We start from the raw sequence: 110,346 nt of genomic DNA on the forward strand, positions 1-110,346 counted from the left end.
TATCTACAATAATATGAGACCGCATCTGAGTTTGGGTATGCAAACGCCAAATGAAGTGCATGAAAAAGGCCAGCAGCTAGCGCTACTGGCCGATCAATAAACCGTCAACGTATTTTAGGACGTGACAGATTCGTTATTGGAATAAAAGCGAATAAAAAAACATTAAAGATGTTACATCGATTTTTTTATCACTTTTGTTCTTGAGGCTAATTTTGTAGATTTGTTATTTTTAATCTGAAACTCAATCTTTCACATTCCTCAGATTGTAGAACACGCCGCATTAAAACACTGTTCATTTTTCATTGAAGTGTTGTAAACTCTGCATTTTGAGAAACTATAGCGATACACCTGTGTATATAATTAACTCCAAGAGTACTAATAGTGTGATTTAGCGCAAACATTATATATCTTATTGTATTTCTTGGTTTTACTTTTCTTGTTATTGAAGCTTATGTCCTGTTCTTACCTATACTGAGGTGATATGTGTCAAATGAGTCAAATTTACCCATGACAGAACACAAAGCTCCTGAATTGATGGTTGCGTGTGAAGAGTGCGGGTTAGTTGTTGATATGCCAAGGCTCGAAGAAGGGCAAAAGGCGGGATGTCCACGTTGCCATCATACGTTAACAAAACAAATTATCATGCCATTTCAACGTCCGTTAGCTTACGGTATAGCTTGTATGATCATGCTGGTCTTGAGTGTTAGCTTTCCATTCATGTCTTTTAGTGTGCAAGGGATCTCTCAAGAAATAACCTTGTTACATGCCGCTGAAATGCTGCAGCATTTTGAAAATAGCTTGTTGGCGTTATTGCTGCTGATGACCGTTATTGTGCTGCCTGCTGGCTATATTTGTGTTGTGATGTATTTGTACTACAAAGCCTCGCAGATAAAGCTGGCGGGGCGTGAAAATGTAAACCTGCGTGTGATTAAGCGTTTATGCCGTGGTCTTTTTCGTGTTGAAGCTTGGTTGATGGTAGATGTTTTTTTTATTGGGGTACTCGTTAGTTTAATTAAAATTGCATCATTAGCTGATGTTGGGCTAGGTATCTCTTTTGGTGCTTTCTGTGTTTACACGGTGCTGGTTGTTAAGTGCGTCTCGATGGTTGATAGAACATGGCTATGGGATCAGTTTATTCCGATGGTACCGCTTAGTGACGTGAAACCTGGCGACACACATATGTCGAATAATCATGTTAACTGTCATATGTGTTCTCAATTAAACTCAATGCCAGAAAAGGCACACACCAAGTGCTTACGCTGTGATAGCCATTTGCATCATTACGCCCCTAACTTAAGCCTTCAAAAGTCGTGGGCATTACTATTAGCGTCATTTATTTTCTATATTCCAGCAAACCTCTACCCAATGATGTATACCGTAAGTTTGGGGAAGGTTGATGGCTCTACAATTATTGGGGGCGTTGTTTTACTGTGGAATATGGGCTCATATCCCATCGCGATGGTGATTTTTTTAGCGAGTGTAGTCATTCCATTGGCTAAAATGTTTTCATTGGTCTGGTTGTTTATCAGCGCGCGTAAAACGGCGGATTCATCAACCAAACGTGCTATTCAACATTTAGGTTTGTATCGAATGACTGAGCTTATCGGGCGTTGGTCAATGATTGATATTTTTGTTGTCGCCATTTTAGTTGCGTTGGTGCAGTTACAGAACTTAATGGCAATTTTCCCTGGTCCTGCTGCTTTGTCTTTCGCGATTGTGGTTATTTGCACAATGCTGTCAGCCATGCAGTTTGACCCTCGTGTATTTTGGTCGCAATCAAGTGGTAGTGATGAACCAAGCCCGCATTTAGATGAAATAAAAGAATTCGATACCGCTGACCATTCAGTTCAATCGACAGCCATTTCTAACTTTAATAAGAAGCCTGATTATGAATGATAACAAGCCAGCTAAGGCTGACGTTCAAGATTTAAAACAGATATCAACGATATGGTTAGTGCCTATTGTTGCATTGGTAATTGGTATCTGGATGTTGGTGCAATTTGTTGGAAGTAAAGGCCCAGAGATAACGCTGACGTTAAAAACGGCAGAAGGTATTGAAGTGGGGAAAACCGAAATTAAATCCCTAAATGTAAAAGTAGGCGTCGTGACTGAAGTTAAACTGAGCGATGATTACACGTATATCACCGCAAAAGTGCAGATGGATAAAGACGCCGAAAGAATGCTGAAAGAAGATACACGATTTTGGGTAGTAAAACCCCGAATTGGTAAAGAAGGTATTTCGGGTTTAGATACCTTGCTGTCAGGATCGTATATTGAGTTACAACCGGGTATTAAAAAAACCGAAAAACGTGAGTTTACAGTACTAGATGTACCGCCTGTTGCACCCGCAGATGCTAAAGGTTTACGACTGATATTAACGCACCGTGAAGCGGGTAAACTAAGTGTTGGCGACCCAGTATTATATGAAGGATTTACAGTAGGGCGAGTTGAAAAGGTGAGTTTTGATACTGACACTAAAAAAGCCAACTACCAGCTATTTATTTTTCAGCCATATGACAGCTTGATCCGTAGCCGTACTAAATTTTGGTTAACATCGGGTGTTGATTTACAGATGTCGGCGCAGGGCTTCAACTTGAAAATAGGCTCAATGGAATCATTAATTACAGGAGGAGTCAGTTTTAGAGTGCCTAATGGCTCTGAAGAAGGAAATCCTATCACCAAACAGATGAGCCTGTTTAAGCTATATAACAACTTTAATACGGTACGTGAGCGAATTTTCGATGAGTATATTGAATATGTCATGCTATTTGATGAATCGGTTCGTGGCTTAAATGAAGGTGCTCCTATTGAATATCGTGGTATTCGTATTGGTACGGTGAAGAAAGTCCCCCTACGTTTACCAACAGGCGAAGAAGGTTTTTCTAGTAAGCAGATTCCTGTTCTTATTCGGATAGAGCTTGGTCGAGTTTATGGTAAGAATGGCTTTGATTCTCTTGACGGTTTGAAACGCAACTTAGAACGTGAATTTAAAGGTGGGCTTCGCGGTAGCCTTAAAACCGGTAATTTATTAACCGGTGCATTATTTGTCGATACAGAAGTATATAAAGATGAAAAATTGCCACCAATCAACAGTTATGATGACTATCCGTTGTTTCCCACTAAAGCGGGTGGTTTTGCTGAAATTCAGAAGCAGATCAGCGGTGTACTGAAGAAGTTTAATGACTTACCTGTCGAAGATACGTTAACGTCGTTAACTAATACATTAAACACATCACGGAAAACCTTGCTAGCCTCAGAGAAAGTGGCGAAAAGCTTAGACAAATTGCTAGCACAAAAAGATACCCAAGCATTACCCAGTGATATGCGTAAAAGTTTACAAGAAATTCAGACAACCTTGAATGGCTTTGGACCAGATGCTGCACCTTATAGAAACCTTGAGGGAGCATTAGCGCGTTTTGAGCAAGTAATGAAAGAGCTACAACCCGTTTTACGACAATTAAATGAAAAACCTAATTCATTGGTTTTCGGTGACGATAAAGTACAAGATCCTATTCCGGCTGGAGGCCGCCAATAATGAAAAAATACCTATTATTTATGGTAGCCGCCACTGCATTCTTAGCTGGCTGCAGCAGTCAACCCGGTGCAGTGAATAGTTATTTATTACCTACTGGTGCACAAAGTACCGTTTCTCAAATTGGGTCGAACCAACCCTTGCTGGTTATTCGCCCGGTTGAGATGGCTGAACATCTAGCAGGTACAGGCCTTGTGTATCAAGTAAGTGATACCGAAGTTGTACAAGCTCAACAAAACCTATGGGCTGAAAGCATTGGTAAGCAGCTGACACGGCGTATTAATCAAGATTTACGCAGTAAGCAAAGCCAGTTCTGGACAACTGAACTGACGCCAGCCTTAAGTACGTATAATTCACCGCGGTTACAGGTGAAAATTGATGAGTTCAATGGACACTATTCCGGCATGGCTAAAATTAGTGGCGAGTGGATGCTAGTAAAAAGTGATGGCGATTTGAATGGCGTATATCCATTTCAGTTCCAAGTGCCTTTACAAGAAGAGGGGTATGACGCGCAGGTTAAAGCCTTATCTGAAGGTATAAATCGTTTAACGACTCAAATTGCACAACGATTGAAAGTGGCACCCGCTTCTTTAGTAATGAAAGATCGATAGACAAAGTTTATATACACCGTCGACAAAAAAGGAGCCTTCAGGCTCCTTTTTTATTATGCGTCAAGTTAATTGCGATATATCAGGCTTACAGTTTAACGAGCATTTTTCCTTTATTCTTACCTTCAAACAGTCCGATAAATGCATTAGGCGCTTCAGCTAAGCCTTCGTACACAGTTTCTTCCCATTTGATTTTACCTTCAGCGATCCATTGACCCATTTGCTGTGCGAATTCACCATAGTGCGCCCAGTGGTCGAATACAATGAAGCCTTCAACTTTTAATTTCTTGATAATAAGCATGGCAAGGTTAGTAGGACCAGGCTGAGGTTCGGTCGCATTGTATTGAGAAATCATGCCACATACCGCTATACGGCCGTAATCGCTCATGTTTGCCAATGCAGCTTCAAGGTGCTCACCACCTACATTCTCAAAGTATACATCAATACCTTGCGGTGCCGCTTTTGCTAATGCTTCTGTTAGGTTTGATTCTTTTTTATAGTTAATAACAACATCGACACCTAGGCTTTTAAGCAGTGCTACTTTATCGTCAGAACCTGTTGAACCGACAACAGTACAGCCGTGCATTTTTGCAATCTGACAAGCAACGCTACCCACTGCGCCAGAAGCTGCAGAAATGAAAACAGTATCTGTTGGTTTTAAGTTTGCGATACGGAACAGACCTGTCCATGCTGTCATACCGGGCATACCCATAATGCCTAAGAAACTTTGATCGGGTAGTGGTGTAAAAGGAAGTGCGGTTAAACCGTTTCCGTTACTGATGTAATGGCTGCGCCAACCCTGCATGCTGTTTACTTTGGTGCCAACAGGGAACTCACTGTTTTTCGATTCAATGACTTCACCAATTGCACCACCTTCTAAGGCTTCACCTATTTGGAAAGGGGCAATGTAGCTTGCACGATCCATCATGCGACCACGCATGTAAGGGTCAACAGACATCCAAAGGTTCTTTACTAATACTTCACCATCTTGTATTTCAGGGAGTGTATTTTGAGCCAATGCAAAGTTTTCAGCTGACGGAATGCCTGTAGGGCGAGAAGCTAATTGAATTTCTTGAATGTTCATTATGTCTTCCTTTGAAAGATTTTAAGTAACAGTAGCAGCTTCTTTTCATTTTGTTCAAAAGCTTACTGCTTGTTTAATAGTTATGGTTTGTTGAAAAAGTAAGATCTAATTACTTTTCCTGCAAATATTTTGCGCGCTAACTAAATCTGTTTTTTAAGTTACACCCAGCTTTACTTTTGCGCAATAGTTTTGTGTGAATATATTTTGCGCGCTAAGTAATTTTAGACTAACTATATTACTGTGATGCAATACGCGTTATTATGCGGAATATAAGAAGCAGAGTAGATACAACCAGTATCGCAGAGATGAAAATGATCACTTATAAAGTGATTGTATGCCGGAGAGGGAAAGAATGTCTCAACAGTTATCAGATAATGTGTGCTTTGCACTCTATACGGCGACCAATGCATTAGTTCGCGCATACCGCCCGTTGTTAGATGAGTTTGATCTCACTTACCCACAGTACATCGTTATGCAATCATTGTGGTACAACAATGATGTAAGCCTAACAGAGTTATCTCATGATACTCATCTTGACCCAGGAACATTAACACCGATTGTGAAGCGTTTAGAAGGCAAGCAGATGCTGACCCGTCAAGTTTCACCCGTTGATGAGCGTAAAAAAGTGATCTCATTAACCTTGACTGGACGCGAGCTACAAGAAAAGGCGAAAGATTTGAAACAACAGCTTCGCCAGAAGTCGAGTATGGATGCAACTCGAGTAGAAGAACTTCGATTACATTGTTTAGAGTTAGCTAAAAACCTTCAAAAGTAATACCGCATAGATTCCAATAAAACTCGCCCTTCGGGAGTTACTCTGAATCCTGCATCTTGAGGTAGCTTGGGTATTATAGTCACTCGCCATCGGTTATAACCAGTATTAAGTAGTTATGAGATGGCGAGTGAAATAGTCGATTCATTATTACGTTTTATCTAACCCATTATCCTTGTTTAAAACGGTAGTAGCCGTTTATCCAGCATTCTGGTAATTGCTCGCCAGATGGAAAAGCCAAATTCTGTTTGTCTATCGTAACAGGATCGGCTAAATCCTCCCCTGATTGGTATTGAACATCCACCTGTCGAGTAAAAGGGTTTATTAAAGACCCCATATCAATTACATCTACTAGATCACCAGTACGAGTCTCTTTAAGAAACATGGTGTGATTCTCCTTGACGACATTTGCCTAAAATTCGATAAGCCAAAGTCATGACCATTGTTAAGTAATTATGGCTGATTTTAATGATTAGGCGATCTTGTCGTTAAAATTGATTGTGTGATTGCTCTGGCGTTTGGGGCAAAAATTATCTATCTAAACAAAAGCGATATCACGAATTGGCACTTTTTTCGTTAGCTTTGTTGTACGTGTTGCTCTTATCCCTTAATTATTCAGTATATTATATCTAAGTTACCTTACGGTGCTGAATTATCGCTTAAGCGACCATCATGAGGTAACTATGGTATATAACAATAAAATGTCTGGAGTAGCAATGAGTCAGTATTATTGGGGTGTTGATCTAGGTGGCACGAAGATTGAGTGTGCAGTGATGTCACGAACAGATGATCAGTGTGTGTTGCGTAAGCGAGTAGCCACTGAAGGAAGTAAAGGTTATGCCCATATTCTACAACGAATTAAATCTCTTATTGATATGTGTGCTGAATCTATAGGTGAATACCCCGAGGCGATTGGCTTTGGTACACCTGGCGCGTTAGATCCTCAAACAGGTGTAATGAAAAACTGCAATTCAACAGCATTGAATGGTCAGCCTTTTGATAAAGATCTCTCAGAAATGCTGGGCACTAAAGTTGTACTTGCAAATGATGCAAATTGTTTTGCGTTAGCGGAAGCCCGCTTAGGTGTTGTGAAACGCTTAAAGCCTGATGCTGAAGTCGTATTCGGTATCATTATGGGTACAGGTGTTGGTTCTGGTGTTGTTGTTAATGGCAAGCTGATAAACGGACGACATGGCATTGCAGGCGAGTGGGGGCATAATGTATTAGAACCTAATGGTGCGTTATGTTATTGCGGTAAAGAAGGCTGTTTAGAAACAGTGATTTCAGGGAAAGGCTTAGAAGCGCATTATAAAAGTATTGCTAAGCAAGAACACTCTTTGCCTGAAATCGTAAAATTGGCAGAATCCGGAGATAGTTTTGCTCAGCATACATTAACGCGATTAATCGATAAATTTGGTTTGGCTGTTGCACAAATTATTAACGTTATTGACCCCGATGTGATTGTCGTGGGCGGTGGTGTGGGCAATATCGACGCACTTTATGAACACGCCCCACAAGCGATTAAGCGCCACTTGTTTAACCCAATTTTAGATACACTTATCGTTAAACCAGATTTAGGTGATAGTGCCGGTGTGTTTGGTGCTGCAATGTTAGTGAAATAAGCGGTTTAACGTGTTTGTAATCTTAATATATAAAAGGGAGTAATTATTGCTGATCATCAGCATGTCATTACTCCCTTACATTTAGGTTTCAGTTTAGAATACGAAATTCAGCATAACAGTGTACAACTGGGCATCTTTGTCTTCACCGTAAGCGATTGGTGGTGCAACAAATTGTCCTGAATTTCCGACGTTGTAATCTTCACTATCCATAAAGATGTTTTGCCATTCAGCATTAACAGAGATTGAGTGCGTGATATCGTATCTTACGCCTGTCGTAATACTATTGCTTTTCCGGCGTTGGTGGCTCTCTCCATACACTACATAAGGGGTAAACTTATCGATATTATAAGAAGCGCTTGTATACCAATTCGTTTGAATCTCGTCTGTTTCTACTTCTGCCATAAAATGCCACTGATCAAGTGAATATTCAGCCCCGAACGTATAGATGTTTAATGTTTCATAGGTTGGTGATGGAACGATTCGATATTTTGCATTCATATAATTCATATGAATACGATAATTAAAGCCACTCATATCGAATGAAATACCTGCCACTCGCTCTGTATCAAATTCTAGCGTTACACCATCGTAATCCGTTTTATTGGTATTCGAAAAACCATAATATGGCATTGCAGTTAGCACTATTTCATCGGAGAGTTCATATTCCCAACTCACCGAAAGGCCATCAAAATAATTGAACCCTAAAATACTATCGTAGACCTCTTGAGGCGGTCGTGCCCATGTGTAAGCTTGCCCGACATAATAATATTCAGACGCAAGAAAGAGAGGCAGTCGTAGACGCCCGGCTTTAAATGATAAACTATTATAATGGTAAGCGAGGTAAGCCCATTCTACTTCTGGTTCAGACCAATTATCTTGAGGGCGTTTAACGACTTGAACTGAGGCGCTTAATTCATCCCATATTGCCCAGTCAGCTTGCAAACCGAATGTTGTATCACAATCGTAGCAAGTGTCATCAGTAATTTCTCGGTTTACAAATAGTGGTGTTTTGTTATCTGACTGAGTAATAGATGTTGAGCCAAAACCACTGATTGAAAAGTTATCAGTTACATCGATTGCTGCTTGTGAGCAGAATGGAAGGGCTGCGATAATAATGATTGATAAAAGTGTTTTATTCATTGTCTTACTCTCCCTGTAAGATAGTGATTAAAATATTGGCATTTTCCGGAACAGATTCAATGGGAGCATACGCAATACCATTTGGATTATTATTCAACCATTCAATAATGCTTTTTATATCATCACTATTAAGTTCTTCTGGTGCTTTACCTTTGCCTGAAAATGATAAACTTGCCCAATACCCATTCATCTGAGATATGGATTTGCCCAGTAACATAGAATAAAACTCTTCTCTATGAATAGAGTTCACAGGCAAATCAACTAATATGATTTTTAAACTACCATTTATTTTTTTTGTTTTTCCTTTATAGAGCATTCTCGCTTTGCTTTTACTTAAAGCGGGAATATCACTATTCATAGAAAATACGGCAAACTCTACTTCCTTATTATCAGAGCGACTTTCAGCATTAACATAGGATGAAAATAATGTGATGAACATTCCAAATAAGAATGTCATAACAACTTGTTTATCAAGAAAATCCTTATTCATTGATTTTTTCCATATCAGTGACTACTAAACCTACTATACATAATAGTAGACATTATTGTGACTACAAACAGACATTGGTCTGAGTTCACATTCAAGGAGAGAATATGGGCTTTGTGAACAAAATATCCATTAAATCAAGACTATTTCTGTTAGTTGGGTTGCCACTACTGTTTATGAGTGTATTTGCTGGGTTAGAAATAAAGAAGCTATACGGTGAAGTGCAATCATTGAATTTGTTGAATACAAGAATTGAACTCTTGAAAGAGCAATATGTGATTTCATCGCAAGTTCACACACTCAAAACAGAAAGATTAGTGGGCGATATTGAATCGAATGAATTCAATGCTCTATCTGAAGCGATTAATCGTGCTTTTTTGTTACTGCCCAGCGCGTTCTCTCAAAGTGAAAAAGAGGGTGCAGAGAATATCTTAAAAGAGATGGATGAAGCGAAAGTTGAGCTTCTTTCCACGAATAAAGAAGATTTGAATGATTGGTCAGTATGGTTTGACGATCTTGTTAGTCAGTTTTTAATCACTTTTGAAAAAAACAGAGTGAGTACTGGAAATATAGATATAGAGAAAAATACTGAAGTGCTTTATCAATTGCAGTGGCTGTTTTTTTGGGCACAAGAAGAAAATTGGTTTATTCATCAATATCAAGAAACGAACAATAATGAGTTTAAACAGTCATTATCGACGGTGATTGAGCGTCAGCAGCTTTTTATTGACCGATTTATCGCAATTAGTGCCAGCCCGAAACAAATTGATCTTTTGCTTAAAACGTTTGCAAACCCTGCTTTTGCTGACAGTTATAAATTACGAGAGGGTATTTTAACGGAGATAATGGAAGAGAGTGAGATAGCGACAGGCTTGCAAGCTTTTAATGACAGGTTCACCTTAATACAGCAAGTTGTACAAGAGGTGAGTATCTCGTTAGTTGATGATATTCAAACAACAACGACAGATATCAAAACTCTAATGAATGTATATCTTGCTGCAATATTATTATCAATGATAATTATGTGCTATCTCGGAACCAATTTATCACGACGTATTCTTTTTTACTTGAGCCGTGTTATTAAAACGATGTCAAAAATTGAAGAAGACCATAATTCAGCATTGAAAGTGAAGTCTGATGGTAATGATGAATTCACTGTATTCACGTCTAAGTTAAATCAATTACTTGAAGATCGTCATTTCAGCCAAGCGAATATTATAAAGGCGAAAGAAGAAGCTGAGAAGGCTAACGTTGCTAAAAGCTCCTTCTTAGCAAACATGTCTCATGAAATACGTACGCCATTGAATGGCATTATAGGGATGTCAGGTATTTTGTCCGATACAGAACTGAACCCTTCTCAAGTCGAATATTTGCAAACCATCGAAACGTCTTCACAAACATTACTATTGTTGATTAATGACATTCTTGATTTATCTAAAATAGAATCAGGGAATCTGGTGCTTGTGCCTCATGAATCAAATTTAGCAGAAGTTGTTTACGACACGATTACTATCGTTCAAGCAAAAGCATCAGAACAAGAGCTTAACCTTCAAATTCAATTAGATCCTGAACTACCTACGTCTGTTATGTTGGATGAGCACAGATTACGACAAGTACTGATGAACTTGATGTCTAATGCAGTGAAGTTCACCCTACAAGGCTCTGTAACGTTATCGATAACTTATACTGATATTGGTGATAACAAAGCGTCGTTGCTCTTTTCTATAAAAGACACGGGAATCGGCATCGAAAAAGATAAACAACAGCAAGTCTTTGCACCGTTTACGCAAGAAGATGGTTCGATCACTCGCCAGTTTGGAGGCACGGGCTTAGGGCTGGCAATTTGTCGTCAGCTAGTTGAGCTTCTAGGTGGTTCAATTGAACTGAAATCAGAAAAGGGGTTTGGTAGTGATTTTTACTTTAGCCTAGACGTTGATGTTGTTAAGTATCAGCCTAAAATTATTTCTAATTTTGAGAATAAAAAGTGTCTGCTTTTATCAAATCAAACCTCAAATGCCGAGCTAATTGAGATTGAATGTAAAAAATGGGGACTAAATGTCACTATCTCTGATATAGAAACGGCAGCCGTATCTGGCATATCGCAACAGTATGATTTGATTTTATATTGCCAAAAAACCTTAAATCGTACGATTAAAGATATTGAATTATTTAATCGTATTCAAGAAAGACCAGCCCTCGTTATTTGTTCTCAACTTCAAGATGAGCAATTTGATTTTGGTCATACGATTGATGGATTAACCATTTTACCGTTGCTTGGTCAGCGATTTGTAAAAGCGATTAACAGTGCATTTACCAACGTATTGAAGAATAGAGAAATACAAGCTAAGTCTGCTTTGAATCCTGATAGTCGCTTGATTGATATAAAGCCTGTGAGCATAAATACAACTCCTGCCATCACAGAGAGTCAAATGTCAGAGCAAGCAGATGTTATTTTGATCGTTGAAGATAACATTGTTAACCAGAAGGTAGCTTCACTCTTGCTTAAAAAAGCGGGCTACCAAATTGTTGTGGCTAATAATGGACAAGAAGCCGTTGATCTTATTACCCAGAAAGAACCTACTTTGTTTAAAGCCATTTTAATGGATTGCATGATGCCAATCATGGATGGCTTTGCGGCAACTGAAGCGATTAGATTATGGGAAAAAGAGCAACATACTGATCGATTACCGATTATTGCATTAACAGCAAGTGTTCTAGATGAAGACATCAGTAAATGTTATGAAGCAGGAATGGATGATTATGTTGCTAAACCATTTCGTAAAGAACATTTATTAGACAAATTAGAGAGTTTAAATGAAGTTGCATAATAAATTCATCGGATAAAATACGTTTCTCGAGTGAAAAAAGAGACTGGATTGTCTCTTTTTTTGTTCAGTCATTATTATCTTGTGCGAGATCTCTTACAAAACTGTAATAAATAAAGCTTATTTTATAAATAAAATATTTCAAATTAAAAGTAAAATCGCTAATATTCAAATGCTTATGTGTATTGGTCGTTTTTGAACTTACATTTGATGGTAAATGTGATCTCTGTTCGTTGCTTAGATTTATAAAACCCGTATTCTTTAATGCGTCGGAAGGAACTGACGGAACGGAACAGGAAATTAGCCAAGGAGTTTGGCAGCCTCAGGACGAGGGCGGTGGATCAGGATGGTTTATCGAACATGGACTGTGAAGGGATAATCAAACGGAAGTGATGCAGTAGGTAGGATGCTTACTTGTTAGGAAGACGAAAATGGACCGCTTCAGGATGAAGTAAAGGACACCTCCAGGACGGAGAGAGAGTCGGAACCGGATGATTCGGCGGATCAAGGTAAGATCAAAGGATATCTCTAGGATAGAGAATAAAGGACTAAGCTGAAGGAATCAGCAAAATCATGGAATGATGCAGGGAGCACCATAGTAGCCGGATTGCTGCAAGTAAGACCTAAGGGCGCGACGAATGTCGCGCCCGCTCTTTTTTAGCTCGCCAATACTTGAGGCTTTTTCTTCAAGCTCGCAAATAACATATAAATCGCCGTGCTTAATAATACGATGAAGAAAAAATCCATTAATCCATTCGCTTTAACCAAAAATTTATTAGCTAACAACGGTCCAGTTGCCGATCCCACGCTATAGCTAAACAACATGATTTGTGTGGCCGCTACAATAAAGTTAGAACCTAGTTCATCACAGGCCAAAGTAATGGCTATCGGATACAAAGCAAATGCAGACATACCTAACAGCGCCAATGCGAATACTGTTGTTAGGTAATCACTCGTGAAGTACGTAACCCCCATAGCAAACACGCCGAGTAACGACATCATTGCTAAAAGTAACGTTTTGCTCATTTTTAATGATAGTGCGCTTACAATAGGTTGAATCATCATACCACCTAAAATAATCGCAGCCATTAGTACGCCAATTTTTTCATTGCTCATATCGGCCTTACGTAGCGCTAAGGGCATTAACCCATAAATCGTGCCCATAACAACGCCAGAAACCAAGCAACCAATAATTGCTGGTTTGCTTAAACGTGAGATTTGCTTAAACCCCATAGTACGGTGTTCTTCACAATTTGGTTGCCCTTGCTTAATAAACAGAGGTGGCAAAATCGCAAGTAAAATCAAAGCAATAATTGCAATAAATGGTTCAAACCCATTAATACCGAATATGTTTATGCCAAATTGCCCTATAGTCGTACCACCATATAACGATGTCATATAAATGCCGAGTCGCTTCGCACGCTCTTTCTTATCGTCACCAATTAATAGCCATGATTCAATTACGACAAAAATGCCAGCTACAGCCATACCGGCAAGTAAACGGGCAAATAGCCATACTTCTTTATTTGGAAATAAAGGCATAATAGCAACAGTTATCGCTAGGATCGCAAGGAACATGATAAAAGCGATTCGGTGACCAATTTTGGCAATAATTGGCTCAATCATCATAGAGCCGATTAATAAGCAAAAAAAAAAAATACTGGCTAACCAACTAGCAAAACCTGAGTCTATCTTAAATGATCCCATTGATAGTGGGATTAAACTCATTAAATAGCCTGAAGCTATTGCGAAAACAGTTAGTCCGGCAACAGGCACAAAAATACCTCCGCCTTTGCGACAAGTAGTGTTCTGAATCACTACCGTGTACTCCAATATTAAATATGTAAATGGGATGTCTGTCTAAGAAAAGACAGTGTCTGATGTTATTTCGAGAGGAATATGAACCCAAAGATGGCTTTCGTAAAGTGAGAAAAACTAATGCGAACTGCGGTTAGTATTTATGTTATCTCATATGTTTTTAGTTCGTTTAGAGCTAATTACAATGAATGTGAAGGTAATTACATTCAAGTGATAATAAATCTTTGTTTTTAAATGTTTTGTGCTTTTAATTTAATACGTATTTAGTCTGACTTTTACTCATAATGTTTAGTGTTATAAATGATTTTTAGTGTATATATTTTTCTATTTATAAAAAAATATTTTTTATTGAGGGCTACTTTTTAGATAAGTCATTGCTGGACTGTAGGTGCGTTTTATTGTTGAGAGAACAGGTGATTTTAACAACGCAATATGATCCTAATTATTATATGTCATGTTTTGTAAGCACTATTTTGGTGCTCTATACACTTATATTAGTGCAATATTTTTAGCTGATATATTTAACTTGTTGATTTTTCTTTACTTAAATAGTGGCATGAGGCTTGCCTTGATATCAGTGTGTTTAAGTATTAAGCACATCAGAATACACCTTCTGCTTGTCATTTTTGACACAGGCACTGTTCTTTTGTAGCGGGAGAACAGTGCCTTTTCTTTTTAATTAGCGTTTGTTTTTAAGGTAACGCTTACGACGTTCTTCTTTCTTTTTAATTTGTTGTTCTTTCTTTAGTTCTGTTTGAATAGCGACATTGATCAGCTCTTCAGTGATCATTTCTGGGCGTTCCATTGTGATCTTGCCCAATGTGCCGTTACGAAGTTCATTGATTAGTATTTCTGACGCTTTATGGATATCAATACGACCACCAGGGCGAAGGCAACCACGTTTACGTCCAATTTCTTCCATTAACTCGATATCTGTTTCTGGTAATTCATCATCAAGATCGTAGCGTGCTTTGATTAAATCAGGATAAGCAGCTGCTAAATACTCAATAGTGAAGAAAGCGACATCGGTATAATCCATTGCAGTATCTTTAACCGCACCAGTTGCCGCTAAACGAAAACCACTGTGCGGGTTCTCTACTTTTGGCCACAAAATTCCAGGGGTGTCAGATAACACAATGCCGTTTTGTAGGTTAATGCGCTGCTGTTGACGAGTAACGGCTGGCTGGTTACCTGTAATAGCAATAGTACGACCTGCAATTACGTTAATGATTGTAGATTTACCTACGTTAGGTATACCCATAATCATAGTACGAATATTTTTACCCATTGCTTCGCGACCAGGTGCTAGCTTGCGACATAGCTCCATGATTTGATTTACTTCAGCAATGTTCTCTGTCGTGATTGCGATAGCTTTAACACCTTGTTCTTTTTCAAGGTGTGCAATCCACATTTCAGTCATTTCAGGATCGGCTAAGTCACGTTTGTTCAAAACCTTAACAACAGGCTTTTCACCACGAAGTGAAGAAATCATTGGGTTTTCACTACTGAATGGAATACGCGCATCTAGCACTTCAATAATGACATCAACTTTCGGAATTGCTTCTTCAATTTCTTTACGTGCTTTGTGCATGTGGCCTGGGAACCACTGAATCATTTGACTACTCATTTGAAAATTTGAACCTTTTTTAAAATCATGCTGTGCATTTTGGTACATGCTGGGCTACAAAAGTGAAGCGTCAAAATCTGAAAAACCAAAACAGAAGTCGATTTGAGTAATAGAATGTTGTCGGTAACTCATCTGACTTTTCTTTAAAGCATGTATGAATGCATAGATTCTAGCATCTTCGCTAAAAGATCGGAAAATAAGTCAGCATCAAACACTATACATGGCTTTGATTTGTACAATGTAAGAGCTCAATGTTAAAAAACCTAATTTCATCTTTATCAAATGCAGACCTATTGCTTAACTAGCAACCTGCTTTATACGGTAGTATGTTGTGGTCAAGTAAAACTGTACACCTCGATGGGCGTTTAAATTAAGCCGCAGCTTCCATCATCACGGGCGATAAAGTACATGCATCAGGCGAAACAATTCGTATGCACCATAATTGTACTTTGCCAAACATCTCAAGCTTCGATGTTCGCATTGCTGCAATTTCAACAATCAATTTGTGTCTAAATGGTTCGACTGAAATATTTCTTGCTCTGATATCAATAAGTCCAAAGTAACCGTGAATATTATGGTTAACTATATTATTCAGTGCATAAACGTCGCGTTTGGATATATTCATGTAGGGTACTGCCTCGACGATCACAACGTTGCCATTAACATTAACATTAACTTTTATTGGTGATAACATAATTCCCACCCATGCTGTGAAGTTGCGCTTTTCTATTCGAGTATTAAGACAAAAAAATTGAAGTGCTAGTTGTTCGATTTAGCTGCTTAAGAGGGCGATTAAACGTGGGCCGATTCAGGTAAGCTATTTTTTATCTTCTTCATTTTAACTCCTTTGGAAAGGAAGTTTACGAAAGATGAGTCTTAAAAAAAAATTATTACTTCTACTTACACTACTGTTCCTCTTATTTTTCGCGAACGTTGCCTTTGTTCATATCCTGGAATCAAAAAGCGAAGATAAATTGCTCTGGGTTAACCACACGCATCAGGTATTGTCCACCTCTGATAAATTACTGATTTCACTGGCTGATGCCGAGACAGGGCAGCGCGGTTATCTGTTGACCAATGATAGACATTATCTGGAGCCTTACCTCAGAGCTATAAAAGTCACCGAGGATTTGCTTTTTGAGCTTAAGCGTCTAACAGCTGATAACCCTAAGCAGCAAACGTTGTTGAAAGCACTAGAAATAGACATTGATAAAAAGTGTGCTGAACTGAAGCAATCTATTGATTTGTTTGAGACTGATAGCACTGCGGCACTGCAGCTCGTTAGTAGTGATGTGGGGAAACAGTATATGGATAATATACGCTGGTATCTGTTGTCCTTTAGTAGTGAGGAAAACCGCTTGCTCGAAAAGCGTAAAGGAGATTATCGAGAGGTCAGGGCTTATATCAGCACTATTATCATCATCGAAGTATTGGCAATGCTGTTTCTGGCAGTTTTCACTTTTACTATGATCAATAAAAATCTCTTTGAACCGCTGTTGAAATTGATAATGGCTACCAAGAAAATGGAGAAGGGAGAAAGGCAAAGTGTTACTGACTATCTGCCTAAAGACGAGATAGGTTACCTGATGGCGAGCTTCTATAAGATGAGTGAAGTGGTGTTTGACAAACATCAGCAACTCCAAGACAAAGCTCATACCGATGAACTAACAGGTGTAAAGAATCGGTTGGGACTGCATCAGGAAATTGACAACGCCATAGATAACGCCAAAAGAGAGGGGACTAACCTAGCTCTTTGTTTTTTAGATTTGGATGGATTTAAGCAGATCAACGATGAGATGGGTCACGACTGTGGAGATGAGCTGTTAAAAACGGTTGCCACAAGATTGAGGCATACCTTAAGAAGTAGCGATGTTATATACCGCTATGGGGGAGATGAATTCATTGTTCTACTAAAAGGTGTTAGAACCATTGGAAATGTACATAGGGTGGTAGAGAGCATTCTAAGTAATGTCGCTAATCCGTTTGTTTATAAGGGCAGAGAGTTGCCCGTTAAATTCAGCCTAGGTGTTGCGGTGGCTCCAGATGATGCGGCTGAGAGTGATCAGCTGATCGAATATGCCGATATTGCGATGTACGAATCCAAACGAGAGATGAAGCAACAAGCTAAATTTTTCTGCATCGATATGCTTAAGAAAGTTGGTGATAAGTGCTAGATCTTACTTATGTTATTGTATGTTGTGGTCAAGTAACGGCAGTTTCTGAGGAATAATTAAATTTAGGTGAAATATTAAAATGTTAGACGATAAGGCCAATGCAAGTTCGTGACCTTCGTTGCTTAAACGAAGATGTGAATTGGTGTAATCATATCCATGTCTAGAATATGAGATTCAAACTTGGTTCAAGCCAAGTGAAATTTTCCACATCAAGTTGTATGACCCGAAGCAGAATATTTATGGTTTACCTGACTACTTGTCGGGTATTCAGTCTGCTTTGTTATCGCAAGATGCGACCCAGTTCCGCCGTCGTTATTACAAGAACGGTATGCACATGGGGTTTATTCTTTATGCGACGGATCTGAACCTGTCGGCCACGTCTGAAGATGCCTTGAAGAGTGCGTTAAAAAACTTTCGTGGTGTCGGTAACTTCAGTTTTATGCTGATTAACATCCTGAACGTTCAAGAGAAAGGGGCGCAGCTTATTCCCGTAGAGAGTATCGGCTCAAAAGATGAATTTGAAGGCATCAAGAAAATCTCATCTCAAGAGACAATCGTTGTACATCATTTACTTGCAGGGATGTCATTAAGCCACAACACATCTGTGACACCAGGGAATATACCAAAACAAGTAATGGTACTAGAAGAGATCGCGGAACAGTTTGTTTTACCTGCGAGAAGGGAACGAAGTTACCCTAGAGTATTGAAGTGCTCAAAAAATCGATATCCTGTTAGAAAAAACAATGCCGCTCACGTTAAGTGAATGGCATTAGCCAATTGGCGGTCTTTTTTGCATTTGGACGTTACATGATCACGCACGTTCTGAACTGATTTAACGTAAATTGCATATACCGCCCCTTGAAACTATAGTTACTTGCCCAAATATACATATGTACTATATTTCATATTGGGTAATTCAATGTCGAAAGAAATTGTAAGCTTCCAAGAAATTTTAATGGTTAAAGGCGTCGCTGAATTTTCTAAAGCAAGTGATACGCTAAAACGTCAACGAGCCGTTGTTTCAGCCTTAGAGCTAATTAAAACTGATGTGAGTTCATCTTATTCTCATAATGGAACTGGATGTCAGAGCTCACATGCACTTGAACAACATATGAATAATTTATCGGAATATACAGAATGCATTTTAAATGCAATGAATTGTTCTGGTAAGAATTCAAGATAACATCCGTAAACTGAATCGTAGAAAGGTCGCATCTTCATGAAAAAGGCTGCCAACTGGCGGTCTTTAACTGCTTCCATTGGCAAAAAATACAGCTTTATTGTTGAATAAGAAGCGTGCTTTGTAGCCTGAATCTTCTAACACGGAGACCCGTATCGCTATGTCTATATCGCTCTTAACCAAATTGATGTGCCGATCATTTACCGAGACGTTAACTATAAGCTCTGAGTGAATAGACATAAATTCACTAATTGGTTTGCCAGTAACTTTGTCGTCATGGCACTGGGAACAGAGAGCTTAAGTTTACCTTTTACTGTGGTTAATTCCCCCTTTAAACGAGATTCGGTATAGGTCATTACATCAATTAATCTTTCGCTGTACCGCAGTATATAATGCTGATGGAAATGTATTGAAAACATCAAAATGATGCGTTTAAATCAATAGTATGCACTTGCTAAATGGGCTTAACGCCAATTAAAATACTCTTCTTATTTGATGATAGGTGTCACGATGAAAGGGTTAATGTATTCAAAGTTTGCTCATGACTATGATACTGCAATACAGCATAATATTTATAATGCGCATTTAGAGAGACCGTCATTGCAAGCCATGCTGCCGAACTTAACAAATAAGCATGTTTTAGATTTAGGTTGTGGTTCTGGTGTTTACGCAAAATACTTATTAGAAAATAGTGCCAAAGTTACAGCAATTGATGCTTCACCTGAAATGATTGATATAGTGAATGCGAAGTTTGGGCATAAACTAACAGCGTATACTCAAGACTTATCGTTAGGTTTACCTAATGAGACAAGCGATACCTATGATGTTGTTATTTGTCCTCTTACTATTCATTATATTGCAGATCTTTCTTTATTATTTAATGATATAAAGCGAGTGCTAAAAGCGGGTGGTTGCTTTGTATTTTCAACACACCATCCGCTTGTTGATATTGAGGCATCTCAGTCTGGTGATTATTTTGAGCGAGAGCTGGTAACGGAAGTTTGGGATACGATAGGTAAACCAGTAGAAGTTAAATTCTATCGTCGCTCTTTGACTGAGCTTTTCAACTTTATATCACAAGCTAACTTATGTGTGGTTGAACTTTCAGAAGGGAAGCCATCTGAGGCTATGAAAGATATCTCACCTGAAAGTTATAATCACCTAAGTAAAAATCCTAATTTCATCTTTATTAAATGCAGACCTATTGCTTAACTAGCAACCTGCTTTATACGGTAGTTCGAGTAAACGAGAACATTATGATTGTCGAAAATGTTTTTCCTGAACATTACGCAGAAATGCTGGTGGTTTGGGAAAATTCAGTCCGACAAGTAGTCTGACACAGGGGGCCCATGACTTCATCACAGATGAGGATATTGCGTTTTTTAAACCTATGATTATCGAGCATGCTTTTCCCGCGGTATATCTACACTGTGTTAAGGATAAGTTAGGTGCAATTGTCGGTTTTCTTGGTGTAAATGACAAAAAAATTGAAATGCTGTTCATTCTGAATGAAGCAAGAGGTCAAGGTGTCGGTAAGGTACTTTTGACTTATGCCTTAAATGAATATTCAGTAAATAGTGTTGATGTAAATGAACAAAACCCACAAGCCGTTGGTTTTTACCAACACATGGGTTTTAACGTTGTATCACGCTCACCTTTAGATGATATGGGAAATCCATTTCCTTTTTTACATATGAAGTTATAAAACTCGGTTTGTTGTAATCGCGTTTGGCAGAAGAAGCACTTAAGGCTAATAATCTTAGGTGCTTTCGTATATCTAGTGTAGCAATTGTCGCAACAGAACCACAGCTCGGGCAAAGTACTCGCATCGCAACCTTCAAATTGCTTTAACTTGTTGATTTACGCTGTAATGCTGTTTTTGAATAGTATTTTATTGCGAGTTAGTTAACCAGCAGTAGTGCTTTTTTTCGACTAAGCTTATGACGCTGTTCGGTACTTGAAGTGGATGGCTGTATAGGCATGGTCAACCTTGTAAGGTTACCTTGCTTGAACGGTCCAAACAGCAATCGTACCGGAAACCAACCTAGCTAGGAGAATGCCAATGAAATACGTGATCAGCTGGTTCGAACGCCCACAGGGTTCGCCCATGGAGTACGAGAATGCCCAGAAGCGAATCCTTGAGGTATTCGAACAATGGAAGGCGCCCGCTAATTTCAAGATCGAATTCTTCGTGATACGAGTCGGCGAGTGGGGTGGGCATATGCTGGTAGAGTGCGACGATCCGGTGACTGTTCACAAGCATTGTTCGATGTTTCCTGTTTTCGAATTCGAGGCGCGACCCGTCATTGAGGTCGAGGAAGCCGTCCGCGGCGAACTCGAGGTAATTGCTTGGCGAGATGGACTGAGCATCAAGTGATGGCAGCTATCACCTTCGGCTCTGGCTAGACCGCGAGCTAATAACGGCATACAGCGCCGAGTGCTGCCGCGCAGCGGCTTCGTTCAACTCATTTCTGTTCATCAATGGCTTAGAGTGATCGTTCTAAGCCGAATCTGCCCCATTTTGTATAGTGAAAATATTCATAACATTTATAGATGCCGCTATTTGCTTAAATAATTTTAATTATTATGGTGAAAAGAGGATTGCCGTAGGTTCAAATTATAAATATGGATTCGATTGTTCAGTTTCTCGATTTTATTGCTTGATGCTTCGCTCTATATCCTCGTTGAATGCATCAAGGTAACTATTAAACTCTCCAATCAGTTCATTTATAGTCATATCACTCAAGTTCTTCACCCAAAGAGATATGCTTGAAGTGGTCTAATCGACGAACAAACGGCTTAATCAAAACCTGACTTGATGATGATTTTCAGTTGCTTAATCCTGCATGAGTATATACTGAGTGCATAACATGTTAATGATTATAAAGAATTAATATTTAGAGGAATTCGATGAATAATCCAATCAGCAACATAATGGCGCGCGGCTGGAAATGGTTTGTAATTGTGGGGGCAATTATTGCACTTGTCGGCCTTGGTGCTATCAGTCTACCCGTAGCGGTTGGTGTTACTATCACCTCGATCATTGGGATCACTTTTCTGATGAGCGGACTCGTACAGGCATATCACACCTTCACTATTCCTGAATGGCGTATTAAACTATGGTACGTACTCAGTGCTGTGCTGTATATTGTTGGCGGGTTATTTATCTTGTTTAAGCCATTAGCGGGATTGGTGACAATTACCATGTTGATGGTGATTACCATGATTTTTAATGGTGTCACACGTATTATCTTCGGTATGAGTAATAAAAACCTTGGGGGCTGGACGTGGATTGTACTCAGTGGCGTAATTTCAACAGCGATTGGTTTGTACTTCTTTTCGATGCTGGATGACCCAACGTTCTCGATGTCATTATTGGGTATCTTTGTTGGTATCTCTCTGCTTTTTGAAGGTATAAGCTTTGTATTTTTAGGGCTACAAATGAAAAAAGTAGCCCAACAAGTTCAATAAAAGAATACATATATCCCAAGCCACCTCAAGATGCAGGATTCATCTTGAGGTAACTTGGGTATAAGGGAAGACGATTGTTAGGTCTCTTCCTACTCATTTTTATATTAAAGAGTATCGTACGTGTTAAAGGAAATTGATAAGTTAGCTTGGTTGTATGTAAAAGATAAACAAGTATTAATGGCTCGCTCTAAGGGTAATAATATTTATTATCTTCCTGGTGGAAAGAGAGAGGTTGGTGAAAGTGATAAAGAAGCTCTGGTAAGAGAAATACACGAGGAGCTTTCAGTCGAACTTACTCCGGACAGTATCGAGTACTTTAATACATTCAAAGCCCAAGCGGATGGAAAAGCGGAAGGTGTTATTGTAAAAATGACATGCTATCAAGCTGAATACAAAGGTAAGATTGTGGCGGCATCTGAAATAGAAGAGGTGAGTTGGGTTAATTATAAAGATAAGCATAAAGGATCTGCAGCAACGAAACTTATTCTTGAACATTTAAAGGAAAATGATTGGATTGATTAATCAGATGGATATTGATTACAAGGTATTGAAACCACAAGACAGTTAAGCTTACCGAGACATTCGGTTTATGAGTTTAAAGCAGTATCCTGCTATGCGGGCCAAGAAGATTGGTGGGGTTATCCAGAATGTTAGAGGTTAACAGTGTAAATGGCAGTTAAAAGAATGTATTTGTGAACTGTTTTGTTATTAGCATGGCGCTTTAATGGATGATGAATTTGCATTAGTCCATTAGTTAGTTCGACACATCCATTCATCGCGACAGGTAGCGTGTTTGACGTCTCTAATAATTTAATGCCATCGTGATAATAATCTTCAATATTTTCTGGTAGTTGACCTAGCCACCAAGACGGTATTTCTTTACTTGCTTTACTGCGATCAAACCAATGATCAGCAACAAGTAGAAGGTAGTTCTTAGTATTAGCATCAAAGTGTTCGGAAACACTCTTTATTGTGTGTACTAACGCGTCACGCCGAGCGATATTTGCACTTAATAAGTGGTGGGCGATAACCCAAACCGTAAATTCATTGTTTTTTATATTATATATTGGTTGAGGCAGTGCATTTTCATCATCTATTTGAGTGAATAGTGCCGTTATATCTGCTTGCTGAAAAGTTGACATCATTCTTCGGCATAGTGCTTTTCCTAAGTGATTCTCACGCATGCCACGATTGTGAACTGTCGGGTAATGCTGTTCACATAGTTGCAAGCAATCCTCTTGGAATTGTTGAATGCTGACAGTAATAAGATCACTAACCAAGAAATGCTCGCCTTAAAAAATAGTGAAGTGCAACAAGTAATCAAATCATCGAGTACGAGTGTAATCTTGATTTTTCATCTATAAAACATACAGAGATAATATGTCATCCTACCAAAAAGTACAGAGTTGATCGAAGTTCAACCCTATAAATTACATGTATTTGAAGGTGTAGAATAGACAAAGAAAGAAGTAAGCGGAAACTCGACTATTTTATAATCGAGTTTTGTATGTATAGAGGCTTTGGTGCTAGTACTATGCTTGTTGGTTTTTGTTACCAGATTGCAGTCGTCTAGATGAAGAAGGTAACCATTTTTTAAACGTTTTCCATCGAAAGCTAAGCAGTGTTATGGCCATTAGAATATAAAGACCTGGCTCAACAATGCCTGATTTTACTGACCAATAATAATGAATAGGCGCTAATAGCAATGCGAGGTATACCCAGTTATGCAGCTTCTGCCAGCGTCGACCTAACCGACGTTGCATACCTTGGGTGGAAGTGATGGCAAGGGATGCCAAAATGCTCCAGCTAATTGCACCAAGTGAGAGATAAGGACGAGAAATAATTTCACTGGCTAACAATTGCCAATCTAAACCAAGATCTAAAATTAGGTAGCCACTTAAATGCAGTGCCGCCCAAAAGAAACTATACATCCCGACTAAACGACGTACTCTGACTAATGCACCTTGCTTGAAATAACGCGCAAGCGGTGAAAGTAGTAGTGTTATCATTAACGTGTTCAAGGCTGCTTTACCTGTAAAGTGACTGATACCTTGAATAGGATCTGCACCTAAATTACCCGTTAGCGTTTGACCAACAAGTAGAAGCAAAAAACCAAGTGATACGCTATGAATAACGACTTTTAGCCAAAAGATGTGGCGTGGGGATAGTTTCATTAATATTGTTTCCTTAAGTCCATGCCTTTGTATAAATGCCCGACTTCTTTTTCATAACCATTAAACATTAATGTTGGCTGTCGACGGCTACTAAATAGGTTTCCTTCACCAATGAATCGTTCACTAGCTTGACTCCAGCGAGGGTGGTCAACTTGTGGATTCACATTGGCATAGAAGCCATACTCACTCGCAGCTAAACGGTTCCACGTTGTTGGTGGCTCTTTGTCGGTTAATGTAATTCGTACAATTGATTTAATACTTTTAAAACCGTACTTCCACGGCACTACTAAGCGAAGTGGTGCGCCATTCTGTGGTGCCAATGTTTTACCGTACAAACCAACTGAAATCAGCGCTAATGGGTTCATCGCTTCATCTAAACGTAACCCTTCAACATATGGGTAGTCAATGCCACCACCAATACGACGAGAGGCTTGCCCTGGCATTTGCTCTGGGTCAAACAAGGTTTCGAAGGCGACATATTTAGCACTGCTTTTAGGATCGGCCATCTTGATTAAATCAGCGAGTGAAAAACCAATCCAAGGCACATTCATTGACCACGCTTCCACACAGCGTAAACGGTAGATACGTTCTTCCAGTGTGAATTTTTTTAAAATATCGTCGTAGCCTAACGTAATATTTTTGTTAACGAGTCCATCAATTTTTACTGTCCATGGGTCTGTTTTGAAGTTAGCCGCTAAACGAGCAGGGTCAGACTTCTCGGTACCAAATTCGTAAAAGTTGTTGTATTGCAATATCTTATCTTCGGGTGTTAATGATAAATCAGGATGATATTTTGCCGACGGTGTCGCGGTTAATGATTGACGTAAATCAACCGAAGGTTCTGATTTATCACCGGAAAACAAATCAAAAATACCGGCTTGTGCATTAGAGGCCAGCGGCATACCGACAACAGCTATCCCAAGCTTCTTTAAGATATCGCGACGCTGCTTATAGATTGATTCAGGCGTCGCTTCGTTTTCATTTAGTGTCCAGCGATTCGTTTTTTTGATTAGCATACCCATCCTTAATATGTCGTCGTCATGCTTTTAAACATAGTTTTATGTTTTTAAACATAGTTGTTTGTGCAATTGAAAGTATATGAGCTGTTGTATAAGACCTGAGGCGTAGCTTATAAATTTCAATTTTTTTGATTTTTTTCTATGAATTCAAAAATAAAGTAGGTATTTTGCTTCTCGCACAGGCAGTGCTTTACATTAAAAATATAGATAAGCACTTATTGTTCAAACCGATGTCATGAATTTTAAAGGATTGAAATGGCGATAATGGTACGAATAAAAACAGTGTAAGGATCAGGAATGATTAAAAAAGTAGTATTGGTGTCTTCGTTGTTGTTTACGACATTTCATGTATCAGCAACTGCGCCATTGAGTGCCGGAATTTTTCTAGGTAGTCCAACATCAGGCATTACAGCAAAATACCAAGACGATTATAAATTTGCTGTCGGCTTAGATACTTTTAGCGTTTCGGCAGACGCTATGTGGAATTTAGGCGAGATTACAGCGCGAACACAGTATTCACCTTTGTATACGTTTGTAGGGTTACAATGGGTAGATGATAGTGAGAAGAAATGGGGCCCAAGAGCGGGACTTGGGTTGGAAGTACCTTTCCTTTATTTCCATCTTTACGCTGAAGCGGGTACAACGTGGTATGTAGATGATTCGAGTATGGAGCTTGAAGGTGCTGCTGGCGTTCGTTTTAACCTGTAGGTTTAGTAGTAAATCGCGACCATTAGCTTGGTCGCGTATTTTTAGAACAATAATAAGTTAGCGATGATTAATCAGTACCATATCAATTTAGAGCTTCAGCATATCTACTTAGAGGTGTATGCAGAGCGCTTTCATTATTTGCGCCGCTTTTTAGAGTCCTATTATTGCTACCAACATAACCTTGTTACTAAGCAAGGAAAAATGGATTGGGAAGGTATTTTTCGACACGCACAGCGATCGAAAGCGGCGAGTCACATTTCCAATAGAAAACTACTTGTTCGCGAAATGACGTTACCTTTACCTGTTTTAATCGGAATGCTGAAAGTGTTAGTGAGGGATGATGAAGCGTCAATTGAAAATATTCAGCAATTACTTGATGCGTATTTAAGCTACGTGGTTATCACCCGAGAAGAGCATCAAGCACTTAAAAACGCGGGTTTACTTGAACGTATGCCATCCACGTATTATCAAGAAAGCAGTACTGACTTTCATTTAGCGGCAACGCGTTTTTCTGCTGTCGATATTACCTTTTAAATTAGCGACTCCTTTCATGTAGTAACTTCCTCTCGCTTATAAACCTCATTATGTTATAGCAAGTTAGCTATACTTTTAGACAACAGTCAAAGGTTTTGGCATCTACATTGCTTACTTTATATGGTGAGCTACATCGCATAATTAATTATTATGAGCGACTTTTGCTCTGTCTGTTTACATCTATTAACAAAACGGCAATTTATTGATTGACCTAATTAACCGGACTTACTATTCTAGCGCACACATGTACGCTCAATTAAAAAGGCTAAAAGGATGTCGACCACTAAACCACCACTACTTTGGCTGAATGTCTTTATTTTCTCATTCTCACTGGCTGTAGCTGCCATCGGTACGCCACTTTACGCATATTTTATCGGCTTCGATTGGACGCAAGTTGCAATGCTTGCTGTAGCATTTAGCTATTGTGGTTTGTCAATCACTGCGGGCTACCATCGTTTATGGTCGCATAAAGCGTATGAAGCAAATGCTGTAATGCGTTTTATCTTTGCAATTGGTGGTGCCTTTGCGCTGCAAAATAGCATCTTGCATTGGTCGTCTGATCACCGGGTTCATCACCGCCACGTTGATAATAATGATAAAGATCCGTATTCAGCGAAAATGGGCTTTTTCTATAGCCACATTGGTTGGATGTTACGTGAGTATCAAGCTAGTCGTTATACTGATTATTCAAACTGCCGTGACTTACAAAAAGATAAAATTGTAATGTGGCAAGATAAGTATTACGGCATATTAGCTATCGTGACGAATTTCGGTTTCCCATTAATTTTTGGTGTTGTGCATGGCGATATATGGGGGGCATTATTGCTCGTCGGCGTCGTTCGTTTAGTTCTGAGTCATCATACAACGTTCTTTATTAACTCACTGGCTCATGTATGGGGCTCTCAGCCGTATACTGATAAGAACACAGCACGTGATAACGGTATTCTAGCGTTTCTAACATTTGGTGAGGGTTACCATAATTACCATCACATATTTGAAAATGATTATCGTAACGGTATTCGCTGGTGGCAGTTTGATCCGACTAAGTGGTTGATTAAGTCGTGCTCTTATTTTGGTTTCACTCGCAAGTTACGTGTTTCTCCTGAAGATCGTATAGAGAAAGCACGAGCGAAAATGCAACTTGTTCGTTTACAGGCTAAGTTAACAGCGACGTCTAATGCCAATAATTGTGATGTTCAAGCCCGTATTCGATTACTGGAAGAAGAATACGAATTGTTGATGAGCAAAATTTCAGATTACTATGCAGCTAAAAAACGTATGGTTGAATTAAAGAAGAAGCATTTAACCAAGCATTATGAAAATTTTGAATTTATGCAGCAATACAACGATATGAAACTACATTTACAAGAGCAACGAAAATCTTGGAAAATGTTAACAGCACAATATGCATAACTAAATTGTTTTAGTATTGTTAAACGAGTAAGGCGGAGCTGTGATGCTCCGCTTTTTTGATCGCCATACGGGGGCATTTAACTCGTATGTTGAATAGATTGTGTTTTACAGCCGATTCGTTATTTTTTCTCATAGAGGTTTAACGCCATCTTGACCATCTTGTTAACTCGATAGAATATGATCGGTATTAAATGTAGGAATTGTTTCGGTATAACGGCAGATAAAACAAAAATTTGCCATAATTATGACTAGTTTACGAAAGGAGGTATGCTGTGTTTCGTTCAATACTTTTAGTTCTTACGTGTTTAGCTTCAACAGCTGCGAATGCAATTGAATATCAGCTTCCTAATGATGATAGCAACATTGTCGGCACAGCAGAGTATTACGAAGTCGCTAAGGGTGATAGCCTTGCTGATATAGCGAATAAATATAATGTAGGTTTTTTAGCATTATTGGCGGCAAATAAAGGCGTAGACCCTTTTTTACCTACACCTGGTCAATTACTGACTGTACCGACAAAGGTGATTCTACCTAATGTAAAACGCAAAGGGATTATTATTAATCTCGCTGAGCTTAGGTTGTATTATTTCCCTGAAGATGACAAATCGATTGTGTATATCTTCCCGATTGGCATTGGTCGTGTGGGACGCGCAACCCCGAACATGATAACGAAGGTTAGTCAGAAGATAGAAAACCCTACATGGACGCCAACAGCAAACATTCGTAAAGAATACCGTGAAAAAAAAGACATTGAATTGCCAGCGGTTGTACCTGCAGGCCCTGAAAACCCGCTAGGTGAATATGCAATGCGTCTTGCTTATAGCCGAGGTGAGTATTTAATTCACGGTACTAATAAGGATTTTGGTATTGGGATGCGAGTAAGTTCTGGCTGTATACGGATGAACCCATGGGATATTGAGTGGTTATTCCCACAAGTACCAAGAGGTACATCGGTGCAAGTTATTAATCAGCCATTAAAGCAATCAGTTGAACCTGATGGAGCGTTGTATGTTGAAGTACATCAGCCGTTATCTAAATCTGATGAGCAAGTAGGTCAATCAAAACCCGTTAAAGCGAATAAATCACTGAAAGAAAAAGTAGAAGGTAATGATATTGCTATATCACGTTTAAATGCAGCTCTTAATCTTCAACAGGGTCTACCTGTCGAAGTACAGTAGTCGCCTCTAATTATTGTTACTATCTCATAAGTTATTACCTAGACTACCAACAGCCAGCTTAGAATACTTTTTAAGCTGGTTTTATTTTCTTGTATCAAACCTTAACTTCAAACCTCTGCCTTGTTATTTTCAATTCTTCCTGTGTAAGCTCTTACCATTTACTTATCTACGGTATTAGCTATAAATAAGCTTTAATCGCTGCTCAGGAGGCTTTATACCGTGGTGTCAGGGTATATGCTAATAGGATAAGTGAAAAGAAGCAGGTGGGGGATTCGGTGACCGTTGGTTTTTTTATAAATAAAAAGAAGAAGTGATGATATAAGATCATCACTTCGACTTATTTTAATAAAGCATGTTACTTAGTGTACGAACCAGCGATATTATCAATACGTTGGTTTGCACGCATAGCTTCTTGGTAAGCTGCATCTGACGCTGCTCGAGAGTCATTTACTGCGCCTGCCATTTGATCTTGTTGACTCTGAAGAGCACTAACTTGATCAGAAAGCATATCTACTTTGTTAGTCAGTTGTTGCATTTGGTCTACTTCATCTGAACTTGAACAACCCATAAGAGCTGCACTCAGAATTACACCAGATAGGATAGTTAGTGAACGATTCATTTTTATTCCTTCTACATTCTACATAAGTTTGCCACTACAAACCGAGTATTGAAAAAGTTTTAGTCGGCAAGATCATTATGGCATAACATCTTAAAATTGCTCATTAAAAGCACGTTATTAATAAAAAAAACTCTATCAAACGTGAGAATACCTTACAGAATGATAGTGATATCAACTTTTTATTTACATCGATAAACGGCTGAATCGCTTGTCGCTTCTGGGCTTCAAGCAAATTGAGCTTGTTATAATTCTGTATGTTTTTGTTTTTTTATGGACAATCTATCTTAAAGAAAAATGATTATTCCACTCGATTGTTAGAAAACTGTCAGACAAATTTGATTTATGCGCATTATTTTTAATTATATTAATGACATGAAAGCAAAATGACATTTTAAGGACCTATATTGGCGTTATGCTTGTTTCGATTCACCCGCTAAACGGTTAATTGCTTCGGCTAAGATATCAGGATTAAGTGTATGCGGTATTTTTTCAAGCAAAGTGCCATCGGGCTTCAAAAAGTAAAAATACGAGCTGTGATCGACAGCGTATTCTAATGCTGAATCTTTTAATTCTGTCCGCATATATAAAACACCGTACTTTTCAGCAAGTGCTTTTGTTTGAGTATCTGTGCCAGTCATCCCAATAATGTTTTTATGGAAGTATTGTGCGTACTCTGCACTTTTTACGGGTGTATCACGCTCTGGGTCTAGCGTAATAAAAATTGGCCACAGGTTAGATAGATGTTGCGGAGAGACCTTTTGTAAGGCTGCAGACAGCACCGCAAGCGAGGTGGGACACACATCAGGGCAATGTGTGTAGCCAAAATAGACAACGCGTATACGGCTATCTTCTGTATCGTATAAATCAATGGCTTTATCGCCACTTTCTAAAATATTAATTGGAGATGTTTGCTCGGCAGTGATAGTTGGATCATTGCTATCTGTTACGTAACGCGTAATAAGCCCTGCACCCAGTGCTAACGCTAAAATTATCCATTGATATTTCATTGTGTCATCCTTAAAGAAATATTGAGAGGCTGAATACTGTCATTTGAGTTAGTAGAGGGAAGGGCTTTAATGCTTCCTTGCCATGTCATTGCGTTTGTCGTGCAGAAAGGTAGCATGAGCTCGCCACTGTATTGCCCCGATGCTTGTTTAGTTAAGAGTAATTTATATACCCCCATCATCATTTCATTACCTTCTAGCGATACGATTAATTGTGTTGTGTCTTGAGGTAGAGCTGGCCAGTCGACGGTCATTGTTGTTGCTTCTAAAGGGTGAACAATATCGGTACTTAGTTGGATTATGGCAGCTTGTTGTTCACATGCTTGTTGGCTGAGTTGGCATGTTTCTTCTAAAGGAATACGTGAAGGCAACACTGACTGAATACTGGTTGCCTTATATGCATCGAGTAATTGTAAAGAACCAAACCCAATGCCAAAGGCGACAAGTGTTTTTAGCGTTAACGATAATATTGCTTTGGACTGAGGTTGTAACATGTTCTGACTGTTAATTGTAATGTGTTTGTGAATAGTATCACTTACATTGTGTAATCAAAGTGTTGTTGGAAGAAAATGTGGTAGTTATCGAGAAATGGCAATAGAGGAATCTAGCCCTACAAAGAATAAGCAGGGCTAGATAGAGCCGATATTTAGATGGTTGGTGCCAGTTTATTGCAGATTACTCAGCTTTATCTGCAAACTTTTCTAATCCCCATACAACGCCAAAACCGACTATCGTGGCAATAATTGCATACCCGATTAAAGAGGGGTGGCCTGTCACTTGTTCAAAATTGAATGGTGATAAGTTTTGCTCTAGTAATGGAACTTGTTCACCACTAGAGTTTGTACGCCATGTTAGTACTTCTTTCCATGGCCAAATTTTACTGAGTGTACCAATCATTAACCCCGTTAAGAACGTTAATGCGATATCTCGGTAATGGCGTAATACCCATGATAAAAGGTGCGAGAATGTAAGTAGGCCGATTAAACAACCTAGCGCGAATAATGCCAGCGTAACAATATCGAATGATTTTGCTGCGGCTAATACAGGGCCATACATTCCTAATAACAGCAAAATAAAGCTGCCAGAAATACCCGGTAAAATCATGGCGCAGATTGCAATAGCACCAGCAATAACAACATTAAGTAACGTAGGTTCCATTGCTAAGGGGTGAAGTACAGTAATACCGTAAGCAAAGAAAGCGCCAGCCGCCACGGCAATAAAGCGGGTTATTTCCCATTGTTTGACTTGTTTGAACATATGGATGACAGACACAATGATCAAACCAAAGAAAAATGACCAAAGCGGAATAGGGTGCGTATGAAGCATCCAAGTGATCAGACGTGCAAAAGTGAAAATACTGGTCAAAATGCCAGAGAATAACAAGACTAAAAAAGTGCCATTGATATGCTCGAATGCGCCCTTAATGCCTTGTTGTTTAATAACACGAATTAGGCTGGGGTTGATACGTCGAATACTTTCTAGCAATGTATCGTAAATGCCTGTGATAAAGGCAATTGTACCACCCGATACACCAGGTACTACATCGGCGGCACCCATCGCCATGCCTTTTAAAAAGGTGAAAATTTTACTCATTGTAATCCGTACTAAAGTGAATGAATTTATGAAATTGCAGGCATTATACAATGCTAGGGTGAAAAAAAAGTGTTTTTTAATTATTAGGACTATTTATCTTAGAGCCACTCGTTATTGGACTATTCTCTGATGCTGTTTTTGCTAAATATTTTCCTGATTGTACAGCCATTCTTATTCCTCGCTATTCACCTTTTTTTTACTGCGGACCAGGTAGCCTTTACCATTCATCATGTTATTCAGATGATGATTAGATAACAGGTGATAAGATCCTAATGATAATGAAGGGCTGTAGTAAAATGAAAATACTTCGATTTGCAGGTGTGGGTAGTATTGGTTTTGTTGTTGATGCCGCAACGTTGTTTCTTCTGTCTTTTTATATTGCCTTTATTCCTGCTCGTGCCATTGCGTTTTGGGTAGCAGCAACGTCTAACTGGTGGCTAAATCGGCATATTACCTTTGATGCGAGCAATACCCCAAACCCTATGCAGCAGTGGGGGCGTTTTATAGCTGTTTCTTGTATTGGTTTTATTCCAAACTGGGGCTGTTATTGGTTATTAATGCAATCGGTAGATATTAATCAATTATTAATTGAATCTTTAATTAAATACCCTGATCTGAAAAGCCTATTGGTAAACCACCTCGATGTTGAGGTGGTTTGGTCGGTTGTAGCAATGGTGCCAGGGGTGTTACTAGGGTTGATAACTAACTATCTATTGGCTGACCGTTGGGTGTTTCGTTCGGCTGTAGCGTGATAGTTGCTGTACATCCCCCTGTTGCGTTATTAGCCAAATCTAGTTGCCAACCATATTTACGACAGATATCGTTGGCAATAACTAGCCCTAAGCCATACCCCTCAATGCCTCGTGGCTTAGTATCAAGCCCTATGCCTGTGTCTACAACTTCAATGGTATCAGGAGAAACCGTGATCGTTACCGTGCCTTCTTCGGTACACGCAAACGCATTTTTTACTAAATTACCTATCAATATTTTTATTGTAGTTTCAGGCACCTTGATCTTGGTTTCTTCTTTTAGTATCACCTCACAATTGATTGTTTTGTGATTGATCAAATGTGAATGAGACTGAATGATATTTTCAACTTCCTCTTTGTCTAGTGAGCGCAGCACTAAGTTAGAGAGATCTTCATCACGGGTAAGCGACAATAATGTTGTCACAAAATCGTTCATTTCATTACTGGCAGACAGCAGGCGTTGGCGTTGTTTTTCAATAAAGACAGGTTCATTAGATTGACCCAGTAAAGATATCGTTCCCTTAATAACCATTAATGGTGTACGTAATTCATGGCTGGCGTAGCGATTGAATGAACGTTCCCGCTCGATAGAAGTATGAAGCCGTGCTTGATATTGATTAAAGCTATTAACTAACTGCAAAAGCTCTTTTGTTTCGACACCTTTAGGCACAGGAATCGGGGTCAAATCATGGGGCGAACGCGCTTCTAGTTCTTTGGCGAGTGTTGATAATGGGCTAGTAAGGCGTTGTGATATGCGTAGTACAACAGCAAAGCTAACCAGTAGCAGAGAAATAGAAATAATAAGCTGTTTTGCTTGGCTCCAAAATATTTGCTCTTCACTGAATTCATAGATTTCATCGAAGTATAAAATATAGACCGTCTGCACTTGGTCGCGAATGATTAGCTGCGACTTCATGATAAAGTATTCAGTGTCTTGTGTTTCTTCCTGTTTCAGCTCTACAGCGGTATTGAATTGAAAATTGTCAGGAATTGTTATATTGGCAGGCAATGCTTCTTTACCAACATACGCAAAGCTAAAAGGGGGAATTGCAACACTGGTGTTATGGCTATCGCTTAAAAGCTCTTGAGCAACTTCTTTTGAGTAATTGAGTCGGTTCTGGGCATTTAAATACTCAAGGTCTTCAAGTGTTGATTCCATCAGAGAAAAATGGGTCGCGATAATGGCAAATGCCACAATCGCAAAATAGGTGAAAGTGATCTGTTTTGCGGATTTAACTTTAGACACGTTGCTTACCCTTTATCAATGAGTTGATAGCCAACCTTTGGCACCGTATTGATATAAGCGTGTTTGAATGGTTTATCTATTTGACTGCGTAATTGGTAGATATGGCTTCTTAACACGTTCCCTTCGGGTTCATCATCTCCCCAAAGTGCAGAGATGAGCTCATCTTTTGCTACTACGTTCGGCGCTCTGACCATCATCAGTTTCAATATAGTAAATAAGGTGGGATTTAAAGAAAACTGGCAGTCATTACGAGAGACAATATGCGTATTTAAATCTAATGTTAGCTCGCCAAAATTTAATGTTTTGGTTGCTGTATTGCCAATACGTCGACGGGTTAATGATTTAATTCTCGCTTCCAATATTTCTAAATCAAACGGCTTCACAAGGTAATCATCAGCACCTTGTGCGAAACCTTCTAAGGTATCTTCTCGCGTATCTCGTGCCGTCAGCATTAAAATCGGGGTATCAACGCCTTGTTCACGCAGTTTTTGGCAGACGGTAAATCCATCCATGCGAGGTAGCATGACATCAAGAATAATAAGGTCGTAATAATTACTGCTGGCTAGCTCATAACCATGCAAACCATTATTGGCATAATCCAGTGTATAGCCTTTAATTTCGAAAAAATCGAATATGACACCTGCGATGTCTTTATGGTCTTCAATAAGGAGTAATTTCATCGTCTTACCAGTGTTTTAATAATAAAAATAGTAAATATCTATGGTGCATATAATGACACATATTAGAGTGAAAAAAATGTCAGAGACCTTTTTATGACACGACTTCTCGTACGATGAATTCAATCGCACAGGAAAGACGCATTTAAGAGGTATTGTATGTCGACCATTACTTTATTATCTCAACACAGAGATAAGCAGAATAAAGGTAAAGAGAAGTCGCCCCTGCTATCCATTATTATTCCAATGTACAACGAAGAATTAGTCATTGAAGAATGCCATAAGCGGGTATGTGCTGTGCTTGATGGTTTGAATGAGCATTGTGAAATTATTTATGTAGATGATGGCAGTAGTGATAGCAGCGTCAAGCTTGCGAGTAGTTTTTCTAGTGAATACCACCAGATAGTAACTATCTGTTTAAGCCGCAATTTCGGTAAAGAAGCGGCAATGAGTGCAGGCTTACAAGCCGCAAAAGGGCAGGCTGTTATTCTCATTGATGCTGATCTTCAAGATCCCCCTGAATTGATCCCCGCCATGGTGAACGAGTGGAAACAAGGTTTCGATGTTGTTGACATGCAGCGTCATAAACGTCACGGCGAAAGCTGGTTTAAACGCATAACAGCGGCTGCTTTTTATAAGTTAATTAATAGTATGTCTGATATACCCATCCCTCAGAATGTGGGTGATTTTAGGCTCATTGATCGCCGTGTTGTCGATGAGATAAATAAACTGCCAGAGCGAACTCGTTTCATGAAGGGTTTGTTTGCATGGCCCGGATTTAGACGTACAACGCTGCAATTTGATCGAGATGCTCGTCAAGCGGGTGAAACGAAATGGAATTACACCAAATTAGTGCACCTTGCCTTTGAAGGTATTACGTCATTCAGTACTCGACCACTACGACTTGCCACTGCTGCAGGCTTATTTACATCGCTAGCAGCAATTATTATGGCAGCGGTTGTTTTTACGAAAACGATTATTTGGGGTGATCCCGTTGCTGGCTATCCTTCGACGATCATGATTGTTCTGTTGTTAGGCGGAGTACAACTACTTTCTATTGGTTTAATGGGCGAATACGTGGGGCGTTTGTTTATAGAAGCAAAGCAACGGCCATTATTTGTTGTGATGGATCAGACAATAAAAAATGCGACAGCCAATGTGACTATGAATACTAATCACGCCGAGACTAATAATGAAATACAGACATTTAAAATGAAGCCTATTGACGAAAATGCGCACGCAATGAGTGTTCCTCGAGAGTATGTTTTTCCGAAAGGACAGCTAAGTACCACGAGTGAGGAAATAAAAGCATAATGTTTAATTCATTGAAAAAGCTATCTTTAACTCAACTCGCAATAGCACTTACTGTTATATCGATTCTGATTCGTTTCTTGAGCCTTGGTTTATATCCACTCATGGATACAACGGAAGCCCGTTACGGTGAAATGGCAAGAATAATGTATGAAACGGGGAATTGGATTACCCCCATGTTTGATTACAATGTGCCATTTTGGGGGAAACCACCGCTTTTCACTTGGCTAAGTGCCGCTGGTTTTGAAATTTTCGGAGTTAATGAATTTGCTGCCCGCGTACCTCATCTACTTGTTGGGTTACTTATTTTAGCGATGACGTGGTTTGTTGCTTCTAGGGAAGAGAATAGCAATAAAGAACAAGCGTGGTTAGCGACGGCTATATTAGCCACGACAGTCGCTTTTATCGTGATTTCTGGTGCAGTGATGACAGATACTGCACTCACGTTTGGCATCACACTCTCTATGATTGGTTTTTGGCAATCATGGACCAAGCAATCACGCTTCTGGGGTTATATGTTTTTTGTTGGCTTGTCTGTTGGCATGCTAGCAAAAGGGCCGTTAACGCTGATTTTAGTGGGTATTAGTTTAACACTGTGGATTTGTGGCGATAAAAGGTGGAAACGTATTCCGACCTGTTTACCTTGGAAAGGTGGAATTGCTATTTTCCTTATGCTGTCATTACCTTGGTACTTGCTTGCGGAATGGAAAAGCCCTGGCTTCTTAAATTACTTTATTGTGGGCGAGCACATTAAGCGGTTCATTGTAAGCGGTTGGGAAGGCGATTTATATGGCACTGCACATAAAGAAATTCGAGGCACTATTTGGCTCTATTGGGCACTTGCGACATTACCTTGGACACCGATTTTAATGTATCAGGTCGCTCGATTCTTCAAAGCCGGAGAAGAAGGGGTCGTAAGTGATAATGGCTATTTTGGTTTCTTATGGTGTTGGATGCTGTCACCACTGATTCTCTTTACTTTTTCGGGTAATATTCTATCAAGTTATGTAATGCCTGGTTTACCTGCTTTTGCACTATTAATCGCGGGTTACCAAGGAAAGTTAAAGCTACCTGATAAGGTATATAAGATTGGTCTAATCACGCCTGTACTTATTGTTATTGCCGCATTATTACTTGGCTATAATCTAACGGGGAAAGAAGTTGAGAAAAATTTACTTTCAACGTGGAGTCAACAAGTTGAAGCACCTGAAAGTCAGCTCGTATATTTGAATAAGCGTCCATTCTCTGCTCAGTTCTATTCAAATGGTAAAGCAGAAAAAGTGACGGGGTCACTTAGTGCAGTGTTAAATGATTTGAAAGAGCCAACGTTTTTGGCTGTAAAAACAAATCAGATCCCACAAGGTTTTATGTGGAATAAGAACCGTTGTGAATTAAGAGCTGAGTCAACTAATCGAGAGCTGGTTTACTGCACTCAATCTAATTTCAATGACGCGATTATTAGTTTAAATGATTGATATATTTATGTTTTAAGGCCGGTGGTTCTTTGCTTTATCATTCTGTAGGAAAATAATATAGTAAGTTTGTTTGGTTTTTAGATATGCGATAGGGGTCTCATTGGTTGTTTTTTAAACTGTGATGAAAACATCAATCACTACTTAAGTAGTATGAAATTATAGCGTCAGTATTTGATTAATTTTAAATTGTTGGAGTCATCATTATGTATAAAGAATTACTGGGGATCCCTAAAGAGCATGTTTTTGTTCGAACCGATATGAAGTGGGATATTGGTAAAAAAATCGATATTGATACGTTTTGGTATGATGAAAAAGATACCGCAGACCATATAGTTGCAAGGTATATTGTTAAGGTGACTAAGTTCGTTTATCCACCCAAAAAGTCATTAATCAGTTTCAATAAATATACGCCAGATAGCCTTTCGTTATTGGCTTCAGGTGAACTGCAGCATTAGGCTTTGTTTTTAAAAATCTTATATTCAAAGAGCCACAAACCCAGTGGCTCTTTTTTGATCTATTGTGTGTTGCTCACAAAGCTGGTGGTTTACTTGTGTTATTACTTGACGGTATTGTGACAAGCTGTGAAAGTAGAGCCATAGTCAACTGAATGCACCTACCTGTTCAGTCAGCGATACCAAAATTGAATTTACCACGCTATATGATCTTCTGAATCTTCCCCAAGAAATTAATCAGCGTATAGCTATTTGTGGTGTAATAAAGATCAAAGGACGATAAAAATGATACCTAGAGACTCAACACTCCGTGTCGTAAGACCAACCGATAACCTCAAAAAAATAGCGCTGATGTACAGTAAAGCGCTTGGCTTTGAAATGGTGAAACAGTTTGATGACCATGATGGTTTCGACGGCGTTGTATTAGGCCATCCGAAGCACGCATACCATCTAGAGTTTACTCACCAGCGTGGTGTTACTGTTGGACAAGCATCTAATAGTGGTCATCAGTTAGTCTTTTATATCGCGTGTAGCCGCGAATGGGAGCGAGCATGCAGAAGTATGATTGATGAAGGCTTTAGCGTAGTTGAAAACAATAACCCTTATTGGGAAGGGGTAGGTAAAACCTTCCAAGATGTTGATGGTTATTGTTTAGTGCTTCAAAACAGAGATTGGGCTCTTTAACGTTAAATCTAATCAGCTGTAAACTGATTTCGTAAGCACAGGACTTTCCTGTGCTTTTTTATATACTCAAACCTTCGTTCATTTCTTTTGTTTCTATTCTCATTCTTTAGCTGGCAGTGTTCGCCAATATCAACTTCAATTAGTGTAAACCTACTTGTAGGAGCTAAAATGAGAAGCCTATTTATTGTCATATTCATGTGCACGATTGTAAGCACCGTACATGCTGAAACATTGTTAATGTCACATGATATGTACATCGAACGCTGCTTGAGTACCTTTGGCGAAGATCCATTAACGAAACGTGTTTGTGAAAAACAATATCAAGATATTGAAAAAAAAGAGCTACAGCTTATGGCTCAAATTGATACAACTCAGAAAGAATCTAGCCTTGAAGGCGCACCTTCAGCACTGCCAATTGATAACGTGGAATAGGTTATACCCAAGTTAGCTCAAGATGTTAAATGTTACATCTTGAGGTGGCTTAGATGTAATGCTAACAGTGTCTAAAGGGAATACAATTATTTTGAAAACTAGAGTTATTTTGAAAATTAGATAGGTAGCCCGATTTTTATTATAACGTGTTGTCGCCACTTTACTGGTTGTTGTTCAGGTTAGATTTAGCTCTTTCTCGTAATATTGTTCATGTACTTATAACGAGGTAGAGATATTGAATACAATTATTAGTTTAATGTTTGTTTTATTTACCGTGTATGCCGCAGTTCGTGTATTTCGTTCATTCACAGTGAACAATTCGACAACAACATCTAATATTGATGGTGTGCTTGTTGAACCTAATAGCACCTATTTCCTTGCATCAAGTAGAGCGAAACTCATTAACTAATAGAGGGTTTAGTATGTCTGTAAATGCACAACCTTCCGCTATAGTCACTGAATTGAAAGCACTGAGTAAATATATTGTTATTGGATACGGTATGACGCTTTCAATGTTGACATTAGGCTGGGTAATGAGTGACGCGAAAGCTGGGCTTGGTGGTCACTAGTTGGATAAACTATGCCAAATATGCTTTTTGAGGTTCTATTGGCCATTGCTGCTATCATAGTTGCAATTGGCTTGTATTCTGCTGCGGTAATGGCTTAATGATAAATGTATTATTAGCTAGATGTATTACCTGATGTATAGATTATTTACGAGCTCAAAATCTCTTGTATTAAAATAACGCCAATACCTATTAAAGTATTAGGCGTTATTTTATATATTCATTCTAGTTTCAATTATAAATAAATACGCCACAGGCATATACCCAGGCATTCTTATGCCTTATTTGTCGCTGGTATCCAAAGGCAGGGTAACAATGACTTCCACACCTTTATTATCTGCTCTATTCCTAAGCATAATTGTGCCATTATGATATTCAGTTATGAGTCTCGCAATAAACAATCCCAAACCTAAATGAGGCTTATTTTGCTTGTCTTGAGTTCTAATTGAGATCATTGAGTTTAGTAATTGATCCGTCATGTTATCAGGCAGTAAAGGGCCATGATTACTGACGATTATAGAAGCGTATGTTTGTGCTTGAATCGTTTCACTAGAAAGGCTGACTTCGATTTCAGATTCGTTGTCGCTGAAATCTTCCGCATTCGCGATTAACTTATCCAAGAGCTGCGCAAGGTAATCAGGTGCACCTTCGATCATTACATTCGTTTCTGGTACTCGTACATTAAATTTTTGCTCAGGAAATGCCATTTGATAACCGTGCATACAGCCTGTTACTAGCTCATTCAGCGGGAATCTCTCTTTTTCTGCACCTTGAAGACTCTGCTCGATACGTGTAGCTTCCGTCATACTTGACAGGATCGTACTCAAGCGGTGAATACCATCTTGTGCCCGTGCAATATAACGCTGTGAATCTTCATCTTGGTTATGCATTGAAAGGTTTTCAATTGAAGAACGTACTACCGCTACGGGGGTACGTAGTTCATGTGATAAGCGTGAAGATAGGTTCTCTAAATAATGATTATATTGCCCTAATCGCCCAACCATAGAAGCTAAACTTCGAGAAAGATCGGCAATCTCATCACTGCCTTTGGCTGGAGAAATGGCTTTTTGAATACGGCCTTGGCTATCAATAGCCTGCTCCGCTTCGTCTCTTAATTGTCGAATACGTGATGAAATATTTGAAGCAAATAAGAATAAGGTAATCGTTCCGATAGCCATAATGGCGAGAATAATATTAAACAACTTTTCTAAAGCACGATTGCGTAATGTTTGGATACCATTAGTTGACTCTTCAGCAACTACAGCCCCCATTACGTTATTATCCAACCAAATAGGGTAGGCAGCAGCGAGTATCATGGCTTTTTTATCTTCAGAAAGTCGCCATTGAGAGTAGCCCCTGCCTTGTAATGCTTGCGATATATGGACACCTTCAAGGTTTGCTGCATCCTGTTGAGAGTCGATAAACTGCTGAGGTGCTGAAATAAGAAATTTGTAGTACAAGGGGTGTAATACATTTTGTTCAAATACCGACCACCACGAATCATCATCTTCACTGTATTTTACAGATGAAGACCACACACCATCTGAATCTTGTATATCACCAGTTTGAGCCAATATACGTTGGTGGCGATCGATAACAGAGATACGGGAACTGTTATGCCCCATGCCTTTTAAAATTTTATCTATTTCAGGTGATGGAACCAATACGGTTCCTAATCGATTGAGGTGAGATGTATTAGATGTGCCAATGATGGTGTCAATAATACGATTTCGGCTATTGTTTATATCGTAAAATGCAAAACCAAGCTTATTACCGAGCATAGTTAATGGAATGCGGAGCTCAAGGTTATAGCCGCTTTCTGTATTTTGCCAAAAACCTTGAATATCACTGGCTGCCACTAAAGAAGCGGGATCGATCATGCTGGTATTATAACTTGTCGCCGAATCTTGATTATCGTCAGTGGGTTCTGTTATATGAAAAGCATTTACCCAGCCACTTTCATAAGGTGAAATGACATAACGTCGAAATTCACCGTTTGGCGATGTCATCGCAATGATTAAGTGATCGCTTCGATCAACCCGTGTCGAATTTTTACGGCGCATAATCGGCGACTTATCATTTACCTCGAATACTGCGTAAAGGTAGCCTTGATATTTACCTACCATGTGTTTGAAGTTAATGTTGTTTGATGCGGAATAAGGACGGCGGCTGAATTGTACATAATCACGACCATAATTGACCATCTGGTTATCGTAATCGTGCCAATCAGACAGTTTTCCATCTAGCTTGATCGGATTTTGTAAGTCGTAAGCATACAGATCTTTACCTTTTTCGACCGATTTAAGAAAACTGGCTTGAAGATTAAACAGATTAGGGCGTTCATTTAATGCGGTTGCGACAGCACGAGTGGTGCCAATTAATGTTTGCTCTTGACCCTGGCGAAGCAGTTTTTCCATTTCCCAAACATATTTATACCCAAGCCAAGGAAGTAACAGTAAAAAGCTTGATATTAGAATGACTTTTGTACGTAAACCAAGGCGTAATTGGGGTTTGAATTTCATCATTCTATTTTTCATATGCTCTTATACACCCCAGCGATAACCCATGCCGTAAACGGTATGGATACAATCAAACTCGTTGTCACATTGAATAAATTTCTTGCGAATACGCTTCACATGAGACGTTATCGTGCTGTCATCAACGACCACTTGTGCTGCCTGCATTAAGTCATCACGACTTTTAACATGGCCAGGACGTTTAGCTAGCGCATAAATCATCCAAAACTCTGTCACTGTTAATTCTATTGGTTGTTGCTTCCAAAAAACCTGCATACGATTTTGATCAATGGTTAGTGAATCTCGCTCAATTAACGACTCTTGCTCGATAGGGGTTGCCATTACTTCACTACGGCGAAATAACGCTGCAATACGAGCAATCAAATGCGGCAAACTGATGTCTTTGGTGAGGTAATCATCAGCGCCCATGCGTAAACCACAAACCGTATCAAAATCACTGTCTCTAGCCGTTAAAAAGATAATCGGGACAGTTGAAGACATTGCCCGTAATGATTGGCATAGCGAAAAACCACCATCAATTTCATCTTGTAAGCCGATGTCTATGATTGCCAAATCGGGTAAACGTTCTTTAAAGGCGGTTAATGCGTCTGGGCGGTTATCGTATCCTTGAACGCTATAGCCATGCTTTACCAATACGTCGGTGTAGTTCTCACGGATGGCGACTTCATCTTCAACGATTGCAATTCTTTTCATGGGAACCTTGTTTCTCTTTTATATGTATTGTTTCTATGTGCTGACTATACAACAAAAAATGGACTAAAAAAGGGGCGAAAACACATTGCCTTTTTTTCGCCACATTTGATCACCGCATTGCTATTTTCTTTCCTCTATATTGCCAGATCAACTTGCTTTAATGACTACATCGCAACGGCAACCCGCTTTGAAACGTTACTTCAATAAAGAATGCGCGTTGCAGGTTACTCATAATAAATAAAACGATGAGGAATACATCATGAAAAAGCAATTAATTACAACCTTGGTTACAGCAGCTCTTCTTACTTCAACAATGGCACCAACTGCTTATGCTAACCAAGCAGACCTGCAAGCTGCAGACGAAACATATGTCGTTGGTGAGCAAGAGCAACTCATCGGATTAGGATCGGGTGCTGCTTTTGGTGCATTAGTCGGGGGCCCTGTTGGCGCTATTATTGGCGCAATGGTCGGTGGAATTGTTGGTACAGCCGTTGGGCAAGATGAGCATATTAAATCCCAAAATGAAGACATGATTGAATTAACCGCGCGTAATACCGAACTTGAACGTATAGACATTAATTATAACCAAGCCCAAATCGAGATTGCCCGTTTGCAGCAAGATTTGCAGTTACAAAGTGAAGAACGTCAAGCATTAATGCTCGAAGTGAATGTACATTTCCGTACTGGTTCATCAGATATCGAGCCGCTTTTTCAGCAGCAACTTGAAGAAATTGCTGAGCTGATGAAGCAATCACCAGAAATGAGTTGGCAGCTAGCTGGGTATGCCGATCGTCGAGGTGATAGCCAGAAGAATTTTGATTTATCAATGCGCCGTGTCGATGCTGTTCGTGATTATCTTGAATCTCAAGGTATTGATACTGATCAGCTTCTTGTTGATGCCTACGGTGATTTAGAGCCATTAAAATCAGAACAAAATTTTGAAAATGACTTTTTTGACCGCCGTGTAACTCTACGCAGCACTCAAGGTGATGTATACACAGCACATACATACCCGTAGCACATCACCTAATAAGACATATTTAATTGAGTCGACAGTGGAGATCTTGATGAAATCAAACAAACCGGAGGCACCTAGTTGGGTGCTTCCAACTCTTATTCTATTACTACTTACTATGCAGTTATCAGTAAGGGCTGAAGATATAAGAGAGCCGCAAATAGACACGCTTTACGGTGAACCATTGGAATTAGTTGATAACACAGATCAAGATAACCTGCCTGAATGGCATGAATATGATGGGATGCAACAACTCGCGGTAAGTAACGTATACGTTCATCGGTTTTAATATTGAAAAAGGGATTTATTCAATGCAAATCGCCAATATAAGTGACCGTGTAACCAAAGTGATGAATTATTTGGATGAGAGCAAGTCGTTCAATGATTGGGAAAGCATGATTTATGTAGCAGAGCGTAAGGTAATCGCGTTTTGTCGGAATTATTTGAAAGTGGATGAGGGGCAATTAATGTCGGCTTTTATGAGATTGTCGGTAGTACATTTTAGTGTTATATATTGTTAATCGTTCATTTCAAGCCCATCTAAATAAGTATCTAATCATTCTTGCTGCGAAAATGCCTGATCAGCTACTTATTCAGAACGGTATTAAGTTCTTTTAAAAAAAACATTAACTTGAGTAGTTAGGTGCATGGCCTAGTACTTCACGTAAACGTTCTTGAACAACATCGACCAATACATCAGGCTGGAATTTAGAGATAAAGCGATTACAACCAACTTTTTCAACCATGGCCTCATTGAAACTGCCACTCAACGACGTATTCAGTGCGATAAATAAATCATTCATGCGTGGGTCATTACGCACTTCATGTGTCAGCTTATAGCCGTCCATTTCTGGCATCTCGGCGTCGGTGAACATCATAAGAATTTCGTCTGTGACTGTTTTACCTTCATCACACCAACCTTTTAATAAGGTTAGGGCTTTCATACCATCGTTAGCTTCGATGACTTCAATACCCAGTTGAGACAAGGTATCGCGAATTTGACCACGAGCGGTAGATGAATCATCGACAATCAAGATCTTGCGACCATGAAGTTGATTAACAATGGTTTTATCTAAGACTTCATCCGATATTTGGATATTGTAATCAATGATTTCTGCTAATACTTTTTCGACATCCAGAATACTGACCAAACGTTGCATGCCATCACGTTCAATTTTAGTGATTGCTGTTAAGTAATTATTAGGTCCCACTTGTTCTGGTGGTGCTTGAATATCTTTCCACGTCATATTAACAATGTTCATTACCTGACCGACAAGAAATGCCTGAATAGTACGGTTGTACTCAGTAATAATGATATTGCACTCATCATTTTTTTCCATACTACGCATGCCGATCGAACTGCGTAGATCAATAACGGGAATGGATGTACCTCGAATATTGGCGACACCGCACACGCTGGGATGTGACCCAGGTAAAATATTCAGATGAGGACGTTTAATGACTTCTTTTACCTTGAAGACGTTGATAGCAAAAAATTGAGATGTATTGAGTTGAAAGATTAAAAGCTCAAGCCGGTTTTGACCAACAAGTTGAGTGCGTTGATCAACTGAATCTAAAATATTGGCCATAGTTTGCTTTAATCCAAATAATTATCTAATTTATCAGTAAATTATAAAGTAGTGATTAGGTAAAAGTCACGATCTATGTAAAAAAATGTGAATCGTTTACTTTTTATTACACTCGTTAATAAAGAAAACAGCTTTAAGCGAGAGATAGCTCTCATACTGGTAAATATTCCAAATATAAAAGCCGACAGTGTTCCAAATCAAAGAATTTTATTCTGCTTTTGATACGTTTGGGGAATAAGTAAAAATTGATGATTTTTCTCCAATCATCCTTGAGCTACTGCCATTCGTGAATACGAAGAACAATAAATGTTCGGTCATTACTATAGTACATATCATTTTGATAAATATGATTACGGTCAATGATTAATAAGATGCAGTACCGAGAACCTTAAAGAGGCAATCAATGGTAAATGTCACGATAGATGGACAAGTATTTCCTGTAAATGCGCAACAAACCCTACTTGAAGCTGCAGCTGACTGTAATATTGAAATACCGTCACTTTGTGGTCTTAATAAAAATGGCGAAAAAGTACCCTGTGAACTTTGTGTCGTCGATGTGGCTGGGCAAGGTATTCAACGTGCTTGTGAAATTCAACCCGTTGAAAACATGACTGTCACAACAGTGTCTGAAGAACTGTCGTCGCTTCGTCAAACAGCACTAAATCGTATTCTTTCTGATCACTATGCTGATTGTGAAGCGCCGTGCCAAACAGCATGTCCTGCTGGCGTAGATATTCAATCTTATCTTTACCATATTTCTCAAGATGATCATGTTAAAGCAGTAGAAGTGATTAAACGAACACTGCCTATGCCGTTATCCATTGGCCGTGTTTGCCCTGCATTTTGTGAAACTGAATGCCGTCGTGGTTTAGTCGATGAACCAATCGCCATTCGCCAGCTTAAACGACATGCAGCCGATATCGATCTTGCTGCACAAGAAAATTATGTACCGCCAAAGAAAGCATCAAAAGGTATGTCCATTGCAGTTGTAGGTAGTGGCCCTGGCGGCTTAACGTGTGGCTATTATCTAACCAATGAAGGCTACGATGTAACAGTATTTGAATCGATGCCTGAAGCGGGTGGTTGGTTACGTTACGGTATACCTGAATACCGTTTGCCTAAGGCTATTTTGGCAAAAGAAATTGAGCTAATGTGCCGAAACGGCATGCAAGTACTGACCTCTAAGAAGTTAGGCGATGATTTCACACTCACGCAACTCACAGAAGATTATGATGCGGTATGCCTTGCAGTTGGTGCTTCGCAAGCTGTAGAAATGAATTATACTGGTAGTGATCTTAATGGCTGTTATTTAGGTGTCGATTACCTGAAAGATTACGTCACTGAAGGTCGTTATATTACGGGTAAAAAAGTAGCCGTTATTGGTGGTGGTAATACTGCCATTGACTGTGCACGAACAGCTGTACGTGACGGTGCTGATACCACGCTTATTTACCGTCGTACACGTGATGAAATGCCTGCTGAAGATTATGAAATTGTAGAAGCCGAGCATGAAGGCGTTAAGTTTCACTTTTTAACAAACCCCGTTGAAAATATTGCTGACGCGAATGGTCACGTGTGTGAAGTTAAGCTCGAGAAAATGGCACTGGGTGAGGCTGATGCATCTGGTCGTCGTCGACCGGAGCCGACAGGTAAATACTTTACCGAAGCGTTTGATACCGTTATTGCTGCGGTTTCGCAAAAGCCTGATTTAAGCTTCATGGATAAAGAAGAATTAGAGCTGCCATTAACGCGCTGGAATACTCAAGATGCTAATCCGAATACCATGCACTCTGGTTTAGGTAATGTATTCAGTATTGGTGATTTCCGTCGTGGACCCGCAACAGCCATTGAGGCGGTTGCAGATGGACGCATTGCTGCAGAGGCGATTGATCGCTTCTTCGACGGTGATATGGAAAACATTCCAGTTAAGCTTTTTAATTCTCAAAAAGAGCGCAAGTTAAAGCAGGTTGCTCCTGAACAGTTTGTAGAGATTAAAAAAGTAATGCGTTCTGTAATGCCAGAATTGAGCACGAAAGAGCGAGAGTTAAGCTTTAGTGAAGTTGAAACGGGTTTTAACAATGACGAAGCAATGCGCGAAGCGGCACGTTGTTTAGAGTGTGGTTGTCAGGCAAACACTGATTGTAAGTTACGTGACTATGCGACCGAATATGATGTTGCAGAAACCGAACTAACCAATGAGAGTTGCCAGAAATTCCATGTAGATGATAGCTCTGAATTCATCGTATTCGACGCTAACCGTTGCATTAGTTGTGGTCAGTGCGTTGAAGCCTGTAATGAAAAAGCAGTTCACGGCACATTAAGTTTCGCCAAAAATGCTGATGGCTCAAGTGCAAGCCGCCCTGAATGCCGTCCTGGCTTTGATAAAGGCTACAGCATGGGTGATTCGAACTGTGTTCAATGCGGGGCATGTGTTCAAGTGTGTCCTACTGGCGCACTGGTCGATAAGCGAGATAAGTCGCAAGGTCGAATCGAAATGCTGAAGCCAGTTGAGACGATTTGTACCTATTGTGGTGTGGGTTGTAAGCTGACGATGTTTGTCGATGAATCATTAAATCAGATTCGTTATGTACAAGGCGTAAAAGATTCGCCAGTAAACCAAGGTATGTTATGTGTTAAAGGACGCTTTGGTTTTGATTTTGTAAACAGCAAAGAGCGTTTAACAACCCCGCTAATTCGTAAAAATGGCGAATTACAGCCAGCCAGTTGGGAAGAGGCTATATCGCTGGTCGCTGACAAATTCAATGCGATTAAAGCCGATAGAGGCGGTAATGCGTTAGCGGGTTTCTCATCGGCGAAAACCACCAACGAAGATAATTTTGCATTCCAAAAGTTTATTCGTCGCGAATTAGAAACGAATAACGTCGATCACTGTGCACGTTTGTGTCACGCATCAACAGTAACAGGATTAGAAGCGTCAATTGGTAGTGGCGCAATGACCAATGACATACCAAGCATTAAGTTCTCTGATGTGGTGTTTATCATTGGCTCTGATACGACCTCGGCACACCCGATCATAGCATCCCATATCAAACAGGCGATTCGTACAGGTAAAACACGTTTAATCGTGGCGGATCCTAAGCGTATTGATATTGCGGATCATTCTGAATTGTATGTCGCACATCGTCCGGGTACGGATGTGATGCTAATGAACGGCATCATGCAACAAATCATCAAAAACGAGTGGCATGATAAAGCGTATATTGATGAGCGAACTGAAGGCTTTGAAGCATTAAAAGCAGAAGTGATGCTCGATAGCTATGCACCCGATAAAGTGGAATTGGTCACGGGTGTGAAAGCGCAAGACGTTATTAAAATGGCGCAGATGATTGGTACCGCTAATCGCACCGCCGTGTATTACTCGATGGGTATTACGCAGCATACAACGGGCCATGATAATGTTCGCTCTGTGGCTAACTTGCAGATGTTGTGCGGTAACATTGGTATTGAAGGCGGTGGTATTAACCCACTACGTGGTCAATCTAATGTGCAAGGTGCTTGTGATATGGGGGCGTTACCAAACAACTTCCCTGGTTACCAGAAAGTACAGGTGCCTGAAATTCATGCCAAGTTTGCCAAAGCATGGAATAAACCCAACTTACCGAAAGAGGATGGGTTAACCCTAACCGAGATTATCGATGCAGCATGTCATGATCAGGTGAAAGGTTTATATGTAATGGGTGAAAATCCAGTTCTGAGTGATCCTAACCAAGCGCATGTACTAGAAGGCTTAGAGAAATTAGATTTCTTAGTGGTACAAGATATTTTCTTAACTGAAACTGCGCAATATGCGGATGTCGTTTTACCGTCATGTTCTTTCGCCGAAAAATCAGGTCATTTCACGAATACTGAACGCCGTGTTCAACGCATTACTCCTGCGGTTAATCCTCCAGGTGAAGCAAAGGAAGATTGGTGGATCATTCAAAGCATTGCAAATGCAATGGGGAGCGATTGGGCGTATCAATCAGTAAAAGACATTACTGAAGAGATCACCCAGTTAACGCCACAATATGCGGGTATTCACTGGGATCGTGTTGGTAGAGATGGCCTTCAATGGCCGTGTAACGACAACGCACCTGACGGTACGCGTGTTATGCATACCTCTCAATTTACTCGTGGTAAAGGGGAGATGGCAGCAATCCCGTTCCGTTACGCGGCTGAATTACCTGATGCAGAATATCCTCTTATTTTGACAACAGGGCGTTTATTAGAACAATTCCACACCGGTACCATGACAAGAAAAACCAAAGGGTTGGATAACCTGGCTGGCCCTCGTGCAATGATTTCGGTCGTTGATGCAGAGCGTCTTGGTGTGCGTAATGGTGAAATGCTTAAAGTGTCAACGCGTCGTGGCAGCATTGAAACCCCTGCGTTTGTTACTAAACGTATGCAAGAAGGTGTGGTATTTGTACCGTTCCACTTTGCTGAAGCGCCTGCAAACCGTTTAACGACGACTGCAACGGATCCCCATGCGAAGATCCCCGAGTTCAAAGTGGCAGCGGTTAAAATTGAAAAAGTACGGGTGTTAGTAGAGACCTGCTGATGCTTTGAATCTGTCGCTGAAAAATCATTCAATGCATTAATGAATGGTTTAGCATTACCGATATAGTGAGAATCTGGAACCATCAATAGCACATGCTGTTGATGGTTTTTTTTGCGTGGAATATGAAATAGTACATTTTTTGTTCGGTTGAATTTGAAAACTTAAATTCCATATTTAATAGCGTAGTAAGGAAGATTTCACACGCTATAAAAGTGCGTAAAGGAATAAAAGAACGCTCTATTAGAGTTTTTAAATCTAAAAGCGCACTTTGTAACTATTTCTTACAATTTACAGGGTGAGTAACAACTAATTAACAACTTGGGGTTGAGTGTCTATATTACCGATGGTTATGATGTTACAGAATGTAAAATTGTGAAGAATTAAGTAATTAACAGTAACAGCCTTCATGGGTCTTAGTATGAAAATAAATCAGAAAGTGGGAAAATACCCCTGTCAACGCGGTTTTATCTTGAAGGGACGCTTTCTATTAATGAGGTTGTTATGAAATTTGGTTTTATTATACTTTTATCAATTGTAGCTGGTGTACTTTCAGGTGAGCATTTCCATTCATTTATGGTAGGCTTTGGAATTGCAGCAGTCGCTGTGGGCACAGGTTACTGGTTAGCTTTTCGCTCGACACGTTATCCTCAATTAGCGGCTTTACTTCTTTTAATGGGAGTGGCGGCGAAAATGGGCGTGACAGTGGTAGGTGTGATGTGGAGCCTTGAAGCAAACTTGATCAATTCACCGTTTGTATTTTCTTTATCGTACTTATTCTTCTCGATTGTTGCGACTTACTTGTATTTCACACTTCGTGAATTCCAAATGAATCGTACTGCTAAAATGAATGCACTGGAAACTCAGGCAGCATAATTAGTTATAAAAATATTCCATAGAAAAGGGGCTGATTAATTATCAGCCCCTTTTTTGTATTTGCGTGTATCTCATCGTGAGATTAGCGAGCAGTAAAGTCGTGTTGTTTACCCATTTGAATAACATGCTGCACCTGATTATCATCAGTTAGCAATGTGATATTCGCTTTATAACCTGCTTTTAACTGACCATATTCGTGGTCAAGTTTTAATGCTTTTGCTGGGTAGAGGCTAGCCATACGCAATGCTTCATCACGCGTAAGCCCAACCTGATCAATAAGGTTTCTTACACCTTCAATCATGGTAATTGCAGCACCTGCGATAGTACCGTCGGCATAATGGCACTTTCCATCAGTTACGTAAGCTGTTGTTCCAGCCATGTCGTATTCGGTTAAGTCTGTGCCTGCTGGATTAACGGCATCTGTTATCATAAATAGCTTTTCACCCATTAGCTGGTGGGCAATACGAACAGATGCGTATGAAGAGTGAATGCCATCAACAATGATGCCTGCATGTGGCTTTTTATCGAAAATATAACCGACAGCGCCAGGTTCACGAGAGCCAAGTGGCGTCATCGCATTATATAAATGCGTAGCCATTGTGATGCCATCTTTTTCAGCAAGTTCTTCATATGTCGAGTTAGTGTGACCAAGTGACACTGTAATGCCAGCCTGTGTCAAAATATCGATAACGTGCTGCGAGGTGTTTTCTGGTGCAAGTGTTATTACGCTAATTTTATCTGCATTATCAGCAAGGTAGTACGCTGTTATTTCATCAAGTTCACGAATTAAGTGCTCTTGGTGCGCTCCCTTTTTAGCTTTATTAATAAAGGGACCTTCAAGGTGTAAACCCAATACGCCTTCTTTACTTGGCTCATTAATATCAGCAACCATATCAATAGCTTGCTTCATTGATTCAGCTTGGCTAGTAATAAGGGTTGGTAAATATTGCGTCGTGCCACTTTTAAGGTTGGTTGCGTTCATTACATCAAGTGTTTCTTTTCTGATGTCTGTATTAAGTAATACGCCGCCACAACCATTTAATTGGATATCAATAAAGCCAGCAGTTGCTAATAAGCCATTAGCATTGAAAATTTTTGCAGGTAATTTTGCATCTTTCATCGAAACGATAGACGTTATAGTGTCTTGATCAATGATAATCGCTTGGTCTAGAAGGGTCGTGTGACCATCAAAAACATTAACATGCGTTAGTGCAAACATAAGCCTCTCGTTATTATCCGCTAGTAACTGCCTCTGGCTATTGTGAATAAACGCAATCACTCAGTTGCAGAGATATGCTGAAGATGAACTCCGCATAATTATAGTTAAAGATGGGATTGCATTGTTACAACAGCACGCCCGCTTAAATTTGTTGGATTTAAGATTGAATCTTAATTCTCGATAGAAAATAAGATATATGAAAAAGGGCGCTGTAGTCAATAATACGAGTCGATTTAAAGGTATATATTTAGCTTTATATCAAATTATTGGTTCTAAAATGTCACTTTACGTATGTTTAATGAGCAATTGTGCTCGCTAGCTCTTTGTTTGTTTCTATAGTGACTCAAAAGGTTTCCAATGCTCAAAAATAAAGTCAATCAGCGCTTGAGTGCGCTCTGACAGTAGCTTTCTTTGTGGATATAGCAGTGCAACGTCAGATCCTTCCATTTGCCAGTCAGGAAATAATTGAATCAACTCGCCATTCTCAAAGGATTTTTTTGTATACCATTCAGGAAGACGTGCTATGCCCAATCCTGCAACGGCAGCACGATGGATAGTATCTAGCTCGTCAGATTGAATACGTGCATTCGGGATGAACTTTACACTTTCGCCACTAATATGGTTGAACACCCATCGTTGCTGAGGGCTTGGTGATAACAGGTCGTAACGTACTAATTGGTTAGGGTGGGTTAGGTCTGGTTTATCATTTAGATAGTCAGGGGTCGTACATATTACTGATGGGTTATGTGACAAACGTTTTGCGACCCAATCAGAAGCAGGCTGATGACCAAAGCGTAAGGCAATATCAATATCACCGCGAAGATGGTAATTATTTTGATTCCCTAACTGGAAGCGTATTTGTACTTTAGGATGTAGCTTTGCAAACTCTAACGCTAAAGGACCAATTTGGTGCTTGAGTGGAATAATGGGAGCATTGATAACAATAACGCCAGAAAAGTCTTCTTTTTCTTTATCGACGCTTTCAAGTCGAAGGTGAATATCATCAAATACAGTCGAAAATTGCTGAACAAGTAGCTGTCCATCTTTCGTTAAACTCATATCTTTTGCATGGCGCACCAATAACTTGCGGCCAGTATCGGTTTCAAGTTGTTGTATTCTTCTGCTTAGCGTACTGGTCGGAATGGCTCTTTGTCTTGCGGCTGATGCGAAACTTCCGGCTTTTACGACAGTAAGGAAAAGGTCTAAATCATCCAGTTTCATTCAAGATCCCATTTATGAAATGATGAGGTTCATTATATCCTGTTTTCGTAACGGCAAACTTGTTTTATTTTAGGCTCCGTTTTAGTTATGGGGGAATGTATGTCACCTAAAACAATTTTTACCAGCGTAGCACTTGTTATTGCATTGGGTTCATTAGAAAAAAGTATTGTTACCACGCCTTTGCCTATTATTGGGGCGGAATTAAATGCAGGGCAGGCACTCACATGGGTGATTACGGCTTATCTACTTGCAGCGACGGCTGTTTTGCCTGTTTATGGCAAATTAAGTGATATTTTTGGACGCGTAAAAATGCTGAACATCAGTATTTTACTGTTTATTCTTGGCTCTGTTGCTTGTGCATTATCGCAAGACTTAACACAATTAATTGCCTCACGGGTGTTGCAAGGCATTGGTGGCGGTGGTTTGATTGCCTTAGCATTCACTGTGATCGCAGATAGTATTCCTGCCCGTGAAGTAGGGAAATATCAAGGCTATATTTCAATCGTTTATGCCGTATCCAGTATTGCAGGACCTTTGTTAGGTGGGTATTTTTCTGAGCAGTTATCATGGCGTTGGATTTTCTGGATTAATATTCCATTAGGTGCTCTTGCAGTATGGATGATAAACAAAAACCTAAGGCACCTAAGTGTTAAACGCGCATCGAAGTTTGATTGGAAGGGCGCAGGTTTACTGATGACAGCAACCACCTTGTTACTGTTATTAATATCACCAGAAGCCAGCCTTGATGCAACAATTGCCAGCATTGCGTTATTTACCGTTATGCTGCTATTAGTTTGGGTTGAACGAAAAGCGGTAGATCCTATTTTACCGGTAAGATTGGTATCGTTACCGGGGTATGTTATTAGCGTGCTTTTAATTTTATGTTCCCAGTTATTGATGTTTGCAGTGTTGGTTTACCTTCCGCTTCAAATGCAATGGCAAAAAGGGATGACAGCGTCAGGCAGTGGTCTGTTGATGATGATCTTCATGTTTAGCATCACAACAGGTGCCTATTTTGGTGGTAAGCAAATTGCTAGAAAAGGCTACTATAAGCGCTTTGTTGTTGTTGGGTTTTTACTCTCGGCAATTGCATTATGGCTATTACACTTTGATCTGTATTTATCTGCGGCCTTGGCTGCGGCGGGGCTTGGCTTAGGGCTTACTCTACCTGCATTAAGTGTAGTTGTTCAAAACGTATTACCAGCAGAAGATCGTGGTATAGGTATGTCATTATTTGGCTTTGGACGAGAGCTTGGTGGTGCTATCGGTGTCGCGTTTTGTGCCACTATATTCCATAGCCAAGTGCCAGTCGTAGTTGCTGAAGGTAGCGAGAATACCTTAGCTCATTTTGATCCAGAGGCGTTAGCGCAGGGCTTTAGCATGACCTATGCGGGTATGGCTGTTGTTGCTGTTATTGCTTTTCTGCTCGCTGTGTTTGCAATGAAAGGGCAAGCGTTATCATCAGATCTAAAACCGCACGCGGTAAAAGATAAATAACCCAAAAGTCGATGACTTGTTTGTTGAAGCATAACGGGTAATCACTCATGGCTTAAAAGTCATGCTGTTATTGTTACAGCTATCAATATATGCTTCTCGCTTCTCTTACCATAATCAGGCAAAATGCTTGGCTTTATTTCTAATTCTCATTTTCAATGTATACAGTCTTAATGTTTACATTGTAATGAACAGCCTATAGCACAATGACGAGGTGTGTCATGTATTGGTCTGATTGGCCGTTTCTCTTATCTAGCGCGTTAACACAAGTAACAATAGGTGCTTTTATTGTCTTGGCATTTGTCATTCTTAGCGGGAAATTATGCTTCGGGCAAAGCGATCGTGTACATAAAACCATGCCTGTATTTTGGCTGCTATTGTTCGTCGCTTTAACGTTACGTGAATCAAGCCTAATGGTTGACCAAGTCTACTCGGTATATACATTTGGTACTGAAGTGCTCATGGTGACGGTATTTTTTGTGCTAGCCAATGTGTATTGGTTTGCTGAAAAAAACTTGTTTGGCTCTGAACGATTCAGATCTCTGTTACTGATTGTGGCATTAATGAGTGGTTTGATTTATTTAACGCATGGTTTAATCGTTAGAACGAATCAATGGCTTATTGCTAGTCACTTTATTGCCACCACACTATGTGGCGGCACGCTATTTGCCCATACCTTGTTGGTGAGGTCTGAACATAAAGTCGAAGAGGTAAATCGCTACCTTCCTATTGTTGGGACTTTGATTGCGGTGATTTGCTTACTAACAGGGTTACCACAAGTGGGTGAACTTGCTGCTCGAGTAGACAGCCACAATGAATTAGGACCATTCATTGCACAAGTATTAAGTTTAGGTTTGTTATTAGCTGGAGTTGGCGTTTGGCTAATGCCGTTGTTAACACGCAGTAAACCTGTTTTAGGTGTTATGACCTTTGCATTTACCTTAATGCTATTTTCATCGTATTTGGCGGCTGTAGGTTATACGCTGGTTTGATGTTGTACTTGGTTTAATATTGTTATTAAGTGACTTAACGATCGGTTCATTTTAACGTTGAACCGGTCGTTTTTCTGAGACTCAATAAATAAAATGAAGAAATAGTGCGTTACTTTATAATCTTCAATATCTGCTTGAATCGCTCACCTTGGGCCACTGCTTGTAATTCAAATAATACCATTTCAGTACAAGATAGCTGCGCGCCAGCTTGCTGCATTTTGTTTAATGCAATCGTCTTATTTTGTACATTTCTTGACGATACTGCATCAGTAATCACTTCTACGCCATAACCGGCATCTAATAAATTCATCACGGTTTGATACACACAGATATGCGCTTCGATACCAACAACAAGCACGTTTTTACAACCCGTAGCTTCTAATGCCGAGACAAATTCAGCCGTTTGATATGCACTGAATGTATTTTTTACAATGGGCTCTTTATTAGGAAGGTTATCTGAAATTTCAGCAATAGTGCCACCAAGCTTATCGGGTAATTGCTCAACCCAAAGAGTGGGTAAATCGAGAATGGCAGCACCTTTAACCATGGTTTCTAAATTGCTGAATAGGGCATTTTTATCGGCCATGATTTGAGCCAGCTTGCCTTGAACATCAATGATCACAAGCGCGGTATTGTTAGCATCAAGCATAGTATCGTCCTTATTGAAGCGTTGTAATTCAGATCCTTAAATCTGCTTGGGTATATCATACAACTATTTCCATTCTTGACTATTAGACTTTAGCTGAATAAGTCAGCCATTGAATTAAAGTTGGGTTATGGCTAGTTCTTTCAGTATGAATAAATCAATCAATACGTTAAATATATTGGTTGTTTCAATGTAATTATAGTTCCGTTCTGTTAGCGTTAGTCACCCCAAAATTACGGCTCTCTTCCTATGAAATTAACACAATTGAATGCATTTAAAGCCGTTATTGAATGTCAGACGGTTACTGCCGCCGCAGAGCGACTCAATTTAAGCCAACCAGCTGTAAGCCGTCTGCTTTCAGGGCTTGAACAACGTTTAGGTTTTAATCTATTTATCCGTAAGGGCAACCGGTTAGTCTTGAGTGACGAAGGTGAAGCGTTTTATTTAGAGGTCGCTAAAGTATTTGAGGCTGTGTCAGGTCTTGATAGCGCCGCTGATTCTATTCGTTCACATCGTTTTGGAAGCTTAAATATTGCCGCGATGCCCTTGTTATCAAATGCTTTTCTTCCGCGTATTTTAGCGACTTTTTTAAAGCAATCATCAAGAATGAAAGTCGGTTTTAAAACATATCGTTCTGAAGATGTGGTTCGTCGGGTACAAAGTCAAACAACGGATATTGGCTTTGCATTTATTGATGAGCAGTTAGCGGGTGTTAAAGCACAGAAAGTCGAAAGTGAATGCGTATGTTTGTTGCCAGCATCATCACCATTAGCAAATAAAATGTCGATCGATATTCATGATATTGCTAATCAGGTTCTTATCCGCCATGAAAAAGATATTACTCAGCGGCGTATCGATCAGTTATTACACCGTTATAATTTATCGACTATCGAGCATATTGAGGTGTCATTAGCGAGTACCGCTGCTGCATTGGTGCGTGAAGGTGTCGGTATCGCCATTACAGATCCCTTTACGGCTCATATGGCGAGCGAGCATTGTGATGTTGTGATGCGTCCGCTAACGTTCTTACTGCCTTTTGAATTCGATATTTTATATCCTGCCCTTAAACCGATTCATCGCCATGCTGAACTGTTCATAGAGCAGTTTATGTTGCTAGCAGATGAAATGAATATCTATTTAAAAATAGGCTCTATGCGTGATTTAAACAATGAAGATACGGAGATACATCACAGTTAAGCGTGCATTGTGTGTTAGGCGTGTGTCTTATTAAATTTTATAATTATCATGACATTACGCTTAATGTGTTTATAGAGTATTACATTTTTGCATAGTACTGAAAGGGTTCAGCATTGGTCAACATTCATTGTATTTCTTAGTCTGGTTTCAAGATCAAACAAACAAGAATATAAGGAAGAATGATGTCCAATCGAGTCTCTATCATTGGGTCTGGTAATGCAGGGTTAACCGCGGCGTATCACTTTTCATTACATGGCGCGAAGGTGTGTTTATATGGTGCTGTGGGTTTTGATCAACCGCTTACTGATATCGAACAACGTGGCGGTATTGAAGCATTAAGTGCATTTAATGATGTGCCATTGGCTTATGCTGGTTTCCAAGCCATTGATGCCATTAGTCGTGATTTAGCTGAAACCGTTGCGTATTCTGATTTACTGATTTTACCTGTCCCATCATTTGCACAAGAACCGTTATTCATTGAGATGTTACCGCATTTGCGTGACGGTCAAGTAGTGATGTTAATGCCGGGTAATTATGGTTCATTAGTGCTTAATCGTATTAAAGCAGAGCAGGGTTATGGTGATCTCGATATCACCTTTGTGGACGCAATATCAATTCCATGGGCGACCCGTATCGTTGGTCCTGCAGAGCTTGCGATTCTGGGAATGAAAGAGTTTCTACCTGTTGCGGCTTTTCCTGCTTCTAAAACAGATGAGGCTATCGCTAAGCTGCAACCAGTGATGCCATTACCATTAAAAAAACTCGATAATGTTATTAATGCGGGTTTAGAAAACATCAACTTTGGTGGGCATCCATTGCTCACGACCTTGAGTATGGGGTTACTTGAAAATTTTGATGGTCAGTTTAACTATTACAAAGATTGCTGCTCTATTTCAACGGCTAAGGCTGCGGCAGTCATGGAGGGAGAGCGCATCCAAATTGGTAAGGCACTAGGGCTTGAATTAATCCCTGAGCTTGATGCCATGAATGCGCTATATGCCATGCAATGTGAAAATGTGTATGAAGTGAACCGTACATCAGAAACACATGGGAAACTGAATAGTGCCCCTAATTCAGCTTCTAATCGTTATATCACTGAAGATGCTGCTTATCTTTTAGTGCCTTGTTATGAATTAGGACAACTGACAGGAGTGAATACACCGCTCGTGACATCATGTCTGCATATTGATAATGCCTATAACGACACTGACTATTTTAAAGAGGGTCGTACCTTAGAAAAAATGGGGCTCGCAGACATGTCAGTAAAAGAAATAATGGACTTTGTTGCATAAATAAGAAGGTGGAATACCACCCACATTATGGGGCACTTAGCCCCATTAAATAAGGACATCCTAATGACGAAATTTAAGTTTCCCTCTGCCTACACAATTTTAATGATTTTAACCGTTTTAATGGCCGCGCTAACTTGGATCATTCCAGCTGGCCAATACCAAATGGTGATGAATGAAACCCTCGGTAAAATGGTACCGTTAGTGGGTTCGTTCGAAACTGTTGCCGCTAATCCGCAGGGTATTGTTGAAGTATTGATGGCACCGATTCAGGGTTTTTACGATCCTGCTAGTTATGCAGCTCGTGCTGTTGATGTTGCACTATTTGTATTGGTCATTGGTGGGTTTCTTGCCGTAGTGACTCGTACTGGCGCGATTGATGCAGGTATTGCCGGCACAATGAAGCGTTTAGGTGGACGTGAAAAGTGGATGATTCCTATTCTTATGGGATTATTCGCAATGGGTGGAACGGTTTATGGTATGGCGGAAGAAACTATTCCTTTCTATGCTTTGTTAATCCCAGTCATGATTGCCGCGGGCTATGACAGTATTGTCGGGGTTGCCATTATTATGGTGGGAGCTGGTATCGGTTGTTTAGGTTCAACCATTAATCCATTTGCGACGGTTATTGCATCGAATGCTGCTGAAATTAATTTTATGGAAGGCATTGTTTTACGAGCCGTTATTCTCGCATTAGGCTGGATTATTTGTGTAGTTTATGTGATGCGTTATGCCGCTAAGGTAAAACAGGATCCGTCCGCGTCACTCGTTGCTCATCAAAAAGAAGACAATGAGCGTCATTTTTTACACAGTAAAGAACAACAAGCACCAGAGCTTACTGGTATTCGTAAAGCCGTATTAGCAATATTCGGTTTAACGTTTGCCGTCATGATGTGGGGTGTTTCTATCGCAGGCTGGTGGATGGCTGAGCTATCAGCACTATTTATCGGTGCAAGTATCATCGTTGGTTTTGTTGGTCGGTTATCTGAAGTTGAAATTACCGATAGTTTCATTGAAGGTGCACGAGATTTACTGGGTGTCGCCTTAATTATCGCTATTGCTCGTGGTTTAGTAGTCGTGATGGATGATGGCAATATCACGCATACTATTTTGAATTATGCTGAAGGTCTTTTAGGTGGTTTACATGAAATCGCTTTCATTAATGCGATTTATTGGATTGAAGCGGTACTTTGTCTTGTGGTTCCGTCATCTTCTGGTCTGGCTGTTCTTTCTATGCCAGTACTTGCACCGTTAGCTGACTTTGCAGGGGTGGGGCGTGAGCTTGTCGTAACGGCTTTCCAGTCAGCATCTGGTCTACCTAATTTAGTGACGCCAACATCGGGTGTGGTAATGGGGGGCCTAGCGATTGGTCGTGTAGCATACTCATCTTGGCTTAAATTCATTGGCCCTTTAATTGGTATGCTAAGTTTGATGGTAATGGCGCTGCTAAGCTTGGGTGTTGTTATGGGTTAATGATGTACTAGATGAATATTGTATTTGGCTGATTTTGTAGATGATTATATAACGTTGGCGAAATACAGAAATGGCGTAACCTTTGCGGGTTACGCCATTTACTTATCCAGATTGGTATAACATCTTTTTTCTCGTAACTTTTACGCTGCTTTTACATTTAGCTTTTTACGAATATGGCGTGAAAGGGAATCAATGCCAATGCAGAGCAATGCTGTGATGACAATATAAAACATAGCCCGATCAAAGCGCATCTCTTCAAAAGCCGAGTCGATATAAAAGCCGAGTGTTGTAACCCCCAATACCCCTAGTATTGCTGTTTCCCGCATGATGACCTCCCATCGATAGAAGGTAAAAGCAAGAAAACTACTGTATATTCTGGGTAGTACTTCATAGAAATACAGTGAAATTGCGTGCCCTTTGATGACTCTGCCACTATTGATTCCGTTATGTTGGAGTGGGGTATCTGGGCGTAATTTCAGGGTATTGGCGAGTTCAGCAAGTAAAAAGCCAATTAATCCTCCGTTATGAATAGCAAGCGCTAATACGGCAGGTAGCATTGAAGGGCCAAGCAATAATAGAAAAATAAACGCAAGGATCATTTCTGGTGTCGAACGTAATACAACTAATATTCCTTGCCCCATTATTCGACCTGTAAATCCAACAAAGAGTTTGACGGTTAAAGGGAATACGAGCAGTGCGATAATGCCAGTAACAACCAGAGCAAGCTGCGTCAGAATCAGTGTATTTACGATACCTTCAAAGACTTCACCTGTTAATAATGACCAATACCAATGCAGGGTTTGGTTTATCACATTTAGATCAATATCTGCAGCATAGCGTAGAGGTGATGGCCAAATATCGGAGCCAAAGAACCGAGTGAAGTTATCCCAATTAACTTGTCCGAATGCCGGCAAATAAAACCATGCAGCGGCAATATAAATGGGTAACAGTTTTGCTTTTAACCAGAAGTTAATTGAGATAATTAAGAGATAGAACAGCAATAGCAAAGCACCAGCTTGAGAATAGTTACCTTGACTGAACGCACTTTCTAAATGAAAGCCTAAAGTCGGTATGCCAACGAATCCGAGTATGGTGCTAGAACGCAATGCACATTCAAAACGGTAGCGGGTATAGCTAATCAATTGGTTTTTGACCAGTGAAAGCTTTGTATAAACAAACACACTGAGAATATCTGCTTTTTTGGAAACGGTTTTGGCTGGGGTTGTGTCCGCTTGTTCAAATATCTCGGCGTAGACTTTGGCAAATGTGCAAGCATAAGGAAGCGATATCGCACATAAGGCTGTTAGCGGGTCTAACCCAAACAGCTGTAAAAAGATCAGTGCCCAGAACAACTCATGAATGGAACGAAAGAACGCACAAAATATCCGTACAATGCGGAATTCAAAAACCAACGCAAGAAAAAAGCCAAAGAAAGCCCCAAATGTGACCCCCAGCAATGCGATGCTTACTGTAAAAAATAGCGCGTCAAAGATATATTCGGTGGCAAAGAAATCGGGAGTAATAAAGCCGACAAACATCCTGCCTATTTCTGTCCATGGATCAATGGTAGAGATTTCTAAATCGGCTGATAGCGTTAATGCTAATGCGATAATAACAAAAATGAAACTCAGTTTTCTCTGAGCATAACCAGAACTATTCATTATGATTGGTATAGGATATTCAGTGCTGCAATATCGAGCTGGTTACTGGGTTTGTCAAATTTAATTCTACCGTCTTTAAGGCCAATAATACGGTCAAAACAGCTTAGTGCGAGGTGTCTGTCATGAATCGCGACAATAAGAGTATGGTGAGATTCACAAATATGCGAAAGAAGAGAGTGTGCTTGTAAGGGATCAAGGCTTGAAACGGGTTCGTCACCCATAAAGACAGGCTTATTACGGTATAACGCACGGCCAATTGCGACACGCTGGCGTTGACCACCGGATAGTTTATCAACAGACGTTCTCATTTTATCGCGCAAGCCTAACGTATCAGCAATTGCTGCGATCTCGTTCCATTGCTGAGGCTTGATAAGGTTTAATACATTTTGGAAAACGTTGAATTGTTCTAACCGCGCCATATAAATATTGTTATAGAGGCTTAGTGGCCCTACTAGGCCATGGCTTTGCGGGCATAGGGCGGTTTCTTCGTGAATAAGAGAATGTAGCTGATTAAGTAACGTTGATTTACCCGCACCACTAGGGCCGATAAGTGCGATTTTTTCACCGCTTTCAATGGATAACGATATATCGCGAAGAACTGGGTTATGTTCATAACCCAGCTCTGCATTTTTAAGTTCTAATAGCGCCATTAATCAATAATACCGATAGAACGTGCAACATTTTCAACGGGTTCAAAATCTTTGTTACTGGCAGGAATGAAACTTTGGCGAGGAAAGCTAGCTAATAGTTCTGGGTCGTTCATTTCAAGCAATGCTTGTGTAACTTTTTGTTTGAAGTCGGCACCAAATTGCTCGTTAACATCACCTCTGATCGTCCATTGATAATCAGGATAAGTAGGGGTTTCCCAAATAATAGAGATTTTGTTGCTATCTATTTTCCCAGCTTTCAGTTCATTTTCCCACACTTTATAGTTCACAGCGCCAACGAGGTAAGCTCCAGATTGTACTTGGGCAATTGTACGGCTGTGGTCGCCAGAGAAACCAACACGTTTAAATACCTTTTGGGGCGATGTTTTGAAAAATTCACGCAGATAATATTCAGGCATTAAGCGACCTGATGTCGAACCTTTAGAGCCAAAAGTAAAGGTTTTACCAGCGATATCAGCAGGGAAGTCGTCAGATTTTTTTAGCCCCGTTGATGTATGTGCAATGAAGTATGTTTTAAAAAACTGATCTTCATACCCTTGCGCTATCGCTTCAGAACCGGGTACGAGTTGTCGCGCATGCACACCAGAAAGCCCACCAAACCATGCTAATTGTACTTGGTTATTTCTAAAAGCGGTGACTGCTGCAGCATAAGATTTTACTGGAATATACTTAACATCGACGCCAGTTTCTTCACTTAAATAGGCGGCAACTTTATCAAAGCGTTCACGTAATCGGCTTTCGTCTTCATCAGGAATTGCTGTAAATGTAAACGTTTGTGCATAGCTTACACAACTGATTCCTAATAAGAACAGAGCCATAAGGGCTTTCATTATTCAATCCTTTAAATATAAAATTGCTGATCATACACAAAGAGCTATTCACCACATAGCTTTAATCATGTTTCTATGCCACATCGTGTTTTCAAGTGAGGCTTCACGTTATACTAGCCGTGCTTTATTACTAATATTATTTTCAATGGATCGCAGCATGACAGAACACTTTAAAGGTAAATACGAAGTAGAGTTAAAATACCGATTAACCTCAAAAACACAGTTTCTATCATATTTACAGGCCATGAATCCAGAGGTTATGTTGGAAGATAACCTTGAACATGATTGCTATTTTGACTGTGTAGGTAACCCGCTAAAAAACCAAAACAAGAGTGTCTGTATTAGAAATATGCAGCCTTCAGGTATTAAATTGTGGATTGTAAAGGGCCCTGAAGCCGAGCGATGTGAGGCTGTAAATATTACCGATAGTGATAAAGCAAAAAGCATGTTGCTAACGATGGGGTTTGACCTTGTTTTAGAATTACAGAAGACCCGCAGCATCTATTTTATAGGTAAATTTCACGCAACTGTTGATCATTTAGAAGGGCTGGGGGATTTTGCCGAACTTGCTATCATGACTGACGATGAATTAATGTTAGAACAATATAAGCAAGAATTACTCGAATTGGCAGCCAAGCTAGGTTTGACAGATGCACAATTGGAAAGCCGCTCTTACCGCGAGATGCAAACACCGCAAGGTTAGTAGTATAGGCCGTATATTCATTGCAAATAAAAACCGGACATCTAACTTTACGCTAGCTAGTCCGGTTTATTTAACTCTATTTACTTATATCAATGTAACGGCAAATTAGCGCGTTAAATAGGTATACATAAAGTCAGTAATGCTTACCATATCTGCAATGGCGATATATTCTTCAGTGGTATGTACTTTTGCCATGCCTGTCGAAAGGTTAACTGTTTTTAACCCTTTTTCATTGAAGATGTTTGCATCGCTACCACCACCAGTTGAATTGGTTTTAGGCTCAACACCATTTGCTGAGAAAGCCGCTTTAATATCATCAATAAACACGTCGTTATCATCGATGTTATAAGCGTTGTATGCGCGAGTTGATACGATATCGATCTGTGCACCGTGCTTTTCAGCTGCTGCTTCAAATGTCGTTATCATGTGTGCAACTTGGTTAGCTAATTTCATATCATTCAAAGAACGCGCTTCTGCTTCGATATACAAAGTTGGCATTACAACGTTAGTTGCTTGACCGCCTTGAACAACACCAATGTTTGCTGTTGTTTCTGCATCAATACGAGATAGCTTCATCTGGCTAATTGCATCAGCAGCAACGGTTAGCGCATTGATTCCCGTTTCAGGTGCTAAACCAGCATGCGCAGGTTTTCCGGTAATATTGATTTTTAGGTTTTGCTGACCAGGTGCCGTTGTAATAATAGTGCCAATAGCGCCGCCTGAATCAAGCACAATCGCTTCTGTCGATTTAACGAATGACATGTCGAAGTGCTTCGAACCGTGTAAACCACCTTCTTCATAGACAGTGAAGGCAATCTCTATAGTCTTATGAGCTAAACCGTTAGCCTTGATACAACGAACCGCTTCCATAATCGCGGCAATACCTGATTTATCATCACCACCAAGAATTGTGTCACCCTTCGAACTGATAATACCATCGACGATAATCGGTTCTATGTCATTACCCGGTGCAACGGTATCCATGTGGCAACTCAGTACAATACTACCTTCAAGCGAACCTGGTAGAGTTGCGTAAATATTGAAGCCATTTGAAATATTTTCAGGTACTGGTAATTTAGTAACGTCGAAGCCAATACCACCCAGTTGCTCTGCAAGGGTTTCAGCGATAGCTTTTTCGTTTTGGGATTCACTGTTGATCTTAATAAGCTCGATGAAATGTTCGATCAATCTTTCTTGGTTAATGTTAGTCATGATTATGCTTTTTTAGGAACAGGAGTTAGTACTTTAAACTGAATTAACCCTGTTTTTAGCTGTTTTAGGTCAATAAAATGGTCGATCATGCCGATAATTGATGACAAATTGAGACGTAAATATACATTTTGATGAACGGCGTTTAATAGTGGCGTGTTTTTTGTGCCCATAATCCGATGACAATGAATGTCGTGATTACTGAAACAAACATCCATTGGCTTGGCATTGTGCTCAATTTTTGGGTTAACCAAGGAGAAACCTTAATGAGAAGCAAGCCGTAACCGAATGAATTAACTAATATAAAAGCACTCGTTCGAATGAAAATGTTTTTACCTGACAAAAGACGACGTAGGAAGTGATTAATATCTGAACCAAAAATAATCAATGAACAAGCGACGATAGTGAGCGATATTTCACCTAACCAAGGTTTAAAGGTGTGCCCAGCTTGAGCGAGTAGTGATATAAGAGTATCCATTCTGTTCTCGTAATTTATGGGTTTGAATAATGCGCTACCTTACTGATTTATGATGATAAGTTAAATATTGGTCATGTCGAGCTGTAAACAAGATCACAGTAAGGTGATATTTATTGATGATCATTTAATTTCTTCAATAAAGGTTATTTGAAAGTCGTTAGCGATTATACTAACCCTGTATTTGAATTGATTATTGAACAACTATGCTTACCATTTCTAATAATGTAGAACTTGCCGATTGGGAAATCGAAATTACGGCTATTCGCTCGCAAGGGGCGGGTGGTCAAAATGTGAACAAGGTATCGAGTGCCATACACTTACGCTTTGATATTAAGCGGTCAACATTGCCTGATTTTTATAAAGAACGTTTGTTGAAAATTTCGGATCATCGCATAACGAAAGACGGTGTTATCGTGATTAAAGCTCAGCAATTTCGTACTCAAGAAAAAAACCGTGAAGATGCATTGCAGCGCCTGAAAGAATTTATTCAAGCAGCCGCTGTTCAACAGAAGGCACGACGTGAAACAAAACCCACAAAGGGTTCCAAACGACGCCGTATGGATAAGAAAACCCAACGTGGTAATACAAAGGTATTACGCGGAAAAGTGGATCATTAAATCGAAAAAGGTATTTATCATGAACACATTTATTATTGTGATAAATACTACAATTTCTTATTTCATTCAGTAACACCTTTCGCAATTAGCCATATTTAGGGTTATACCTAACTAACTATGTTTATGATTTCCTTGCGTAAGGTAAGCTGAATGTTCGAAAAGAAAACCCTTCAATTGTTACAGCTGTTTTATCGTGAAACGGGTCGTGTACGTTTACTTGATATTGATGCTCTGCCCGAACTCGATACAGAACAGCAACAATTGATGCTTCAATGGTTAGAAACTAAACGCAACTTTACAATCGCTGATGTTACAGCTCAACATTGGATCAAAACATGTAGTGCAGGTTATATCACCGAAGTCATTCTGCACTCAGACGGACGATTAGAGGAATACACCTTATTTACACGGATGAAAACAGTGGGCAGTTGGAAGCTAGACGATGGTGTTATTGAATTGACGATCACAAAGGGGGATAACGATTACAAATGTTCTATTATTGCTAATCGTAATGTGAATATTCATTCAGCCATTGAGTATAAAAATAACGAATTACACTCGTATCTTAAATTAGCCCAGACACTGCCGTTATCTGTGTAACTTTATTACTTTAAGGTTAACTTTCGTTGGTATCCAGATTGAAATTGAGTACACTGAAATTATGCTCAATTTTGAATAACTAGTTAAGAGAAACAAGGATGACTAAAATTAACAGTGTTGCCGTTGTTGGCGGTACGCATGGTAATGAATTTAGCGGTATCTACTTGTTACGTAAGTGGCAAAATAACCTTAATTTGATATCTCGTGGCAGCTTTTCTGTTCAAACAGTATTCGCGAACCCTAAAGCGCATGAAGAGAATAAACGTTACGTTGATAGCGATTTAAACCGACAATTTGATATTGCTGAGCTTGCTAATCTCGATCTGGCTAACTATGAACAAAGTCGCGCTAAGGTTATTAATAATCAGCTTGGTCCTAAGGGTGATGCAAAAACAGACTTTATTATCGATTTACACAATACGACCAGCAATATGGGACCATCGTTGATTCTGCTTCAATCTGATGAGTTTAACTGCAAAATGGGTGCTTATGTAAAATCTCGCATGCCTGAAGCAGTTGTTGTATTTGAAGATCATGCCTCTGTCGAAGAACATTACTTTTTAAGCTCTATTACGTCGCAAGGTGTGATTGTCGAAATTGGTCCACAACCTCAGTCCGTTATCCGTCAAGATGTACTTGACTGGATGGAAGACATGACTCGTCATATATTGGATTATGTTGACCTACATAACACCAACGCCCTGCCAGAATTGCCATCGAGCTATGAAGCATTTGAATATACCGAAACGCTAAAATTACCAAAAAATGAAAATGGTGAGCGAATTGGTATGGTTCATAAAAATGTTCAAGACGGTGATTTTAAGCAATTGAATTCAGGCGATCCTATTTTCACATTATTTGATGGTTCTGAAATATGCTGGGAGGGTGATTATGAAGCCTATCCACATTTCATTAATGAAGCCGCTTATTATGATAATAATTTAGCCATGTCATTAGCGAAGAAGCGAATAGTGGAAATTTAATCCACCAGCTTCAAACCCGTTTTAAAAAAGACTCACTAATTTGTGAGTCTTTTGGTTTTGGGTTGGTGGTAAAGTGTTTGCAATATAAAAGTATTGTTCTATCTTCTTTAAACGTTAAATTCAAAAAGTAACAACAAGGAATGATGTTATGCAACCAAGAATTAGCATGATTACTCTCGGGGTTAAAGACCTTGAAAAGTCAGTAGCATTTTATCGCGATGGTTTAGGGTTCCCTCAAAAAGAATCGCCACCATCAGTCGCCTTTTTTACTCTGAATGGTACATGGTTAGGATTATATGATCGTGATGCATTAGCAGAAGATGCACAAGTTACTCCTAGTGATAATAGTGGACAGTCTTTTTCTGGTTTTGCACTTGCACATAATGTGAAGTCTGAAACGGAAGTCGATCAAGTGTTGGCTGAAGTAGAAGCCGCAGGCGCGATAATTACTAAGCACGGTCAGAAAGTTTTTTGGGGTGGGTATTCCGGTTATTTCAAAGATCTTGATGGCTATTTGTGGGAGGTTGCCTATAACCCATTTTGTTGGATAGGTCCTAAAGATTCGATTGATATAAGATGGTGAAGAGCAATACCCAAATGCCAAGTAAGCAGGTGTTTATACTCACAGCGATAGCTATGATTGCCTTTGCAGGTAATTCATTATTGAGTCGAGCCGCTTTCTTAGAAACGACGATAGATCCAGCCAGTTTTACTTCGCTTCGGTTGTTATCTGGTTTTGTTATGTTGTGGTTGATTTCATTTGTTAATCATCAACCATACAAAGGTGAGGGTAGTTGGATATCTGCTTTTGTTTTGTTTCTGTATGCCGCAGGTTTCTCTTTTGCTTATGTCAGCCTGTCTACTGGGATGGGTGCATTGTTGTTGTTTGGCGCAGTGCAAGCAACAATGATTGGGCACGGTATATATAAAGGTGAACGATTAAGTAAGCAACAAGGGGCTGGATTAACTTTGGCGCTAGCTGGGCTTATTGGATTGTTGCTTCCTGGGTTATCTTCACCACCATTATTCGGTGCTATCTTAATGATGGGAGCAGGTGTGGCTTGGGGGATCTATTCACTACGTGGAAGAGGGCTTGGAAACCCAACGCTTGTTACAACGGGAAATTTTTTAAGATCAATACCTATAGCGCTACTGTTAAGCGTTCTTTCATTTAAAAATGCTGATATAGACTTGAGTGGGTTTTGGTACGCCATTGCTTCTGGTGCGTTAACATCAGGTGTCGGTTACGCGTTGTGGTATTCGGTTTTGCCTTTTTTAAAAGCAACAAACGCCGCCACGATTCAGCTAAGTGTGCCCGTTTTAGCCGCTATAGCAGGTATTCTTTTTCTGGGTGAAGCGTTATCCTTTCGTTTTATGTTTGCATCTATTGCGATTCTTGGTGGAATCGCGTTAGTGCTGGTAAAAACATCAAGCAGCACCCGAAAAAATGAAGACAGTAATTGAAAACGGTGAATGTTTTAAAGAGTCGTGTATTTCTGTTCTATCTGAATGTATCGACGTGCACTGGGAGTTCTTCACCGAGCCATACAGCGTTATCAGTATGATCTTGTAAATCATTACCTGTATTAGGATGAATAAGTACAGATAGCCCCTTACGGTGTTGATCTAACCAGTTAACAAACCCCTGTTGATTATCATTGAAATGTACTTCAAACATTGGCTTATCATGAGGGCCTACTTTACGCATGACGAGTGGGTATATTCTCAATATATCATCACGGTTAGCTGTGATTTCATGGTGAAGGCGTGTGGCTAGTGACTCTTGTGATAAGTCAAAGTAAACATGGGCGTGATACATGATGCTTTCCTTTTGATCATTTCATTGGGTATATATGTATTTTAACTCTCTGCGGCTCTACATCCAGTAGGCTGAGTTGGCGTTCTCCATCAGTTTTGTTGATGTTGATATATCACAAAGAAAAGAGACTTTATGAAATAAATACGTTTCAAATGAGAATTAATTTCATTACTATGCAATGGAAGCTAACTCAAAGATGGCCCCCCATGGAAACTGATTCACTCTCTCGCTTAAAAAAAGCATTCATTACTGGAGTATGGGCAACGCTTGCCAGTATTTTAGTAGGTTTTTCGTTTAAGATTTGGTTAGCCCAATGGGTGCCTAAAGCGGATTTAGCCCTGTATCACAGTGTTGTTGATATCATTTCACTCTCTTTAATATTGATGACAGGATTCCGCTCATCGATGGTAGTGAGTTACTCACAAACGAATAATGATCGAGACATCATCAATATCTTCCGATATAGCTTAATTGCAATGGTATTGATTACATGGGGAGTCGTTATTCCCTATATTAAGCATGAATTAAATATCAATGTGAGCTACATACAGCTGGTGGGCATCATTTTTGGTATGGGGTTAAAAGTCTATTTTACTAATTTAATTGCGATGTATCGCTTGTACAGTATTTCTAATAAGGTGACGTGGATTGAGCCCATTGGCAATGTGGTAATGTTTGTTACTTGCTATTACGGTTTAGGCTTTGATGCTCTTACCTCCCTCTTTTATGGGTTAACGTTGTCATCTTTAGGTACGGCTGCGTACATGTTTATACGACGTCGAAAAGAAATATCTACACGCCCTTTAGCTGCAGTGCAGCTTGACCCTATGTTAATCAGCTATGTGAAAAAAAGTGTTACAGCATCACTTGAAGCTGGTGCAAGTATTCTTATGATCTACATCACTGTGTTATTAACGATCAGTCACTTTAGTATTGATGAGTTAGGGGATTTCCAAGTGGTTGTCCGACCAATATTTACCTACCTTACGATGCTATTTGTTTTTCCTATTTACCGCTTTGTTTTACCTGAGTTAGCTGTATGTGTTCGTGAAGGCAAACATGATCAAATACGAAAAATTAAAAAATGGATCTATAAATTGAGCTTTATCGTTGGGTCTACTTTCTTTTTAAGCATGTTATTTTTCGGAAAAGACATTGTATTGTTCGTTTTCCCTGACGAATATAAAGGCGCGGTTCCTGTATTATTCCATTTCTCAATATTTTTCGTGTTTTTAATGCTCAATGCTTATCAGCTGGCCTATATTAAAGCGCATGGTTGCTTTACCGAAAGTTTAACTATTCGTTTGAGCGGTATTGTAACCCTTGTTGTTTCTTATTACTTGTTTGCGCAATTTACAGCTAACGTTGTAGCGATAATTATTGCACTGTGTACAGGGTATGTTGTGATGTTTATCCTTTCGAGTTTTATTGAACATAAGATTTTAGCAAGATATAAAAAAGAAACCTATATAGCAGGTTAAGTACAAAATCAGCAATATGATTAAGCAAAGTCTGTAGAAAAAGTGATTTTTTTACGCGCATTATGGATTCACGGTATATACTAGTATTTATAAAATATGAAGTGAGTATGACGATTGTTTGAATGTTGTGTATCGTCGATTTATTAGTATAGAAAGGTGATGAAGTATGACAGATAGAATATATTCTGCACCAAAAGTGAAAAAGTTAGTGAAAGATATATCAGAAAAAACAAAACAGAAACATTTAAAACGCCAAGGTGAAGCACCCGAATCAGAGTAGAGTCGGGTTTATGTTTGACTAGGATTTATTAATCTTTGTATAAATCAGACGGTTTTTAATCGTTGCTAGTGTTTTAACGTCGAATTGAATACCTGTGAGCTGTGGATTTAACTCGTAGAAAAGGACTTCGTCACGGGCTTTATTATAGCCATGTAAGAAGTAACCGTAACCGCTGGGGAATTTTAGATTCCATAATTGACTTTCAGCGACACGACTTTTTGCAATGAACTCGCCAATGTAGCTGGCATTAGCCGCAGTTATTTCAAATTTTAGTGAAAGATCCTCATCTGTTTTTTGGGTAAACGTTTGATTACCATTTGAACCTTTAATTGTGACTTGAAATATTTCATACTCGCCAACTGGCAATGGTAAGGTAAAAAGCTGTCCTATTTCTTTTTCATTTTTAAAATCAAAGTGTTGATTTTCATTCGTTAACGTTATTACTTCATTTTCGATATCATCGTCACTCATTAGAATCGAGCTTCTAGTGCTGACTTCTCGAATATGTAACGTTGTAACTAAGGTTTCACCAGTTGATGGCCAAACGGTTGTTGCACCAAGAGTGCCAACAAGAAATCCTATAGATTGATTCTGTGTATCGGTATATTTATCAGGTATAGAGACCTTCAAACCAGAACTACAACCAAGAAGCATTAGACTACAAAAATAAATAAACAAATATCTCATGATACATTCCTTGTCATGCGAATTTTCCTATTCTAACCGTAAATTTATTCGCTTTAGGTTGAAATTAATTATATATGCGAATGTTGTGCAAGTTTACTGAATTAGTAAAAAGTATTCTATAGGTTATTTTTGAATGCATGCTACAGGTATGTGTTTTTATGTAGTCGTTGTATTTATCACCATTTTATCATTAGATTATTGTCAGTTATTGGCTATTTTAAATAAAAAAATGTTCAGGTGATTATGGCAGAGTAAAAGCGCGAGCAAAAGGTAACCATTGTTCGCGACTTTTACTAAACAAATTAGGTGTAAGAGAGCGCTATTTTTGTGTGACGAAAAACTGACTATCTTGATCCGCAAGCGCTAACAGGTGATTTTCCATCATCTGCATTAAATTAGCTTTATTCGGCAGAGGAAGGGCCATGACATCAGAAACGAGAGTACACAGACCTTGCTCTGTTTCTTGGCGGTAAATCATTCCACATGCTGCTGGTTTACCTTTATGGAAACCCACATAAAGATGTGCAGGTGAATCATCTTCAAACATAATTTGTGTTAGATATTCAAAAACTGCTTCTTTCTCATTCTCATCTTCCCACTGACTGGCAAGAACCATTGAAAATCGTATAGTAAGAGGGTGGCAGTCAACACGATAATAGGTCAGCTCTGAGTCTGAATTGCTTGGAATCGTTGATAAAAATTGGGTTGATAGTTGTTTTAATCGGCTTTGATAAAGATTTAACCCTTTTTCACTTAAAGGTGTTGGGAATTCAGCATCAGTAATGTGACTTGCCATCCAGCTATTCTTTAACTCGGTGATTTGTTCAATCATAAACTGCTTATCATAGATTCTTAAACTTAGATCATCATACCTTACCGCAAATAAATTCAATAAGGTATGAGATATTTAGAGAAAGGGTAATTTCTTAATGGTTAAAGATGACATCTTGATTATTAACCCGGTGGCGATCACCATAGACTCCTTCTTCAAGGCGTTTTCCGCAGCTTATTATCATTGTTATTTCTGCTGTTTTTGGTAGGCCTAATAGTTCTTTAGCACGTATAGAGTCAAACCCTTCCATTGGGCACGTGTCATAGCCTTCAGCACGCATTGCCGTCATAAAGGTCATAGCGGCTAATGAACTACTTTTATGAAGGCATACACGCACATCGGCTTTACTGACTTCCCGCACCATTGGCTTATTGCGGCCAAGAAAGTAACTGATGGCTTTACGGACTAATCCAAACAGCCCAAAGCGATCATTGTTATAAATAAATGGGATCAGCTTTTCATAATATTTAAGGGCGCGTTTCGATGTTTCATCTTCTCTGCCGTCGAATGCCTCGCGTATCTGATTGGCATTCATAGCGGCTCTTTCTTTCCATTTGTACGGGGTAACAACAAAGGCGACTAATTCATTTGCTGTTTTTGCTGCATTTTGCCCCATGCAATATGATGCGAGAGTCATACGCTTGTCATCACTGATAACGCGATGAAATTCCCAAAGTTGCATGTTAGAGCTATTGGGTGAAAGTGTTGTGAGGGTTAAGGCACGAGCAACGGCATCATGATCAAAATTAGCTGTTTGATCATATTTTCGGACAGAACGACGGCTATGCATTAGCGATGAAAAAACATCAGCTTGTTGGTTTTGAATCTTTTTATTTTGATTAAACGAATTGTTCATTTTAATCGCGTCAGGACTTAATGTGTTTTCGGTATTTATCGTTGCATCAGCATGGGTACAGTCAGTCATATTTGTTCTGTCGTTTTAAAGTATAAGAAGGGCTTTCTACCGAGTATGGCGTTAGAAATCAAGTAAATCATTGATGGCATAATGTTCGTATTGATAACGAAAGCGTAGCGTGACTATTTAACAAATTAATGACCATTTACTTACCCAGATTGGTATGAAAATAGAGTTTTAGCTTTAACTTCATGTCTATAAATCGTCATCGAAAGGGTTTAACATGTAACGTTAAGGTATTAGTTGCATAATATGTTTGATGGCGTGCTGCAGAACGCTATTTTGATATTTCATGCAGAATATGCTGTGTTAGTTCTATTTTTATGCAATGTAACTACGTATTTTAGTTGTTAGAAATATTATTGATATAGCCATTTATTTTATTAGGGAATTCTTACATGGATGCAGAATTGAAAGATCAATCATTTACAAATTTATCATCAAATAATCCATTTTTGGGTAGCTACCATAATACACTTTCTGTGCTGAAAGAGTTTGAGGCTGCTATGGCTGAAAAAAGTATGACACCTAAAAGCGGATTAATATTTCCGTTTGATGCGATGAACCATGCTCACAATACAATGTTTGATACATGGCGTGTTGTGATGGGGTTAGGTACTCAGGCTGAAGCTAAATTAGTGAAACAGTATGAAGCTGAAAAGCAGCAAGTCAGTAGTGAAGAAGCGATTTATCAAGAATCAATTAAGATCTTAAAAAAGAAAATTATAGAAAATAGACGTCAATTTGAAGCACATGATGCAGAGTTGGATAAAGCGGTAAAAGCAAAGCAAGCTGCGCAACGTAATGCTCGAAAGCACAAAGCAGAATTTGAAGTAAAGGATAAAGAAGTGCTGCAGTTAAATAGTGAATTAAATGACTCGTTAATGCATGGTAAAGAACTTGAAGAAGCTAACAATGAACTACAAATACAGGTTAATGCACTAACTGAATCACTTAATCATGTTCAGAGTTTAGAACAACAGCAAAGTGAAGAGATTATTCGACTCCAAGCTGTTTGTGATGAACTGACAAAAGACAACGTATAATTTGATGGTACTACCGTTGTTTAAGCTTATTGATTGACCATCACTGCAACGTATCTAAAGCATCTTTTACTCACGTTAACTGAGTTAAAGGCGCTTTACTTCTAGCATAAGTGAAAGCATGGAATAGAAAAAGCCAACCACAAGGGCTGGCTGAAAGACGAGAGTTAACAATAATCACTCAGGAGCAACATCTTTTGGGGGGAAGCGTTACTGTGTATTGTTATTCACTAGAAGTGTGACCGGTATTCTTTAGCGTCTATTTTATCAATATTCCATTGGCATACTGAACTAAGTATCGCCAAACGGTGTTCTTGTTTCGGTAAATATTTGCGATCGAACTTTTTACTGTTCATGAAAAACTTCCAGAAAAAACTTTTCATAATTAATGTCCTAATGTTTTTTATTCGAGTCTATTTTTACGTTAAAATAGGAAAGTTAAAACAGAAGAAAACCATAAAGAAGGTTCCCCTTTTATGACAGGTCAACGCCTCAAGTTACAATTTCAACGTTTGTACAATCACTTCTCTGGTGAGGATAGTGAAACGAATTTACAGGTAATCGCTGAGGTTCTATTTTGTACTCGACGTAATGTTCGTATGGTTATGAATAAAATGGTTGAGAAAGGTTGGATTGATTGGGAACCAGCAGTAGGGCGAGGGAAGAAGTCACGATTAAAGTTTCATAGTAGTGACAGCGAGTTACAGGTTTTACATGCAAGAAAACTTGTCGCAGAAGGCAAGTTAGAACCTGCTTTGGCTGCACTTGATCACAATGCAGATAAACTCGTACTTTTGATTCAAGAGCAATTGGGTGTAACAACTCAAAAGGGTAAGCAGATTGTCCGGCTTCCTTACTACCGCCCCTTTAATAATATTAACCCGCTTTTGCCATTACGACGGTCTGAACAGCACCTTGTTCGTCAGATTTTTAATGGGTTAACTCGAATTAATGAGGAAAAAGAGGAAGTAGAAGGGGATTTAGCGCATCATTGGGAGGCTTTAACACCTAGGCATTGGCGTTTTTATATTCGCCCAGCAGTACGGTTTCATGATGGCAAACTTTTGGAAAGCAAAGATATTATATCAACGCTTGAGCAAGTTAAGACTCATCGGCTTTTCAAGCATATAAAAGGGATCGATTCACCCTTCCTTAATGTGATTGATATTCACCTTAGTAAAGATGATTTTCGCTTAGCAGATTTACTCTCGAATATACTTGCAATGATTCAGCCTGCCGACGCGTTACAACGCCCTGATTATAAACTTTACCCTGTTGGTACTGGCCCTTATAAAGTGGCGATGAATGATAAACAACGGCTTAAATTAGAAGCGTTTGATCAGTATTTTGGGCTTCGTGCGTTAATCGATATGGTTGATATCTGGATTTTATCTGATTTTACCGCTTGCTATCTAAAACCGACAACGGACGTGAATACTTTTGAGTTTACCAATGTATCTTCACGCTTAAAGCTAGATGAAGGGTGTAACTATTTACTGTTTAACCGTAACTGCGGGTTGGCAAATAACCGTGAATGGGCTGAATATTTTCAATCTCGTTTAGCGCCTATTAATATTTTACGGCTACTTGAGCTGGAAAAAATTGGTGATTTTCGTTTAAACAACGCTTATGGCCTATTACCAGGGTGGATGCACGTATTATCTGCACCAGTTGTTGAATCGGCACCAGCAAAACGTACAGTAACGCTGGCTTATCCTCAAGAGCATCCGGTTTATCCCCATGTGGCAGAAACAATAAGAAAGCTATTAGCTGAAGATGGGGTAAAGCTGAAAGTTATCGAGCAAACATCAACGGATATATTATTGGGTAAGCATACCGATAAGATTGATATGTGGCTAGGTGGTATGAGCCTCAGCAATTACCGTAATGATGCAATACTGCCTTGGGTTTATAGCTTCGACCATATATCGCGTGTAATGCCCAAAGAGGAATTTGATACGATTGAGCGAGATGTAATGGCATGGAGAGCGGATAAAGAAGGTGAATTTCCTGGTCAGCAAATAGGAACTCAACTCGTCCACAGTGGACAAATACTCCCTTTGTTTCATAATTGGCTTGGTGTAGATACTTCAGGACTCATCCAAGGAATGACATCGAATTCGATGGGGTGGTTTGATTTTAAATCAGTATGGATGCGACCAGAACTTGATGAATAAGTCATCTGCTTTAATAGGACTGTTTCTAGGCTGCTAATGTGTTACCGCGACTTAATGAAGTATCTGGTGAGGCCTTTTGTAAAAGGCCGTTTGAAATACTAAGTGACAGGTTTTCGTGTAAATAATTGATATATGCTAAGTGTGCTTGTGGTTCAAGTGCACTTGGTCGTACCGATATGACTTCTTTTGTTGCCTTTTCAAACGTGATGCCTCGTTCTAATTGTAAGCGTATCGCAACCAAACCTGTACGAGATGAGCCGCGTTGGCAATGAATAATCACCGATTTGTTGTTATCTAGCAGTTGATGAATAGAAGGCATAACTGCTTGCCAGCGCTCTTCAAAATTATGCTGTACTGATTCTTGCTGTACGTCATTGTCTGGTAAGGGTAAATGAAACCAAACCATACCTACCTTTTTTGCATGAGACTCAATTGCGCCTGTATCCAGTTTTTCCATTTCTTCTTTAGACAATAACGAAAGAATGGCGGAAGCGCCCCAGCGTCTGAACTCTACCAATGATTCAATAACACTGGCGTCTTTAGTGCCATGGCAAGGCGTTAAACCAATTTTTGCTTGTGAACGACCTGCTGTAATTGACCATATTGGGTGTAATCGTGACATTATATTTCCTTTGTATTCTTTTGTAGTAAACAAAGAGCTATTCGTTGCTCTTTTCTTGTGGGCAATAGTTGCATTGAAATAAGACGTTTTTATTACACAGATGTTGTTTGGTGGTATTTCTTACAAAAATGACATTTCATTAAATTGCCTTTTTTCATTCATGGAACCGTCACTTTTTATGCTTATAACAATAGTGAACATGACCTTCAGTTGGTGTGTATCTCGCAAACTCAGTTGTTAAGTCTGTTGCACTTGTTGTTTTACTCCAGCAATAAGCCATATTCAGTATTAGTGAGGAAATATTATGTTTGATGATGAACTTAATTTGAATGATGTTGAAGATAATCTATGGGAAGCACTAGACTCTGATTTTCAGGGTTCAGATTTTGATGATTGGGCTGATTATGATGAAACAGATATAAAATTTGATGATTGAGTAATAATAGCAAAATCAAATAATGTGATATTTCTATGCCACCCAGTTAATTGATAAAACTGGGTGGCATTCGTCATTTTAAGTGAGTCGTTAGACGTAATGTGCGTTTGGCTATTTTTCTGGTTCCCAGTCTTGAGTTGAAAACCATTGGCTAATTGGTCGCCAGATTGTGTCAACGGCTGCGCCATACCAAGGGGCTTCTACAACATCTTCTAACGCAAGAATAGGTTGAACGATGAGTATTTCTTCATCTAAGTACCATTCGATTTTACCGACTTGTTCGCCTTTAGAGATCGGGGCTTCAAGGTTACTATTATAAAATACTTTATGTTCAAGGTTCTTACGTTGTCGGCGAGGAACTGTGATTACGCCACCATCACCTAATTCAACCGACACTTTTGACGGCGATCCGTACCATACTTTTATTGGCTCTAACTCTTTACCATCAAATGTAGGAGTAAGGTCTTGATAGAAGCGAAATCCCCAAGTGAGTAATTTTTTACTTTCTGAACGTCTTGTGCCTGTACTTTTAGTACCCATTACTACGGCAATGAATCGTTGGCCGCTTTGTTCCGCTGATGACACTAAACTGTAGCCAGCTTTCGAGGTATGGCCTGTTTTCACGCCGTCTACATTTAGTGTGGTATCCCATAGAAGTCCGTTTCTATTTCCTTGTTTTATATCCTGAAAGGTGAATGACTTTTCCTTAAATAGTCCGTACATCTCTGGTAAATCTTTGATTAGTGCTCTGGTTAAAATCGCCATGTCATAGGCGGTTGTGAATTGTTCGTCAGCATCTAAACCATGTGGGTTAGTGAAATAGGTGTTTTGCATGCCAATGACTTCAGCCTGACGATTCATCATTTCAATAAAAGCCGCTTGGTGACCCGCAACATGTTCGGCTAATGCGACGGTAGCATCATTACCCGACGAGATAATCACGCCCTTATTGAGTTGGTCGACAGTCACATTATCGCCAATGTTTAAAAACATCTTAGATGAACCAGGAAATTTTTTACCCCAAGCATTCTCACTGATGATCACAAGATCATCATTATTGATATGCCCTGCGTTTATTTCTTTACCCACCACGTACGACGTCATTATTTTGGTTAAGCTGGCAGGGGCTAATGGTTCGTTCTCATTAAAACTTGCGATAACTTGGCCAGATTCATAGCTCATTAATAGCCAAGCTTTTGCATTAATAACGGGAGGTGAAGGTAAAACATCAGCGCTTGCCGAGAACGGTAGGCTGGCCATCGTGAAAAGAGTAAATAGAGAGAGATGTTTTAAAAGAGTCGTTTTTATCATTGCTCTATTTTCCTTAAGTAGCAATTCATTAGTGCTACTTCTAGCTTAGTAAAATCTTGCGAACTGTAAGATAAATTTACGAAATTGGTTTAATCATTACGATAGACAAGATTTAAATTGTTTTGACCCTCCATAAAAGTAACGTGTAGGTTGATGAGCTGAATACTTTCTTGCTGCCATTTATTTTCTTGCTGAACTTGGCAAAATTCCATCATTACTACGATCATACGGTCTATTTTTTTAAGGCTCCAACGTTTGATATCATCACTGTGTGAAGGGTGACATATCATTCCTTGTAATTTGGCATACGCAAATTGTAGATAGGAAAATGCTTTCTCTGGATCGCCTTGATCTTGGTAATAGAGACTTAAACGTTGGCAAGCGTCAAACCAGTATGCAAGAGCCTCACTATTCATATCTGAATCAACATTTTCAAAAAGAGTGCTAGGTACTAGGTTTACATGATCGATAAGTATTTTAATATTTTGACTTTGATTGGGTTGAAACCAAATTTTAACTCCATCTAACCAATAGCTTATTTCTGTCATAAGCCTGTCCTTCCTCTGCGTCATTTAACTATTTCATCTAATAAATAGTTTGGCTCAAATTTTGGTAAATAGTTAAGTCATAAGGGTAGATTTATCATAGTGGTATGCAAAAAGCATACAAAATTGTCGTTTTTGATGTAATTGGGTGTGTAAGTGTTTTGTAGCTTGCAGGTTTACCTCACGTTAATGAAATATATATTTATGTAGAATTTAACTAGTTAGTATTTCTCAGGGAGTTGAGAGCAGATATGAAAATCCGAGCTTTTATATTTATCATTTTGGGGATAGCTTTTGCATCTCCGGCATTTGCGGTTGATTCTTCAATTGATTTAACACAATCAACAATTGGTTATGCTTCACTGGTTATTTTTGGTTTAGCTTATTGCTTGGTTATGGGGGAAGAGTATTTACAATTACGTAAATCAAAGCCTGTTTTACTTGCTGCTGGCTTAATTTGGATGTTGATTGGTTATGTATTTCAGCAACAAGGGCAAATTGATGTCGCAAAAGCAGCGTTAGAGCATAACTTACTTGAATACTCAGAATTACTGTTGTTCCTTTTAGTGGCAATGACGTATATCAGCGCAATGGAGGAACGTCGTTTATTCGATGCTTTACAGGCTTGGATGGTGAGTAAAGGGTTTAATCTTCGCACTTTATTTTGGCTTACCGGTATTCTCTCTTTCTTTATTTCACCGATAGCAGATAACTTAACGACTGCGCTGTTAATGTGCGCCGTAGTGATGAAAGTCGGTGGAACCAATACTAAATTTATTAACCTCGCGTGTATTAATATTGTTGTAGCCGCTAATGCTGGTGGTGCGTTTAGCCCATTTGGTGATATTACAACTTTAATGGTTTGGCAAGCAGGGTTGGTGTCTTTCAATGAATTTTTAGCGTTGTTTATTCCTTCTGTTGTGAACTACGTTGTTCCTGCATTTATTATGTCTTTCTTCGTACCTAAAATTCAACCTGATGCCTTAAGCGAACATGTCGAATTGAAACGTGGTGCGCGTCGTATTGTATTTTTATTCTTATTAACTATTGCAACGGCTGTGGCCTTCCATGGTGTACTACATTTCCCGCCAGTAATAGGCATGATGATGGGATTGGCGTATTTACAGTTCTTTGGTTTTTTCTTGCGCAAGACGTTACCAAGTTCGCTGGCAAAGAAAAAAGCGCATGCGTTAGAAGTGCATGATGACGCTGCACTTAAACGATTAGGGTCGGTGGTTCCTTTTGATGTATTTAAGCGTGTTTCTCATGCCGAGTGGGATACATTACTGTTTTTCTATGGCGTTGTAATGTGTGTTGGTGGCTTAAGCTTATTAGGGTATTTGGGATCAGTATCTGAGGTTATGTATTCAGAATGGAATCCAATTTGGGCGAATATTGTTGTCGGTATTCTGTCTGCCATTGTTGATAACATTCCCGTTATGTTTGCGGTGTTAACCATGATGCCTGATATGTCGATAGGTAATTGGTTGCTTGTAACATTAACCGCTGGAGTGGGGGGAAGTTTACTGTCGATTGGTTCGGCGGCTGGCGTGGCCTTAATGGGTGCAGCTCATGGCAAATACACTTTTTTTGGGCATTTAAAATGGATGCCTGTTATCGCAATAGGGTATGTGCTCAGTATTGTTGCGCACCTTATGATTAATGGTGCGTTATTTACGTAATACCTCGTTTGTATTCGAGTGTTTAACATCGAAAAGCTGGGTCATTTGATCCAGCTTTTTTTAATTGTTACCACTGGTAAATTTGGGTTGTCTATCACTATTTCGCATTAAGGCTATAATTGATTAGGGATTTTTGTTGTCTTGTATGTCATGTTCTAGTACTAAGATAATAAAGGTATTAATTTCTATTAGATGATCGGTATCAGCTGGTTAATTTCAAATTTGAATGTTGCCGCAAGTTTTTTATGCTGAAGGAATTGCATATGAAAAAATTGGAATTGTTATGTGTTGGTACGATTCTACTCAGCCCGTTACAGTCAGTTGCCGCAATGGATCTTGCGACAATATTCCGTATGCCAACGTTTAAGCTTGGTATAGCAAGTGGGACGGGAAGTGTTGAAATCTCAGATGGAAATACGCTAGAAGACGTTAAATTTAAATCTTCATCTTCAATATCACCATTAATCACTTTGATTCAATCTCCTTATTATTTTAATGATGAAACGCGTTGGGGATACCACACTGAAATAAATGCTCGTTATTTCAAGTTAGATTATGATGATAAAAGCAGTGACTTTGTTGATGGTGAACTTGAAGGTTATTCCGCATCTTTAACACCCGTATTATTTTATCAATGGGGTCATAAAAAACTGTGTGGCTCATGTCGAAGCTGGCGAGTAGAGATTGGGGCAGGTGTTAACTATTTATATTCAGATGGCGATGTAAAGAATATAAATGGAGATAAAACAGATTTTTCAAGTTCTGGCTTTGGTTTTAATTCACATGTGGGTACGGTGGTGAATTATCATCAATGGGAGCTGGGATTAAGGCTTGTAGTTCCAACGCGAATTGATGATGAAGTAAAAGCAAGGCACGCTTTATCTAATGTGAGCATTGCATACCGATTTTAGAACGTAATGCTCACTTCTTAGGTTATTATTGCATTATAAAGCGCGTTTTAACGCCGTTATAAACGTATCAATGTCTGATCGGCTTATATCTAAATGAGTGACTAAACGCATAGGGTTACCTGCGCTAAATAAAATACCTTGCTCTTTTAAGTTATCAACTAACTGCTGTTGATCGATAGTTGAGTCAACCTTGGCAAAAAGCATATTCGTTTGAACATGTTCAAGATTAACTGAAAAGCCATCAACTTTTGCTAATTCTTGTGCAAGATAACGAGCGTTGGCATGATCGTCTGCCAGACTAGTTACATTTTCAGTAAGGGCTATTTTTCCTGCTGCCGCTAAAATACCAGCTTGGCGCATACCGCCACCTAATACTTTTCTCCAACGACGTGCTTTGGCTATTAGCTCATGGTTGCCTAGTAGCAATGACCCAATAGGAGCACCTAACCCTTTTGATAAACAGATTGTCATTGAATCGAAGTGTTGCGAGATCTCTTTGATGTCTACATCTAATGCCACCGATGCGTTATATACGCGAGCGCCATCTAAATGCAATTTTAAGCCGTGCTGATTGACAAATTCACGCGCTTCTTTCAAATATGATAACGGCAGTACTTTACCATTAATGGTATTTTCAAGGCTGAGTAGGGTGGTGCGCGCAAAGTGAGGATCTATTGGTTTAATTGCAGCTCTTAGTTTATCAATAGAAATTGAACCGTCTTTTTCATTTTCGATAGGTTGTGGTTGAATAGAACCTAATACCGCTGCACCACCACCTTCAAACTTATAATTGTGTGCTTGCTGACCGCAAAGGTACTCATCACCACGTTCACAATGTGCCATTAAACCTAACAAGTTTGCTTGCGTACCTGAGCTACAAAAAATAGCTGCTTCAAAGCCGTGGCGTTCTGCTGTCCACTGTTCCAAATCATTCACTGTAGGGTCATCACCATATACATCATCGCCTACAGGGGCTTTCATCATTGTTTCCAGCATTGAAGCTGATGGGCGTGTTACTGTGTCTGAGCGAAAATCAATCATAGTTACTTACTTCCTTTTATATTCTTCTGACTATATCACTCAAACATAGAATTTTGCTACTGCATAAAAGTCTTAGATTCTTTGTCTTACAATGTAATTGCAGTCCATTTTTGTGAGGAATATATGTGTATTTATTGTGAATATTTATTGAGCATGCCTGATTTTCACTACACTTAAGGTGCCTTGATAGGTTAGGCATAACTCAACTTGGAGAGAGGAATATGTTAGCTGAATCTCGAGAATTCATTTTACTTGATAGCAGAGCCCGCCACGCCAATATACGCGTCATTCCCACAGGTGTACTAGAAGTCAGTATTGAAGAGGGAAATGATAAGATGCAGGCAGAATTTGCTCAACTATTGTTTAGCTCTTCGGGTAAAAAAACAGGGCTTGTTTGTCGAAATAGTGTGAGCAGTAATGATGTTAACTGGCATTTAGAATTATCAAACGCTGATGCAAGAGAGCTATCACTGTTGATCGAGCAAGCTGAAGAAGAGTTTGAAATTTTAATGCGGGATCTATAAGTATTAAGACATTCTACATTGGTTTTATCATTGTGATTTGGATGTAATTCTATGGCTATTTGCTATCGTGCCCTACGTATTATGTAGGGTTTTTTCATTTTATATACATATTGCTTAACATAATGATTTGTCAGATTTAATGTTTATTCACTTCAGTGATGTGGCTGTAAAGCAAACGTTTGTCTGTTTAGAAGTGTTTGTTTCTTGATGTAAACAGACTGTTTCCTAAAATCTTACTTGTTTGGCCTTGTCACTCTGTTTGTTAGCCAATAGAATTCATTTAATTAAAAAATTGTGTAACATTTGTTGTAGATAAAGTGTACACATATACCTATAAAGTCAGCCAAAGAAAGAAAATACTATGAAATTGGAAGCGGTAGATTATACGGCAGATAATGCCGAAGAACTTTTTGTTGAGTCTCTACGAAATACTGGATTTGGTGTGTTGAAAAACCACCCGATTCAACAGAAACTTGTTAGTGCTATTTATGAAAATTGGTATAACTTTTTCGCTAGTGAAAACAAAGATGATTTTCGTTTCAATGTAGAAACTCAAGATGGTTTTTTCCCTTCCGAAATTTCTGAAACGGCAAAAGGTCATACCCAAAAAGATATAAAGGAATACTTCCACTATTATCCTTGGGGGCAGTGCCCAGAAGCGTTAAAAGAAGAGCTGCAAAACTACTATGATGAAGCTAATAAACTCGCAGGCGAGCTATTGTCTTGGGTAGAAAAGCACTCTCCAGAAGATGTCGCTAAAAAATACTCTCAGCCTCTTTCAAGTATGGTTGAAGGTAGTTCTCAAACGTTATTGCGTGTACTTCATTATCCACCGTTAAAAGGGGATGAAGAGTTGGGTGCAATTCGTGCCGGCGCGCATGAAGATATCAACTTATTGACTATTTTACCTGCTGCAAATGAGCCAGGCCTTCAAGTTAAATCTAAAGAAGGTGATTGGTTGGATGTACCGTGTGATTTTGGTAATTTGATCATCAACATTGGTGACATGCTGCAAGAGGCATCTGGTGGTTACTTCCCATCGACAACACACCGCGTAGTGAACCCTGACGGTGCAGATAAAACCAAATCACGTATTTCTTTGCCTTTGTTCCTTCACCCTAAACCAGAAGTCATTCTATCTGAGCGCTATACAGCGAATGAATACTTGATGGAGCGTTTACGTGAGCTAGGTGTTATCTAAGTTCTTGTGCGTTATATAATAAAAAAGAGCCAGCAGGCTCTTTTTTATTTATCGTCATTACTCTATGACCATTTGTTGTCAGAGTGAGTAAGAGGGTTACTGAACCACTTCACCGCTTTCTACAACTGTTTTACGTACCTTGTCGGCAAATTCTAATGCTTCTTTACGAATAGCAGTTTCATCTACGGTCAACATATTACGATCTTCCATTAACACTTTACCGTCAACGATAGTGTGTTTTACGTTAGTCGCATACGCAGAGTAAACTAAAGCAGAATATGGATTGTAAACAGGGACCATATTAGGTGCTTTAGTATCAATGACGATAATATCTGCAAGCTTACCATTTTCAAGAGATCCAATGGTGTCTTCCATATGCAGTGCACGGGCTGCACCAATTGTCGCCATTTCAATAACGTTAAGTGGTGGCATTGCGGCACGATCATGATTAACCAATTTATGCACTTTTGCTACTTGGTTAAATTCATCAATCGTGCTTAATGTGTTACCAGACATAGGGCCATCAGTACCTAAACCAACACGAATACCTTGCTCTTGCATTTTAATAACGGGTGCAACGCCTTTAGCTGATTTGATATTTGCACTCATATTATGTGCAACACCTACATCATGCTTTTTGAGTAAAGCGATGTCATTGTCGTCGACATTGATGACATGCGCACCAATAAGGTTAGGCGTTAAAGCGCCAATGTCAGCCATGTAAGCAACAGGTGATTTACCACCACTGCGCTTTGCAATAACTTCATTTTCACGATCAGATTCAGCTAAATGAATCATTACAGGTACATCATGTTCTAATGATAGTTTTGTGATTTTTTGAAGTATTTCAGTGGTATTTGTATAAGGTGCGTGAGGGGCAAAAGCCGGTGTAATACGAGGGTGGTCTTTATATTCCTCAATAAAGTTCAGTGCGTACTGAATGCCTTCTTCAGCATTCGCCGCATCAGCAACAGGGAACTTGATAACCGATTCACCTAAGATAGCGCGCATGCCAATTTTATCGACTGTTTTTGCTACTTCATCTTCAAAATAGTACATGTCAGCGTATGTGGTTACGCCACCTTTTACCATTTCAACGTTACCCAATTGTGCGCCAATACGGACCATATCACGCGACACTAGTTTCTTTTCTAATGGGAAAATATAACGGTGTAGACGATCTGGCACATCATCAGCTAGCGAACGAAATACTGTCATAGAAACGTGGGTGTGAGTATTAATTAGCCCTGGCATTACGATATCGCCATCAGCATCAATTGTTGTTTTTGCTTGATAGTCTTCTACATCTTTACCATTCGTTACCGCAACGATTTTATTACCTTTAACTGCAACAAGGCCTTGTTCAAAAACAGTTCTGTCTTCGTTCATGGTTAGAACCGTTGCATTTTTAATTAATAAATCTACTTTTTCTAGAGCCAATGCAGACGTGCTAGCAAGGGTTGTAGCAGCCAGTGATACAGCAATAAGCGTTTTTTTAAACATCGATAACTACTCAGAGTCGACAAAGATGACGCTGATAATACGCATTCAGTCGTCGTTGAAAATTAGTATTTTGTAGCTTACTAACGAAACGTGAGCAACATCATGTTTTTGTTGCGCCTAATTCAGTTTTACGCAAGATTTTACCGATATTACGAACAGCGAAACGATTGCTTCGGTATGTTGCTCGTAATATCGACACTTATTTTTACTGTTTCTTTAACGCGTAAATCATCCAGCTTGTCAGTATTGCGCTGCAAATAGGCAAGGCAACCCAAACACCATTTACACCAAAATATTTAGCTAGTACGAAGATAAAAACTGAAATGAAGATTAGTTTACCGCCGGTGAGTATCGATGCTTCTTTTGCTTTGTTTATTGATTGGAAGTACGTCGCACCAACAAGTAATAATCCTTCCATTGGTAATCCCCAGAAATAACGGTACATACCATTAATCGCTTCAGGTTTAAGCGTAGGGTTATCTCCAGCAAATAGGTATACCACCCAATCGGATAAGCCATAAATAACCAAGAGACCAATCGCTGCGATAAAGAGTGTTACGCCGAATGCGATATTGCGTGCTTGAATTACGCGATCATGAAGCCCAGCACCTGTGTTGTAACTAGTGATGGGCTGAATGCCGAGTGCAATGCCTTCAAAAATCAAATAGAAGAAAGCTTCTGTATAGCTAACGATGCCATAAGCAGCAACATGAATTGCGTCACCAACCCATAGAAATGCTTTATTGTGCAGAACCAGTACAACTGATAAGTATAAGTACATTAATAAACTTGAAGTACCCAATTGTAAAATCTGAATAACGGTATCAAGTTTTAAGCGAATACTATCCCAGCCAATACGTAGTGTGCTTTTATCGCTAAAAAAGTGTTGTAAGCAAAGTAGGCAAGTTGCCGCTTGAGAGAGCATAGTCGCAATAGCTGCACCCGTTAAGGCGTAAGGAAAAACTACGATAAGCAACCAATCTAAAACGATGTTTAATACGCCACCGAATATCATGATATAGGTGACACGCTTGGGTTGACCGTCATTTCGCAGAAGTGATGAAAACGCCATAGAGATAACGGCAAATGATCCCATCAAGAAATACCAGAAGAGGTAATCGGACGCCATTTCAAGAATCAGACCTTCGGCGCCGACCCAAAGTAGAATATCACGGCCATATAAAAGGCCGATAATACTGAGTAATGCCGAAGCCAGAATGCTTAGGACAAGTGCATTACCGACGATCTGTCGTGCTTGTGCTGTATCATTTTGTCCTAACTTTATAGATACAAGCGCTGACGCCCCCATACCAATCATTGCACCAACGGCATAAAGCGTTGAACCAATAGGGTAGCCAAGCATAATAGCCGCTAGCCCTTGTTCACCAATAAAATGCCCAACAAACATCCCATCGATGGCAACATAAATGCCCGTAACAAGCATTGCGGCGATGGTTGGCAAGGTATAACGCCAAAATAAACTAAAGATGGATGCATCACGAAGTGATAATGGTTGCGAGTTATTAGATGCTGTCATTAACGTAAAGTACTTCTATGTTGAGCCGAATTGAAATTGTTGAGTACGGTAGTGAATGTGACTAAAAATGTCGATTGTTTTTATTGAAAAAGACCGTTTAGTCGAGTAGTTATCACGTTTTAATTTTTGCAGCTACAATGTTAAAAGGGCAACAGAGCTTAGATATCGACTAACGTTCATGCTGTGTTTTGCTCCATTTTATAATGCGTTTAAAGAGGTACTTCATGCTTTGTAACGCTCTTCTTCTTTACAGCGCGTGAAAATAGCGGAACAATGGGCAAGAATTAATGTTTAAGTAACGTTTGAAAGAGATTATGGCTGAAAAAAAAGCAAACCCATTTAGTGATTTAATCTTTAACATTATCATTCCCTCTGTGGTTTTGATGAAGTTGAGTGGTGATGAATACCTTGGTTCTGTAGGTGCACTTGTTGTTGCATTAGCATTTCCGATTATATTTGGTGGTTATGAACTCATTAGATATAAGAAATTCAATTTCATTTCGTTACTTGGCTTCGTTAGCGTGTTACTAACAGGTGGTATCGGACTGCTAGAACTTGATACCAAGTGGCTAGCGATTAAAGAAGCATTTATCCCTGGCCTAATTGGTCTTGGTGTGTTCATTTCAACTTTTACTAAATATCCAGTGGTGAGTAAGTTACTGTTAAATGAGAAAGTACTTAATTTACCGACCATCAAAGAACGTCTTGCTGAAACTAATCAGCAAGCAAAGTTTGATCGTTGTTTAATGCAATCAAACTACTTGTTTGCTAGCACATTTGTTTTTTCATCAGTAATGAATTACATACTTGCCACCGTTATCGTCACTAGCCCTGCAGGTACTGCAGGCTTTAATGAAGAGCTAGGTCGTTTAACATTGATGAGTTATCCCGTAATTGCGATTCCATCAATGTTGATGATGATGGGGATCTTCTACTTTGTTTGGCGTCAGATCCGTCAAATGACGCAGCTTGAAACAGAACAAATATTCAACACAAAATAGTAGAAACTACACAGTAGCTCTATCGTTAAAACGAGATAACCGGAATCGAAAGGTTCCGGTTTTTTTGTGTGAGTAAATTGAAGCTTAAATAGAGGGTGAAAATAGCGCTACCTATTAGCAGTTGGGAGTAATAACGTGTTCAATAACAGCTGTTTATGATGAATGGTGAATGATTCAATATTTAACATTTTTGCCACAAAAGTAAGAATCATTAAGGGAAATCATACTTTTTAGTAGAAATCGTCGATACTTATTAAATCAGTTTGGTTTGGCATTGGATGCTCTTAACTATTTGTGGTGTGTTATGAAAGCATATTCTTTTTTATTCTCATTTTTTCTGGTTGCTTGCAGCTCTCAACCCCATGAAAATAATATTTTAAGCCAACAGAGTCAGTTTATAAAAGAGGAATGCAATAGCCATTCTGTCTCCAATCTTTCCGTTTCCTTTGATCAATTTATTAATGAAAGGCAACGTGAATTGGTGGTATTAAAACCAGAAATAACAACAGAAAACTATAACCAGCTCAATTTTGCTTTAAAGAATTTCTCTAATCATTGGGCTTTACTTCGAACAGAAAGAGATATGGCATGTGAGCAGTTAGCGACTTGTGTATACGACAAAACCAAAAACCATAAAACCCAAGATTATTCTGTCGACGTTTGTGAGAGCAATAATTTCAAATACAATGTTAGCCGAGCAAAACTGCTTACCTTCTACAATGACCTTGAGCGAATAGAACTACAGAGGTTGGAGGAGTAAAGACTTGATGCGATTGTACAAGGTCAGTATTGTCTAGGCATTATAAAATGAATAAGCACTTATACCCAGCGATGGCGAGTGTGATGGAAGTAGAAATGAAGTTAATTACTGTTGATTGCCCACATTGTAATAAAGCAAATGCGATCTCACCGCAATCACTGTCTAATACGGTCTCTTGTGAATACTGCCGAAAACCGTTACTTGATGGAAAACCCGTAGAGGCCAATACGCAAAATTTCGACAAATTGGTTTTAAGCCCAAAGCCTGTCGTTGTCGCATTTTGGGGGCCTAATTGTTCGCCGTGTAATACATTTAAACCAATCTTTGAAAAAGTAGCCTCTGAACGTCAGTCACAACTACGTTTCTTACGTGTTAATAGTGTACAAAATAAAGCGATTGCGACTAAGTATAGAGTTCGCGGTGTACCTACCGTTATGGTGTTTAAAAAGGGTAGGCAGCAAGCAGTATTGAATACGGGATTAAGAAAGAAAGAGTTCAGCCAATGGCTAGACGATGTATTACAGTCGTAATGGCTCGCAGTCGAAATAACCTACAGTCGTAATGTGCAATCGCGTTAGATAATTAAAGCCCACGATGCTAAAAAGATGATGTATCTAACGCTTAAATAGTATAAGTGCCACATACAGTTACATTTTACTAACAAGCAAAATTAGTGTTACTGTGGAGTAACACTATGAACAACAACTATTCTTTTTATCAATGAAGATAGTTAGCTGGAGGAATTTATGACGATTAGTCGTAAAATTAGTAAAGAGCGAATGGCATTAAAGTTATCTTTAGCTGGCACTGTTTTAGTGGCAAGCTTAGGTATTGGCTACGGACTTTATGTTGATTCAAACGCCATTTTACTCGATGGTATGTTTTCACTGTTAAGTATGGGGATGACAGGGTTAAGTCTTTATACTGCATATCTAGTAACAAAACCTGATGACAAACAATTTCAATTTGGTTATGCCCATATAGAGCCACTGATTAATGTAATTAATGGCTTACTTATCTTAATTACTTGTCTATTTGCATTTATAAGTGGTGTAAATACCATTATTGATGGTGGGCATGAAATCGTCTTAGAACATGCATTGATATATGCGGTGCTTTCTACAATATGCTGCTTTGGTATTTATTTTGTTGAAACATCTATCGCTAAAAGTGTCGATTCAGAACTCGTTAAAGTTGACTCTCAAGAATGGTTAGTTGATGGGATTTTGAGTGCAGCCATTTTGGTGGGTTTTATTTTAGTGCTCATATTCGATTCTATGGGGTATACCCGCTGGAACGCTTATATCGATCCGATCTTGGTTTCAACTCTTTCTATCGCAGCTTCAATATTACCGATTAAAGTGTTACGTCGTAACTTAAAAGAGGTGCTATTAGTTGCACCACAAAACAAAGCACAACGTCATGTAGATCGTACAATAGAAAGGCTCTCAAAAGCATACCGTTTTGATGGATATACACACCACCTTGCTAAGACGGGTCGTCAATATGACCTTGAGATTAATATCTTAGTAAAAGATGACTCATTATGGACGACAAAGCGGCAAGACCATATACGTCAGATCATCTGGGATGAGTTATCAGATGATTTGGGCGAAACATGGTTATCAGTCAGTTTTACAGGTCAAGAGCGCTGGTTATGATATTGAGTTAAATGATTAGTCACGCATTGATAAATATTTTAAATACGGCGAAAGCCGTATTTTGTTTTAGTATGATATTTTGTGTAACAGTAAGTTACAGGGTTCTTCATCGGTAATTATATAAAAAAGATATAACAATCAAATGTTATGCTGATTTTTTAACATTCATAAAATGAAATCACGTGGGTAGGTCTGCTAATAAATACAGTTCTCCTAACAAAAAGTGATGTTTAGCTATAATTATATTGGGATTCAATCTGATACAGATGAAGCCTGTACGTTGTTTAGTATCATTTAATTGAAGGGCTGTATTAGGGATGTTAAATTTCGTTGCTTAAAATTGATGTTTTTTCGTGCAAATTTCAATGAAATGGGGTATCTTTACCTGCCTCTTTAAAATATTTTGTTACAAATAACTTTGGGGTAAAGTAAATAAACTTAACTAACAGCCATGTTAGTAACTTATAACTGCGACCTTATAAGGTGTTTTATGGAAATCATTTTAGTTTTAGCCTTTATTATCGGTGCTGCCTTCATCATCGTAAAAGAAAAGAAGTGTACTAAAGGGATTGATCGCTCTCGTGATGCTCTTTAAAAGATAAGGCGCTGTTCTAAGCGCTTTCTATTCCTCTCTCGTATGATCCATCGTCAATAAATTCACTGCATTCCCTTATGTTATTCCTTTGTAGAATCCTTTAACTTTCATATTTATCAAATGGTTACCATCAATTGTTGTAACTTTATTTTCGATGAAAATTTTATTATCAAAGTCGTGATCTATATCGTCATCATATTAAATTAATCGCTTGTTTCTCAACGCTGGAGTGAATAAAGTGAATCAATTATTATGATTGAACTCAATAGTTATTCGTTAACAAGTTATTGAGACGATGGTGCTTTGTTAAGTAAAGCATGATTACGAAGGTTCAAGAGTTATGTGTGTTAGTAATAAATTGAGAGTTAAAGGTGTTAAAAACGATGATTGGTTTAAAAAATGTAGAATGGAATTTTTATCACTCTCTCTCGTGATAGGGTTAGCTTTTCTCTTCTCGTTATCTGCAAGCTTCTTTTCTCGTGTACAACTTTCTTATGTGATCAGCTCTGATTCTAAAGATCTTCTTAATACATATATGCTTCGAATGGATAATTATCATCCCATTATGAAAGGCATTTCTGATAATTTTCAATTTAATTGTAAAGCTCTAGATGAAAATAAAATTCAACAAGTTGCTTACAATGATTACTTTATTCGCCGTATTACATTAACAACAAATGATGGCGAGCAGTGTACAAGTTTTAAAGGGGCAAGTGCAGAAAGTAAACTGTTACCATTAATTGATCAGCTGAGTACAAATCTTTCTTTGTGGGTAACCTCTGAATTAGGTGATCAGGAAAACCTACTGGTTGTAGAGTGGAAAGATAAACGAGGCTCAATGCTGGTCCATATGGAACCGTTGATTTCCGATATATTGAAAAATAAATATTGTGATAATTGTGTACTAAGTTCAATAACTTCAACTGATCATCCGGCGGCATCGTTTTGGCGTGGTGACGCTTCTTTATTAGAAGTAAAGCCATTAATGAGCTCTGAGTTTGCGAATAATCTTCGTATTGATACTTTTGTAAAGCCTGAATTATTAGCAAAATATAAAGAAGCATTATGGTTACCTTTATTTTTATTGGGGGGCGGTATTGGTGTTCTATTTATTGCGATGCATCGACTATTTGATCGACGAAGAATGTCACTACATTCAATGGTTGAGCAAGGTTTAGTCAATAAAGAGTTTATTCCTTATTATCAACCTATTGTGAATGTAACGAGCCAATCCTTGTATGGTTGCGAAATGCTTGCTCGTTGGAAACGACCGGGGCAAGAATTGATTTCCCCCATGGAATTCATTCCATACGTAGAAAAAAGTGGTCAAATATTACCCATAACAGAACAATTAATTAAAAAAGCAATTGATGAAATTGGTAAGCTTAATTGGCAAAACACAAAGCAGATTATTAGTATCAATGTGGTACCTGAACAATTAGAAAGTATTGAAATTATTGATCGTTCACTCGATTTATTAAGATCCTCCAAATTAGAGGCGACACAGTTAGCTTTTGAAGTGACCGAGCGTAAGCCGTTTAACAATTTAACAATGGCATTTGATGTCATCGAATACCTAAGAGATAAAGGTATTGATGTGAAGTTGGATGATGCCGGTACGGGTTATGGTGGGTTCAGTTATATACAAGAGCTAAATATTAGAAGTATTAAAATTGATAAAATGTTTGTTGAAAACATAGGCACGTCAGATATCAAATTATCTCTATTGGATTCGATTATTGCATTTGGTAAACAAGCCGGAATGGAAATGATTGCCGAAGGTGTTGAAACAAAAGAGCAATCTGAATATTTAGCTGAACAAGGTGTGTATTTACAACAAGGTTACTACTTTGGGCGACCGATGGTATTTCGCGATTTTGCTTATTTCTGTAAAGGGATTGCCTCAGACCTCCCTTTAGCAGAGGAAGAGATACTACGTGTTGGGTAAGGCGTAGCGATTATACCCAAGTTACCTCAAGATGTTCGTTTCAGCGAGAATTTGTTGGGCTCTAGGCAAGGCACTTATTTATAGACCTAGTCGTTCTACGTTGGAAATAAGTAACACCGCATAGAGCCCCCAACAAAACTCGCCCTTCGGGAGTGATTCAGCGTATCTACTTCTGTGTCAAACGTGCTTGAAAGGGAATGCCATTCCTACACACATTTTCCTTGAATTAAATACGCTGAGATCACTCTGAATCCTGCATCTTGAGGTGACTTGGGTATAACAATGCATCACTGCCGTTACATTTGAAGGCGAGCATAATGCTCGCCTTCAACATATTGTTTTATGGAAAAGTCTTTTTTATCAAAATAAGCAATTAACTGTGCTTTTCACGCCATTCTAAACTTAAGCGACTAATTTCTCGTTCAGTCTCTTTCCACATGCTTGTTCTAATAAGCTCTTGATATTCACCCGTTGGTCGTTTTAACAGCGTATCCAAAATGGGTACATTAACTTGGGGTAGGCCGTCTAAAGCCTGAATGGCACCCTCTCGGTTATTACATAGCATAACCATGTCACAACCAGCTTGCTGAGCTGCTATAGCTCGCTCGCTATAACTGCCCATAACATCAGCACCTTTCATATTAAGATCGTCAGAAAATATGACACCTTTAAAATGTAAATCTTGGCGTAGTACTTGTTTTAGCCAATAATCAGAACCACTTGCTGGTTTGTCATCATAGGCATCGAATACAACGTGTGCTGGCATCATTGCATCTAATAAGTTATTTTCTATAAGGTATTTAAACACGATCATATCGTGCTCTTTAATGTTCTCTCTTGAGTCAAACGGTGTTTCGAGATGAGAATCTGCAATAACACCGCCATGACCTGGGAAATGTTTCCCCGTTGTTGCCATGCCTGCTTGTTTCATTCCTTTAATAAATTGGCTTGCATATTTGATGATTTTCTTTGGATCGTCAGAAAAAGCACGATCACCAATTGCCTTACAATCAAAGCCAAGATCCAATACAGGGGCAAGGCTTAGGTCGATATCCATAGCCAGCAATTCAGCAGCCATTAACCATCCTCCCTTTTTAGCGAGCTCAACGCCATTGTTATGTTGTTCGAATGCGCGAGCAGGAGGTAGTTGCGTGAATTCTTCACGAAAACGTTGTACTCGTCCGCCTTCTTGATCAACGGCAATAAGAAGGGGCTTAGCAGCCGTTTTACGAATGTCTTTGGTGAGAGCACGTAATTGAGCACGATCGTGATAGTTGCGGGCGAAGAAGATGATTCCTCCCACTGTTGGGTGTTGGATTATTTCACGTTCTTCTGCATTAAGTTCATAACCTAATACGTCAAGCATTAATGGACCCATGGATGTGCTCCGAAATAGGGGGATATCAAAGATATGGGTAAATTACCACAGCCCGAGATATCCGCAATTTGAATTATGATTTGCCGTGAAATAATTATTGTTGAAGAGATGTTAAATGTAGTCTTGTTACACAGTATTGCCCTCATAGATGAGCATTGTGCTCACAGGTAAACACTGTGTTTATTGGCATAATTATGATGTCTTCTGGTTTCTTACTGGTTTGGTACGTTCCTGTTGATAAATACCGATAAAGTGAGACTTATATCTAATTAACGCGAAATTGCATGTAACCAAAAGGGTATAAGTGTGATCTTGATCTTGTGTGTTTTTGGTCTTAACGCTTACACTGTTTACAGATTAAGACTATTTTCTTTAGATATGAGATCACATCATGACGGTATTAGTAGCGATTGCATTAACAACAGGTATTTTGTCAGGTATCTGGGGCTGGGTCGCCATTTCACTCGGTTTGCTAAGCTGGGCAGGGTTTTTAGGCTGCACTACTTACTTTGCATCACCGAAAGATGGCGTGAAAGGCTTAGGGCTAAGTATTGTTACTAATCTGAGTGGTGTGTTTTGGGCAATGGTGATAATCCATCTCTCAAGTATGTTTAGCCTTGAAATTATTGGTTACGTTGTAACAGCCGTTGTTGCATTCATGATGTGTGTTCAGGCTAAAAAATCATGGTTAAATTTTATTCCTGGTACTTTTATTGGTTCTTGCGCAACATTCGCATCAAACGGTGATTGGCAGTTAGTTATTCCATCATTAATTTTGGGTGCTTTATTTGGTTATACCATGAAAACATCAGGGTTATGGTTACATGCGAAATTACAACAACCAAATTCCAATCTAACGGCAGCGAAAGCCGAGTAGATATTCGAAATACCTAAAAATAAATCCACTGAGTGTAACTGTTGCCGCATTTACGTTGTTTATTAAACAATGTAAATGCGGCTTTTTTTATCGTTTTTTTAGAAATAGACGGCTATAAGCAAGGCACAAACTGACCACCAAAGCTTGTGTTTAATGCCTTTAGTGATTCAATGTGGGTGCCTTTGGGGGCGAGTACACATACTCTTAAATCTTCATTCAGTAAGTGTTGCACTTGATTAACAACCGTTTCATTAGAATAGCTTTCACGTTCAGCATCACGGCGACATAGGTCGACGAAAATATCATCTTTAGTCTCAGGAAATAATACATATTCTGATTGCTGCATGAGTCGAAGGGCTTTTAATGACAGCATTTCTGCGTCATCACCCGTTTCAATCAGATACAAGTTACCCGTTTGCGCGGTATTGTTTTCAAGCAGCAAGGTAAACGCCGCTTCTAAATCACTTTCTGTCGCTGCATTCTCAACAGCTGGTAATCGAAAGTAAGCTTCCCAAAATTTACGCCTTTCATCTACGGTACCAAAGTATTGCTTAATGCGACTGCGTTGTTTACCGGAATAAGCTGCAAGCAGGCTCAAATTCTGAGGTAGTTGAGTTTCTAGTTTTTCTCGTATAAAACGTACCAAAACAGGTGAAGCACCACCACTAGAAACGGCCACCTGAATAGGGGTTCTATCGATCATTGATGGCGTAATGAAATTACAATATTTTGGATCGTCGACAACGTTGGTCCAGATACCTAATGCGTTAGCGTCATTAAATACTTGGTGATTCAGTTCTCGCACATCCGTTGTTGCCCATACTTGGTGAAAACCTATAACATCATTTGATTGATATTCTCTGCTTATGTAATTGAGCTTTTTGTTATCGACTAAGCAGGATAAGTGAGGATGCAACTCCGGCGATACAAGCGTGATATCTGCTTTTGCCTTCAGTAATAGGTCAACTTTTCTACAAGCAACTTCACCGCCGCCAATAACTAAGATTTTTTTACTCTTCAAACTCAAAAAAACTGGGAAAAAATCCATTCTATCTATGCTTCCTAAGTATTGTTAATGCTAATTGCGGCTACTGTTTGTGGCTATTTAAACCATTATTAAGCTATTTGTTATATATATCCAATTTTGAAATATTTTGAAACAAATTACTTTCAAAAGGTGTGTATTATTTCCTACCATTCAGCTTTCATTAAAGCTGAATTGTTACCTTATTCTTATTAAAAAAGTATATGTTTTTTCAATGTTATTTTAATTTGAACGCACTTTTATTGTGTTCGTTTTTTTGTATGTTTTATTTAAATCGATGGTCAGCATAAATGAATAAAAAACTTATTATCGCAACGCTGGTAAGCGCGAGCCTACTTGCTGGGTGTGGCGATAAAGTCTCGGGACAAAAATCTCCACAAGGTCCTTTAGTTGTTGTAGAGCCCGTTACAGTTATTGATTATCAGCAAGGTAAGCAATATGTGGGTCGTACAGAAGCACTTGAAGATGTGTTAATTACAGCACAAGTATCTGGGTATTTAAAAGAGCGCTTTTTCACTGAAGGGCAATTAGTAGAAAAAGGACAATTGTTATTTCAAATTGAACCGGCAGCTTATGAGGCTAAATTGGCGAGTGCACAAGCGGCCATATCTCAAGCAGAAGCAAATTTAAAAAAAGCAGACCTCGATTTTAAACGTGGTCAAAATCTATTACCAAAAGGCAGTATTAGTGAATCGGAATTTGACCGATTAACGGCTGAAAACTTAAGTGCAATTGCCCAATTAAAAGCGGCGAAGGCACAATATCATTCTGCTGAAGTCGACTTATCATATACAAGTATTTCTGCTCCTTTCAGCGGTCGAATCAGTGATAGTAAAGTAAGTCTTGGTGATTTAGTGTCGCCGTCCTCTGGTGTACTTACTACCTTGGTTAGCTTAAATCCAATGCAAACCACATTTAACCTAAGTGAACGTGAACGTCTTGATTTAGGTATTGATTACTTAGATGGCAGTGGCGAAGGCAAGGGTAATGTTGAAGTATTACTTACATTAAACAATGGCGAAGAATATGAACACCTAGGTGAAGTCGATTTCATTGGTAACCGTATTGATTTGAATACGGGGACGATTGCAATGCGCGCTAAATTCGATAACCCAGATCAACGCTTACTTCCAGGTCAGCATGTACAAGTTTTTTTACGTGAGAAAATTCCAGTTAAAAAAATTGTGATTCCTCGCCGTGCAGTACAAAGTGATCTAGAAGGTGATTTTGTGATGGTATTAAAAGAAGACAATGTAGCCGAGCGTCGTAACGTGGCTATGGGCCCTCAAACAGTGCAGGGCATCATCATTGCTGATGGTATTGATGAGACTGATATTGTAATGACAAAAGGCTTACAGCGTGTACGTAACGGTATCACGGTTCGTGTTGAAGAAACTGAAGCGAAGGACAAATAATGCTAAGTCGCTTTTTTATCCAACGTCCAAAGTTTGCGTTGGTTATATCTATTATTCTAACGCTTGCTGGGGCAATTGCTGCCTTAAGTCTGCCTGTGGCGGAATACCCGAAAATTAGTCCACCTTCAGTTGGTGTGACTGCTTATTACTCAGGTGCAAGTGCTGAGGTTGTTGAAGAAGCTATTGCAGATCCGATTGAAGCATCGGTGAATGGCGTAGAAAACATGATTTACATGTCTTCTAAAAGTGCCAACGATGGTTCATACAGCCTGAATGTGACTTTTGATATTGGTACTGACCCAGATATGGCTCAGGTTAACGTCCAAAACCGTATTTCCCAAATCGAATCTAAGCTTCCGGCTGAAGTTCGAATGGTGGGTGTAACGGTTAAGAAGCGTTCTCCTGATTTATTGATGGTGCTGAACTTCTATTCACCTGATGGTAAGTATGACGACCAATTCTTGGTTAACTACATCAACTTAAATGTAAAAGATCAGCTTGCTCGTGTGAAAGGGATCAGTGAGGTTAACGTTCTGGGTGGTGGCGAATATGCGATGCGTGTTTGGCTTGATCCTGAAAAAATGGCTAACCTTGGTCTTACAACATCTGATGTGAATGCGGCTCTTGCTGAACAAAACGTTCAGGTTGCTGCGGGTCAGGTGGGTGCCCCTCCATACAATAATGCACAAGAAGTTCAGTTTAACCTTGTAACAAAAGGACGCTTGAAGACAGTTGAAGAATTCGAAGATGTTGTGCTTCGTGCTAACAATGATGGTTCGATTGTATTCTTAAAAGACGTTGCACGTGTAGAGCTAGGTAAGAAATTCTACACCGGTAATGGCATGTTCCGTGGTCAACCTGCTGCCATTGTTACGTTAAATCTACAGTCTGATGCAAACGCATTGGAAAGTGGTGATGCGGTAATGAGTTTACTGGATGGGATGAAGAAAGATTTCCCTGAAGGTATGGCATACGAAACAAGTTACGACACAACCTTGTTTGTTGCTGAATCGATTAAAGGGGTAGTTGTTACTCTGATTCAAGCCATTATATTGGTTATTGCTGTTACGTATATGTTCTTAGGTAGCATACGCTCGACATTAATCCCTGTCGTGGCCATACCTGTATCGCTGATTGGTACGTTTGCCATTATGCTCGCTGCTGGGTTTACGATAAATACCGTAACGCTATTTGGCTTAATCCTTGCCATTGGTATTGTGGTCGATGATGCCATCTTGGTTATCGAGAATGTTGATACCAACATGGCGCGAGACCCAAGCCTGTCACCTCGGCAAGCAACCTTGATTGCAATGAAAGAAGTAACAGGTCCGATAATTACCTCCACAATGGTTCTGTTGGCTGTATTCATACCGGTCGCAATGCTTCCTGGTATTACCGGTATTATGTACCGTCAGTTTGCATTAACCATTTGTATTTCTGTTGTAATTTCATCTATTAACGCATTAACGCTTTCACCTGCTCTATGTTCTTTAGTGCTAAAACAAGGTGATGGTAATAAGTCGCGTTGGTTTAAAACGTTCAACAAAGGTCTTGATAAAGTTACATTGAAATATGGTTCGATTGCAGGCTACCTCGTTCGTAAATCTGTACTGTTAGTCACATTCTTTATTTTGGCGGTGGGGGCGGTAACCTACCTATCTAAGACGACATCAACTGCGTTTGTTCCAACAGAAGATAAAGGCATTTTACTTGTTAACGTTCAGCTGCCAGATTCAGCCTCGTTATCACGCACTGAAGAAACAACCATCAAGCTTCAAGATATTCTTGCAGAAGAGCCTGGCATTGAAGGTATTACTGTTGCAAATGGTTATGCGTTCTTAACGGGGGCTGCTGCATCAAATGGTGCATCACTGTTTATTAAGTTAAAAGAATGGGGCGTACGAAATGAAATGGAAGGTGATCATTCATCATTTGCTATTTCAAATCGTATTAATGCGCGTTCTGCGACTGAGTTACCTGAAGCGATAGTATTTGCGATGGGAGCACCAGCAGTACCAGGAATGGGTGCCGCTTCAGGTTTTGAATTCGTTCTTGAAGATACTTTAGGTCGAAGCCGTACCGATTTGGCGAATGTTATGGACGAGATGATTCAGAAAGCCAATGCGCAGCCTGAAATTCAATTCACCTTTAGTACATTCCGTGCCAATGTTCCTCACTTCTATGTTGATATAGACCGTGTGAAAGCGAAGCAACTAGGCATACCACTAACCGATATTTTCCAGACGCTACAGGGTAACTTAGGTTCCATGTATGTGAATGACTTTACTTTATACGGTAAAAACTTTCGTGTAACAGTACAGGCAGACAGCGCATATCGAGATAATCTAGATGCACTTGAGCGTTTTCACGTACGTTCAGCCTCTGGCGATATGATTCCATTGAGTACATTGACCTCTATTGAGCAAGTATTCGAACCGGATGTGGCATGGCGTTATAACATGTATCGATCGGCAGTCATTCAAGGTAGCCCTGCAGCGGGTTATTCTAGTGGCGATGCGATTGCTGCAATGGAACGTGTAGCAGCTGAAGTGTTACCGCAAGGCTATCAGTATGAATGGACTGGTATGGCTTACCAAGAAGTGAAAGCGGGTAACCAAGCGATCTATGCATTTGCACTGGCTCTAATCTTTATTTACTTGTTCATGGTTGCTCAGTACGAAAGCTGGAGTATACCTCTTGCTATCATTCTGGTTGTTCCTGTTGCGACACTGGGGTCATTCTTGGCTCTTGCTATAACGGGCACACCGCTGAACTTGTATGCTCAAATTGGTTTGGTTCTCTTGATAGCCTTGGCCGCGAAGAATGCGATATTGATTGTTGAATTCGCCAAGATTGAACGAGAAGAAAACGAGCTGGATATCGGGAAGGCTGCGGTACGTGGTGGTAAATTACGTTTCCGTGCGGTGAATATGACATCGTGGTCATTTATCTTGGGTATTTTGCCATTAATATTTGCATCTGGTGCGGGCCATATTAGTCAGAACTCGTTAGGTATTTCCCTAACAGGTGGTCTACTTTGTGTGTTACTTGCAGGTACCTTCTTGATTCCAGGCTTCTTTGCTCTGGTTCAGAAACGTCGTGAGAAATTCCATGGTGGTTCAACGAAGCTTATTGCACTAGAAGATGAAAAATAGTCGTTAAATATCTATAGAGCCGTTTAGTTCTGGCTCTATAAACAAAAGACAAAAAGGGTTCCACTTTTACGTTAACTGTAAAAGTTGGAACCCTTTTTTAATGTTTAGTGTTCAACGTATTTATTTTTGATAGCCAGCACGTCAATTTTTGATGAGTTTTTTTACTTTTGATGAATACCTTTACGACGCATTAAACCAATAGCTGCTAAGCCAAACAAGCCAAACAATGGAACTGAACCGCCCGATGAGCCTGAATCTGCAGGTTGGGTTTTAGCGCTAGGCCTATCAGCAACAACAATAAATGGGTCTTTTGTAATGGTTGGTGCGGCTACTGCGTTAAGTGAAAAACTGTTATCACCTTCAGTTGCATGGATTGTGTCTTCAATCCAATCTCTATAGTGTGAAACTTGCGTGAATTGGCCATGTAATTGATAGTATGGGTTATTTTGATTGTCATTTTTTATCTTACAATCAGCACCGTTACTGGTGATACCAATAAGGCGTATTCCCTTGTCTGTATCTGCGATGTTCAATGGGTTTTGCCAAATTAAAGGGCCACCAGAATCGCCAGCACAAACATCTTTTACTAAATCAGCAATATTGGAATCAGCACAAACAAAATAAGCGTTGTTATCAATTGTGTTATTGCATTGATCGTCTGGAATACCCGCCAGTTTGACTACCTGTAAGTAAGAAGGAAAGGTGTATTTGGTTACGGTATCTCCCCAGCCAGATGCAATTAGATTGGCTTTTGAATCGGAGCCCTGTACCCATGTACTTTTAAAATCGGCATCAGCAGCTTTCTGTTCTTCTTCTGCTGTGGCGATTTTAATGGGCTGTGCAACATTCAACATGCTCTCTTCAACTTGGAACAGGGCAATATCATTTTCGAATGTTGTACTGTTGTATGCTGAATGATGAATACGCTTGATAACAGTGAACTTATACTTAGCATCAAGCTTCGAAAAATCACCTTGAGGGATATAAGATACGCCAGCAATAACCATATTGCCTAATTTTGATACATCATTACAGTGTGCGGCAGTGACAACCCAGTGTGCAGCAATAACAACGGCTCCGCATCCTGTTAGATCTGAAGTGGTTTGTTTTATTGCGGCTTGCCACGGTAATAACAAGTTATCGTAATCGGTAGCATTAGTACCATTAATCGCTTTGGCTTGAGGGGTTGCACTGAAAGCCAATTGTGGCGCTAATGCAAATGAAATAAGTGCTGCTATAGCGGTGGTTTTATACATCCTGTCATCCACTGAATTTTGTTTTTTAATTTTCGCTAACTATATGATTAGGGTGCTGCTCTGTCTATCTATATTTGCGTAGTGAATGGTTCTTGCGAGCAATTTGTCATTGTTTGCATGGTGTTCTGTTTGTATTTTTAGTTTATACATCGTCGATTGTAAAGCTTAATTAAAAATGTTGAGCTAGAACAAGTTATTCATCTCATTCGAGTGATTCAAAAGGGTAAGAGCGTTACTATCTAGAGGTATCTCTTTAAACCATATTAGGGTAACTATGACGTTCAAAAATGTAATTGGTTTTGGTGTGGCGGGTAACTTTGCTGGTCATCTTGAACAAGCAGGTGAAGCGACAGATTTTCTTGCTGTGGAAGTAAAAGAAGCGATTCAACCTAAAGCCATTTTTCCTTTTTATGTGCCTTCAGACAAAGCAGGGTTTTTATCAACATACCCTCTATCTCACGATACAATTGTTCCACCTAATGATGCCGATAACCTTCAGATCGAACCTGAAGTCGCGTTACTTTGCGATATCGAATATCAAGATAATCGTGTAGTTTCTTTAACACCGCGTAAATTTGCAGCATATAACGATTGCTCAATACGAAAGCCTAATGCAAAAAAAATAAGTGAAAAGAAAAACTGGGGCGAGCACACGAAGGGTGTCGCTAGCACAATGTTTGATATTGATTCACTTGCAGAAGGCGGCGTGTTAGATAGTTACCGGATTGCCAGTTTTCATAAGCGCGGTGATCTTGTTTCTCGCTATGGTGAAGACAGCCCAGTAGTGGGTTACAGCTACTTTCATGAAAAGCTATTAACTTGGATTGTTGATCGTATGAACAATCAGCAAGACGTTGGTCCAACAGAAGATATAGCAATGCATTTAGCTAATGCTGATTATCCGGCTCAAGCGTTAATCAGTATAGGCGCAACCCGTTATACCGAGTTTGGTGAAACAACGTTTTTGCAGTCTGGTGATACGAGCATTGTTGTTGTTTACGATGGTAGCAAATATAGCCAAGACGAAATTACGGCAATGGCAGCAACAGATGAATTTTCAGCAGAAGGTTTATCAGCACTAGTCCAGCATATAGCTTAAACGCTTTTGTAATACAGTTGTATAGAAGTGTAGATTTACAGAATATTAAGCCTGATTCGTCAGGCTTTTTTAATGAATGCAGTATGGTTGTTTAAATTAAATATGAGTAATTCTGAACAAGAATATCAAGACAAAACACAGCTGCTTCTACTTTCAGACACGTTAAGAATGGAATGTTTACGTGCAGTTAGAAGTTTGAATTTACCTGATTGTTTTCTAGGGGCTGGTTTTTTGCGTAATGCTATTTGGGATTGTTTGCATAATAAAGCCGAGATGACATCACTAAACGATATTGATGTTGTGTATTTCGATACAGAAGATATTTCATGTAAAACAGAACAAGAATTAACAGCGAAACTTAAAGTACTGGTTCCATCTATGAACTGGGAAGTGCGAAATCAAGCACGAATGCACGTTAAACATAATGACCAACCTTATTGTAATACAACGGATGCAATTTCGCGTTGGATAGAAATTCCTACTTGTGTGGGCGTTAAGCTTGATGAGGGAGAACTACTCGTTTTTACAGCCCCATTTGGTTTGACGCACAACTGGGGTTTTAATGTGGGAATTAACCCTAAGAGGCCGATGCCTGATATTTTTTATCGGCGTATAGAAGAAAAAAATTGGCTGCGTATTTGGCCGTTACTCAATATTATACCGACAGATAAAGAGTGTAATATTCATAGCTGTTAAGGTTGCTTCTGGTAGAAAAAGGCTAAGCAAATAGTCTTTGCTTAGCCTAAAAAACGGCTATCTGGGGTTTAAGTTAGAAGCGCCAGAATATTTCGAACGACCCCATAGAGGTGGATGAGCGAATATCTTCTTCAAAATCGGGGGTGCTGGTGGCAAAACTCAAGCTTGTACCCCAGCTAGGTTGGTAATATACAAAGCCTAAAACAGCCGTTGCTTGCAGGTTTTCAACATTGGTATCAGGTACATGATCAGGACGATCACCGTCGATCGTTATATCATTGAAACGATAACGGCCTTCTATACCTGTAAATACAAAGTAACCTGACGCGCTAGATGAAATAACGCTGACATCAAACAGTTTGCCTGGTGTAAACCCGGTACTACCAAAGTTTGAATCTAAGCTTTTACCCCAGCGAGCAACGGCACCAACGGCTAGCTCACTCTGAAAATTCCCCACATTGGCACGACCAACACTACTTAAATCATATTGCTGCATTAACCATGCGTTATTTCGAGTAAGTAGACGGTGTCCTTGATATCCAAGATTGAATACGACTTGGTTTTCGATTTGATTATCCCAACCCATAGGCTCATCAGAACCTATGATGTTGTGAATAAACTTTTGATTTTCTTCTGCGAAGGAATTGGGCCCGACAGTGCCCAACATAAAGCTGAATTTATCAACCGCACTTGCTGAATATTGATAAATACCCGTTTCTAGAAATAACAGCCCAGCATAAGGGCGTTCATTAGGCGGGGGCTCTGTCGCTTCAATATCTTCCGGTGTCCACATTTGTTGCCCAAGACGCAGATTCCAGCCTTGGGCGCCAGAACTTAACGGCAAAATAGACGCCATTTGTCGTATAGGGGTCGGTGCACTCATCGCGACGTTGTTTGTTGCTGCTGAGTTGTATTCAAAGAAAATGCCGTTGCTGTAATTTTGGTCAGTACCTACGATACCGTCATTATCAATCGCAAACGAGAAGCTACCCGAATTGTACGCCATCGAAGTTGGTGAAAAGAGTGTTGAGATAGCAACAATACCGAGAGAAAAGTGATTCATTTACAATCCTTTGTAGCAGGGAAAACATAACTAAAAATGCAGTGTTTAGTTTTCATACAAGAATGAGTATGTTACTTAATATTATCAACATTTTACCGAACACACGCTAACGGTAGCTAGCCTTATTAGTAGAGCGGTTTACAAAAATTTGAGGTTGTGCATTATAGTGTGAAAAATGTGCAAACACTGAACATTAATTGTAAGGAATTATATAAGGTAGCAGTGAGTTAAAGTACATAACAGATAAGGATATGTGTCGCGAAGCCGACACCTATCCGAAGTGTTGAACAAGCCCGAGCTACCTTATATAAGGAAATATTATTTCGGTCGAAATACGCCAAGACAGCGCATTAAATGGTGACAGCAAGGGCGCAAGTAATTCGCTTTTCGGCTAACGGGTTTATCATTGGCTATTGCAATGACCCGTGAAGCTTGTTACTCCATTTTAAATGTGATTCTACAACTGTTAGTTTTTAATCGGTTCGTAGTCGGTATCGTACTCTCTTGTTGTTCGGCTCGTTCACCCAGATATGTACGACTCAGTTCGGATTGGGTACTGGTTGATTGGGTTCAGGTTTTATTGTTTGCTGAACGTAACTTACGCATTACTGCTTTTTCAATTTCGACCAAGAATAAGATAGAGGAAGCGACAAGGGTGATTTGAAGCCATACTTTCAGCTCGATTGCGCGAGAACCAAAGATGGTTTGCATTATTGGCAAATAGGTAAAGCAGAGCTGGAATATTGCCAGTACCGCAATGGCAACTAATACATAGTGATTACCCGTTAGTCCCCGGTGACTGAAAATGGAGTCGAAAATATAGCGGGAGTTAAAGAGGTAAAAGACCTCGAACATCACTAAAGTATTCACCGCAATGGTTCTGGCTCGGGCAATATCCGCGTCGTGACCGATCTCCCACAGGAACAAGCTCAGCGTACCCCCCATAAGGATCACCGAAACAAACCCTACTCGCCAGATAAGGTGGCGAGTAAGGAGTGGTTGAGAGGCCGGGCGGGGAGGACGTCGCATCAGATCCTTCTCTTTGGGCTCAAAAGCGAGCGATAGCGCAAGTGTTACCGCTGTTACCATATTAACCCAAAGGATTTGTACTGGCGTTAGTGGCAGATCTTTAAAGCCGAGCAAGACTGCCGCGAGGATGATCAGTGCTTCCCCGCCATTGGTGGGGAGAATGAATAAAATCGCTTTTTTCAAGTTATCGTAAACGGCCCTACCTTCTTCGACGGCAGCAGTGATAGTGGCGAAGTTGTCGTCGGTCAAGATGATTTCAGCCGCTTCCTTGGCCGCTTCGGTGCCATTTTTCCCCATCGCGGTACCGACATCGGAGCGTTTAAGCGCCGGGGCATCATTCACGCCATCACCTGTCATCGCAACGATATGATTATGTTGCTGGAAAATATCGATAAGCCGCATTTTGTGCTCGGGACTCACCCGCGCATAAATATCAATTTGGGTCGCAAGTTCGAATAACTCATCGTTACTCAGTTGGTCAATTTGCTGGCCAGTCAGCGCATCTAGGCTGTTGATGATACCGAGGTGGTGGGCGACGGCGCGGGCAGTTAGGGCATGGTCTCCGGTAATGATCTTTACTCTGATCCCGGCATTGTTACATGCATTGATAGCATCTATGGCCTCTTCGCGAGGGGGATCAATCATGCCAAAAAGGCCAAGCATGATTAGCTGCTCGTTAACGTCATCAAAGGTGAGTTCAACTTGCTCACTATGGGTTGGTCGATAGGCTATTGCCAGCACTCGCTCGCCGTTATGTGCCAGTTGTTCAATTTTGGCGTGCCAATAGTCGCGGTCTATGGGGCTGGGGCCGGTGGCAGAGAGTTGCTGGCTGCACATCTCAAGCACTTGCTCTGGCGCACCTTTAAGGAAGATGAATGCGTCGCCGCTGTGGTTATGGTGCAAGGTGGCCATGAATCGATGCTCTGACTCAAATGGAATGAGATCGGTGCGTGGGTAGTGTTTGATTTCGCTGTCAGCATCAAAGCCTGCCTTAACCCCTGCAACTAATAGGGCGCCCTCCATGGGATCCCCGTGTATTTGCCATTGCCCACCGTGTTGGTGGAGAGTGGCGTCATTGCACAAGACGGCTGCTCGGATAATCTCAGTTAGCAGAGGCATCTGTTCGAGAAAGACGGTGTGTTGATCGATGGTAATCACGCCATGTGGGTCGTAACCTATGCCGCTAAGGGTTACGTGGTGGTCTGCTGTGACGATATTGCAGACGGTCATTTCGTTGCGGGTCAGAGTTCCTGTTTTATCAGTACAGATGACAGTAACAGCGCCGAGCGTTTCAACAGCAGGAAGACGACGGATAACTGCATTGCGCCGTGCCATCCTTTCTACACCGATAGCCAAGGTGATGGTCATGATGGCTGGCAGTCCTTCAGGTATGGCGGCGACCACAAGGCTAACCGCGGCAAGAAACATGTCGGTGACGGGGTAGCTTCGGATCATCACCCCAAAGGTGAAGGTGGCGACTGCAACCGCAAGGATCGTGGCTGTTAGCCAGTGACTGAACTGCGCTATTTGTCTTAGTAACGGTGTTGTTGTGGGTTGGACGTTTGAGACAAGGGTGCTGATTTGTCCTAGTTCGGTTTGGGCTCCAGTAGCTACGACAATACCAGTGCCAATACCATGGGTGACAAGCGTACCGGAATAGGCCATCGATTTACGTTCAGCCAGATCGGCGGCGAGGGCAACCGGTTCGCTCTGTTTATCGACTGCGACAGACTCGCCAGTTAAGGCCGCTTCGGAGATCTGTAACCCTTTGCAGCGGCAAAGACGCATATCGGCGGGTATTTTGTCTCCAGACTGCAGTAATACCACATCTCCGACGACGAGCTGTTCTACCTCAACGGTGACCTGTTTCCCGTCGCGCAGCACTTCTGCCGTCGGCGATAACATATCTTTAATCGCTCTAAGGGCATTTTCTGCCCGCCCTTCCTGAATAAAGCCTATCACCGCATTGATCAAAACCACGCCTGCAATCACCCCGGCGTCTAACCAGTGACCGAGCAGGGTGGTGATAACCATTACGGCAACCAGAACATAGATCAGAACGTTGTTGAACTGGCTGATAAAGCGCATTAATGGAGAC

100 protein-coding genes and 2 pseudogenes are annotated in these 110,346 nt (G+C 39.6%); 59 read left to right on the top strand and 43 right to left on the bottom strand.

What is annotated here, in order from left to right; genetic code table 11:
• Positions 1-507: 507 nt before the first annotated feature.
• The 3 genes from C9J12_RS16730 to C9J12_RS16740 are packed head-to-tail and all read left to right on the top strand — an operon-like array spanning position 508 to position 4,143.
• Positions 508-1,896 carry a paraquat-inducible protein A gene (locus C9J12_RS16730; RefSeq protein ID WP_107243753.1) on the top strand — a complete coding sequence of 463 codons (1,389 nt, stop codon included), beginning with the start codon at positions 508-510 and terminating at the stop codon, positions 1,894-1,896.
• Positions 1,889-3,535, top strand: coding sequence for an intermembrane transport protein PqiB (gene pqiB / locus C9J12_RS16735; protein ID WP_107243754.1), 1,647 nt, complete (start codon positions 1,889-1,891; stop codon positions 3,533-3,535). Before C9J12_RS16730 ends, pqiB begins: the two co-directional genes overlap by 8 nt.
• Positions 3,535-4,143 (top strand): PqiC family protein, encoded by a 609-nt coding sequence (locus C9J12_RS16740; RefSeq protein ID WP_107243755.1) that lies wholly within the window; start codon positions 3,535-3,537, stop codon positions 4,141-4,143. Before pqiB ends, C9J12_RS16740 begins: the two co-directional genes overlap by 1 nt.
• An 85-nt stretch (positions 4,144-4,228) precedes the next feature.
• Here C9J12_RS16740 and C9J12_RS16745 read toward each other — a convergent pair whose 3' ends face one another.
• The gene (locus C9J12_RS16745) at positions 4,229-5,224 is read right to left on the bottom strand and encodes an NADP-dependent oxidoreductase (RefSeq protein WP_107243756.1); all 996 of its coding nucleotides are present in this window, start codon (positions 5,222-5,224) and stop codon (positions 4,229-4,231) included.
• Positions 5,225-5,576: 352 nt separating this feature from the next.
• Here C9J12_RS16745 and C9J12_RS16750 point away from each other — a divergent pair, with 352 nt between their 5' ends.
• On the top strand, positions 5,577-5,999 hold the full coding sequence (locus C9J12_RS16750) for a MarR family winged helix-turn-helix transcriptional regulator (protein WP_107243757.1): 423 nt from the start codon (positions 5,577-5,579) through the stop codon (positions 5,997-5,999).
• A gap of 166 nt (positions 6,000-6,165) precedes the next feature.
• On the opposite strand, the gene C9J12_RS16755 is transcribed toward C9J12_RS16750, so the two are convergent.
• The gene (locus tag C9J12_RS16755) at positions 6,166-6,381 is read right to left on the bottom strand and encodes a hypothetical protein (protein ID WP_011221217.1); all 216 of its coding nucleotides are present in this window, start codon (positions 6,379-6,381) and stop codon (positions 6,166-6,168) included.
• 331 nt (positions 6,382-6,712) lie between these two features.
• Between C9J12_RS16755 and C9J12_RS16760 the strand changes: the two genes are divergently transcribed.
• The gene (locus C9J12_RS16760) at positions 6,713-7,618 is read left to right on the top strand and encodes an ROK family protein (protein WP_107243837.1); all 906 of its coding nucleotides are present in this window, start codon (positions 6,713-6,715) and stop codon (positions 7,616-7,618) included.
• A gap of 93 nt (positions 7,619-7,711) precedes the next feature.
• On the opposite strand, the gene C9J12_RS16765 is transcribed toward C9J12_RS16760, so the two are convergent.
• The gene (locus C9J12_RS16765; protein ID WP_107243758.1) at positions 7,712-8,758 is read right to left on the bottom strand and encodes a porin; all 1,047 of its coding nucleotides are present in this window, start codon (positions 8,756-8,758) and stop codon (positions 7,712-7,714) included.
• 4 nt (positions 8,759-8,762) lie between these two features.
• A complete protein-coding gene (locus C9J12_RS16770; RefSeq protein WP_107243759.1) occupies positions 8,763-9,248 on the bottom strand; it encodes a hypothetical protein in 486 nt (161 codons plus the stop codon).
• A gap of 104 nt (positions 9,249-9,352) precedes the next feature.
• On the opposite strand from C9J12_RS16770, the gene C9J12_RS16775 reads away from it, so the two are divergent.
• Positions 9,353-12,073 carry a hybrid sensor histidine kinase/response regulator gene (locus tag C9J12_RS16775; RefSeq protein WP_107243760.1) on the top strand — a complete coding sequence of 907 codons (2,721 nt, stop codon included), beginning with the start codon at positions 9,353-9,355 and terminating at the stop codon, positions 12,071-12,073.
• A 654-nt stretch (positions 12,074-12,727) separates the two neighbouring features.
• Here the strand turns inward: C9J12_RS16775 and C9J12_RS16780 are convergent.
• From C9J12_RS16780 to C9J12_RS30965, 3 genes are all read right to left on the bottom strand, one after another.
• Positions 12,728-13,885: an MFS transporter gene (locus C9J12_RS16780; RefSeq protein ID WP_407675687.1), complete on the bottom strand. Its 1,158-nt coding sequence runs from the start codon at positions 13,883-13,885 to the stop codon at positions 12,728-12,730.
• 682 nt (positions 13,886-14,567) lie between these two features.
• Complete coding sequence (ylqF, locus tag C9J12_RS16785; RefSeq protein ID WP_107243838.1) at positions 14,568-15,515, bottom strand: ribosome biogenesis GTPase YlqF; 948 nt, start codon at positions 15,513-15,515, stop codon at positions 14,568-14,570.
• A gap of 370 nt (positions 15,516-15,885) precedes the next feature.
• On the bottom strand, positions 15,886-16,140 hold the full coding sequence (locus C9J12_RS30965; protein WP_193944682.1) for a hypothetical protein: 255 nt from the start codon (positions 16,138-16,140) through the stop codon (positions 15,886-15,888).
• 244 nt (positions 16,141-16,384) lie between these two features.
• Here C9J12_RS30965 and C9J12_RS16795 point away from each other — a divergent pair, with 244 nt between their 5' ends.
• From C9J12_RS16795 to C9J12_RS16830, 8 genes and pseudogenes are all read left to right on the top strand, one after another.
• Complete coding sequence (locus tag C9J12_RS16795) at positions 16,385-17,689, top strand: diguanylate cyclase domain-containing protein (protein WP_107243762.1); 1,305 nt, start codon at positions 16,385-16,387, stop codon at positions 17,687-17,689.
• 601 nt (positions 17,690-18,290) lie between these two features.
• Positions 18,291-18,452 (top strand): annotated as a pseudogene (locus C9J12_RS31140) (IS4 family transposase); the annotation flags it as partial.
• Between the two features lie 156 nt (positions 18,453-18,608).
• A complete protein-coding gene (locus C9J12_RS16805) occupies positions 18,609-18,872 on the top strand; it encodes a hypothetical protein (RefSeq protein ID WP_107243764.1) in 264 nt (87 codons plus the stop codon).
• Between the two features lie 507 nt (positions 18,873-19,379).
• Complete coding sequence (locus tag C9J12_RS16810; protein WP_107243765.1) at positions 19,380-20,081, top strand: class I SAM-dependent DNA methyltransferase; 702 nt, start codon at positions 19,380-19,382, stop codon at positions 20,079-20,081.
• Between the two features lie 44 nt (positions 20,082-20,125).
• A pseudogene (locus C9J12_RS16815) lies at positions 20,126-20,574 on the top strand (GNAT family N-acetyltransferase).
• Positions 20,575-20,931: 357 nt separating this feature from the next.
• Complete coding sequence (locus C9J12_RS16820; RefSeq protein ID WP_107243766.1) at positions 20,932-21,246, top strand: DUF3303 domain-containing protein; 315 nt, start codon at positions 20,932-20,934, stop codon at positions 21,244-21,246.
• 533 nt (positions 21,247-21,779) lie between these two features.
• On the top strand, positions 21,780-22,340 hold the full coding sequence (locus tag C9J12_RS16825; protein WP_107243767.1) for an HdeD family acid-resistance protein: 561 nt from the start codon (positions 21,780-21,782) through the stop codon (positions 22,338-22,340).
• A 177-nt stretch (positions 22,341-22,517) separates the two neighbouring features.
• Positions 22,518-22,862, top strand: coding sequence for an NUDIX hydrolase (locus tag C9J12_RS16830; protein WP_407675688.1), 345 nt, complete (start codon positions 22,518-22,520; stop codon positions 22,860-22,862).
• Between the two features lie 128 nt (positions 22,863-22,990).
• Here the strand turns inward: C9J12_RS16830 and C9J12_RS16835 are convergent, their stop codons facing one another.
• The 3 genes from C9J12_RS16835 to msrP all read right to left on the bottom strand — a co-directional run bounded on the left by C9J12_RS16835 (position 22,991) and on the right by msrP (position 25,530).
• Positions 22,991-23,620 (bottom strand): hypothetical protein, encoded by a 630-nt coding sequence (locus C9J12_RS16835; RefSeq protein WP_107243768.1) that lies wholly within the window; start codon positions 23,618-23,620, stop codon positions 22,991-22,993.
• Between the two features lie 252 nt (positions 23,621-23,872).
• Entirely contained in the window at positions 23,873-24,514 is a 642-nt protein-coding gene (msrQ, locus tag C9J12_RS16840) for a protein-methionine-sulfoxide reductase heme-binding subunit MsrQ (RefSeq protein ID WP_107243769.1), read from the bottom strand.
• Positions 24,514-25,530, bottom strand: coding sequence for a protein-methionine-sulfoxide reductase catalytic subunit MsrP (msrP, locus tag C9J12_RS16845; RefSeq protein WP_107243770.1), 1,017 nt, complete (start codon positions 25,528-25,530; stop codon positions 24,514-24,516). The genes msrQ and msrP overlap by 1 nt, the downstream gene beginning before the upstream one ends.
• A 300-nt stretch (positions 25,531-25,830) precedes the next feature.
• Here msrP and C9J12_RS16850 point away from each other — a divergent pair, with 300 nt between their 5' ends.
• The 4 genes from C9J12_RS16850 to C9J12_RS16865 all read left to right on the top strand — a co-directional run bounded on the left by C9J12_RS16850 (position 25,831) and on the right by C9J12_RS16865 (position 29,366).
• Positions 25,831-26,241, top strand: a complete 411-nt coding sequence (locus C9J12_RS16850) for a hypothetical protein (RefSeq protein ID WP_107243771.1) — start codon at positions 25,831-25,833, stop codon at positions 26,239-26,241.
• Positions 26,242-26,304: 63 nt separating this feature from the next.
• Positions 26,305-26,775 (top strand): hypothetical protein, encoded by a 471-nt coding sequence (locus tag C9J12_RS16855; RefSeq protein ID WP_107243772.1) that lies wholly within the window; start codon positions 26,305-26,307, stop codon positions 26,773-26,775.
• A gap of 273 nt (positions 26,776-27,048) precedes the next feature.
• Entirely contained in the window at positions 27,049-28,188 is a 1,140-nt protein-coding gene (locus C9J12_RS16860; protein ID WP_107243773.1) for an acyl-CoA desaturase, read from the top strand.
• A 272-nt stretch (positions 28,189-28,460) separates the two neighbouring features.
• Positions 28,461-29,366, top strand: coding sequence for a L,D-transpeptidase family protein (locus tag C9J12_RS16865; RefSeq protein WP_107243774.1), 906 nt, complete (start codon positions 28,461-28,463; stop codon positions 29,364-29,366).
• 355 nt (positions 29,367-29,721) lie between these two features.
• Here C9J12_RS16865 and C9J12_RS16870 read toward each other — a convergent pair whose 3' ends face one another.
• From C9J12_RS16870 to C9J12_RS16885, 4 genes are all read right to left on the bottom strand, one after another.
• Positions 29,722-29,985 carry an Lpp/OprI family alanine-zipper lipoprotein gene (locus C9J12_RS16870; protein ID WP_006229590.1) on the bottom strand — a complete coding sequence of 88 codons (264 nt, stop codon included), beginning with the start codon at positions 29,983-29,985 and terminating at the stop codon, positions 29,722-29,724.
• A gap of 410 nt (positions 29,986-30,395) precedes the next feature.
• Positions 30,396-30,992, bottom strand: a complete 597-nt coding sequence (locus C9J12_RS16875) for an SCO family protein (RefSeq protein WP_107243775.1) — start codon at positions 30,990-30,992, stop codon at positions 30,396-30,398.
• Entirely contained in the window at positions 30,989-31,483 is a 495-nt protein-coding gene (locus tag C9J12_RS16880; protein WP_107243776.1) for a hypothetical protein, read from the bottom strand. The genes C9J12_RS16875 and C9J12_RS16880 overlap by 4 nt, the downstream gene beginning before the upstream one ends.
• 181 nt (positions 31,484-31,664) lie before the next feature.
• A complete protein-coding gene (locus tag C9J12_RS16885; protein ID WP_107243777.1) occupies positions 31,665-32,582 on the bottom strand; it encodes a DUF368 domain-containing protein in 918 nt (305 codons plus the stop codon).
• Positions 32,583-32,878: 296 nt separating this feature from the next.
• On the opposite strand from C9J12_RS16885, the gene C9J12_RS16890 reads away from it, so the two are divergent.
• Positions 32,879-33,334 carry a GtrA family protein gene (locus tag C9J12_RS16890; protein WP_107243778.1) on the top strand — a complete coding sequence of 152 codons (456 nt, stop codon included), beginning with the start codon at positions 32,879-32,881 and terminating at the stop codon, positions 33,332-33,334.
• On the opposite strand, the gene C9J12_RS16895 is transcribed toward C9J12_RS16890, so the two are convergent.
• A complete protein-coding gene (locus C9J12_RS16895) occupies positions 33,285-34,577 on the bottom strand; it encodes a sensor histidine kinase (RefSeq protein ID WP_107243779.1) in 1,293 nt (430 codons plus the stop codon). The genes C9J12_RS16890 and C9J12_RS16895 overlap by 50 nt on opposite strands.
• Before the next feature lie 5 nt (positions 34,578-34,582).
• Entirely contained in the window at positions 34,583-35,257 is a 675-nt protein-coding gene (locus C9J12_RS16900; protein ID WP_107243780.1) for a response regulator transcription factor, read from the bottom strand.
• Positions 35,258-35,413: 156 nt separating this feature from the next.
• Here C9J12_RS16900 and C9J12_RS16905 point away from each other — a divergent pair, with 156 nt between their 5' ends.
• From C9J12_RS16905 to C9J12_RS30730, 7 genes are all read left to right on the top strand, one after another.
• Positions 35,414-36,568: a glycosyltransferase family 2 protein gene (locus C9J12_RS16905; RefSeq protein ID WP_107243781.1), complete on the top strand. Its 1,155-nt coding sequence runs from the start codon at positions 35,414-35,416 to the stop codon at positions 36,566-36,568.
• Positions 36,568-38,040, top strand: coding sequence for an ArnT family glycosyltransferase (locus C9J12_RS16910; RefSeq protein WP_107243782.1), 1,473 nt, complete (start codon positions 36,568-36,570; stop codon positions 38,038-38,040). The genes C9J12_RS16905 and C9J12_RS16910 overlap by 1 nt, the downstream gene beginning before the upstream one ends.
• A 203-nt stretch (positions 38,041-38,243) precedes the next feature.
• A complete protein-coding gene (locus tag C9J12_RS16915) occupies positions 38,244-38,495 on the top strand; it encodes a hypothetical protein (protein WP_107243783.1) in 252 nt (83 codons plus the stop codon).
• Between the two features lie 282 nt (positions 38,496-38,777).
• A complete protein-coding gene (locus tag C9J12_RS16920; RefSeq protein WP_011220835.1) occupies positions 38,778-39,176 on the top strand; it encodes a VOC family protein in 399 nt (132 codons plus the stop codon).
• A gap of 168 nt (positions 39,177-39,344) precedes the next feature.
• Positions 39,345-39,608 (top strand): hypothetical protein, encoded by a 264-nt coding sequence (locus C9J12_RS16925; RefSeq protein ID WP_107243784.1) that lies wholly within the window; start codon positions 39,345-39,347, stop codon positions 39,606-39,608.
• A 235-nt stretch (positions 39,609-39,843) separates the two neighbouring features.
• The gene (locus C9J12_RS30725) at positions 39,844-40,017 is read left to right on the top strand and encodes a hypothetical protein (protein ID WP_170107555.1); all 174 of its coding nucleotides are present in this window, start codon (positions 39,844-39,846) and stop codon (positions 40,015-40,017) included.
• A 13-nt stretch (positions 40,018-40,030) separates the two neighbouring features.
• A complete protein-coding gene (locus C9J12_RS30730; RefSeq protein WP_170111805.1) occupies positions 40,031-40,177 on the top strand; it encodes a hypothetical protein in 147 nt (48 codons plus the stop codon).
• A gap of 278 nt (positions 40,178-40,455) precedes the next feature.
• Here C9J12_RS30730 and pdsS read toward each other — a convergent pair whose 3' ends face one another.
• Together pdsS and pdsR are read right to left on the bottom strand one after the other, a co-directional pair.
• The gene (gene pdsS / locus C9J12_RS16930) at positions 40,456-42,699 is read right to left on the bottom strand and encodes a proteobacterial dedicated sortase system histidine kinase (RefSeq protein ID WP_227876384.1); all 2,244 of its coding nucleotides are present in this window, start codon (positions 42,697-42,699) and stop codon (positions 40,456-40,458) included.
• A gap of 18 nt (positions 42,700-42,717) precedes the next feature.
• On the bottom strand, positions 42,718-43,404 hold the full coding sequence (gene pdsR, locus C9J12_RS16935; RefSeq protein WP_107243785.1) for a proteobacterial dedicated sortase system response regulator: 687 nt from the start codon (positions 43,402-43,404) through the stop codon (positions 42,718-42,720).
• Between the two features lie 259 nt (positions 43,405-43,663).
• Between pdsR and pdsO the strand changes: the two genes are divergently transcribed.
• Positions 43,664-44,422, top strand: a complete 759-nt coding sequence (gene pdsO / locus C9J12_RS16940) for a sortase-associated OmpA-like protein PdsO (RefSeq protein ID WP_107243786.1) — start codon at positions 43,664-43,666, stop codon at positions 44,420-44,422.
• Between the two features lie 49 nt (positions 44,423-44,471).
• Positions 44,472-44,708 carry a hypothetical protein gene (locus C9J12_RS16945; RefSeq protein WP_107243787.1) on the top strand — a complete coding sequence of 79 codons (237 nt, stop codon included), beginning with the start codon at positions 44,472-44,474 and terminating at the stop codon, positions 44,706-44,708.
• Between the two features lie 337 nt (positions 44,709-45,045).
• On the opposite strand, the gene C9J12_RS16955 is transcribed toward C9J12_RS16945, so the two are convergent.
• The gene (locus C9J12_RS16955) at positions 45,046-46,008 is read right to left on the bottom strand and encodes a chemotaxis protein CheV (protein ID WP_107243789.1); all 963 of its coding nucleotides are present in this window, start codon (positions 46,006-46,008) and stop codon (positions 45,046-45,048) included.
• Positions 46,009-46,411: 403 nt separating this feature from the next.
• Between C9J12_RS16955 and fdhF the strand changes: the two genes are divergently transcribed.
• Together fdhF and C9J12_RS16965 are read left to right on the top strand one after the other, a co-directional pair.
• Complete coding sequence (fdhF, locus tag C9J12_RS16960) at positions 46,412-50,569, top strand: formate dehydrogenase subunit alpha (RefSeq protein WP_107243790.1); 4,158 nt, start codon at positions 46,412-46,414, stop codon at positions 50,567-50,569.
• Positions 50,570-51,070: 501 nt separating this feature from the next.
• Positions 51,071-51,442, top strand: a complete 372-nt coding sequence (locus C9J12_RS16965; RefSeq protein WP_107243791.1) for an NADH:ubiquinone oxidoreductase — start codon at positions 51,071-51,073, stop codon at positions 51,440-51,442.
• A gap of 82 nt (positions 51,443-51,524) precedes the next feature.
• On the opposite strand, the gene nagA is transcribed toward C9J12_RS16965, so the two are convergent.
• Both nagA and C9J12_RS16975 read right to left on the bottom strand, forming a co-directional pair.
• Positions 51,525-52,661, bottom strand: coding sequence for an N-acetylglucosamine-6-phosphate deacetylase (gene nagA, locus C9J12_RS16970; protein ID WP_107243792.1), 1,137 nt, complete (start codon positions 52,659-52,661; stop codon positions 51,525-51,527).
• 333 nt (positions 52,662-52,994) lie between these two features.
• On the bottom strand, positions 52,995-53,882 hold the full coding sequence (locus tag C9J12_RS16975; protein WP_006229616.1) for a LysR family transcriptional regulator: 888 nt from the start codon (positions 53,880-53,882) through the stop codon (positions 52,995-52,997).
• 99 nt (positions 53,883-53,981) lie between these two features.
• Between C9J12_RS16975 and C9J12_RS16980 the strand changes: the two genes are divergently transcribed.
• Together C9J12_RS16980 and C9J12_RS16985 are read left to right on the top strand one after the other, a co-directional pair.
• Positions 53,982-55,379 carry an MDR family MFS transporter gene (locus C9J12_RS16980; RefSeq protein WP_107243793.1) on the top strand — a complete coding sequence of 466 codons (1,398 nt, stop codon included), beginning with the start codon at positions 53,982-53,984 and terminating at the stop codon, positions 55,377-55,379.
• A 218-nt stretch (positions 55,380-55,597) separates the two neighbouring features.
• Positions 55,598-56,368 (top strand): DmsC/YnfH family molybdoenzyme membrane anchor subunit, encoded by a 771-nt coding sequence (locus C9J12_RS16985; RefSeq protein ID WP_170111806.1) that lies wholly within the window; start codon positions 55,598-55,600, stop codon positions 56,366-56,368.
• 109 nt (positions 56,369-56,477) lie between these two features.
• Here C9J12_RS16985 and C9J12_RS16990 read toward each other — a convergent pair whose 3' ends face one another.
• Positions 56,478-57,017: a hydrolase gene (locus C9J12_RS16990; protein ID WP_107243795.1), complete on the bottom strand. Its 540-nt coding sequence runs from the start codon at positions 57,015-57,017 to the stop codon at positions 56,478-56,480.
• A 246-nt stretch (positions 57,018-57,263) separates the two neighbouring features.
• Between C9J12_RS16990 and C9J12_RS16995 the strand changes: the two genes are divergently transcribed.
• The 3 genes from C9J12_RS16995 (at position 57,264) to C9J12_RS17005 (ending at position 60,973) form a co-directional block, all read left to right on the top strand.
• Positions 57,264-58,211, top strand: a complete 948-nt coding sequence (locus C9J12_RS16995; protein WP_107243796.1) for a LysR family transcriptional regulator — start codon at positions 57,264-57,266, stop codon at positions 58,209-58,211.
• Positions 58,212-58,393: 182 nt separating this feature from the next.
• Positions 58,394-59,503, top strand: a complete 1,110-nt coding sequence (locus tag C9J12_RS17000) for an NAD/NADP-dependent octopine/nopaline dehydrogenase family protein (RefSeq protein ID WP_107243797.1) — start codon at positions 58,394-58,396, stop codon at positions 59,501-59,503.
• Between the two features lie 63 nt (positions 59,504-59,566).
• Positions 59,567-60,973, top strand: a complete 1,407-nt coding sequence (locus tag C9J12_RS17005) for a YfcC family protein (RefSeq protein WP_107243798.1) — start codon at positions 59,567-59,569, stop codon at positions 60,971-60,973.
• A 140-nt stretch (positions 60,974-61,113) separates the two neighbouring features.
• Here C9J12_RS17005 and C9J12_RS17010 read toward each other — a convergent pair whose 3' ends face one another.
• The 3 genes from C9J12_RS17010 to C9J12_RS17020 are packed head-to-tail and all read right to left on the bottom strand — an operon-like array spanning position 61,114 to position 64,132.
• Positions 61,114-62,634 carry a PhnE/PtxC family ABC transporter permease gene (locus C9J12_RS17010; RefSeq protein ID WP_107243799.1) on the bottom strand — a complete coding sequence of 507 codons (1,521 nt, stop codon included), beginning with the start codon at positions 62,632-62,634 and terminating at the stop codon, positions 61,114-61,116.
• On the bottom strand, positions 62,634-63,284 hold the full coding sequence (locus tag C9J12_RS17015) for an ATP-binding cassette domain-containing protein (protein ID WP_107243800.1): 651 nt from the start codon (positions 63,282-63,284) through the stop codon (positions 62,634-62,636). Before C9J12_RS17015 ends, C9J12_RS17010 begins: the two co-directional genes overlap by 1 nt.
• Entirely contained in the window at positions 63,284-64,132 is an 849-nt protein-coding gene (locus C9J12_RS17020; RefSeq protein WP_107243801.1) for a putative selenate ABC transporter substrate-binding protein, read from the bottom strand. Before C9J12_RS17020 ends, C9J12_RS17015 begins: the two co-directional genes overlap by 1 nt.
• Before the next feature lie 157 nt (positions 64,133-64,289).
• On the opposite strand from C9J12_RS17020, the gene cyaB reads away from it, so the two are divergent.
• Positions 64,290-64,835: a class IV adenylate cyclase gene (gene cyaB, locus C9J12_RS17025; protein WP_107243802.1), complete on the top strand. Its 546-nt coding sequence runs from the start codon at positions 64,290-64,292 to the stop codon at positions 64,833-64,835.
• Between the two features lie 105 nt (positions 64,836-64,940).
• On the opposite strand, the gene C9J12_RS17030 is transcribed toward cyaB, so the two are convergent.
• On the bottom strand, positions 64,941-66,047 hold the full coding sequence (locus C9J12_RS17030) for a M20/M25/M40 family metallo-hydrolase (RefSeq protein ID WP_107243803.1): 1,107 nt from the start codon (positions 66,045-66,047) through the stop codon (positions 64,941-64,943).
• A gap of 142 nt (positions 66,048-66,189) precedes the next feature.
• Positions 66,190-66,522, bottom strand: coding sequence for a DUF3392 domain-containing protein (locus tag C9J12_RS17035; RefSeq protein WP_107243804.1), 333 nt, complete (start codon positions 66,520-66,522; stop codon positions 66,190-66,192).
• A 203-nt stretch (positions 66,523-66,725) separates the two neighbouring features.
• Between C9J12_RS17035 and arfB the strand changes: the two genes are divergently transcribed.
• From arfB to C9J12_RS17060, 5 genes are all read left to right on the top strand, one after another.
• On the top strand, positions 66,726-67,139 hold the full coding sequence (arfB, locus tag C9J12_RS17040) for an alternative ribosome rescue aminoacyl-tRNA hydrolase ArfB (RefSeq protein ID WP_107243805.1): 414 nt from the start codon (positions 66,726-66,728) through the stop codon (positions 67,137-67,139).
• 150 nt (positions 67,140-67,289) lie between these two features.
• A complete protein-coding gene (locus tag C9J12_RS17045; protein WP_107243806.1) occupies positions 67,290-67,739 on the top strand; it encodes a hypothetical protein in 450 nt (149 codons plus the stop codon).
• Between the two features lie 98 nt (positions 67,740-67,837).
• On the top strand, positions 67,838-68,722 hold the full coding sequence (locus tag C9J12_RS17050) for an aspartoacylase (protein WP_107243807.1): 885 nt from the start codon (positions 67,838-67,840) through the stop codon (positions 68,720-68,722).
• A gap of 148 nt (positions 68,723-68,870) precedes the next feature.
• Positions 68,871-69,305, top strand: coding sequence for a VOC family protein (locus C9J12_RS17055; protein ID WP_107243808.1), 435 nt, complete (start codon positions 68,871-68,873; stop codon positions 69,303-69,305).
• A gap of 14 nt (positions 69,306-69,319) precedes the next feature.
• The gene (locus C9J12_RS17060) at positions 69,320-70,186 is read left to right on the top strand and encodes a DMT family transporter (RefSeq protein WP_107243840.1); all 867 of its coding nucleotides are present in this window, start codon (positions 69,320-69,322) and stop codon (positions 70,184-70,186) included.
• 37 nt (positions 70,187-70,223) lie between these two features.
• Here C9J12_RS17060 and C9J12_RS17065 read toward each other — a convergent pair whose 3' ends face one another.
• The gene (locus C9J12_RS17065; RefSeq protein WP_107243809.1) at positions 70,224-70,541 is read right to left on the bottom strand and encodes a DOPA 4,5-dioxygenase family protein; all 318 of its coding nucleotides are present in this window, start codon (positions 70,539-70,541) and stop codon (positions 70,224-70,226) included.
• Between the two features lie 206 nt (positions 70,542-70,747).
• Here C9J12_RS17065 and C9J12_RS17070 point away from each other — a divergent pair, with 206 nt between their 5' ends.
• The gene (locus C9J12_RS17070) at positions 70,748-72,022 is read left to right on the top strand and encodes a lipopolysaccharide biosynthesis protein (protein WP_107243810.1); all 1,275 of its coding nucleotides are present in this window, start codon (positions 70,748-70,750) and stop codon (positions 72,020-72,022) included.
• A gap of 298 nt (positions 72,023-72,320) precedes the next feature.
• On the opposite strand, the gene C9J12_RS17075 is transcribed toward C9J12_RS17070, so the two are convergent.
• The 3 genes from C9J12_RS17075 to C9J12_RS17085 form a co-directional block, all read right to left on the bottom strand.
• Complete coding sequence (locus C9J12_RS17075) at positions 72,321-72,989, bottom strand: hypothetical protein (protein ID WP_107243811.1); 669 nt, start codon at positions 72,987-72,989, stop codon at positions 72,321-72,323.
• A gap of 319 nt (positions 72,990-73,308) precedes the next feature.
• The gene (locus C9J12_RS17080) at positions 73,309-73,821 is read right to left on the bottom strand and encodes a hypothetical protein (RefSeq protein WP_107243812.1); all 513 of its coding nucleotides are present in this window, start codon (positions 73,819-73,821) and stop codon (positions 73,309-73,311) included.
• Between the two features lie 94 nt (positions 73,822-73,915).
• A complete protein-coding gene (locus tag C9J12_RS17085) occupies positions 73,916-74,611 on the bottom strand; it encodes a nitroreductase family protein (protein ID WP_407675689.1) in 696 nt (231 codons plus the stop codon).
• Between the two features lie 524 nt (positions 74,612-75,135).
• On the opposite strand from C9J12_RS17085, the gene C9J12_RS17090 reads away from it, so the two are divergent.
• Positions 75,136-75,783, top strand: a complete 648-nt coding sequence (locus C9J12_RS17090; RefSeq protein WP_107243813.1) for a hypothetical protein — start codon at positions 75,136-75,138, stop codon at positions 75,781-75,783.
• A 227-nt stretch (positions 75,784-76,010) separates the two neighbouring features.
• Here the strand turns inward: C9J12_RS17090 and sgrT are convergent, their stop codons facing one another.
• Positions 76,011-76,163 carry a glucose uptake inhibitor SgrT gene (gene sgrT, locus C9J12_RS31625; RefSeq protein ID WP_407675686.1) on the bottom strand — a complete coding sequence of 51 codons (153 nt, stop codon included), beginning with the start codon at positions 76,161-76,163 and terminating at the stop codon, positions 76,011-76,013.
• A gap of 93 nt (positions 76,164-76,256) precedes the next feature.
• Between sgrT and sgrR the strand changes: the two genes are divergently transcribed.
• The gene (sgrR, locus tag C9J12_RS17095) at positions 76,257-77,957 is read left to right on the top strand and encodes an HTH-type transcriptional regulator SgrR (RefSeq protein WP_107243814.1); all 1,701 of its coding nucleotides are present in this window, start codon (positions 76,257-76,259) and stop codon (positions 77,955-77,957) included.
• A 25-nt stretch (positions 77,958-77,982) separates the two neighbouring features.
• On the opposite strand, the gene C9J12_RS17100 is transcribed toward sgrR, so the two are convergent.
• Positions 77,983-78,579, bottom strand: coding sequence for a phosphatase domain-containing putative toxin (locus C9J12_RS17100; RefSeq protein WP_107243815.1), 597 nt, complete (start codon positions 78,577-78,579; stop codon positions 77,983-77,985).
• A gap of 304 nt (positions 78,580-78,883) precedes the next feature.
• On the opposite strand from C9J12_RS17100, the gene C9J12_RS31420 reads away from it, so the two are divergent.
• Positions 78,884-79,015, top strand: a complete 132-nt coding sequence (locus C9J12_RS31420; protein ID WP_265416152.1) for a hypothetical protein — start codon at positions 78,884-78,886, stop codon at positions 79,013-79,015.
• A 111-nt stretch (positions 79,016-79,126) separates the two neighbouring features.
• Here the strand turns inward: C9J12_RS31420 and C9J12_RS17105 are convergent, their stop codons facing one another.
• Positions 79,127-80,326, bottom strand: coding sequence for a D-alanyl-D-alanine carboxypeptidase family protein (locus C9J12_RS17105; protein ID WP_107243816.1), 1,200 nt, complete (start codon positions 80,324-80,326; stop codon positions 79,127-79,129).
• Between the two features lie 89 nt (positions 80,327-80,415).
• On the bottom strand, positions 80,416-80,874 hold the full coding sequence (locus C9J12_RS17110) for a hypothetical protein (RefSeq protein WP_107243817.1): 459 nt from the start codon (positions 80,872-80,874) through the stop codon (positions 80,416-80,418).
• 248 nt (positions 80,875-81,122) lie between these two features.
• Here C9J12_RS17110 and nhaD point away from each other — a divergent pair, with 248 nt between their 5' ends.
• On the top strand, positions 81,123-82,553 hold the full coding sequence (gene nhaD / locus C9J12_RS17115) for a sodium:proton antiporter NhaD (protein ID WP_107243818.1): 1,431 nt from the start codon (positions 81,123-81,125) through the stop codon (positions 82,551-82,553).
• A 263-nt stretch (positions 82,554-82,816) separates the two neighbouring features.
• Positions 82,817-83,464 carry a hypothetical protein gene (locus C9J12_RS17120; RefSeq protein WP_107243819.1) on the top strand — a complete coding sequence of 216 codons (648 nt, stop codon included), beginning with the start codon at positions 82,817-82,819 and terminating at the stop codon, positions 83,462-83,464.
• A 33-nt stretch (positions 83,465-83,497) separates the two neighbouring features.
• Here C9J12_RS17120 and ltaE read toward each other — a convergent pair whose 3' ends face one another.
• Positions 83,498-84,505, bottom strand: a complete 1,008-nt coding sequence (gene ltaE, locus C9J12_RS17125) for a low-specificity L-threonine aldolase (RefSeq protein ID WP_107243820.1) — start codon at positions 84,503-84,505, stop codon at positions 83,498-83,500.
• Between the two features lie 221 nt (positions 84,506-84,726).
• On the opposite strand from ltaE, the gene C9J12_RS17130 reads away from it, so the two are divergent.
• A complete protein-coding gene (locus C9J12_RS17130; RefSeq protein ID WP_107243821.1) occupies positions 84,727-85,029 on the top strand; it encodes a hypothetical protein in 303 nt (100 codons plus the stop codon).
• 361 nt (positions 85,030-85,390) lie between these two features.
• The gene (locus C9J12_RS17135) at positions 85,391-86,230 is read left to right on the top strand and encodes an isopenicillin N synthase family dioxygenase (protein ID WP_107243822.1); all 840 of its coding nucleotides are present in this window, start codon (positions 85,391-85,393) and stop codon (positions 86,228-86,230) included.
• Between the two features lie 96 nt (positions 86,231-86,326).
• Here the strand turns inward: C9J12_RS17135 and C9J12_RS17140 are convergent, their stop codons facing one another.
• Positions 86,327-87,733 carry an amidohydrolase gene (locus C9J12_RS17140; RefSeq protein ID WP_107243823.1) on the bottom strand — a complete coding sequence of 469 codons (1,407 nt, stop codon included), beginning with the start codon at positions 87,731-87,733 and terminating at the stop codon, positions 86,327-86,329.
• Between the two features lie 205 nt (positions 87,734-87,938).
• Positions 87,939-89,270 (bottom strand): MATE family efflux transporter, encoded by a 1,332-nt coding sequence (locus tag C9J12_RS17145; protein WP_107243824.1) that lies wholly within the window; start codon positions 89,268-89,270, stop codon positions 87,939-87,941.
• 314 nt (positions 89,271-89,584) lie between these two features.
• Here C9J12_RS17145 and C9J12_RS17150 point away from each other — a divergent pair, with 314 nt between their 5' ends.
• The 5 genes from C9J12_RS17150 to C9J12_RS17170 all read left to right on the top strand — a co-directional run bounded on the left by C9J12_RS17150 (position 89,585) and on the right by C9J12_RS17170 (position 95,235).
• Positions 89,585-90,271: a VC0807 family protein gene (locus tag C9J12_RS17150; RefSeq protein WP_006229656.1), complete on the top strand. Its 687-nt coding sequence runs from the start codon at positions 89,585-89,587 to the stop codon at positions 90,269-90,271.
• 304 nt (positions 90,272-90,575) lie between these two features.
• A complete protein-coding gene (locus C9J12_RS17155; RefSeq protein ID WP_107243825.1) occupies positions 90,576-91,031 on the top strand; it encodes a hypothetical protein in 456 nt (151 codons plus the stop codon).
• 47 nt (positions 91,032-91,078) lie between these two features.
• Positions 91,079-91,561, top strand: a complete 483-nt coding sequence (trxC, locus tag C9J12_RS17160; protein ID WP_227876385.1) for a thioredoxin TrxC — start codon at positions 91,079-91,081, stop codon at positions 91,559-91,561.
• A gap of 216 nt (positions 91,562-91,777) precedes the next feature.
• Positions 91,778-92,692 carry a cation diffusion facilitator family transporter gene (locus C9J12_RS17165; protein WP_011220906.1) on the top strand — a complete coding sequence of 305 codons (915 nt, stop codon included), beginning with the start codon at positions 91,778-91,780 and terminating at the stop codon, positions 92,690-92,692.
• A 1,001-nt stretch (positions 92,693-93,693) separates the two neighbouring features.
• Positions 93,694-95,235 carry an EAL domain-containing protein gene (locus C9J12_RS17170; protein ID WP_227876386.1) on the top strand — a complete coding sequence of 514 codons (1,542 nt, stop codon included), beginning with the start codon at positions 93,694-93,696 and terminating at the stop codon, positions 95,233-95,235.
• Positions 95,236-95,608: 373 nt separating this feature from the next.
• On the opposite strand, the gene nagZ is transcribed toward C9J12_RS17170, so the two are convergent.
• Entirely contained in the window at positions 95,609-96,613 is a 1,005-nt protein-coding gene (gene nagZ / locus C9J12_RS17175; RefSeq protein ID WP_107243828.1) for a beta-N-acetylhexosaminidase, read from the bottom strand.
• Positions 96,614-97,004: 391 nt separating this feature from the next.
• Between nagZ and C9J12_RS17180 the strand changes: the two genes are divergently transcribed.
• Positions 97,005-97,490, top strand: coding sequence for a DUF1097 domain-containing protein (locus C9J12_RS17180; RefSeq protein WP_107243829.1), 486 nt, complete (start codon positions 97,005-97,007; stop codon positions 97,488-97,490).
• A 112-nt stretch (positions 97,491-97,602) separates the two neighbouring features.
• Here C9J12_RS17180 and C9J12_RS17185 read toward each other — a convergent pair whose 3' ends face one another.
• The gene (locus C9J12_RS17185) at positions 97,603-98,538 is read right to left on the bottom strand and encodes a precorrin-2 dehydrogenase/sirohydrochlorin ferrochelatase family protein (protein ID WP_107243830.1); all 936 of its coding nucleotides are present in this window, start codon (positions 98,536-98,538) and stop codon (positions 97,603-97,605) included.
• Positions 98,539-98,825: 287 nt separating this feature from the next.
• Between C9J12_RS17185 and C9J12_RS17190 the strand changes: the two genes are divergently transcribed.
• Both C9J12_RS17190 and C9J12_RS17195 read left to right on the top strand, forming a co-directional pair.
• Positions 98,826-99,950, top strand: coding sequence for an efflux RND transporter periplasmic adaptor subunit (locus tag C9J12_RS17190; protein WP_107243831.1), 1,125 nt, complete (start codon positions 98,826-98,828; stop codon positions 99,948-99,950).
• Entirely contained in the window at positions 99,950-103,105 is a 3,156-nt protein-coding gene (locus C9J12_RS17195) for an efflux RND transporter permease subunit (RefSeq protein WP_107243832.1), read from the top strand. Before C9J12_RS17190 ends, C9J12_RS17195 begins: the two co-directional genes overlap by 1 nt.
• Positions 103,106-103,266: 161 nt before the next feature.
• Here C9J12_RS17195 and C9J12_RS17200 read toward each other — a convergent pair whose 3' ends face one another.
• Complete coding sequence (locus C9J12_RS17200; protein WP_107243833.1) at positions 103,267-104,361, bottom strand: trypsin-like serine protease; 1,095 nt, start codon at positions 104,359-104,361, stop codon at positions 103,267-103,269.
• Between the two features lie 274 nt (positions 104,362-104,635).
• On the opposite strand from C9J12_RS17200, the gene C9J12_RS17205 reads away from it, so the two are divergent.
• Both C9J12_RS17205 and C9J12_RS17210 read left to right on the top strand, forming a co-directional pair.
• Positions 104,636-105,460, top strand: coding sequence for a DUF5718 family protein (locus C9J12_RS17205; RefSeq protein ID WP_107243834.1), 825 nt, complete (start codon positions 104,636-104,638; stop codon positions 105,458-105,460).
• A gap of 72 nt (positions 105,461-105,532) precedes the next feature.
• Positions 105,533-106,156 (top strand): nucleotidyltransferase family protein, encoded by a 624-nt coding sequence (locus C9J12_RS17210; RefSeq protein ID WP_107243835.1) that lies wholly within the window; start codon positions 105,533-105,535, stop codon positions 106,154-106,156.
• 73 nt (positions 106,157-106,229) lie between these two features.
• Here C9J12_RS17210 and C9J12_RS17215 read toward each other — a convergent pair whose 3' ends face one another.
• Both C9J12_RS17215 and C9J12_RS17220 read right to left on the bottom strand, forming a co-directional pair.
• The gene (locus C9J12_RS17215; protein ID WP_107243836.1) at positions 106,230-107,219 is read right to left on the bottom strand and encodes a lipid A deacylase LpxR family protein; all 990 of its coding nucleotides are present in this window, start codon (positions 107,217-107,219) and stop codon (positions 106,230-106,232) included.
• Between the two features lie 570 nt (positions 107,220-107,789).
• Positions 107,790-110,346 (bottom strand): cation-transporting P-type ATPase (locus C9J12_RS17220; RefSeq protein ID WP_107243842.1); only part of this gene is annotated, 2,557 nt, incomplete at its 5' end.

It is taken from the genome of Photobacterium frigidiphilum (assembly GCF_003025615.1).
In the GTDB taxonomy this organism is placed as follows: domain Bacteria; phylum Pseudomonadota; class Gammaproteobacteria; order Enterobacterales; family Vibrionaceae; genus Photobacterium; species Photobacterium frigidiphilum.

What these genes read in the sequence shown, in the direction of transcription:
- C9J12_RS16730 (WP_107243753.1), top strand. Translation starts at nt 508, where the DNA reads ATGACAGAACACAAAGCTCCTGAATTGATGGTTGCGTGTGAAGAGTGC.
- pqiB (WP_107243754.1), top strand. Translation starts at nt 1,889, where the DNA reads ATGAATGATAACAAGCCAGCTAAGGCTGACGTTCAAGATTTAAAACAG.
- C9J12_RS16740 (WP_107243755.1), top strand. Translation starts at nt 3,535, where the DNA reads ATGAAAAAATACCTATTATTTATGGTAGCCGCCACTGCATTCTTAGCT.
- C9J12_RS16745 (WP_107243756.1), bottom strand. Translation starts at nt 5,224, where the DNA reads ATGAACATTCAAGAAATTCAATTAGCTTCTCGCCCTACAGGCATTCCG.
- C9J12_RS16750 (WP_107243757.1), top strand. Translation starts at nt 5,577, where the DNA reads ATGTCTCAACAGTTATCAGATAATGTGTGCTTTGCACTCTATACGGCG.
- C9J12_RS16755 (WP_011221217.1), bottom strand. Translation starts at nt 6,381, where the DNA reads ATGTTTCTTAAAGAGACTCGTACTGGTGATCTAGTAGATGTAATTGAT.
- C9J12_RS16760 (WP_107243837.1), top strand. Translation starts at nt 6,713, where the DNA reads ATGAGTCAGTATTATTGGGGTGTTGATCTAGGTGGCACGAAGATTGAG.
- C9J12_RS16765 (WP_107243758.1), bottom strand. Translation starts at nt 8,758, where the DNA reads ATGAATAAAACACTTTTATCAATCATTATTATCGCAGCCCTTCCATTC.
- C9J12_RS16770 (WP_107243759.1), bottom strand. Translation starts at nt 9,248, where the DNA reads ATGAATAAGGATTTTCTTGATAAACAAGTTGTTATGACATTCTTATTT.
- C9J12_RS16775 (WP_107243760.1), top strand. Translation starts at nt 9,353, where the DNA reads ATGGGCTTTGTGAACAAAATATCCATTAAATCAAGACTATTTCTGTTA.
- ylqF (WP_107243838.1), bottom strand. Translation starts at nt 15,515, where the DNA reads ATGAGTAGTCAAATGATTCAGTGGTTCCCAGGCCACATGCACAAAGCA.
- C9J12_RS30965 (WP_193944682.1), bottom strand. Translation starts at nt 16,140, where the DNA reads ATGAATATATCCAAACGCGACGTTTATGCACTGAATAATATAGTTAAC.
- C9J12_RS16795 (WP_107243762.1), top strand. Translation starts at nt 16,385, where the DNA reads ATGAGTCTTAAAAAAAAATTATTACTTCTACTTACACTACTGTTCCTC.
- C9J12_RS16805 (WP_107243764.1), top strand. Translation starts at nt 18,609, where the DNA reads ATGTCGAAAGAAATTGTAAGCTTCCAAGAAATTTTAATGGTTAAAGGC.
- C9J12_RS16810 (WP_107243765.1), top strand. Translation starts at nt 19,380, where the DNA reads ATGAAAGGGTTAATGTATTCAAAGTTTGCTCATGACTATGATACTGCA.
- C9J12_RS16820 (WP_107243766.1), top strand. Translation starts at nt 20,932, where the DNA reads ATGAAATACGTGATCAGCTGGTTCGAACGCCCACAGGGTTCGCCCATG.
- C9J12_RS16825 (WP_107243767.1), top strand. Translation starts at nt 21,780, where the DNA reads ATGAATAATCCAATCAGCAACATAATGGCGCGCGGCTGGAAATGGTTT.
- C9J12_RS16830 (WP_407675688.1), top strand. Translation starts at nt 22,518, where the DNA reads ATGGCTCGCTCTAAGGGTAATAATATTTATTATCTTCCTGGTGGAAAG.
- msrQ (WP_107243769.1), bottom strand. Translation starts at nt 24,514, where the DNA reads ATGAAACTATCCCCACGCCACATCTTTTGGCTAAAAGTCGTTATTCAT.
- msrP (WP_107243770.1), bottom strand. Translation starts at nt 25,530, where the DNA reads ATGCTAATCAAAAAAACGAATCGCTGGACACTAAATGAAAACGAAGCG.
- C9J12_RS16850 (WP_107243771.1), top strand. Translation starts at nt 25,831, where the DNA reads ATGATTAAAAAAGTAGTATTGGTGTCTTCGTTGTTGTTTACGACATTT.
- C9J12_RS16855 (WP_107243772.1), top strand. Translation starts at nt 26,305, where the DNA reads ATGATTAATCAGTACCATATCAATTTAGAGCTTCAGCATATCTACTTA.
- C9J12_RS16860 (WP_107243773.1), top strand. Translation starts at nt 27,049, where the DNA reads ATGTCGACCACTAAACCACCACTACTTTGGCTGAATGTCTTTATTTTC.
- C9J12_RS16870 (WP_006229590.1), bottom strand. Translation starts at nt 29,985, where the DNA reads ATGAATCGTTCACTAACTATCCTATCTGGTGTAATTCTGAGTGCAGCT.
- C9J12_RS16875 (WP_107243775.1), bottom strand. Translation starts at nt 30,992, where the DNA reads ATGAAATATCAATGGATAATTTTAGCGTTAGCACTGGGTGCAGGGCTT.
- C9J12_RS16880 (WP_107243776.1), bottom strand. Translation starts at nt 31,483, where the DNA reads ATGTTACAACCTCAGTCCAAAGCAATATTATCGTTAACGCTAAAAACA.
- C9J12_RS16885 (WP_107243777.1), bottom strand. Translation starts at nt 32,582, where the DNA reads ATGAGTAAAATTTTCACCTTTTTAAAAGGCATGGCGATGGGTGCCGCC.
- C9J12_RS16890 (WP_107243778.1), top strand. Translation starts at nt 32,879, where the DNA reads ATGAAAATACTTCGATTTGCAGGTGTGGGTAGTATTGGTTTTGTTGTT.
- C9J12_RS16900 (WP_107243780.1), bottom strand. Translation starts at nt 35,257, where the DNA reads ATGAAATTACTCCTTATTGAAGACCATAAAGACATCGCAGGTGTCATA.
- C9J12_RS16905 (WP_107243781.1), top strand. Translation starts at nt 35,414, where the DNA reads ATGTCGACCATTACTTTATTATCTCAACACAGAGATAAGCAGAATAAA.
- C9J12_RS16910 (WP_107243782.1), top strand. Translation starts at nt 36,568, where the DNA reads ATGTTTAATTCATTGAAAAAGCTATCTTTAACTCAACTCGCAATAGCA.
- C9J12_RS16915 (WP_107243783.1), top strand. Translation starts at nt 38,244, where the DNA reads ATGTATAAAGAATTACTGGGGATCCCTAAAGAGCATGTTTTTGTTCGA.
- C9J12_RS16920 (WP_011220835.1), top strand. Translation starts at nt 38,778, where the DNA reads ATGATACCTAGAGACTCAACACTCCGTGTCGTAAGACCAACCGATAAC.
- C9J12_RS16925 (WP_107243784.1), top strand. Translation starts at nt 39,345, where the DNA reads ATGAGAAGCCTATTTATTGTCATATTCATGTGCACGATTGTAAGCACC.
- C9J12_RS30730 (WP_170111805.1), top strand. Translation starts at nt 40,031, where the DNA reads ATGTCTGTAAATGCACAACCTTCCGCTATAGTCACTGAATTGAAAGCA.
- pdsS (WP_227876384.1), bottom strand. Translation starts at nt 42,699, where the DNA reads ATGATGAAATTCAAACCCCAATTACGCCTTGGTTTACGTACAAAAGTC.
- pdsR (WP_107243785.1), bottom strand. Translation starts at nt 43,404, where the DNA reads ATGAAAAGAATTGCAATCGTTGAAGATGAAGTCGCCATCCGTGAGAAC.
- pdsO (WP_107243786.1), top strand. Translation starts at nt 43,664, where the DNA reads ATGAAAAAGCAATTAATTACAACCTTGGTTACAGCAGCTCTTCTTACT.
- C9J12_RS16945 (WP_107243787.1), top strand. Translation starts at nt 44,472, where the DNA reads ATGAAATCAAACAAACCGGAGGCACCTAGTTGGGTGCTTCCAACTCTT.
- C9J12_RS16955 (WP_107243789.1), bottom strand. Translation starts at nt 46,008, where the DNA reads ATGGCCAATATTTTAGATTCAGTTGATCAACGCACTCAACTTGTTGGT.
- fdhF (WP_107243790.1), top strand. Translation starts at nt 46,412, where the DNA reads ATGGTAAATGTCACGATAGATGGACAAGTATTTCCTGTAAATGCGCAA.
- C9J12_RS16965 (WP_107243791.1), top strand. Translation starts at nt 51,071, where the DNA reads ATGAAATTTGGTTTTATTATACTTTTATCAATTGTAGCTGGTGTACTT.
- nagA (WP_107243792.1), bottom strand. Translation starts at nt 52,661, where the DNA reads ATGTTTGCACTAACGCATGTTAATGTTTTTGATGGTCACACGACCCTT.
- C9J12_RS16975 (WP_006229616.1), bottom strand. Translation starts at nt 53,882, where the DNA reads ATGAAACTGGATGATTTAGACCTTTTCCTTACTGTCGTAAAAGCCGGA.
- C9J12_RS16980 (WP_107243793.1), top strand. Translation starts at nt 53,982, where the DNA reads ATGTCACCTAAAACAATTTTTACCAGCGTAGCACTTGTTATTGCATTG.
- C9J12_RS16985 (WP_170111806.1), top strand. Translation starts at nt 55,598, where the DNA reads ATGTATTGGTCTGATTGGCCGTTTCTCTTATCTAGCGCGTTAACACAA.
- C9J12_RS16990 (WP_107243795.1), bottom strand. Translation starts at nt 57,017, where the DNA reads ATGCTTGATGCTAACAATACCGCGCTTGTGATCATTGATGTTCAAGGC.
- C9J12_RS16995 (WP_107243796.1), top strand. Translation starts at nt 57,264, where the DNA reads ATGAAATTAACACAATTGAATGCATTTAAAGCCGTTATTGAATGTCAG.
- C9J12_RS17000 (WP_107243797.1), top strand. Translation starts at nt 58,394, where the DNA reads ATGTCCAATCGAGTCTCTATCATTGGGTCTGGTAATGCAGGGTTAACC.
- C9J12_RS17005 (WP_107243798.1), top strand. Translation starts at nt 59,567, where the DNA reads ATGACGAAATTTAAGTTTCCCTCTGCCTACACAATTTTAATGATTTTA.
- C9J12_RS17010 (WP_107243799.1), bottom strand. Translation starts at nt 62,634, where the DNA reads ATGAATAGTTCTGGTTATGCTCAGAGAAAACTGAGTTTCATTTTTGTT.
- C9J12_RS17015 (WP_107243800.1), bottom strand. Translation starts at nt 63,284, where the DNA reads ATGGCGCTATTAGAACTTAAAAATGCAGAGCTGGGTTATGAACATAAC.
- C9J12_RS17020 (WP_107243801.1), bottom strand. Translation starts at nt 64,132, where the DNA reads ATGAAAGCCCTTATGGCTCTGTTCTTATTAGGAATCAGTTGTGTAAGC.
- cyaB (WP_107243802.1), top strand. Translation starts at nt 64,290, where the DNA reads ATGACAGAACACTTTAAAGGTAAATACGAAGTAGAGTTAAAATACCGA.
- C9J12_RS17030 (WP_107243803.1), bottom strand. Translation starts at nt 66,047, where the DNA reads ATGACTAACATTAACCAAGAAAGATTGATCGAACATTTCATCGAGCTT.
- C9J12_RS17035 (WP_107243804.1), bottom strand. Translation starts at nt 66,522, where the DNA reads ATGGATACTCTTATATCACTACTCGCTCAAGCTGGGCACACCTTTAAA.
- arfB (WP_107243805.1), top strand. Translation starts at nt 66,726, where the DNA reads ATGCTTACCATTTCTAATAATGTAGAACTTGCCGATTGGGAAATCGAA.
- C9J12_RS17045 (WP_107243806.1), top strand. Translation starts at nt 67,290, where the DNA reads ATGTTCGAAAAGAAAACCCTTCAATTGTTACAGCTGTTTTATCGTGAA.
- C9J12_RS17050 (WP_107243807.1), top strand. Translation starts at nt 67,838, where the DNA reads ATGACTAAAATTAACAGTGTTGCCGTTGTTGGCGGTACGCATGGTAAT.
- C9J12_RS17055 (WP_107243808.1), top strand. Translation starts at nt 68,871, where the DNA reads ATGCAACCAAGAATTAGCATGATTACTCTCGGGGTTAAAGACCTTGAA.
- C9J12_RS17060 (WP_107243840.1), top strand. Translation starts at nt 69,320, where the DNA reads ATGCCAAGTAAGCAGGTGTTTATACTCACAGCGATAGCTATGATTGCC.
- C9J12_RS17065 (WP_107243809.1), bottom strand. Translation starts at nt 70,541, where the DNA reads ATGTATCACGCCCATGTTTACTTTGACTTATCACAAGAGTCACTAGCC.
- C9J12_RS17070 (WP_107243810.1), top strand. Translation starts at nt 70,748, where the DNA reads ATGGAAACTGATTCACTCTCTCGCTTAAAAAAAGCATTCATTACTGGA.
- C9J12_RS17075 (WP_107243811.1), bottom strand. Translation starts at nt 72,989, where the DNA reads ATGAGATATTTGTTTATTTATTTTTGTAGTCTAATGCTTCTTGGTTGT.
- C9J12_RS17080 (WP_107243812.1), bottom strand. Translation starts at nt 73,821, where the DNA reads ATGATTGAACAAATCACCGAGTTAAAGAATAGCTGGATGGCAAGTCAC.
- C9J12_RS17085 (WP_407675689.1), bottom strand. Translation starts at nt 74,611, where the DNA reads ATGCATAGCCGTCGTTCTGTCCGAAAATATGATCAAACAGCTAATTTT.
- C9J12_RS17090 (WP_107243813.1), top strand. Translation starts at nt 75,136, where the DNA reads ATGGATGCAGAATTGAAAGATCAATCATTTACAAATTTATCATCAAAT.
- sgrT (WP_407675686.1), bottom strand. Translation starts at nt 76,163, where the DNA reads ATGAAAAGTTTTTTCTGGAAGTTTTTCATGAACAGTAAAAAGTTCGAT.
- sgrR (WP_107243814.1), top strand. Translation starts at nt 76,257, where the DNA reads ATGACAGGTCAACGCCTCAAGTTACAATTTCAACGTTTGTACAATCAC.
- C9J12_RS17100 (WP_107243815.1), bottom strand. Translation starts at nt 78,579, where the DNA reads ATGTCACGATTACACCCAATATGGTCAATTACAGCAGGTCGTTCACAA.
- C9J12_RS31420 (WP_265416152.1), top strand. Translation starts at nt 78,884, where the DNA reads ATGTTTGATGATGAACTTAATTTGAATGATGTTGAAGATAATCTATGG.
- C9J12_RS17105 (WP_107243816.1), bottom strand. Translation starts at nt 80,326, where the DNA reads ATGATAAAAACGACTCTTTTAAAACATCTCTCTCTATTTACTCTTTTC.
- C9J12_RS17110 (WP_107243817.1), bottom strand. Translation starts at nt 80,874, where the DNA reads ATGACAGAAATAAGCTATTGGTTAGATGGAGTTAAAATTTGGTTTCAA.
- nhaD (WP_107243818.1), top strand. Translation starts at nt 81,123, where the DNA reads ATGAAAATCCGAGCTTTTATATTTATCATTTTGGGGATAGCTTTTGCA.
- C9J12_RS17120 (WP_107243819.1), top strand. Translation starts at nt 82,817, where the DNA reads ATGAAAAAATTGGAATTGTTATGTGTTGGTACGATTCTACTCAGCCCG.
- ltaE (WP_107243820.1), bottom strand. Translation starts at nt 84,505, where the DNA reads ATGATTGATTTTCGCTCAGACACAGTAACACGCCCATCAGCTTCAATG.
- C9J12_RS17130 (WP_107243821.1), top strand. Translation starts at nt 84,727, where the DNA reads ATGTTAGCTGAATCTCGAGAATTCATTTTACTTGATAGCAGAGCCCGC.
- C9J12_RS17135 (WP_107243822.1), top strand. Translation starts at nt 85,391, where the DNA reads ATGAAATTGGAAGCGGTAGATTATACGGCAGATAATGCCGAAGAACTT.
- C9J12_RS17140 (WP_107243823.1), bottom strand. Translation starts at nt 87,733, where the DNA reads ATGTTTAAAAAAACGCTTATTGCTGTATCACTGGCTGCTACAACCCTT.
- C9J12_RS17145 (WP_107243824.1), bottom strand. Translation starts at nt 89,270, where the DNA reads ATGACAGCATCTAATAACTCGCAACCATTATCACTTCGTGATGCATCC.
- C9J12_RS17150 (WP_006229656.1), top strand. Translation starts at nt 89,585, where the DNA reads ATGGCTGAAAAAAAAGCAAACCCATTTAGTGATTTAATCTTTAACATT.
- C9J12_RS17155 (WP_107243825.1), top strand. Translation starts at nt 90,576, where the DNA reads ATGAAAGCATATTCTTTTTTATTCTCATTTTTTCTGGTTGCTTGCAGC.
- trxC (WP_227876385.1), top strand. Translation starts at nt 91,079, where the DNA reads ATGAATAAGCACTTATACCCAGCGATGGCGAGTGTGATGGAAGTAGAA.
- C9J12_RS17165 (WP_011220906.1), top strand. Translation starts at nt 91,778, where the DNA reads ATGACGATTAGTCGTAAAATTAGTAAAGAGCGAATGGCATTAAAGTTA.
- C9J12_RS17170 (WP_227876386.1), top strand. Translation starts at nt 93,694, where the DNA reads ATGGAATTTTTATCACTCTCTCTCGTGATAGGGTTAGCTTTTCTCTTC.
- nagZ (WP_107243828.1), bottom strand. Translation starts at nt 96,613, where the DNA reads ATGGGTCCATTAATGCTTGACGTATTAGGTTATGAACTTAATGCAGAA.
- C9J12_RS17180 (WP_107243829.1), top strand. Translation starts at nt 97,005, where the DNA reads ATGACGGTATTAGTAGCGATTGCATTAACAACAGGTATTTTGTCAGGT.
- C9J12_RS17185 (WP_107243830.1), bottom strand. Translation starts at nt 98,538, where the DNA reads ATGGATTTTTTCCCAGTTTTTTTGAGTTTGAAGAGTAAAAAAATCTTA.
- C9J12_RS17190 (WP_107243831.1), top strand. Translation starts at nt 98,826, where the DNA reads ATGAATAAAAAACTTATTATCGCAACGCTGGTAAGCGCGAGCCTACTT.
- C9J12_RS17195 (WP_107243832.1), top strand. Translation starts at nt 99,950, where the DNA reads ATGCTAAGTCGCTTTTTTATCCAACGTCCAAAGTTTGCGTTGGTTATA.
- C9J12_RS17200 (WP_107243833.1), bottom strand. Translation starts at nt 104,361, where the DNA reads ATGTATAAAACCACCGCTATAGCAGCACTTATTTCATTTGCATTAGCG.
- C9J12_RS17205 (WP_107243834.1), top strand. Translation starts at nt 104,636, where the DNA reads ATGACGTTCAAAAATGTAATTGGTTTTGGTGTGGCGGGTAACTTTGCT.
- C9J12_RS17210 (WP_107243835.1), top strand. Translation starts at nt 105,533, where the DNA reads ATGAATGCAGTATGGTTGTTTAAATTAAATATGAGTAATTCTGAACAA.
- C9J12_RS17215 (WP_107243836.1), bottom strand. Translation starts at nt 107,219, where the DNA reads ATGAATCACTTTTCTCTCGGTATTGTTGCTATCTCAACACTCTTTTCA.